Annotated in this window: 99 protein-coding genes and 7 pseudogenes (2 of these 106 cut by a window edge); 47 read left to right on the top strand and 59 right to left on the bottom strand. The window is 61.8% G+C overall.

Annotated elements, in window-relative coordinates:
• Positions 1–1,033, bottom strand: partial view of a DNA polymerase Y family protein gene (locus tag MHI61_RS24035; RefSeq protein WP_275593096.1) — the 5' portion only. The gene continues 416 nt to the left of window position 1, outside the view; only the first 1,033 of its 1,449 coding nucleotides appear in the window; its start codon is at positions 1,031–1,033; its stop codon lies beyond the left edge, outside the window.
• Positions 1,034–1,043: 10 nt separating this feature from the next.
• Positions 1,044–1,988: a hypothetical protein gene (locus tag MHI61_RS24030; protein WP_239790857.1), complete on the bottom strand. Its 945-nt coding sequence runs from the start codon at positions 1,986–1,988 to the stop codon at positions 1,044–1,046.
• A gap of 163 nt (positions 1,989–2,151) precedes the next feature.
• Between MHI61_RS24030 and MHI61_RS24025 the strand changes: the two genes are divergently transcribed.
• The gene (locus tag MHI61_RS24025) at positions 2,152–2,589 is read left to right on the top strand and encodes a metallopeptidase family protein (protein ID WP_008528622.1); all 438 of its coding nucleotides are present in this window, start codon (positions 2,152–2,154) and stop codon (positions 2,587–2,589) included.
• 23 nt (positions 2,590–2,612) lie between these two features.
• On the opposite strand, the gene MHI61_RS24020 is transcribed toward MHI61_RS24025, so the two are convergent.
• Entirely contained in the window at positions 2,613–2,819 is a 207-nt protein-coding gene (locus MHI61_RS24020) for a DUF1737 domain-containing protein (protein WP_009996762.1), read from the bottom strand.
• Positions 2,819–3,724, bottom strand: coding sequence for a CoA ester lyase (locus tag MHI61_RS24015; RefSeq protein ID WP_239790856.1), 906 nt, complete (start codon positions 3,722–3,724; stop codon positions 2,819–2,821). Before MHI61_RS24015 ends, MHI61_RS24020 begins: the two co-directional genes overlap by 1 nt.
• A 112-nt stretch (positions 3,725–3,836) precedes the next feature.
• Between MHI61_RS24015 and MHI61_RS24010 the strand changes: the two genes are divergently transcribed.
• The 3 genes from MHI61_RS24010 (at position 3,837) to leuD (ending at position 5,445) form a co-directional block, all read left to right on the top strand.
• The gene (locus MHI61_RS24010; RefSeq protein WP_010028885.1) at positions 3,837–4,070 is read left to right on the top strand and encodes a hypothetical protein; all 234 of its coding nucleotides are present in this window, start codon (positions 3,837–3,839) and stop codon (positions 4,068–4,070) included.
• A 107-nt stretch (positions 4,071–4,177) separates the two neighbouring features.
• Positions 4,178–4,600: a VOC family protein gene (locus MHI61_RS24005; protein ID WP_239790855.1), complete on the top strand. Its 423-nt coding sequence runs from the start codon at positions 4,178–4,180 to the stop codon at positions 4,598–4,600.
• Between the two features lie 236 nt (positions 4,601–4,836).
• Complete coding sequence (gene leuD / locus MHI61_RS24000) at positions 4,837–5,445, top strand: 3-isopropylmalate dehydratase small subunit (RefSeq protein ID WP_239790854.1); 609 nt, start codon at positions 4,837–4,839, stop codon at positions 5,443–5,445.
• A gap of 158 nt (positions 5,446–5,603) precedes the next feature.
• Here the strand turns inward: leuD and MHI61_RS23995 are convergent, their stop codons facing one another.
• Complete coding sequence (locus MHI61_RS23995; protein WP_239790853.1) at positions 5,604–6,536, bottom strand: pyridoxal-phosphate dependent enzyme; 933 nt, start codon at positions 6,534–6,536, stop codon at positions 5,604–5,606.
• A 168-nt stretch (positions 6,537–6,704) separates the two neighbouring features.
• On the opposite strand from MHI61_RS23995, the gene leuB reads away from it, so the two are divergent.
• Together leuB and lpxE are read left to right on the top strand one after the other, a co-directional pair.
• Entirely contained in the window at positions 6,705–7,817 is a 1,113-nt protein-coding gene (leuB, locus tag MHI61_RS23990; RefSeq protein WP_239790852.1) for a 3-isopropylmalate dehydrogenase, read from the top strand.
• Positions 7,818–8,022: 205 nt separating this feature from the next.
• Positions 8,023–8,775: a lipid A 1-phosphatase LpxE gene (gene lpxE, locus MHI61_RS23985; RefSeq protein ID WP_239790851.1), complete on the top strand. Its 753-nt coding sequence runs from the start codon at positions 8,023–8,025 to the stop codon at positions 8,773–8,775.
• Positions 8,776–8,817: 42 nt separating this feature from the next.
• Here the strand turns inward: lpxE and MHI61_RS23980 are convergent, their stop codons facing one another.
• From MHI61_RS23980 to MHI61_RS23960, 5 genes are all read right to left on the bottom strand, one after another.
• On the bottom strand, positions 8,818–10,704 hold the full coding sequence (locus MHI61_RS23980) for an MFS transporter (RefSeq protein ID WP_239790850.1): 1,887 nt from the start codon (positions 10,702–10,704) through the stop codon (positions 8,818–8,820).
• Between the two features lie 213 nt (positions 10,705–10,917).
• Positions 10,918–12,228: an ABC transporter permease gene (locus MHI61_RS23975; protein WP_239790849.1), complete on the bottom strand. Its 1,311-nt coding sequence runs from the start codon at positions 12,226–12,228 to the stop codon at positions 10,918–10,920.
• Complete coding sequence (locus tag MHI61_RS23970; protein WP_239790848.1) at positions 12,225–12,917, bottom strand: ATP-binding cassette domain-containing protein; 693 nt, start codon at positions 12,915–12,917, stop codon at positions 12,225–12,227. Before MHI61_RS23970 ends, MHI61_RS23975 begins: the two co-directional genes overlap by 4 nt.
• A 7-nt stretch (positions 12,918–12,924) precedes the next feature.
• Complete coding sequence (locus MHI61_RS23965; protein WP_239790847.1) at positions 12,925–13,386, bottom strand: hypothetical protein; 462 nt, start codon at positions 13,384–13,386, stop codon at positions 12,925–12,927.
• Between the two features lie 93 nt (positions 13,387–13,479).
• Positions 13,480–15,234 (bottom strand): alkaline phosphatase, encoded by a 1,755-nt coding sequence (locus tag MHI61_RS23960; RefSeq protein ID WP_239790846.1) that lies wholly within the window; start codon positions 15,232–15,234, stop codon positions 13,480–13,482.
• Positions 15,235–15,302: 68 nt separating this feature from the next.
• Here MHI61_RS23960 and MHI61_RS23955 point away from each other — a divergent pair, with 68 nt between their 5' ends.
• The 3 genes from MHI61_RS23955 to MHI61_RS23945 all read left to right on the top strand — a co-directional run bounded on the left by MHI61_RS23955 (position 15,303) and on the right by MHI61_RS23945 (position 17,672).
• Positions 15,303–15,533, top strand: a complete 231-nt coding sequence (locus MHI61_RS23955; protein WP_239790845.1) for a hypothetical protein — start codon at positions 15,303–15,305, stop codon at positions 15,531–15,533.
• A gap of 111 nt (positions 15,534–15,644) precedes the next feature.
• Positions 15,645–16,679: an aspartate-semialdehyde dehydrogenase gene (locus tag MHI61_RS23950; protein ID WP_064683966.1), complete on the top strand. Its 1,035-nt coding sequence runs from the start codon at positions 15,645–15,647 to the stop codon at positions 16,677–16,679.
• A 168-nt stretch (positions 16,680–16,847) separates the two neighbouring features.
• Positions 16,848–17,672: a lytic murein transglycosylase gene (locus MHI61_RS23945; protein ID WP_239790844.1), complete on the top strand. Its 825-nt coding sequence runs from the start codon at positions 16,848–16,850 to the stop codon at positions 17,670–17,672.
• Between the two features lie 51 nt (positions 17,673–17,723).
• Here MHI61_RS23945 and MHI61_RS23940 read toward each other — a convergent pair whose 3' ends face one another.
• The 3 genes from MHI61_RS23940 to pdxY form a co-directional block, all read right to left on the bottom strand.
• A complete protein-coding gene (locus MHI61_RS23940; RefSeq protein WP_239790843.1) occupies positions 17,724–19,343 on the bottom strand; it encodes a GGDEF domain-containing protein in 1,620 nt (539 codons plus the stop codon).
• Between the two features lie 94 nt (positions 19,344–19,437).
• Entirely contained in the window at positions 19,438–20,079 is a 642-nt protein-coding gene (locus tag MHI61_RS23935) for a carbonic anhydrase (RefSeq protein WP_010031455.1), read from the bottom strand.
• 71 nt (positions 20,080–20,150) lie between these two features.
• A complete protein-coding gene (pdxY, locus tag MHI61_RS23930) occupies positions 20,151–21,026 on the bottom strand; it encodes a pyridoxal kinase PdxY (protein WP_239790842.1) in 876 nt (291 codons plus the stop codon).
• Positions 21,027–21,041: 15 nt separating this feature from the next.
• On the opposite strand from pdxY, the gene MHI61_RS23925 reads away from it, so the two are divergent.
• The 3 genes and pseudogenes from MHI61_RS23925 to MHI61_RS23915 all read left to right on the top strand — a co-directional run bounded on the left by MHI61_RS23925 (position 21,042) and on the right by MHI61_RS23915 (position 27,491).
• Positions 21,042–21,344 (top strand): hypothetical protein, encoded by a 303-nt coding sequence (locus MHI61_RS23925; RefSeq protein WP_239790841.1) that lies wholly within the window; start codon positions 21,042–21,044, stop codon positions 21,342–21,344.
• Positions 21,304–26,078 (top strand): annotated as a pseudogene (locus MHI61_RS23920) (NAD-glutamate dehydrogenase). The gene MHI61_RS23925 and the pseudogene MHI61_RS23920 overlap by 41 nt, the downstream one beginning before the upstream one ends.
• A 24-nt stretch (positions 26,079–26,102) precedes the next feature.
• On the top strand, positions 26,103–27,491 hold the full coding sequence (locus MHI61_RS23915; protein WP_239790840.1) for an MFS transporter: 1,389 nt from the start codon (positions 26,103–26,105) through the stop codon (positions 27,489–27,491).
• 135 nt (positions 27,492–27,626) lie between these two features.
• On the opposite strand, the gene purH is transcribed toward MHI61_RS23915, so the two are convergent.
• The 4 genes from purH to htpX form a co-directional block, all read right to left on the bottom strand.
• Entirely contained in the window at positions 27,627–29,243 is a 1,617-nt protein-coding gene (purH, locus tag MHI61_RS23910; protein ID WP_239790839.1) for a bifunctional phosphoribosylaminoimidazolecarboxamide formyltransferase/IMP cyclohydrolase, read from the bottom strand.
• Positions 29,244–29,314: 71 nt separating this feature from the next.
• Complete coding sequence (locus tag MHI61_RS23905; RefSeq protein WP_239790838.1) at positions 29,315–30,988, bottom strand: heparinase II/III family protein; 1,674 nt, start codon at positions 30,986–30,988, stop codon at positions 29,315–29,317.
• Between the two features lie 205 nt (positions 30,989–31,193).
• The gene (locus MHI61_RS23900) at positions 31,194–32,597 is read right to left on the bottom strand and encodes an RsmB/NOP family class I SAM-dependent RNA methyltransferase (protein ID WP_239790837.1); all 1,404 of its coding nucleotides are present in this window, start codon (positions 32,595–32,597) and stop codon (positions 31,194–31,196) included.
• Positions 32,588–33,544 (bottom strand): zinc metalloprotease HtpX, encoded by a 957-nt coding sequence (gene htpX / locus MHI61_RS23895; protein ID WP_239790836.1) that lies wholly within the window; start codon positions 33,542–33,544, stop codon positions 32,588–32,590. Before htpX ends, MHI61_RS23900 begins: the two co-directional genes overlap by 10 nt.
• 110 nt (positions 33,545–33,654) lie before the next feature.
• Here htpX and MHI61_RS23890 point away from each other — a divergent pair, with 110 nt between their 5' ends.
• Positions 33,655–33,879 carry a DUF1674 domain-containing protein gene (locus MHI61_RS23890; RefSeq protein WP_010027923.1) on the top strand — a complete coding sequence of 75 codons (225 nt, stop codon included), beginning with the start codon at positions 33,655–33,657 and terminating at the stop codon, positions 33,877–33,879.
• 108 nt (positions 33,880–33,987) lie between these two features.
• On the opposite strand, the gene acs is transcribed toward MHI61_RS23890, so the two are convergent.
• On the bottom strand, positions 33,988–35,943 hold the full coding sequence (acs, locus tag MHI61_RS23885) for an acetate--CoA ligase (RefSeq protein ID WP_239790835.1): 1,956 nt from the start codon (positions 35,941–35,943) through the stop codon (positions 33,988–33,990).
• A 229-nt stretch (positions 35,944–36,172) separates the two neighbouring features.
• Here acs and MHI61_RS23880 point away from each other — a divergent pair, with 229 nt between their 5' ends.
• Positions 36,173–36,874, top strand: coding sequence for a DUF1013 domain-containing protein (locus tag MHI61_RS23880; RefSeq protein ID WP_010019544.1), 702 nt, complete (start codon positions 36,173–36,175; stop codon positions 36,872–36,874).
• Positions 36,875–36,955: 81 nt separating this feature from the next.
• Here the strand turns inward: MHI61_RS23880 and MHI61_RS23875 are convergent, their stop codons facing one another.
• The 3 genes and pseudogenes from MHI61_RS23875 to MHI61_RS23865 all read right to left on the bottom strand — a co-directional run bounded on the left by MHI61_RS23875 (position 36,956) and on the right by MHI61_RS23865 (position 40,852).
• Positions 36,956–37,891, bottom strand: a complete 936-nt coding sequence (locus MHI61_RS23875; RefSeq protein ID WP_239790834.1) for a flagellin — start codon at positions 37,889–37,891, stop codon at positions 36,956–36,958.
• Positions 37,892–38,147: 256 nt separating this feature from the next.
• A pseudogene (locus MHI61_RS23870) lies at positions 38,148–40,057 on the bottom strand (propionyl-CoA synthetase).
• Between the two features lie 135 nt (positions 40,058–40,192).
• On the bottom strand, positions 40,193–40,852 hold the full coding sequence (locus MHI61_RS23865) for a YggS family pyridoxal phosphate-dependent enzyme (protein WP_239790833.1): 660 nt from the start codon (positions 40,850–40,852) through the stop codon (positions 40,193–40,195).
• Between the two features lie 200 nt (positions 40,853–41,052).
• Here MHI61_RS23865 and leuS point away from each other — a divergent pair, with 200 nt between their 5' ends.
• From leuS to holA, 3 genes are read left to right on the top strand one after another with little or no spacing between them, the layout of a single operon-like run.
• A complete protein-coding gene (gene leuS, locus MHI61_RS23860; protein WP_239790832.1) occupies positions 41,053–43,683 on the top strand; it encodes a leucine--tRNA ligase in 2,631 nt (876 codons plus the stop codon).
• Positions 43,673–44,194 (top strand): LPS assembly lipoprotein LptE, encoded by a 522-nt coding sequence (gene lptE / locus MHI61_RS23855; RefSeq protein WP_097605798.1) that lies wholly within the window; start codon positions 43,673–43,675, stop codon positions 44,192–44,194. Before leuS ends, lptE begins: the two co-directional genes overlap by 11 nt.
• Positions 44,195–44,204: 10 nt before the next feature.
• Positions 44,205–45,245, top strand: a complete 1,041-nt coding sequence (gene holA, locus MHI61_RS23850; RefSeq protein WP_239790831.1) for a DNA polymerase III subunit delta — start codon at positions 44,205–44,207, stop codon at positions 45,243–45,245.
• On the opposite strand, the gene MHI61_RS23845 is transcribed toward holA, so the two are convergent.
• The 8 genes and pseudogenes from MHI61_RS23845 to hemE all read right to left on the bottom strand — a co-directional run bounded on the left by MHI61_RS23845 (position 45,246) and on the right by hemE (position 54,018).
• Complete coding sequence (locus MHI61_RS23845; protein WP_239790830.1) at positions 45,246–46,127, bottom strand: ParB/RepB/Spo0J family partition protein; 882 nt, start codon at positions 46,125–46,127, stop codon at positions 45,246–45,248.
• A 31-nt stretch (positions 46,128–46,158) separates the two neighbouring features.
• Positions 46,159–46,953 (bottom strand): ParA family protein, encoded by a 795-nt coding sequence (locus MHI61_RS23840; protein WP_038692104.1) that lies wholly within the window; start codon positions 46,951–46,953, stop codon positions 46,159–46,161.
• A 19-nt stretch (positions 46,954–46,972) separates the two neighbouring features.
• Entirely contained in the window at positions 46,973–47,590 is a 618-nt protein-coding gene (gene rsmG, locus MHI61_RS23835) for a 16S rRNA (guanine(527)-N(7))-methyltransferase RsmG (protein ID WP_239790829.1), read from the bottom strand.
• Positions 47,591–47,615: 25 nt separating this feature from the next.
• Positions 47,616–49,494, bottom strand: a pseudogene (mnmG, locus tag MHI61_RS23830) (tRNA uridine-5-carboxymethylaminomethyl(34) synthesis enzyme MnmG).
• Between the two features lie 67 nt (positions 49,495–49,561).
• Positions 49,562–50,881, bottom strand: a complete 1,320-nt coding sequence (gene mnmE / locus MHI61_RS23825) for a tRNA uridine-5-carboxymethylaminomethyl(34) synthesis GTPase MnmE (protein WP_239790828.1) — start codon at positions 50,879–50,881, stop codon at positions 49,562–49,564.
• Between the two features lie 101 nt (positions 50,882–50,982).
• Positions 50,983–52,248, bottom strand: coding sequence for a transcription termination factor Rho (gene rho, locus MHI61_RS23820; protein WP_239790827.1), 1,266 nt, complete (start codon positions 52,246–52,248; stop codon positions 50,983–50,985).
• Positions 52,249–52,446: 198 nt separating this feature from the next.
• Positions 52,447–52,989, bottom strand: coding sequence for a protoporphyrinogen oxidase HemJ (gene hemJ, locus MHI61_RS23815; RefSeq protein ID WP_239790826.1), 543 nt, complete (start codon positions 52,987–52,989; stop codon positions 52,447–52,449).
• Positions 52,986–54,018, bottom strand: a pseudogene (hemE, locus tag MHI61_RS23810) (uroporphyrinogen decarboxylase). Before hemE ends, hemJ begins: the two are co-directional and overlap by 4 nt.
• Before the next feature lie 401 nt (positions 54,019–54,419).
• Between hemE and MHI61_RS23805 the strand changes: the two are divergent.
• Genes MHI61_RS23805 through dnaQ form a run of 5 tightly spaced genes read left to right on the top strand, consistent with a single transcriptional unit; the run spans position 54,420 to position 58,049 of the window.
• Positions 54,420–55,241, top strand: a complete 822-nt coding sequence (locus MHI61_RS23805) for a pyruvate, water dikinase regulatory protein (protein WP_037115893.1) — start codon at positions 54,420–54,422, stop codon at positions 55,239–55,241.
• 29 nt (positions 55,242–55,270) lie between these two features.
• Positions 55,271–55,870: a Maf-like protein gene (locus MHI61_RS23800; RefSeq protein ID WP_239790825.1), complete on the top strand. Its 600-nt coding sequence runs from the start codon at positions 55,271–55,273 to the stop codon at positions 55,868–55,870.
• The gene (locus MHI61_RS23795) at positions 55,863–56,720 is read left to right on the top strand and encodes a shikimate dehydrogenase (protein ID WP_239790824.1); all 858 of its coding nucleotides are present in this window, start codon (positions 55,863–55,865) and stop codon (positions 56,718–56,720) included. The genes MHI61_RS23800 and MHI61_RS23795 overlap by 8 nt, the downstream gene beginning before the upstream one ends.
• The gene (gene coaE, locus MHI61_RS23790; protein WP_239790823.1) at positions 56,720–57,331 is read left to right on the top strand and encodes a dephospho-CoA kinase; all 612 of its coding nucleotides are present in this window, start codon (positions 56,720–56,722) and stop codon (positions 57,329–57,331) included. Before MHI61_RS23795 ends, coaE begins: the two co-directional genes overlap by 1 nt.
• Complete coding sequence (gene dnaQ, locus MHI61_RS23785) at positions 57,324–58,049, top strand: DNA polymerase III subunit epsilon (RefSeq protein ID WP_239790822.1); 726 nt, start codon at positions 57,324–57,326, stop codon at positions 58,047–58,049. Before coaE ends, dnaQ begins: the two co-directional genes overlap by 8 nt.
• Positions 58,050–58,135: 86 nt before the next feature.
• Here dnaQ and secB read toward each other — a convergent pair whose 3' ends face one another.
• Both secB and MHI61_RS23775 read right to left on the bottom strand, forming a co-directional pair.
• Complete coding sequence (gene secB, locus MHI61_RS23780) at positions 58,136–58,618, bottom strand: protein-export chaperone SecB (RefSeq protein WP_037115887.1); 483 nt, start codon at positions 58,616–58,618, stop codon at positions 58,136–58,138.
• 101 nt (positions 58,619–58,719) lie between these two features.
• Positions 58,720–59,226, bottom strand: coding sequence for an FxsA family protein (locus tag MHI61_RS23775; protein WP_097663645.1), 507 nt, complete (start codon positions 59,224–59,226; stop codon positions 58,720–58,722).
• 131 nt (positions 59,227–59,357) lie between these two features.
• On the opposite strand from MHI61_RS23775, the gene MHI61_RS23770 reads away from it, so the two are divergent.
• The 5 genes from MHI61_RS23770 (at position 59,358) to gyrB (ending at position 64,690) form a co-directional block, all read left to right on the top strand.
• Positions 59,358–60,062: a Tim44/TimA family putative adaptor protein gene (locus tag MHI61_RS23770; protein ID WP_239790821.1), complete on the top strand. Its 705-nt coding sequence runs from the start codon at positions 59,358–59,360 to the stop codon at positions 60,060–60,062.
• Positions 60,055–61,176 carry a murein transglycosylase A gene (locus MHI61_RS23765; RefSeq protein WP_239790820.1) on the top strand — a complete coding sequence of 374 codons (1,122 nt, stop codon included), beginning with the start codon at positions 60,055–60,057 and terminating at the stop codon, positions 61,174–61,176. The genes MHI61_RS23770 and MHI61_RS23765 overlap by 8 nt, the downstream gene beginning before the upstream one ends.
• Positions 61,176–61,745, top strand: coding sequence for a Smr/MutS family protein (locus MHI61_RS23760; RefSeq protein WP_239790819.1), 570 nt, complete (start codon positions 61,176–61,178; stop codon positions 61,743–61,745). The genes MHI61_RS23765 and MHI61_RS23760 overlap by 1 nt, the downstream gene beginning before the upstream one ends.
• Complete coding sequence (locus MHI61_RS23755) at positions 61,742–62,119, top strand: helix-turn-helix transcriptional regulator (RefSeq protein WP_010030279.1); 378 nt, start codon at positions 61,742–61,744, stop codon at positions 62,117–62,119. Before MHI61_RS23760 ends, MHI61_RS23755 begins: the two co-directional genes overlap by 4 nt.
• A gap of 135 nt (positions 62,120–62,254) precedes the next feature.
• Positions 62,255–64,690 (top strand): DNA topoisomerase (ATP-hydrolyzing) subunit B, encoded by a 2,436-nt coding sequence (gene gyrB, locus MHI61_RS23750; RefSeq protein WP_239790818.1) that lies wholly within the window; start codon positions 62,255–62,257, stop codon positions 64,688–64,690.
• Positions 64,691–64,757: 67 nt separating this feature from the next.
• Here gyrB and MHI61_RS23745 read toward each other — a convergent pair whose 3' ends face one another.
• Both MHI61_RS23745 and MHI61_RS23740 read right to left on the bottom strand, forming a co-directional pair.
• Positions 64,758–65,357, bottom strand: coding sequence for a nitroreductase family protein (locus MHI61_RS23745; RefSeq protein WP_239790817.1), 600 nt, complete (start codon positions 65,355–65,357; stop codon positions 64,758–64,760).
• Between the two features lie 42 nt (positions 65,358–65,399).
• A complete protein-coding gene (locus MHI61_RS23740) occupies positions 65,400–65,684 on the bottom strand; it encodes a DUF2218 domain-containing protein (protein WP_239790816.1) in 285 nt (94 codons plus the stop codon).
• 53 nt (positions 65,685–65,737) lie between these two features.
• Here MHI61_RS23740 and MHI61_RS23735 point away from each other — a divergent pair.
• The 10 genes and pseudogenes from MHI61_RS23735 to MHI61_RS23690 all read left to right on the top strand — a co-directional run.
• Positions 65,738–65,968 (top strand): annotated as a pseudogene (locus tag MHI61_RS23735) (glutathione S-transferase C-terminal domain-containing protein); the annotation flags it as partial.
• Positions 65,969–66,090: 122 nt separating this feature from the next.
• Positions 66,091–66,933: a fumarylacetoacetate hydrolase family protein gene (locus tag MHI61_RS23730; protein ID WP_239790815.1), complete on the top strand. Its 843-nt coding sequence runs from the start codon at positions 66,091–66,093 to the stop codon at positions 66,931–66,933.
• Positions 66,934–67,138: 205 nt separating this feature from the next.
• Complete coding sequence (phaZ, locus tag MHI61_RS23725; RefSeq protein ID WP_239790814.1) at positions 67,139–68,419, top strand: polyhydroxyalkanoate depolymerase; 1,281 nt, start codon at positions 67,139–67,141, stop codon at positions 68,417–68,419.
• Positions 68,420–68,561: 142 nt separating this feature from the next.
• Positions 68,562–68,999 (top strand): DUF2852 domain-containing protein, encoded by a 438-nt coding sequence (locus MHI61_RS23720; protein ID WP_183919631.1) that lies wholly within the window; start codon positions 68,562–68,564, stop codon positions 68,997–68,999.
• A 109-nt stretch (positions 69,000–69,108) separates the two neighbouring features.
• Positions 69,109–69,867, top strand: coding sequence for a SprT family zinc-dependent metalloprotease (locus tag MHI61_RS23715; RefSeq protein WP_239790813.1), 759 nt, complete (start codon positions 69,109–69,111; stop codon positions 69,865–69,867).
• A gap of 75 nt (positions 69,868–69,942) precedes the next feature.
• Entirely contained in the window at positions 69,943–70,611 is a 669-nt protein-coding gene (locus MHI61_RS23710) for a phosphoribosylanthranilate isomerase (protein WP_239790812.1), read from the top strand.
• 2 nt (positions 70,612–70,613) lie between these two features.
• Entirely contained in the window at positions 70,614–71,834 is a 1,221-nt protein-coding gene (trpB, locus tag MHI61_RS23705; protein ID WP_239790811.1) for a tryptophan synthase subunit beta, read from the top strand.
• Positions 71,835–71,837: 3 nt separating this feature from the next.
• Complete coding sequence (gene trpA / locus MHI61_RS23700; protein WP_239790810.1) at positions 71,838–72,677, top strand: tryptophan synthase subunit alpha; 840 nt, start codon at positions 71,838–71,840, stop codon at positions 72,675–72,677.
• 39 nt (positions 72,678–72,716) lie between these two features.
• The gene (accD, locus tag MHI61_RS23695) at positions 72,717–73,622 is read left to right on the top strand and encodes an acetyl-CoA carboxylase, carboxyltransferase subunit beta (RefSeq protein ID WP_184330902.1); all 906 of its coding nucleotides are present in this window, start codon (positions 72,717–72,719) and stop codon (positions 73,620–73,622) included.
• A gap of 27 nt (positions 73,623–73,649) precedes the next feature.
• Positions 73,650–75,002 (top strand): folylpolyglutamate synthase/dihydrofolate synthase family protein, encoded by a 1,353-nt coding sequence (locus MHI61_RS23690; protein ID WP_239790809.1) that lies wholly within the window; start codon positions 73,650–73,652, stop codon positions 75,000–75,002.
• A gap of 74 nt (positions 75,003–75,076) precedes the next feature.
• Here the strand turns inward: MHI61_RS23690 and trxA are convergent, their stop codons facing one another.
• From trxA to MHI61_RS23630, 12 genes and pseudogenes are all read right to left on the bottom strand, one after another.
• Positions 75,077–75,397: a thioredoxin gene (gene trxA, locus MHI61_RS23685; protein WP_008528748.1), complete on the bottom strand. Its 321-nt coding sequence runs from the start codon at positions 75,395–75,397 to the stop codon at positions 75,077–75,079.
• A 75-nt stretch (positions 75,398–75,472) separates the two neighbouring features.
• Complete coding sequence (addA, locus tag MHI61_RS23680) at positions 75,473–79,024, bottom strand: double-strand break repair helicase AddA (RefSeq protein ID WP_239790808.1); 3,552 nt, start codon at positions 79,022–79,024, stop codon at positions 75,473–75,475.
• Positions 79,017–82,210: pseudogene (addB, locus tag MHI61_RS23675) on the bottom strand (double-strand break repair protein AddB). The gene addA and the pseudogene addB overlap by 8 nt, the downstream one beginning before the upstream one ends.
• A 3-nt stretch (positions 82,211–82,213) precedes the next feature.
• Entirely contained in the window at positions 82,214–82,945 is a 732-nt protein-coding gene (locus MHI61_RS23670) for a nucleotidyltransferase family protein (protein WP_239790807.1), read from the bottom strand.
• 13 nt (positions 82,946–82,958) lie between these two features.
• Entirely contained in the window at positions 82,959–84,470 is a 1,512-nt protein-coding gene (tsaE, locus tag MHI61_RS23665; protein ID WP_239790806.1) for a tRNA (adenosine(37)-N6)-threonylcarbamoyltransferase complex ATPase subunit type 1 TsaE, read from the bottom strand.
• A complete protein-coding gene (locus MHI61_RS23660) occupies positions 84,467–87,049 on the bottom strand; it encodes a PAS domain-containing sensor histidine kinase (protein WP_239790805.1) in 2,583 nt (860 codons plus the stop codon). Before MHI61_RS23660 ends, tsaE begins: the two co-directional genes overlap by 4 nt.
• Positions 87,050–87,252: 203 nt before the next feature.
• Positions 87,253–88,653 carry an adenosylhomocysteinase gene (gene ahcY, locus MHI61_RS23655; protein ID WP_239790804.1) on the bottom strand — a complete coding sequence of 467 codons (1,401 nt, stop codon included), beginning with the start codon at positions 88,651–88,653 and terminating at the stop codon, positions 87,253–87,255.
• Between the two features lie 280 nt (positions 88,654–88,933).
• Complete coding sequence (locus tag MHI61_RS23650) at positions 88,934–89,209, bottom strand: HPr family phosphocarrier protein (RefSeq protein ID WP_003544133.1); 276 nt, start codon at positions 89,207–89,209, stop codon at positions 88,934–88,936.
• A 9-nt stretch (positions 89,210–89,218) separates the two neighbouring features.
• Positions 89,219–89,620 (bottom strand): PTS sugar transporter subunit IIA, encoded by a 402-nt coding sequence (locus MHI61_RS23645; protein ID WP_004672623.1) that lies wholly within the window; start codon positions 89,618–89,620, stop codon positions 89,219–89,221.
• A gap of 150 nt (positions 89,621–89,770) precedes the next feature.
• Positions 89,771–90,219, bottom strand: a pseudogene (locus MHI61_RS23640) (serine/threonine protein kinase).
• A complete protein-coding gene (locus MHI61_RS23635; protein WP_097605767.1) occupies positions 90,216–92,006 on the bottom strand; it encodes a sensor histidine kinase in 1,791 nt (596 codons plus the stop codon). Before MHI61_RS23635 ends, MHI61_RS23640 begins: the two are co-directional and overlap by 4 nt.
• A gap of 77 nt (positions 92,007–92,083) precedes the next feature.
• Positions 92,084–92,821, bottom strand: coding sequence for a response regulator transcription factor (locus tag MHI61_RS23630; protein WP_190233656.1), 738 nt, complete (start codon positions 92,819–92,821; stop codon positions 92,084–92,086).
• 338 nt (positions 92,822–93,159) lie between these two features.
• Here MHI61_RS23630 and MHI61_RS23625 point away from each other — a divergent pair, with 338 nt between their 5' ends.
• The 3 genes from MHI61_RS23625 (at position 93,160) to MHI61_RS23615 (ending at position 95,942) form a co-directional block, all read left to right on the top strand.
• Complete coding sequence (locus MHI61_RS23625; protein ID WP_239790802.1) at positions 93,160–94,770, top strand: phosphoenolpyruvate carboxykinase; 1,611 nt, start codon at positions 93,160–93,162, stop codon at positions 94,768–94,770.
• Between the two features lie 121 nt (positions 94,771–94,891).
• Positions 94,892–95,329 (top strand): alternative ribosome rescue aminoacyl-tRNA hydrolase ArfB, encoded by a 438-nt coding sequence (arfB, locus tag MHI61_RS23620; RefSeq protein WP_239790801.1) that lies wholly within the window; start codon positions 94,892–94,894, stop codon positions 95,327–95,329.
• 1 nt (position 95,330) lies between these two features.
• Positions 95,331–95,942, top strand: coding sequence for an alpha-ketoglutarate-dependent dioxygenase AlkB (locus MHI61_RS23615; protein WP_183919592.1), 612 nt, complete (start codon positions 95,331–95,333; stop codon positions 95,940–95,942).
• A gap of 22 nt (positions 95,943–95,964) precedes the next feature.
• Here the strand turns inward: MHI61_RS23615 and coaA are convergent, their stop codons facing one another.
• Genes coaA through hisB form a run of 9 tightly spaced genes read right to left on the bottom strand, consistent with a single transcriptional unit; the run spans position 95,965 to position 101,395 of the window.
• Positions 95,965–96,960: a type I pantothenate kinase gene (coaA, locus tag MHI61_RS23610; RefSeq protein ID WP_239790800.1), complete on the bottom strand. Its 996-nt coding sequence runs from the start codon at positions 96,958–96,960 to the stop codon at positions 95,965–95,967.
• Positions 96,957–97,280: a phosphoribosyl-ATP diphosphatase gene (locus MHI61_RS23605; protein WP_010033281.1), complete on the bottom strand. Its 324-nt coding sequence runs from the start codon at positions 97,278–97,280 to the stop codon at positions 96,957–96,959. Before MHI61_RS23605 ends, coaA begins: the two co-directional genes overlap by 4 nt.
• Positions 97,281–97,297: 17 nt before the next feature.
• Positions 97,298–98,086 carry an imidazole glycerol phosphate synthase subunit HisF gene (gene hisF, locus MHI61_RS23600; protein ID WP_183840425.1) on the bottom strand — a complete coding sequence of 263 codons (789 nt, stop codon included), beginning with the start codon at positions 98,084–98,086 and terminating at the stop codon, positions 97,298–97,300.
• A 1-nt stretch (position 98,087) separates the two neighbouring features.
• Positions 98,088–98,834: a 1-(5-phosphoribosyl)-5-[(5-phosphoribosylamino)methylideneamino]imidazole-4-carboxamide isomerase gene (gene hisA / locus MHI61_RS23595; RefSeq protein ID WP_097663617.1), complete on the bottom strand. Its 747-nt coding sequence runs from the start codon at positions 98,832–98,834 to the stop codon at positions 98,088–98,090.
• A 6-nt stretch (positions 98,835–98,840) separates the two neighbouring features.
• Complete coding sequence (locus MHI61_RS23590; RefSeq protein WP_097584068.1) at positions 98,841–99,398, bottom strand: hypothetical protein; 558 nt, start codon at positions 99,396–99,398, stop codon at positions 98,841–98,843.
• On the bottom strand, positions 99,395–99,577 hold the full coding sequence (locus MHI61_RS23585; protein ID WP_239790798.1) for a hypothetical protein: 183 nt from the start codon (positions 99,575–99,577) through the stop codon (positions 99,395–99,397). The genes MHI61_RS23590 and MHI61_RS23585 overlap by 4 nt, the downstream gene beginning before the upstream one ends.
• A 51-nt stretch (positions 99,578–99,628) precedes the next feature.
• Positions 99,629–100,279, bottom strand: a complete 651-nt coding sequence (gene hisH, locus MHI61_RS23580; protein WP_010033263.1) for an imidazole glycerol phosphate synthase subunit HisH — start codon at positions 100,277–100,279, stop codon at positions 99,629–99,631.
• 2 nt (positions 100,280–100,281) lie between these two features.
• Positions 100,282–100,764, bottom strand: coding sequence for a DUF2628 domain-containing protein (locus tag MHI61_RS23575; RefSeq protein ID WP_239790797.1), 483 nt, complete (start codon positions 100,762–100,764; stop codon positions 100,282–100,284).
• A gap of 22 nt (positions 100,765–100,786) precedes the next feature.
• Complete coding sequence (gene hisB, locus MHI61_RS23570; RefSeq protein ID WP_010033258.1) at positions 100,787–101,395, bottom strand: imidazoleglycerol-phosphate dehydratase HisB; 609 nt, start codon at positions 101,393–101,395, stop codon at positions 100,787–100,789.
• 175 nt (positions 101,396–101,570) lie between these two features.
• On the opposite strand from hisB, the gene hslV reads away from it, so the two are divergent.
• From hslV to MHI61_RS23540, 6 genes are all read left to right on the top strand, one after another.
• Complete coding sequence (hslV, locus tag MHI61_RS23565) at positions 101,571–102,098, top strand: ATP-dependent protease subunit HslV (RefSeq protein WP_097605760.1); 528 nt, start codon at positions 101,571–101,573, stop codon at positions 102,096–102,098.
• The gene (locus MHI61_RS23560; protein WP_239790795.1) at positions 102,085–102,597 is read left to right on the top strand and encodes a GNAT family N-acetyltransferase; all 513 of its coding nucleotides are present in this window, start codon (positions 102,085–102,087) and stop codon (positions 102,595–102,597) included. Before hslV ends, MHI61_RS23560 begins: the two co-directional genes overlap by 14 nt.
• Complete coding sequence (hslU, locus tag MHI61_RS23555) at positions 102,584–103,900, top strand: ATP-dependent protease ATPase subunit HslU (protein ID WP_239790793.1); 1,317 nt, start codon at positions 102,584–102,586, stop codon at positions 103,898–103,900. Before MHI61_RS23560 ends, hslU begins: the two co-directional genes overlap by 14 nt.
• A 188-nt stretch (positions 103,901–104,088) precedes the next feature.
• On the top strand, positions 104,089–105,036 hold the full coding sequence (locus MHI61_RS23550; protein WP_183840442.1) for a DUF1402 family protein: 948 nt from the start codon (positions 104,089–104,091) through the stop codon (positions 105,034–105,036).
• 47 nt (positions 105,037–105,083) lie between these two features.
• On the top strand, positions 105,084–106,496 hold the full coding sequence (locus MHI61_RS23545; RefSeq protein WP_239790791.1) for a cytochrome P450: 1,413 nt from the start codon (positions 105,084–105,086) through the stop codon (positions 106,494–106,496).
• 85 nt (positions 106,497–106,581) lie between these two features.
• On the top strand, positions 106,582–108,753 hold the full coding sequence (locus MHI61_RS23540) for a malate synthase G (RefSeq protein ID WP_239790789.1): 2,172 nt from the start codon (positions 106,582–106,584) through the stop codon (positions 108,751–108,753).
• A gap of 76 nt (positions 108,754–108,829) precedes the next feature.
• Here MHI61_RS23540 and MHI61_RS23535 read toward each other — a convergent pair whose 3' ends face one another.
• On the bottom strand, positions 108,830–109,513 hold the full coding sequence (locus MHI61_RS23535) for a L,D-transpeptidase (protein ID WP_239790787.1): 684 nt from the start codon (positions 109,511–109,513) through the stop codon (positions 108,830–108,832).
• A gap of 179 nt (positions 109,514–109,692) precedes the next feature.
• On the opposite strand from MHI61_RS23535, the gene MHI61_RS23530 reads away from it, so the two are divergent.
• Positions 109,693–110,187 (top strand): MmcB family DNA repair protein, encoded by a 495-nt coding sequence (locus tag MHI61_RS23530; RefSeq protein WP_010029986.1) that lies wholly within the window; start codon positions 109,693–109,695, stop codon positions 110,185–110,187.
• Positions 110,188–110,198: 11 nt separating this feature from the next.
• Here the strand turns inward: MHI61_RS23530 and MHI61_RS23525 are convergent, their stop codons facing one another.
• The 4 genes from MHI61_RS23525 to MHI61_RS23510 all read right to left on the bottom strand — a co-directional run.
• Positions 110,199–110,777: an ActR/PrrA/RegA family redox response regulator transcription factor gene (locus tag MHI61_RS23525; protein ID WP_097584093.1), complete on the bottom strand. Its 579-nt coding sequence runs from the start codon at positions 110,775–110,777 to the stop codon at positions 110,199–110,201.
• Between the two features lie 70 nt (positions 110,778–110,847).
• Complete coding sequence (locus MHI61_RS23520) at positions 110,848–112,158, bottom strand: ActS/PrrB/RegB family redox-sensitive histidine kinase (protein WP_239790785.1); 1,311 nt, start codon at positions 112,156–112,158, stop codon at positions 110,848–110,850.
• Positions 112,159–112,180: 22 nt separating this feature from the next.
• Positions 112,181–114,646, bottom strand: coding sequence for an ATP-dependent helicase HrpB (gene hrpB / locus MHI61_RS23515; protein ID WP_239790783.1), 2,466 nt, complete (start codon positions 114,644–114,646; stop codon positions 112,181–112,183).
• Positions 114,643–115,343, bottom strand: the 3' portion of a protein-coding gene (locus MHI61_RS23510) for an ornithine cyclodeaminase family protein (RefSeq protein WP_239790782.1). The gene runs 247 nt beyond the window's last position; the window shows 701 of its 948 coding nt (coding positions 248–948); its start codon lies beyond the right edge, outside the window; its stop codon occupies positions 114,643–114,645. Before MHI61_RS23510 ends, hrpB begins: the two co-directional genes overlap by 4 nt.

The raw sequence follows: 115,343 nt of genomic DNA, 5'->3' as shown, positions 1-115,343 counted from the left end.
AATCCGCACCCAGCCGGGCGGAGACACGGTCGACGAAAGCCGAAAGGGAGATTTCTCCCTGACGATCGCCCTCGAAATCAGCCTGCGCTTCGTTGAAGGGATCATGCTGCAACACATTCAGCCGCACGATCTCGAAACCATAGCCGGCATCGAGATCGTCATAGACCGCCTGCAGTCGTTCGGAAAAAAGCCCGGCGATAAATTTCGGTTCGCGAAGCGGTTGCGAAGCGCCGACGGAAATACGGAAGACCCTGCCGTCGACGCGGAATAGAACCAATTCGAACACCCGCCCGCCGGCGCCTCGTGCCTCCAGCGACGGCTGCAGCGACACGGCGACCTGCCTGGTGACGGCAAGGATCTGTTCCTCCGTTCCGATGGGCTCGATCAGGCGGCTTTCGGCCGAAAGGCTGGCGACGGGACGACGGGGCGAAACCGGTTCTTCTTCATGCCCCAGCGCCTGGTCGAGACGCAAAAGCAATTCCGGCCCGAACCGGCGGGTCAGCGGCGCCCGCGGCGCATTGATGACGTCACCGATATATTTCAGGCCGAGCTTCTTCAGCGCATCGACGGTTTGCCCTTGCAGCCGCAAGGCTGCGATCGGCAAAGACATCAGCACACGCTCCGTCTCCTCATCCTCGATCACGCCGCTTTGCCCGAAACGCGACACGGCCCAGGAAAGGCCCGGCGACGATGAGATCACGCCGCGCGCATCGATCCCCATATGAAAGAGCCGCGACAGAACATCCTTGAGAAGCGCCTTCTCACCGCCGAAAAGATGCGTGCAGCCGGTGATGTCGAGAAACAGACCGTCCTTGCCGTCGAACGCCACCAAAGGCGTATAGCGGTCGCACCAGTCGGCAATTGCCTCCAGCAGCCGGCGGTCGGCGGCCGGATCCTCTTCCACCACCTCGAGCGTCGGATGCATGGCGCGTGCCTCGGCAACGCCCTGATCCTTCTTCAGCCCCAGCCGCTCGGCCAATTCGTCCAGTGCCGTCAGCCGCATGGCATTGTTGAGCTTGGCCGAACAGACGATAGGCGGCGCCTCAGGACGCTCTTTCGAACGCCAGGAGGGCCCCCATCGCCTGCGGGCGATACGGTCGGTTGGTAGATGCGGGAAGCTGAGCGCCAGAATGCGCTGACTGTTCGCCTGGAGGACGAATGAGGTTTGGTTCGGTGACAGGGAAAAATTCGCGTTCATGGGGGCTCCACTCCAGGAGAAAGGAGAGCGGGGCCGGATTGCGGCTCTTCTCCAGCGTGAGACGGAAAATCGGATTGCCGATGCTGCCGGCAAGCTTCGATCCGTCGGGTAATGGCCGCAGAGCAGACGGTCCCGGTTCGACATGCAGGCGCAAGGCCGCACTGCTGGCCTCCTCCGCCCCTGCCTGCCGCACGACAAAGAGCGGACGGCGGGCAGCATGCGCCCTGAGACTGAGCCTGCGGCTTTCGGTCAGGCCGAAATGCACAGGATTGCCCCGCACTTCGAGGATGACGGCCGAGAAAGCAGCGCTTTCCACCGCCGCCTCCGCCAGCCAGAGCGCTTCGTCCAGCTTGCGCGGCGCGGCATGGAGAAATCGCTCAGGGCTCAACCCGAAATCCCGAAGCCCGGGAGCATAGGGACGGCCGGCCTCCAGCGTACCGACTGCATCGCCGATCCAGAGCAACGGCATAAGCCTGCCGCCATCTGATTCCTGTTTCTGCAGCCGCGCGGCAACAGCCATCGCCAGTCCGCTTGCCGCGCCGGCATCTCGAGACAGCGCGGAACGGAATTCGGTAATCGCATCGAGGGATAGGCCGCCCTCCAGCGCCCGATCGAGAAGCTCCACCCCGAACGGCAGGGATGGCAGAATGCGCTCCTGGCGCGTCTTGCGTCCTTCGGCCAAGGCTTCCCGCTCCGCGGCCGCAAATGCCGGCGCAGGCTTTCCTTCCAATCTGGCAATGGTTTCGCGGAGCGCAAAAAGCCGCTCGCGCGCCAGGGCGTTCTGCGCCATGGCGTTCACTCCGATCCGTCTTGTTCCTGTTATGTTCTTATAGATTCCAGAGAGCTAATGAAGAGTCAACAATCATTTTCTATGAATTTATTCCTGCCTTTGATTCCGCACTCGAAAATCGGCAATAAAGGTTCTATATGGGCCCGCAAAGGAAGGAATATTCATGGCCCGCATAGACCAGAGCGATGATTGGCGGGACCGCCATGCGCCGACGATCAGCACCTTCGAGTCGCTGGCCATGGAGGCCTACAGCCATCTTCCGGATGAATTCCGCCAGCTGACGACCAACCTCACGATCGAGATCGAGGATTTCCCCGATGACGACGTTTTCGAGGACATGGCGCTGGAAACCCCTTTCGATCTGCTCGGCCTTTTCGAGGGCAGGGGCATTTCCGAACGTTTCACGGTGGAAACCGGCGAAATGCCCAACCGCATCCGCCTCTACCGGCGCCCCATTCTCGATTACTGGGCGGAGAATGACGAGACGCTCGGCGATATCATCACCCACGTCCTGATCCACGAGATCGGCCACCATTTCGGGCTGAGCGACGATGATATGGAGCGGATCGAGGCCAGCGCCGAGGAAGCCGCGGAGCGTTAGGCGCTCTATCCTGGAATTAAGTCTTATTGCTCGGAGAGTTTCATCTCCGGATCGTAATCCTTGCCTTCGACGGTCTTGACGACGGCTTGGCCGCACTGCATCGCGCCGGTTGCGGCATTGAAGGCATAGGTCGGCGAACCCTCCAGCGACCAGCCCTTGTTCAGGGCGGCGGTGACCTTGTGGCAGAACGAGGCGTCGTCGGGACCGGTCAGGAAGCGGTAGAGTTTCATCAGGCGAGCTTTCTTGCAGATATCAGGCGAGCTTTATGAACCAGAGCCTCGGCCTGGACAAGATGCAGCCGTTCGATCATTCGCCCGTTCGCATTGATGACATTGAGGCCCCTGGCGTCAGGATTGGCAAAGGCCGATATGATTGCCTCGGCTTCCGCAATCTCCTCCGCACTCGGCCCGAAATGCCGGTTGGCGGGCTCGATCTGCGAGGGATGGATCAGCATCTTGCCGGCAAAACCCATGGCGCGACCCTGGCCGCATTCGGCGTCGAAGCCTTCGGCATCCTTGAAATCGTTGAAGACGCTGTCGATCGCATCGAGCCCATAGGCCCTGACCGCAAGGACGATCTGCATCAGCCACGGCACGAGATAGCTCCGTCCCGGCTGCGGCAAGACGCCCGTCTCCTTGCGCAGATCGTTGAGGCCGACAACGAGGCAATCGAGCCGTGAGCCCGGCGTGCGGCCGGCTTCGGCGATCGCTCCGACATTCAGCACGCCGCGCGGCGTCTCGATCATCGCCCAGATGCGCAGCGCCTCCGGCGCATCCGGATCGGCAAGCAGATCGCTGATATCAGTGACATCGCCAGGCTCGTCCACCTTCGGCAGGAGAACGGCGTCGGGCAAAAGTGCCTTGACCAGATCGAAGTCCGCTGCTCCGAATTCGGATGACAAAGAATTGATGCGGATGATCCTTTCCTTGCCCGCAAGCGGCGGGCCGGCAAAAAAGGCGCGCAGATTTTCCCGCGCCTGCTCCTTCTTCTCGGGCGCGACGGAATCCTCCAGGTCGAAAATAACCGCATCGCAATCAAGAGAATGGCTCTTTTCAAGCGCCCGGAGATTGATGGCGGGCACGCTCAGCACCGAGCGGCGCAGATGCAGGGAATGGAGAGGTATGGTTCGGCTCATCACTCATTAGTGCCAAGCTTCACAAAGCCCGGCAAGACAACAAAAAGCCATGCTTGCCTTGCAGAGAGAAAAAGAAGGACCACATTCCTTTCTGTAGAAAGGTATCAAACCCATGCAGAACATTCGCTCCATCTTCTTCATGCTTGCCGGCGCCACCGTTTTTGTCGCCATGCTGCTTCTCACCTTTTCGGTGACGCTTGCCGTCGGCGGCATCCTGACCGTGCTCATGGTCGGCCGCGCCCTTTCGATGAAGATGAAGCCCGCTCCGGTCCGCGCCAAGGCAAACAACGGCCAACGCGAGATGCGCATCTGGAACGACGGTCGCGGCACGATCATCGATCTCTAAGCCGCTTCGCTCAAAAAAATGACCGACATTGTCGGATCATGCGTCCATGATACGTCATTGAAGCAGCCAGGCATTCAGCCGGCGCTTGAACACGATGGAGGACGAGCATGGATACGACGACGGAAAGCAATCCCGTTAAAATGCCGCCGGTCAAGAATGGCCTGCTGCCCTATCTGACGGTCGACGGCGCGGTGAAAGCCGCGGAATTCTACAAGAAGGCCTTCGGCGCCGAAGAGGCGCATCGGGTGCCGGTCGATGAGAGCGGCCGCACCATGCACATTCATCTCTATATCAATGGCAGCTCGCTCATGCTGGCGGATGCCTATCCCGAATACGGCCATCCCTTCAAAGGCCATGAAGGCTTCGCCATCCAGCTGATCATCGACGATATCGATTTCTGGTGGAAGCGCGCGGTGGCCGCCGGCGCCGAAGTCGTCATGCCGATCGAACTGATGTTCTGGGGCGACCGCTACGGCCAGCTTCGCGATCCTTTCGGCGTGCTTTGGGGCCTGAACGCCCCAACCAAGTAAGAACGCACGCACTCTTCGGGCCGCGCGAAACGTCGCGCGGCCGCGATTTAGAGCATGTCGCGCAAAAGTGTGCGGCGGTTTTGCGATAACGACATGCGTCAAAACAAAGACCCAAAGCGCAAGGAGCGAATCTGAAAGATCGCGACGCGCTTTAGAAAGATTCTCCTTCATTTCGGCAGAAAACTGGACTAGATGCACATTCAGGAAAGTACATTTGCTGAAATGGAGCATGGGTCATGGATAAATTCGTGAAGCTCACGGGCGTTGCGGCGCCCCTGCCGGTCGTCAACATCGACACCGACATGATCATTCCGAAGGATTATCTGAAGACCATCAAGCGCACCGGCCTCGGCACCGGCCTTTTCGCCGAAGCCCGTTATAACGAAGACGGCTCGGAAAATCCCGATTTCGTGCTGAACAAGCCGGCCTATCGTGATGCCAAGATCCTCGTCGCCGGCGACAATTTCGGCTGCGGTTCCTCGCGCGAACACGCTCCCTGGGCGCTGCTCGATTTTGGCATCCGCTGCGTGATCTCCACCAGCTTCGCCGACATTTTCTACAATAACTGCTTCAAGAACGGCATCCTGCCGATCAAGGTCAGCCAGGAAAATCTCGATAAGCTGATGGACGACGCCTCGCGCGGCTCCAACGCCATCCTGACCATCGACCTGGAAAACCTGGAAATCACCGGTCCCGACGGCGGCTCGATCAAATTCGATCTCGACGAGTTCAAGCGCCACTGCCTGCTGAACGGCCTCGACGATATCGGCTTGACGCTGGAAAAGGGCAAAGCGATCGACGAGTTCGAAAAGAAGAACACCGCCTCGCATCCCTGGGCCGCTTAAGCTCCCCATTCAATGATGACGAACAAGCCGGGCTTTCGCTCGGCTTTTTCTTTGGTCCAAGCATGTCGCGCAAAAGTGTGCAGCGGTTTTGCGGCAACGACATGCTTCAACAAAAAACCTAAAGCGCAAGGCGAATCCGAAAGAACGCGGTTTAGAGATCAGAGAAATTTCTCTTTCCAGAGCCGCAGCTTTTTCAGCGACACACCGATGCCGCCGCAGACTTCGATCAGCGGATTGTCGAAGCGCGCAAGCAGCCCGGCATGCACGTCGGCAACAGCAAGGGCGGCACCGCAGGCCGGCTCGACCAGAATGCGCTGCGCATCGGCAAACTTCAGGCAGGCGGCAACGGCATCGGCGTCGCTGACGAGAACACTTTCGATCGGATGCCGTTTCGGCAGGTCGAAGACATGCTGGGCCACCTGCCGCGCGCCGAGCGATGTGGCGATCGAGGTGATGGCGGGCAGGGTTATGCGCTCATTTGCCTTGAGGCTCTCATGCAGCGAAGCCGCCCCTTCCGTCTCGACGGCAATCACAGGCACGTCGGGCAGCCCGTTTCGCTTCAGCCCCGCGACAATGCCGGCAAGCAGCCCGCCGCCGCCGACGCTGGTGACGACGCAGTCAAATTCCGCACCCTTCATCACCACCTCGTCGATCAGCGTCGCATGACCATCCCACAGAAGTGGATGATCGAAAGGATGCACATAGCTTGCCTTGCGGCTTCGGGCGAGTTCGACCGCGTGGGCATTGGCTTCGTCGAAAACGGCGCCGTGCACGAGGACATTGGCGCCGGTAGCGGCAATCGTCTGCCGCACATCGGCCGCCGTCGTCTCCGGCACGACGATCGTCACCGGCACACCGAGCGCCCGGCCGGCATAGGCCGCGGCAATGCCGGCATTGCCGCCGGAAGCGCAGAAGATCTCGCGCGCGCCATTTTCCACCTCGTGCTGGCAAAGCCGGCCGACGCCGCGCAGCTTGAAGCTGCCGGAGGGCTGCAGCGCATCGAGCTTCAGCCAGAGCGGCTTGCCACTGGCGCTGTAGTCGGGGGCGGTCCGAACCAGCGGCGTGTCGAGATGGAGAGGTGCGAAAGCCATGGGAGAATATCCTGCAAATAAAAAGGTGGCGACCGTTCTAATGCGTTTGCCGGTCCAGGAGCAACTATTGCGGCCGGCGGCGAAGCGTACCGATTCAGGCCTTCTCTCGCTTGAAATGCCCATTTCCGGGGTCTAAGAAGCCGCAGCTTGTTTTTCCAGGAGGGCTTCATGACAGCGCGCAATCTTTTCCTGCTGCCGGGTGACGGCATCGGTCCCGAGGCCATGGGCGAGGTCCGCAAGATCATCGCCTATATGAACGAGGCGATGAACGCCGGTTTTGTCACCGACGAAGGCCTTGTCGGCGGCTCTGCCTATGATGCCCATGGCGCGGCGATCTCGGAAGCCGACATGCAGAAGGCGCTGGCCGCCGATGCCGTTCTGTTCGGCGCCGTCGGCGGCCCGAAATGGGATAGCGTGCCGTACGAAGTGCGTCCGGAAGCCGGCCTGCTTCGCCTGCGCAAGGATCTGCAGCTCTTCGCGAACCTGCGTCCCGCCATTTGCTATCCGGCCCTCGCCTCGGCCTCCTCGCTGAAGCCGGAGCTCGTCGAAGGCCTCGATATCCTGATCATCCGCGAGCTGACCGGCGGCGTCTATTTCGGCGAGCCGAAGGAGATCATCGATCTCGGCAACGGCCAGAAGCGCGGCATCGACACGCAGGTCTATGATACCTACGAGATCGAACGCATCGCCGGCGTCGCCTTCGAAATGGCCCGCACGCGCCAGAACCGCGTCTGCTCCATGGAGAAGCGCAACGTCATGAAGTCGGGCGTGCTCTGGAACCAAGTGGTGACCGAGACGCACAAGGCGAAATATTCCGACGTCCAGCTCGAACATATGCTGGCCGATGCCGGCGGCATGCAGCTGGTGCGCCAGCCCAAGCAGTTCGATGTCATCGTCACCGACAATCTCTTCGGCGATATGCTCTCCGACGTCGCCGCCATGCTGACCGGCTCGCTCGGCATGCTGCCCTCGGCCTCGCTCGGCGCGCCGGACGGCAAGACCGGCAAGCGCAAGGCGCTCTACGAGCCGGTGCACGGCTCGGCCCCCGATATTGCCGGCAGGGGCATCGCCAATCCGATCGCCATGATCGCATCCTTCGCCATGTGCCTGCGTTACTCCTTCAATATGGTGAAGGAAGCCGACGACCTGGAAAAAGCGATTGCCAACGTGCTCGACAAGGGCATCCGCACCGGCGACATCATGGCCGATGGCGCAAGGCAGGTCGGCACCGTCGAGATGGGCGATGCGATCCTTGCCGAGTTCAAGGCGCTTTCGGCCTGATATATTTCACGTGAAACAGTATCAGCCCTTCGCATCCACGCGGAGGGCTGCTTTTTCTGGAGTCGGCGGCCGCAACGCTTGGTCGAATTCTCCGAGCCGGACTATCCTCGGCCACAATCTCGTGTATTTTTGCGCGGGATTTCACGAGCGCATGACCGAGAACTGAAATCGATTTTCGGCCATGCCAATTCGAACGGACGACGGCATGCGGGCATTTTGGACTTCCCTGGACAGGCGTTGGCGCCGAAGCGACGCTGCCATGCCGCCTTTGCGCTGGCAGGTCTGCCTCTTCATCACGATCAATGCCGTGATCCTTTCCATGCTGCTCTTCGATGCGCCGATAGGCGCCAGCGAACCTCCCGCTCCGGTGAAGCAGCTTGGCGAGCTCCTGACCGGTTTCGGCGATTCCGCCTGGCTGATCCTTACCAGTATCCTGCTCTTCTTCCAGGGCAGGGCGGGCTACAAGCTTCTGACGACGGCGCGCTCGAGGGCGCAGGCACTCTACGTCAGCTGGATCGGCGCCTATCTCTTCACCACGGTCGTTTTCTCTGGGCTTCTCGCCAATCTCCTGAAGCGGGCGATCGGAAGGGCTCGTCCCGATCACTTCCACGATTACGGCATGTTTTCTTTCACGCCCTTTTCGGGCCATTCCGCTTTCGAAAGCTTTCCCTCAGGCCATTCCACCACGGTCGGCGCTTTCTTCGCGGCCTTCGCGCTGCTGTTTCCGCGCTACCGCGTTGCCTTCATCGCCTGCGCCATCTGGCTCGGCATGACGCGTGTCATGGTCGGCGCCCATTATCCGAGCGATGTCATCGCCGGCCTTGCCTTCGGCGCCTGGTTCTCGCTGTTGATGGCGATCGTCTTTGCCCGCTGCGGGTTGCTCTTCAAACTGGCGCCGGATGGCTGGCCGCTCGCCAAGCGCCTTTTCCCTGACATGGAAAAGCCCGGCGCCTTGTGAGCGCCGGGCCGTTTCTCGAGCTTCTCAGACGCGCGCGCGCCATCAATCCATTGCGTGGATATCCCGGTTTTTCGTTTCCGGCAGGAAGATCAGGCCGATCACCAGGGTGATCGCCGCAAAGACGATCGGATACCAGAGACCGTAATAGATATCGCCCGCCGCAGCGCTCATCGCGAAGGCCGTCGCCGGCAGCAAGCCGCCGAACCAGCCATTGCCGATGTGATAGGGCAGCGACATGCCGGTATAGCGGATGCGGGTCGGGAAGAGCTCGACCAGAAGTGCCGCAATCGGGCCGTAGACCATCGTCACATAGAGGACGAGGACGAACAGGATGGCGACCGTGCCGATCCAGTTGACGCGAGCAGGATCGGCGGTCATGGCGAAGGTGCCGCCATTGGCGATGTTGTAGACCGCCATATCGGTGACGCCATTGGCCTCTTCCGCCGTCAGCAGCTTGCCTTCGACCAGCTTGGCCGCCGGCATGGTTTCCTTCTCGCCGGCGCGGACAGCTTCGGCATTGAGCGCCAGTTCCGCATTGGCGGCGATGAAGGCATCGAGCTTGGCATCCGGCACCTTAGCGACGCCGCGTTTCAGCGGATAGCCGGCATCGTGAAGCGCTATGTTGATGCTCTTTTCGAAGGCGGCGGTCATGCCCTTCGCCTTGTCGCCGGCAGCAGCGGCATCGAAGCTCGGCACCGTCGCGTTACCCACCTTCACCGTCGCCGGTTGTCCGGCAGGGCCGGCCACGACGTCATAAGGCACCGAGTTCTTCGTCAGGAACGCCGTCGCCACGTCGCAGGAGCTGGTGAATTTCGCCGTGCCCGTCGGGTTGAACTGGAACTTGCAGTCCGCGGGATCGGCCGTGACCGTCGCGCGGATCGAAGCCTGCGCTTCGGCAAGCCCCGGGTTTGCCGTCCAGGTCATCGCCTTGAACAGCGGATTATAGGTCACCGCGGCGATGAGAAGACCAGCCATGATGATCGGCTTGCGGCCGATCTTGTCGGACAGGCCGCCGAAGATGACGAAGAAGGGCGTTCCAAGCAGAAGTGAGATGGCGACCATGATGTTGGCCGATTGCAGATCCACTTTCAGCACGTTCTGCAGGAAGAACAGTGCATAGAACTGGCCGCCGTACCAGACGACCGCCTGGCCCATCGTCGCGCCGAGAAGCGCGATGATCGCGATCTTGGCGTTACGCCATTGGCCGAAAGCTTCGGTCAGCGGCGCCTTGGAGCCTTTGCCCTCCGCCTTCATGCGCTGGAATGCGGGCGACTCGTTCATCTTCAGCCGAATCCAGACGGAAATACCGAGCAGGACGACCGAGACCAGGAACGGAATACGCCAGCCCCAGGCGGCGAATTGAACCGGACCCATCAGCGACTGAACCAGGATGATAACGATCAGCGACAGGAACAGCCCGAGCGTTGCCGTCGTCTGGATCCAGGAAGTGAAATAGCCGCGGCGCCCGTTCGGCGCATGTTCGGCGACATAGGTTGCCGCACCGCCATATTCACCGCCGAGTGCCAGGCCCTGCAGCAGGCGTAAGCCGATCAGGATGATCGGGGCTGCAATGCCGATGCTAGCGGCACCCGGCAGAATGCCGACGAGGAAGGTCGACATGCCCATGATCAGGATCGTCACCAGGAAGGTGTATTTGCGGCCGACAAGATCGCCGAGACGGCCGAATACCAGCGCGCCGAAGGGACGCACCAGAAAGCCGGCGGCAAAGGCGAGCAGCGTAAAGATGTTACGCGTCGCCTCGGGATATTGGGTGAAGTAGGTTGCGCCGATATAGGTGGCGAGCGAACCATAAAGATAGAAATCATACCATTCGAAAACGGTGCCGAGCGAAGAGGCGAAGATGACCTTCTTCTCCTCGCCGGTCATCGGACCGGCCTTCGCGCCGTCGATGCTTGCGACATTTGCCATTGTCTGTCCTCCACAGAGTGTGAGCAACGCGCGCGGCCTACTCTCCTCGAGCATACCCCTGGCCGCGACACGCCTGACGGGAGTGTGCCAGAAACGGCAGATCAAAAAGAGGGATGCTTTGGGATTATGACTTTAGTCTAACAGCAGGGCGCTTTGTCGCGCGCATCGCGCTCCGTTGGAAGGAAGTTTGACTGCGGTTTGCGATCTGGACCGTTACGCTCTCAGCGCCTGCGCCGGCGATTGCCGATAGGCAAGCACCGCCGGCAGAGCGGCAAGAATTGCGGCAAAGGCGAGCAGTGCCGCCGCAAGCCCGGCGTCCTCACGGGCGAAGCCGACCGGCATGGCGATACCGCTCGTCTCGGAGAATAGGCCGGACAAAGTCAGCGCCGCAGCATAACCGAAGGCGAATCCGAGCCCGATGCCGACCGCCACCAGGAAGAAGAATTCCAGCCAGACGATGCCGAAGATCGCGCCGCGCGGGGCGCCGAAGGCCCTCAGCGCGCCGATCTGGCGGCGGCGCTGGCCGATATGGATGACCGTGACCAGCACCAGCGAGGCGGCGACGAGAGTTTGCGCCCCGGCGGCGACCGCGACGAGGATCTGCTTGGCGTTACCGAGCGTGGCGTAGAGATTGGTCAGCACCTCGCCGGGAAAGACGGCGACCGTATTTCCGCTGCGATAGTCCTGCCGCAGCTTGTAGGCATCGGCGATCGTCTTCGGCTTGACGAGAATGGCGGGAACGCCGGGAGTGTCCGCAGTCCAGTTCTCGTTGAGCGCAGCATCCGGATCGGCCTCGCCGTGATGCTCATGCCCAGCGTGATGATCGCCGGCTTCTTCATGCTCGTGGCCGGGTTCAGCGGCAGCCGTGGCGGACGCCGCCTCATGATCGTGCCCGGCGCCCTCCTCCGCATGCTCATGCGCCTCCATGCCATGGATATGCCAGACGGCCTGGATCGAAACGAGAATGGCCCGGTCCCAGGCGGTCCCCGTCGGCCGCAGGCGGCCGGCAACATGATAGATGAGTTCGGTATGGGTCTCGCCGCCTTCTTCGGCCGAGCCATGCATCGGCTTGATTTCACCGCCGAGCGGCAGCTTGACCGCGGAGCCGATCACCGCCTCTCCCTCATGTGCGAAAACCTTGCCCTCGGCAAAGCCGCCGGACAGCTTCTCCGCCAGCGTTACCGTCGTCCCGACGATCGGATAGCCGGAGAAGGAATCCCCGAAGCCGATCGGCGCGGCCCAATCGACACGGGGATCGGCTGCAAGCTTTGCCAGCACCTCGCCCGGCATCAGCGGCAGGGGCGAGGGCTGCAGAAAAACGGAAGAGAGGACGAGCTGCGTCTCGCTGCCGCCGGCGCCGATGACGAGATCGAACTTGTCGGCGGCGCGCGCGCTGCCGAGCCGAAGCGCGCGCTCCTGCAGGACGACGCAAACGCCGAGCGCGGTCGCCAGCGCCACCAACAGCACGACGACCAGCGACCCGGCCCAGAGTCGGCGAAGATCGACAAGGATGAAACGGATCATGCAGCTTCCCCCGCCGCCGCAGCGGAATCCTCTCTGATCCGGCCGGAGCCGAAGGTGATGCGTCGGTCGAGGCGGCCCGCGAGGCGCTGGTCGTGCGAAACGATGATCAGCGTGCTGCCTTCGGCAACGGCAAGATCGAGGATGAGATCGCCGACGGCCTCGCCGCTTTCGGCGTCGAGGCTTGCAGTCGGCTCGTCGGCGATGATGACGCCGGGTTTGCGCAGCAGCGCGCGGGCGATCGCCACGCGCTGCATTTCGCCGCGCGACATGGTCTCGATCTTCTGGCCGGGGCGGGCAAGACCGACCGTGTTCAAAAGCGCATGCGCCCGCTCGATGACGGCAGCCGTGGCGGCGCCGGCAAGCCGGGCGGGCAGGAGCACGTTTTCAAGTGCCGACAGGCCGGGGAAAAGATGGAATTCCTGCATGACCAGGCCGATATTGGCGGCGCGGAACCGGTCGCGCCGGCTTTCTGAAAAGCCGGCGATATCCTCACCGTTCCAGCGGATGCGGCCCTGCCGCGTCCGCTCCAGCCCGGCAACGATATTGACGAAGGTGCTCTTTCCGGAGCCGGACGCCCCGGTGATGACAACCCTGCTGCCGGCATCGATCGACAGGCGGCCGATCGCCAGCGCCGGCGAGGCGAGCCCCGGGAAGGTGACATCAAGGTTTTCGATATCGAGCGCGAGCATGTCGGGTTCACACGGCGAAATATTCGGCCTGGCGGATGCGCAGCAGGCTGACGAAGCCGGTTTCCGGATCCGTCCAGGAACCATATTCCAGCGTGCCGCGCACTTCGATCGTCTGGCGCGGCTGCACGAAGGTCTGCTTCTCCCCGAGATAGACGACGACGATATTATCAGGCCAGTCCGCATCGGAAGAGCAGAAGGGGCAGAGCGACATCGGCACTTCGGTGAGCACGAAGAACTGCGCCTCGGCCTTGAGCGGCGGCGCCATGAAGCCCTTCATGCTGATCTCCTGGCCGGCGAGACGCTTGACCTTATCGGAGAACTCAAGGCCGAGCACGCCGAACTTGCCATAGAGCTCGTCGAAGGAGAGCAAAGCGCCGGCGGCACGAACGGCATTGGCGGTGAAGGGGAGCGCAACGGCAGAGCCGATCAGCCGGCGGCGGCTGAGATGCAGCGAAGAGAATATGTCCATGGCGACCTCCAGGAAACAAATCCCGGCCGCTGAACGGCCGGGACCATGATCGACGAAAGACGCAAGGCCGGCAAGCGGCCTTGCATCCAGAGATCAGTTCGTTTGCTTGGCGCCGAGGGCGAAGGTATCGGCGAGCACGCGATAGACGTCGCTCTGTTCCATGTAACCATGGAAGCCTTCGGCGCCCGGACCGGCCGACTGCAGAACGACGTCGTCGACGGCATGGACGCCGCTCTCGCTGCTCTTCGGCAGATTGCCCTGAACGAGGACCGCGCCCGGAACGTCCTTGTACTGTTCGTTGGCGACATATTCCTTCTTTTCGTTCTGGACAGCCGGAACGAACGGACCGTCGAGCTTCGGACGGAAAGTTTCGTAATGGTCAGGGCCGTTATTGGCGCTGAGGAACAGGCGGCGGCTGACGTCGACCTTGTCGGGGTAACCGTCGCCGTTTTCGTCCTTGTAGTTCGGGAAGCCGGCTTCGGCATAGGTGCCGACCTTTTCGCGCATTTCCGTGCCCGGCTTCTCGTCATCGACGGTGCCGATGATCGAAACGCCATGCGTGTGGTCGCCGGCGACGACGATCAGCGTATCCGGATGCGCCTTCTGGAATTCGCGGGCAACGCCGATCGCCTTGTCGAATTCGATGGTGTCGATGACGGCGCGATCCCAATCGAGCGGATGCGACATCTTGTCGATCGAGGAGCCTTCGACCATCAGGAAGAAACCGTCAGGATTCTTGGAGAGGCGATCGAGCGCAACCTTGGTCATGTCGACGAGACCCGGCTGGTTCGGAAACTTCTCGACGGTGCCCTTCTTCAGGAATTCGCGATCGAGCGTGACGTCCATGTTGCCGGTGTGGAAGAGACCGAGCAGATTGCCGTCAGCCGACGCATTGGCTGCAAGCTCGTTCTTATCGGTCGCAAGCTTGTAGCCGGCATCCTGGAACAGCTTGATGTAGTCCTGATTGTCCTTGCGCTTGGAACCGGCGACTTCCTTGCCGAGGAAATAGGCCGAGCCGCCGCCGAGGATGACTTCCGGCTTGACCTCGAGGAGCATGCCGACGATGTCGGCCTTGTCGTTGCGGCTGCGGGTGTGGGAAACGACCGCAGCCGGCGTTGCGTCCTCGATTTCGGACGTCGCGACGATACCGATCGACTTCTTGGTCGTGCGGCGAACGGCTTCCCCAATGGTTTCGACACGCGGGTCGTCAAGCGGAGCGGGCGTACGATCCGCATAAACGCCGAGCGCGTTGACGGCCGTCTTGTGGCCGGTCATGAAAGCCGACATGGTGTTGGCCGAGTCCGTGGCGACGGCATTCGTCGACGACGTGCCGATGAACGCCATATGATCGAGATCGTCCATGTTCAGGCGGCCATTCGCTTTGCCTTCGGTCATGCCCTTGGACATGATGCGGGCGGCAGTGCGATGGGCGACGGAAAGGCCGTCGCCGAGCAGGAAGATGATGTTCTTGGCCTTCGGTTGACCGGTGGTTTCGTAAACGTTCCAGGTGACCGACTTCGTTTCGTCGCCGGCAGAGACCTCGACCTTGTAGTCGCCCGGAGCGGAAATCTTCAGGCCGCGCAGCAGCAGGGCGGAGCCGAGGGCCTTGTCTTCCTTGCCCTTTTCCAATTCGACGAACTGAGCCTCGCCTCCGAGAACGGTCTTGTAATCCTGACCGTTGACCGTGATCTTCACGTCTTCGGCCTTGACCTGCTTGTTGAGCTCGACCTTGAAGTCGAACGGCGAACCGACAAGGATCGTCGCGCGATCAAGCGGGTAGACCGTCGTCGCCTGAGCGGCGCCAGCGAGAATGGTGGTGGCCGCAAAGGCGGCGAGAAGCGTGCGCATGGAAAACCCCCGTTTTCGTTGCAGATATTAACAACCGGGTCGGGATACCCCTGGGTGATGACAGCGGCATGACAAGGCGCCGCAGGACGGCACCGTTCCTTCCGCCTGGCAGCTGTCGGCGCAAAAACCTTGACTCCTGTGGAAAACCTTCTAAGAGCAACAGCGGAAAAGGAATCTCCATGGTTCGCGACGAACACGCCATTGCCGCATGCAATGACCGGGCACGGGTTGCCGGGGTGGATATTGCCGTTCCGGTTTCTGCCAAAACCAAGGCCAAAACGACGACGAAAACCGTCTGACGTCTCTGGCCTGCCGCTCTCTCCCCGGCTCGGCTGGGGACAGGAAGACGCGATCCGTCGCGCCTTTCCCCTCACCGGACCAGAGGAGAGAAGAGAAAGAGAGCTTGAGAAATGGGTTTCAAAGTAGCAATTGCAGGAGCGACCGGAAATGTCGGCCGGGAGATGCTCAACATCCTCTCCGAACGAGGCTTCCCCGCCGATGAGGTCGTGGCGCTCGCCTCGGCGCGTTCGCAGGGCACCGAGGTGTCCTATGGTGACCGGACATTGAAGGTCTCCAATCTGGAGAACTACGATTTCTCCGACACCGACATCTGCCTGATGTCGGCCGGCGGCGAGGTTTCCAAGAAGTTCTCGCCGAAGATCGGCCAGCAGGGCTGCGTTGTTATCGACAATTCCTCGGCCTGGCGCTACGACGCCGACGTGCCGCTGATCGTGCCGGAAGTGAACCCGGATGCCATCAGCCAGTTCACCAAGCGCAACATCATCGCCAACCCGAATTGCTCGACCGCCCAGCTGGTGGTGGCGCTGAAGCCGCTGCACGACTTCGCCAAGATCAAGCGCGTCGTCGTCTCGACCTACCAGTCCGTCTCCGGCGCCGGCAAGGACGGCATGGACGAGCTCTTCAACCAGACACGGGCCGTCTTCGTCGCCGATCCGATCGAGAACAAGAAGTTCACCAAGCGCATCGCCTTCAACGTCATCCCGCACATCGATAGCTTCATGGAAGACGGCTATACCAAGGAAGAGTGGAAGGTGCTGGCCGAGACGAAGAAGATGCTCGACCCGAAGATCAAGGTGACCTGCACGGCGGTGCGCGTGCCCGTCTTCATCGGTCATTCGGAATCGGTCAACATCGAGTTCGAAAACGAGATCACCGCCGACCAGGCCCGCGACATCCTGCGCGACGCCCCGGGCTGCCTCGTCATCGACAAGCGCGAGAACGGCGGCTACATCACACCCTATGAATCCGCCGGCGAAGATGCGACCTACATTTCGCGCATCCGCGAGGACGCGACGGTCGAAAACGGCCTCAATATGTGGGTGGTTTCCGACAACCTGCGCAAGGGCGCAGCGCTGAACGCCATCCAGATCGCCGAGCTGCTCGTCAATCGCGGCCTGGTCAAGCCACGCAAGCAGGCAGCCTGATACCATTTGTAAACCATAAGATGTTAAAGCCCTGCTCGCTGAGCGGGGCTTTTCCGGGCAAATACAACTGTATAAGCGATCGCCAAAAGGTGGTCGTGACAAAATCGCGAGTGGCTGGCATCCTCTTGCCCGCCTGAAAGCTATGCAGATCGAGAGTGGGGTTTCTCAATGCGCATGACAAAGTTGTTTCTGGCGGCCGCTGCGGCAATGGGCCTTCTCCATGCAGGACCGGCGTTCGCGCAAGGACCAGAATGTGGCAATACCAGCGCCGGCTTCGACGCCTGGGTCGCCGATTTCAAACAGACGGCAGCCGCGAACGGCGTCAGCCAGTCGGTGCTCAGCCGCGCCTTCGCCAACGTCAACTACAACAAGCCGACGATCGCCGCCGACCGCGGCCAGAAAAGCTTCAAACTCTCCTTCGACGCCTTCATGCAGAAGCGCGGTGGTGCTGCCATCATCTCCCGCGGCCGTTCGATGAAGGCGGCCAACCAGGCGCTTTTTGCCTCGCTCGAGCGTCGCTTCGGCGTTCCCGCCGGCCCGCTGATCGCCATCTGGGGCATGGAGACCGGTTTTGGCAGCTATATGGGCAACCAGCATACGCTGTCGGCTGTTTCGACCCTTGCCTATGACTGCCGTCGTTCGGAATATTTTACCGACCAGCTCTATGCCGCGCTCCAGCTCGTCTCGGAGGGCTATCTGAGCCCGCAGGCCAAGGGTGCGGCCCATGGTGAAATCGGCCAGACGCAGTTCCTGCCGAGGAACGTCGTGCGTTTCGGCGCCGACGGCGACGGCGACGGCCGTGTCGACATGGTCGGTTCCCGTGCCGATGCGCTGGCCTCGACCGCCAATTTTCTCAAGGGCCACGGCTGGCGGGCCGGCGCCGGCTATCAGCCGGGAGAGCCGAATTTTGCTGCCATCCAGGGCTGGAACGCCGCCAGCGTCTATCAGCAGGCGATTGCCTATATCGGTCAGCAGATCGACGGCGGCAGATAGGCCTGCATAGACAACGATCCCCCGAAACGCCGCTGCAAGATGCGGCGTTTTTCATAGGCGGGAATCGAAACCACCGCCGGAGGCCGTCTTGCGGCGCTCCTCCTGCGGCGGAGCCGGTACGACCGGCCCCGAAACGACGCAGTTGCGGCCGGAGGCCTTGGCGGCGTAAAGCGCCAGATCTGCGCGTTTGACAAGATCCTCGAAGTTCCGGCTTGCGCCGTCGTTTGCCCGGCCGGCGCATCCGAAACTCGCCGTCACCTTGAGCAGCTCGCCGCTCGGTAAAGGGATTTCCGCCATCTCGATCGCCAGCCGCACCCGCTCGGCGACGATGGCAGCGTCGTCCGGCGTCGAATCGGGCAGAAGCGCCAGGAACTCCTCGCCGCCGTGACGCACCAGCAGATCGAAGGAGCGGAAATTCTCGCGCGCGATGCCCGCGACATGGCGAAGCACGGCGTCGCCGGCATCATGACCGTTGACATCGTTGATCTTCTTGAAATGATCGAGATCGAACAGCACGACGGATATCCAGCGCGATCCGTGTTCGGCCTGGGTGAGAAGCGCCGATGCGGCGACCTCGAAGCCGCGCCGGTTGTACAGGCCGGTCAAGAGGTCGGTCTGGGCGGCGTTGCGCAGCTCCCCCACCAGCGCCTCGCGATCCTGCGTCAGCCGGTCGATCAGGCGCAGCCCCCTTGCCGCCAGCACCATCACCAAGGTGGCGAGGATCAGCAGACCAGCGCACAGCGCCAGGATCCGCGTCAAATGCAGGTGCGAACGCGTCGAAAAGTTCTCGCCGGTGTCGTGAATATCGCGGGCGGCTTCGATCATCTTCTGCTGCAGGAAACTCATGCGTTCGTTCTGCGCCGTGGCCCAGACGTCACGTATTGCGCGCGTCGGCCGCGATCCGGCGAGGATCGCATCGGTGATGGCATTCGCCTTCACCTGGCTGCTGCGACCGAGATAGCCGACGATATCGCGCTCGATCGACGTCGAGGAATGGAAGACCATGTGATCCATACCTTCGCCGATCATCACTTTTCCCTGCACGAACAGCTCCACCGGAAATCTGGCGGAAGGGCCGCGGTCGAGGTAACGCATGCCGATCCCGGTGATCAGCCTTTCGCCGTAGTAGGTCAGCATGATGCCCATCAGCTGATTCGATTTCTCGAGCAGCACCGGATCGTTGATCAGCGGGGAGAGCGCATCGACGACGGCAAGCTGCTTGAGAGCCGCGTACCAGTAGATGGAACCGGGATCGCTGCCGGCATAACGACCCTGGTCGACGGCGCTTCGGGCAGCGACGATGCGGCTATAGGCGAGGCCGAGAGCCGACAATTCGTCCACGAGCCCTTCGTCGAGCGCATCGCGGGAAGGCAGGCTGGCGTGAAAAGCCAGGCGTTCGTCGTCGAGCGTCGCCCGGCTGCGCTGCATTTCGATCGCGGTCCTGCTGCTGGGATGGGCGAGATAGCGGCGCGTGGCGCCGATTTCACTCAGGATCTCCGTGGCGGCGATGGACCCGCCGCGGGCAAGCACGTCGGCGAACTGCCGGTCTTTTTCGAGGTTCCTGTATTGCGTCAGCGAACTCCGGATGACGACGACGCCTTCGATGAGCATGAAGACGAAGGGCAGCATGATGGCCGCCAGAATAACCTTTTTGATGGTTTCGAACTTCATCGCCAATCGCCACGGTGATCAAGACGTCGGTCGTGCGCGACCAATTCAGGGAGCTTAACAACAATCCTTAAAAAACTGATAAACCCGTTGATCCCTAGATCTCGGGGCGAATGAAATCACGCGTTTCGGCGTCCATGACCCAGAGTTCACCCGTCGATATGTCGAACCAGGCGCCGTGGAGATGCATTTTTCCCGCTTCCTCGAGCGCCTTGATGTCGGGAAAGCTTCTGAGATTGTCGATCGAATTGCGGATCGAGACACGCTCCAGCGCCGTCTGCCGCTCGGCGGCCGTCATCACGTCGTTGCTCTGGATCTGCTCGGCTGCCGGTTTGACCAGCGACATCCAGCGACCGATGAAATCGCCCGGCGACAGCGGCTCGGCATTCGGATCGAGCGCCGCGCGGATGCCGCCGCAGCGGCCGTGGCCCATCACCACGATATCCGAGACCTTAAGCGCCTGCACCGCAAATTCGAGCGCGGCCGATGTCGAATGGAAATGGCCGTCCGGCTCGTAGGGCGGCACCATATTGGCGACGTTGCGGATAACGAAAAGTTCGCCCGGGCCGGCATCGAAGATCAGCTCGGGAGCCGCCCGTGAATCCGAACAGGCAATCACCAGCGTGCTGGGACTTTGACCGTTTTCGGCCAGTTGCCGATATCGGTCGCGGGCATCGGCGTAACGCCCGTTCATAAAGTTGCGATAACCGTCCAGAAGGGTGTTTGGAAAACGCTGCATGCTTCTGGATTAGCGCGCGCGGAAGACAAGATCAACTGCTGCACCGCAAAATGAGCAAACTGACAGATGCGTCATTTTTTCCGCCACTGCGCCGGGTGGACGAGCCGCCGCATCTGTACCATGGCCATCGGCGTCGAAAGGCTGGACGCGTCGCTTGCCAGCATCAACTCGTTGCTGCCGCGCTTGACCGCACGCGCGAGCACCTCGAACACGCTGGCGGTGGCAAGCTGCAACGCCTTTTCATCATCGAGGCCGGACAGCAGCCGCGACAGGAAAACCGCGGCGAGCAGATCGCCGAGACCATTCGGCGGGTTCTCGACGACGCGGTGCTCGGCAAGAAGCGCGTGACGGCCGGAAAGGTAGAGATTGCCGGTACCACCCGCCATCATCGGCACCGCCGAGGTGACGAGCATGCGCGATGGCCCGAGCGCTAGCGCCGCCTCCATGATCGCGCTGTTGTCGTCAAGTGCTGCTCCCGACAGCCAGGCAAGCTCGTAGCGGTTCGGCGTCGCCAGCGAAGCGAGCGGGATGAGATGGTCACGAATGGCCTCGGCCGTGGCTTCCGGCACGTAGAGGCCGCCGAGGTCGCCCATGACGGGATCGCAGACATACAGCAGTTCGGGATTGTTTTGCCGGAGCGCAGCGATCAGCCGGGCGACGGAGCGCGCCTGGGCGGCATTGCCGAAATAGCCCGAAAGCACCGCCCGGACTTCGCCGATCCAGGGCGCACGGATCAGATCGTCGATCGCCGCGTCGAAATCGGCTTCCGCAAATGTCAGCCGCGTCGAACGGCCATGGCCGGGATGCCAGGGCAAAACGACGGTCGGCAGCGCCCAGACCGGATGGCCGAGCGTCTCCAGCGCAAACACCGCCGCCCGGTTGCCGACCGAGCCGCGCACGACATGGCTGGAAATGACGATGACTGCGCCCGCTGCATTTTCCGACATGATACCAAGGTCCGAATGATGATGGCGTTTGATGATCTTTTTGACGCCGCGCTGTCAACCATTCTTCACGTGAGCATGGAAATGTGCGGCGGAAGAAGAAACAAAAAGAGGGCCGTCCACGTTTGTTTTGGCTACGAAATCGGAAAAATCTCCGACAATTTCCCATTTCCGACGTCAAAAAAGCATCAAAACCATCCCGCTGGCCCCCATTTTAGAGATTTTTTCGAAGAATCTTCTGCTAGCTTGCAGAAAATCAGTCCATTGCGGGAGGCGATCCATGGCTGCCAGAAACAATCCGAAACGAGAAAAACAGATTGAAGGGGCGCGAAAGATCGCCAAGGAGAGGGGCGAGGCCCATCTCGATCCGGAAATTCTCTTCGGCCGGGCAAGCAATGACGATCTCGAACGCTACACGCCTGAAATGCTGGCGCTTTCTGCCGTGCATTCGGCGAAAGAACTTGCCGCCTGGAACAGCAAGACCCCGCGCGTCAGTATCGACACCATCGGCGGTGTGGCGCCTGAGGGTATTGCCGTCTCGGTGCTTTCGGTCACCGACCGGAATATGCCTTTCCTCTATGAATCGGTGATGGGTGAAGTGACGAGCACCCACCGCGATCTCTTCATGGCCATACATCCCATCCTCATCATGGAGAAGGGCAAGGCGCCTACGCTCTATTCGGCCGACCAGCCGAGTGATCCCGCGACGCGCGTCAGCCACATCCAGCTTCATATCGCCCCGTTGAATTCCAGCCAGGCTGCCGATCTCGTCAATCGCATCCAGACTGTGCTCGAACATGTCCGTCTGTCCGTCTCGGACTGGGAGCCGATGCTTTCCAAGCTCGACGGGGTGATCGCCGAGCTTTCGGCCAATGGCGCCGGCCGCAGGAAGGCCGAACACGCCGAGGCGGTGGCATTCCTCACCTGGCTGCGCGACGAGAATTTCACCTTCCTCGGCATGCGCGAATATCTTTATTCCGGCAAGGGTTCGGATGCCAAGGTCGAGCGCGACAAGGGGACGGGCCTCGGCATCCTCTCCAATCCCGATGTTCTCGTGCTGCGTACCGGCAAGGATGCCGTCACCACGACACCCGAGATCCTCGCCTTCCTCGACGGCCCCGACTTCCTGATCGTCACCAAGGCGAACGTGAAATCGATCGTCCATCGCCGCGCTTATATGGATTATGTCGGTGTCAAACGTTTCGACGCCGAGGGCAATGTTACCGGCGAACTGCGCATCGTCGGCCTCTTCACCTCAACCGCCTATACCTCGCTCGCCTCGGAAATCCCGCTGCTACGTTCCAAGATCGAAAAGGTGAAGGAGCATTTCGGCTTCGACCCGATGAGCCATTCCGGCCGCATGCTTGACAACACGCTGGAATCCTATCCGCGCGACGATCTTTTCCAGATCGACACAACATTGCTTGCAAGCTTTGCCGAGCAGATCAACGACCTGGCCGACCGGCCGCGCGTGCGCGTCCTGCCGCGCATCGACCACTTCGACCGCTTTGTCTCGGTGATCGTCTATGTCCCGCGCGAGGAATACGATTCCATCGTCCGCGAGCGGATCGGCACCTAATGAAGACGGTCTATGACGGGCGTGTCTCCGCCTATTACCCGGCTTTCCCCGAAGGCGGCGTGGCGCGCGTGCATTTCATCATCGGCCGCTCCGGCGGCAAGACGCCACGCATTCCGCAAGCCAAGCTCGAGCAGACGATCCGCGAAATCACCGCCCGCTGGGACGACCGCTTCGAAGTGCTGGCCGGGCCGAAGGCGCCGAAAATTTCGGTCGACCAGGCCTTTCAGGATTCCTTCACCCCTGAGGAAACCGTGGCGGACCTCGCCGATATCGGCGCCTGCGCCGCCGGCGAGCCGCTCCGCATCCAGTTCTATGATCGCCAGGAAGAACAGGGCCGCATCCTTTCGCTGAAGATCTTCCACGCCGGCGGCCAGCTGGCGCTGTCACGGCGCGTGCCGCTTCTCGAGAACCTCGGCTTCAATGTCGTCAGCGAACGCACCTTCGATATCGGGGTGCCGGTCGCCGACGGCCAAACCCAACTCGTCGTGCTGCACGACATGGAGCTCGAGACCCGCAACGGCCGCGACATCGACCTGCAGCGTTATGGCGCCGCCCTCGAGGAAGCCTTCGTCGCAGCCTTCGCCGGCACGATCGACAATGACAGCTTCAACCGGCTGATCCTTTCGGCGGGGCTCTCGGCCCGCGAGACGAATGTGCTGCGCGCCTATGCCCGCTACCTCCGCCAGGCCGGCATCGCCTATTCGCAGGACTATATCGCAACGACGCTCGACAAATATCCTGATGTCGCTGCCGCCATTTTCCGGCTGTTCCACGACACGCTCGATCCCAAGCTGCCGGAGAAGGCCCGGGTGAAGAAGCTCGCCGAGCTGCACCAGGCGATCGAGGCCGAGCTTGCCGAGGTGCCGAGCCTCGACGACGACCGCATCCTGCGCCGCTACGTCAACATCGTCGATGCGACGCTGCGCACCAATTATTTCCAGAAAAATCCTGATGGTTCGCCGAAATCGATGCTCGCCTTCAAGCTCGATCCGCACTTGGTCGACGGGCTGCCGCAGCCGAAACCCTTCCGCGAGATGTTCGTCTACGGCGTCGAGGTCGAAGGTGTGCATCTGCGCTTCGGCAAGGTGGCGCGCGGCGGCCTGCGCTGGTCGGACCGCGCCGAGGATTACCGCACCGAGGTGCTCGGTCTCGTCAAGGCGCAGCAGGTCAAGAACGCCGTCATCGTGCCGGTCGGCGCCAAGGGCGGCTTCTATCCGAAAAAGCTTCCCGCCGGCGGCAGCCGCGACGAGATCTTCAATGCCGGCCGCGAGGCCTACAAAACCTATATCCGCACGCTGCTTTCGATCACCGACAATATCTCCGGTGCCGAGATCGTGCCGCCGAAGGATACGGTGAGGCTCGACGGCGACGACCCCTATTTCGTCGTCGCCGCCGACAAGGGCACGGCAACCTTTTCCGACACCGCCAATGCGCTGGCGCAGGAAGCCGGCTTCTGGCTGGACGATGCCTTCGCCTCCGGCGGCTCGGCCGGTTACGACCACAAGAAGATGGGCATCACCGCCCGCGGCGCCTGGGAAACCGTCAAACGCCATTTCCGCGAAATGGACATCGACATCCAGACGACCCCCTTCACCGTCGCCGGCGTCGGCGACATGTCGGGCGACGTCTTCGGCAACGGCATGCTGCTCTCGCCGAAGATCCGGCTCGTCGCCGCCTTCGACCACCGCGACATCATCATCGATCCCGATCCCGACATGGAAAAGACGCTGGCAGAACGCCAGCGGCTCTTCGACCTGCCGCGCTCGAGCTGGCAGGATTTCGACAGAAACGTGCTCTCGAAGGGAGCGATGATCATTTCCCGCGCGGCGAAATCGGTGACGCTGACGCCGGAAGCGGTCGCTGCGATCGGCATCGACAAAGCCGTGGCCACGCCGTTCGAGATCATGACGGCGATCCTGAAGAGCCCGGTCGACCTGCTCTGGTTCGGCGGCATCGGCACCTATGTCAAAGCACCGTCCGAAACCGATACCGAAGTCGGCGACCGTGCCAACGACCCGATCCGCATCACGGCGGCGGAGGTGCGCGCCAAGGTGATCGGCGAGGGCGCAAACCTCGGCGTCACCCAGAAGGGCCGTATCGCCTACGGTCTTAACGGCGGGCGCTGCAATTCCGACGCCATCGACAACTCGGCCGGCGTCAACACCTCGGACGTCGAGGTCAACATCAAGATTGCGCTGGCGGCCGCCATGCATGACGGGCGGCTGACGCGGGCAAAACGCGACCAGCTGCTTTCGTCGATGACCGGCGAAGTGGCGGCCCTGGTGCTGCGCAACAACTACCTGCAATCGCTGGCGATCTCGCTGACCGAGCGCAAGGGCACGGCCAACGGCCTGGAGCTCGGCCGTTTCATGAGCGTGCTCGAGGGGGCCGGTCAGCTGAACCGCAAGGTCGAGACCTTGCCCGACGACCAGACCCTCGCCGAACGTTATACGGCCGGCAAGCCGCTGACGCGGCCGGAAATCGGCGTGCTTGTCTCCTATGCCAAGATCGTGCTCTTCGATGCGCTCGCCGCCAGCGATCTGCCCGACGACCCCTATTTTGCCGCGACGCTGTCGAATTATTTCCCCGTCAAAATGCAGAAGTCGAACGCCGGCGACATCGCCAGCCACCGCCTGCGGCGTGAAATCGTCGCGACCGTGCTGGCCAACGAAGCGATCAATCGCGGCGGGCCGAGCTTCACCGTCGCCATGATGGACGCGACGGCGGCTTCGGCGCCGGAAGTGGTGCGCGCTGCAATCGTTGCCCGCGACGGTTTCGACCTCACCCGGCTCTGGGCCGAGACGGATGCGCTCGACGGCAAGGTTTCCGGCGAGGTGCAGAACCGTATCTACGAGGAGATCAGCCACAGCTTCACCGTGCTGGCGCGCCTGCTTCTGAAGACCGGCATGGGCAAGATCGATATGGCGGAAGTGATTAGTCGGCTGCAGGCAGCTCTCAAAAAGCTAAAGCCTGCCTTCGCCGAACAGTCCGCCGTCGATGCCGCCGCGCGCCAGGCGGACTATGTTCAAGCCGGCGTGCCGGAGAAACTCGCAGCCGAGATCGCCAATCTCCAGAGCTTCGCGCTGGTGCCGGAGATCATGCAGATCGCCGAACGAACCGGCGAACCCCTGGTGCGCGCCGCCGAGAACTATTTCGCGGTGTCGCAGACCTTCCGGATCGCACGGCTGCTGGCGGCGGGTGGACGCATCCTCACCTCCGACCACTACGAAAACCTGGCCCTTGCCCGCAGCATCGACCAGATCGCCAGCGCCCGGCGCGACATCGTCATCTCGGCCCTTTCCGACCACGGCAAGGAGAAGCTGCCCGTCCAGGCCTGGCATGCCCAGGATCGCGTCCGCATCAACCGCATCGTCGAGGAGCTTTCGAGCCTCAGCGACAGCGGCGACCCCAATCTCGCGCGTATTACCGTTGCTGCAGGTATCCTGACCGATCTTGCGCGCGACCGGGCGAGGTGAGACAGTCCGCCAAAACAGGAGCGGATGTTGAATCGCATAGACTGGACAGGGACGCAGCCGCCGAAAGCCACGGAGAAGGGCATCTGGGGATGGATGTTCTTCGATTGGGCGGCGCAGCCCTTCTTCACCGTCGTCACCACCTTCATCTTCGGGCCTTATTTCGTTTCGCGCCTGACCGATGACCCGGTGTCGGCTCAGACGACATGGAGCAACATGGCGACGATCTCCTCGGTGATCATCGCCCTGCTCTCGCCGGTTCTCGGCTCAATCGCCGACCAGTCGGGCGCACGCAAACCCTGGATCGGCTTCTTCGCGATCATCAAGATCGCGAGCCTGTTCGGCCTGTGGTTCGCCGCCCCGGGTTCGCCTGTCCTCTATCCCGTGATCTTCATGATCCTCGCCTCGATTTCAGCCGAGTTTTCGATCGTCTTCAACGATTCGATGATGCCGCGCCTGGTCGCCAAGCACGAGGTCGGCAAGCTTTCCAACACCGCCTGGGGGCTTGGTTATCTCGGCGGCATGATCGTGCTGATTGCCGTCGTCACGCTTCTGGCGGCAAGTCCGGAAAGCGGCAAGACCGTTCTCGGCCTCGACCCGCTTTTCGGCCTTGATCCCAAGACCGGCCAGGATGCGCGCATCACCGGGCCGATCTCGGCCATCTGGTACCTGATCTTCATCCTGCCGATGTTCTTCTTCACGCCCGATGTCGGCAGAGGCCTGCCCTTCGGCACTGCCATTCGCGCCGGCCTGCGGGAGTTGAGAAACACGCTCGGCGAACTCAAAGAGCGGCGCGGCATCCTGAAATTCCTGATTGCCCGCATGATCTATCAGGACGGCGTCAACGGCCTGCTGATCCTCGGCGGCGTTTTCGCCGCCGGCATGTTCGGCTGGGCGACGATCGAGATCGGCCTCTACGGCATCATCCTCAACGTCGTCGCCATTTTCGGCTGCCTGATCGCCGGCCGAATCGACAAGGGCGTCGGTTCGAAGGTAACCGTCGTCATCAGCCTCACCATGCTGCTTCTCGCCACCATCGGCATTATCTCGACCGGGCCGGGCTATACGCTGTTTGGCCTGATGGCGCTGCCGTCGGCCGATTCCGGCGGCCTCTTCGGCACCGCGGCGGAAAAGGCCTATATCCTCTATGGCCTCTTGATCGGGTTCGCCTTCGGGCCGGTGCAGGCCTCGTCGCGCTCTTATCTCGCCCGCAGCGTCAGCCTGGAGGAAGCCGGCCGCTACTTCGGCATCTACGCGCTTTCAGGGCGCGCCACGAGCTTCATGGCGACGCTGCTCTTCTCGCTGATGACCTATATCAGCGGATCACCGCGGCTAGGAATGGCGACGTTGATCCTGTTTCTTGCCGGCGGCCTGCTGCTCTTGATCCGCACGCCCTATCCCGCCGACCGGGCATAGGAATGCCCGGTCATTTCCGGCTTCAGAGCATGATGCCGAAAAGTGTGAGCGGTTTTCGGGCGACATCATGCTCTAACTCTTTAATTTAGAACAGGATTCAGATTTTAGGCCGACCCGGCCTAAAATCATCCTGTTCTAGTGGCGGAAGTGACGCATGCCGGTGAAGACCATCGCGACGCCGTGTTCGTTGGCGGCATCGATGACCTCCTGATCGCGCATCGAGCCGCCCGGCTGGATCACCGCCGTCGCGCCTGCGGCAATCATCGACAGGAGACCGTCGGCAAACGGCAGGAAGGCTTCGGAGGCAACCGCCGAACCCTTTGTCATCGGAACCGCAAGGCCGAGCGCCTTGGCCGCCTCTTCGGCCTTCAGCGCAGCGATGCGGGCCGAATCGACCCGGCTCATCTGGCCGGCGCCGATACCGGCCGTCTGGCCGTCCTTGGCGTAGACCACGGCATTCGATTTGACATGTTTGCCGACCTTGAAGGCGAACTTCATGTCCTCGAGCTCCTGCGCCGTCGGCGCACGCTTGGTGACGACCTTGAGCTCCAGATCCTCGACCATGCCGTTGTCGCGGCTCTGCACCAGCAGGCCGCCGGAGACGGTCTTCGCCGTCAGCCCTGCAACGCGCGGATCGGGCAGGCCGCCGGCCGACAGCAGCCTGAGGTTCGGTTTGCGGGCGACGATCGCCTTTGCCTCTTCGGTGACATCGGGAGCGATGATCACCTCGGTGAAGAGCTTGACGATCTCTTCGGCCGTTTCGGCGTCCAATATCTGGTTGAGCGCGATGATGCCGCCGAAGGCGGAAACGGAATCGCAGGCAAGCGCCCGCTGATAGGCTTCGACCAGGCTCGCTCCGGTGGCGACGCCGCAGGGATTGGCATGTTTGATGATGGCGCAGGCCGGCGCCTTTTCCGGCAGAAACTCGGCGACGAGCTCGTAGGCGGCGTCGGTATCGTTGATGTTGTTATAGGAGAGCTGTTTGCCCTGGAGAAGGACAGCCGTCGAAACACCCGGACGCTTCTCGCCGGTCACATAGAAGGCCGCCTTCTGGTGCGGGTTTTCGCCGTAGCGCATCTCTTCCTTCAGCACGCCGCCGATGACGCGGTGGCGCGGCGTGTCGATCGACAGCGCCTCGGCAAACCAGTTGGAAATCGCAGCGTCATAGGCGGCGGTGCGGGCATAGGCTTTGGCCGCCATGCGCTGGCGGAAGGCGTAGGCCGTCTTGCCGGCATCGGCCGAAAGCTGCTCCTTGAACTCGGCATAATCGTTGGGATCGGTCAGAATGGTGACATAGGCGTGGTTCTTGGCCGATGCCCGGATCATCGCCGGACCGCCGATATCGATGTTCTCGACGGTCGTCGGATAGTCGCCGCCGGCCGCCCGCACCTCTTCGAAAGGATAGAGGTTGATGACGGCGAGATCGATGGCCTCGATGCCGTGCTTCTTCATCGCTTCCTGGTGCTCGCTGTCGTCACGGATCGCCAGCAGGCCGCCATGCACTGTCGGGTGCAGCGTCTTGACGCGTCCATCCATGATCTCGGGAAAACCGGTGATGTCGGAAACATCGGTGACAGCGAGACCGGCCCCGGCAATCGCCTTGTAGGTGCCGCCGGTCGAGAGCAGGCGCACGCCTCTTTCAGACAAGGCCTGAGCGAGCTCGACGATCCCCGTCTTGTCGAAGACGGAGAGGAGCGCGGTCTTGATTTCGACCTTGTCCGGGGCGGGGATCTTCTTGGAAATGACGGCCATGAACTTTCTCCGTTCGGTTTCGGTTCTGCTTGCGCCGCGTTAGCACAGCTTCGCCGCCGCGCAAACAGGCGCTATCCCTTGCGGGATAAAAACCAGCGGATTTCCGTCTTCTCGGCAAGATCGAAGTCGATCTCGATCTGGTCCGAGCCGCAAATGCCGGAGCTGTCGGCAAAGAAAATGTCCTCCGAAATCAGCACTTCATTGCCGGGGCCGGAAAACAGCCAGCTTTCGCCGTCCGGCGCCGTCAGCAGCACCGACTCCCCGTCACTCTGCTGCAGGACGATCGAAGGATGGACGTGAAAACGGGCGACAGCCTTCACCGGCTCGTCAATCTCATATCCTTCATGGACGACAAGCCGGTCGCGGCCGGTCACGATCGTGCCCGCCGCATTGAGCGTGATTTCACGCTCGTGCAGCACACCGAAGGCTCGCACATAACCGTCATGGCTGAGCTTGATGCCGTCGCGTCCGTCCTCCGTTTCGGCACGCTCGACGGTGACGATCCTGACCGGTTCGGTAATCGCATGGTTGAGGAAAGGCGAGAGTGAGAAACGACTGGACGACGTGTCGTTGAGGATGACGGTCGAATGCGCCGCGGTGGTGCGCGCCATCTGGACATAGCGGTGCCCGGCAAATTTCGGCGAGCCGGAATTGACGATGAAGCGATGGCGGCCCGACGACATCTCGAAGGAGAGGGTGCCGGCATGCGCAGTGCGCAACGCGCCTCCCGAAGGCGGCGTGCCGGTATCGGCAATGATGATTGTCCTGCCCCCGGCAAGCCGTTGATAGCGCGACTGCGGCAAAGCCTTGAACGGCTGACCGGCGGTCTCGTCATATCTGAGCACCGACATGAGTTCATTGGCGAGCGTCGACGTCGCGCCGTTGAAAAGCGCCAGATCCCCGTCCTGATGGCGAAAGAACCGCAAGGCCGGATACATGCGGTCGATGCCGGAGATCAGCTTCTGCGGCAGATCATGGCCGAGATTGACATAGGTCTGGCGCAGCGGCAGCAGATCGAGCAGCAGTTCCAGCCCGGCGCGCGGATTGCGCGAGACATGGCCGCCATCCGGCAGAATCTGGCTATCGAATTCGCGGTCGAGCGCCTGGGCCGCCCTTTTGAGCGTGGAGGCGCGGGTCGGCATGGCAACGGAGGCCATGGCGAGCGCAATGCGCAGGCGAAACAGCTCCAGACCGCCGAGCGTATAGGGCGCCATGCGATGCAGGAACCTGACCTGAAACGCCAGCGACTTCATGAAGCGGCGATAGAAGCCGCGGTCGGCATTCTGCAGCACGACCGGCGAATGCGACAGCCAGGCGATGACGCGCTGGGCAGTGACGTCGGTCTCCCAGGCAATTCCTTCCATGCGGCCGGCATGAACGGAAAGCCAGCTGTCGACGATGGCGCGGGCGGCGGCCGAGCTGCGTTCAGTCTTGTGCGCCCGCATGTGCCGCAGCCAGCCGAAGCTGTGAAGGCGGGTCGCGAAGGGGCGCGAGGGCAGGGTGAAGGTAAAGGGCGATTTCCCGTTCGTCTCCAACATCCGCCCGGCCAGGAGAAACCGTCCGTTGAGAATTTCGTCGGCCACATGCGGATCGATGCCGCGCAGATCGGTCGGCGCGACGATCAGGCGTTCGGGTACTTTGATCGAATGGCGAAAGAGCTTCAGGCGCAGCAGCGCGACGCGGCGCAAGGCGCGCCGCCAAGCTTCCCGAACATACATGCTCGCAAAACGCCGACCGGACTGCATATGCTATTGTCTATTGACCCTCGTGGTTAAGAATAGGTGAAAAGCGGCCGATTTCATCGCCCACAATGAATTAATTCGTGACAAAGTTCGAATATACGCAAATTACTGCATTTCAGTTGAGATCATTCGACGGTTCACAACGCACCGTGGCGATGATGCGAGGATTTCAAATCCCCGCATGCTTTGCTCCGACCTTTGAGGTTGGTCAGCCCGCTCGCCGCAGCACGGCCGCGTAAAAGCCGTCGAGGCCGGAGGCGATGCCCTCAGGCATTTTCAGCATGGTCGGAAGCGTGCGGAATTCGCCGAGCGGCGTGATCGCTGCCTCAAGGCCGGGCCAGTCGCCCGCGCTGATCGGAACGCGCTCGATCGCGCCCGTATCGGAAAGAACACGGGCGACAACCTCCTCGCCCTCGGCGGGATCGAGCGAGCAATTTGAAAACACCAGCATGCCGCCGGGCGTCAGCAAGGTCAGCGCATGACGCAGCAGCCGCTCCTGCAACGCCGCCAGCCTGGCGATATCCTCCGGCCCCTTGGTCCACAGCACATCGGGGTGCCGGCGCGTCGTGCCGGTGGAAGAGCAGGGGGCGTCGAGCAGGATCGCATCGAAGCCTTCTGGCGGCTTGAATGTCGTCAGATCTGCCGCGACCGTTTCCGCCGTCAGGCCAAGCCGATCGAGATTCGAGCGCAGCCGTCTTAGCCGGCTTTCCGACTGATCGAGTGCGGTGACCGTGCCGCCGGCAAGGATGAGCTGCGCCGTCTTGCCGCCCGGCGCGGCACAAAGATCGGCGGCACGTTTTCCCGAGAGATCGCCGAAAAGCCTGGCCGGAATGCTTGCCGCCGCATCCTGAACCCACCAGGCGCCCTCATCGAAACCCTCGAGCGACGGAATGCCGCCGTCGAAGGCAGCGAGCCGCACGCCGCCCGTCGGCAGCGCAACGCCGTTCAACCTCTTTGCCCAGCCTTCGGCGTCGGATTTGACGGTCAGATCGATCGCCGCCGGCTCGAGCTGCGATTGCGAGATCGCCAGCGCCGCGTCGCGGCCATAGGCCTTTTCCAGCCGTGCAAGGAACCAGGACGGCATCGGCGCGACCTTGCCGATCTCCGCCAACACCTCGTCCTTTTCGCGGCCGAGCCGACGCAGAACGGCGTTGACCAGCTTGGCGAAACGGCGATTGCGTGGATCCTGATTGGCCTGTTCCACGGCAAGATCGACGGCCGAATGATCGGGCACGTCGAGATAGAGAATCTGTGCCGCGCCGATTGCCAGAACGTGATGCAGCGCCCGCGCGCCCTCCGGCAGCGGCGATTCCAGCAGCGAGGCGATTGCCGCATCGATGCGCGGCAGATGGCGCAGCGTCGTGTTCAGAATGGCGCGCACAAGCGCCCGGTCGCTTTCGCCGAGCGCCTTATAGGCAGGATTGCCATGTTCGTGATCGAGAGCGCCGTCGAGCGGCAGCTTGCGGTCGACGACGGCGGCGAGAATTTTTGCCGCCGCGGCCCGGGCCTGCAGGCCGGGCTTGGCCGCCGGCGCCGATCGGCCGGCCGGTCGGTCGGTGGAGGGTTTCTGTTTACGGAATGGCTTTCTCGTGCCGTCTGAATTCAAGACCACGGACCTCTTGGCGGTTGCGAACCACCGCGACCCGTATTCGGAACAGAGCGCGATTTGCGCGTCGGATTAACAGCACGAACCGGTCCCGTCGAGACATTCATGCCGCTTTGCGCCATCTCCTGCAGCGCGGCGATGCGGTTTTCCGTGTCTGGATGCGTAGAAAACAGATTGTCCATACGCTCGCCGGACAGCGGATTGATGATGAACATGTGCGCCGTGGCCGGATTGCGCTCGGCATCCTCGTTCGGCACATGGGCGGCACCGCGGGCGATCTTGCCGAGCGCCGACGCGAGCCAGAGCGGATTGCCGCAGATTTCGGCGCCGCGGCGGTCGGCCGAATATTCGCGCGTGCGGCTGATCGCCATCTGAACCAGCATGGCGGCGAGCGGCGCCACGATCATCGCCACGAGGACGCCGACGAAACCGAGCGGATTGTTGTTGTTGTCGCGATTGCCGCCGAAGAAGAAGGCAAAATTGCCAAGCATCGAGATCGCCCCGGCAAGCGTTGCCGTGATCGTCATCGTCAGCGTGTCGCGGTTCTGAATATGGGCAAGCTCATGCGCCATCACGCCGGCGACTTCCTCAGGAGACAGTGCCTGGAGCAGGCCCGTCGAGGCGGCGACGGCGGCATTTTCGGGATTGCGGCCGGTGGCGAAGGCATTCGGCTGCGGGCTGTCGTAGAGATAGACCTTCGGCATCGGCAGGCCGGCATTGTGGGCGAGATCACGGATGATCGCGAAAAATTCCGGCGCATTGCGCTCGTCGACCTGCTGGGCGCGATAGGCCGAAAGCACCATGCGATCAGAATTCCAGTAGGAGAAGAAGTTCATGCCGGCGGCAATGAGGAATGCGATCATCATGCCGGCCCGACCGCCGATCAGGAAGCCGACAAACATGAAGAGCGCCGTCATGAAGGCAAGCAACATGGCAGTGCGAACGAGGTTCATTGCGAATCTCCAACTCCGATTTCGGCGCCGCAAGCTTTTAATCCCGGCGCCGGCGCATTATGATTTGGTTATTCACCAGCCATTTTCAATGTTTTCCGGCAGGAGAAGCCATGCAGGACGCCGATAACGACAATAGCCAATCGCCGACGGCCGAAGGATCGGAGCCGCCGCGCAAAATGCTGTCCCCGGCGGCCCAGCGTGCGCTTGCCGAGGCCGAGGAGCGGCGAAAGCACCAAAAGCCGCTGGACCTGCCGCCGGAGATCGGCGGCCGCGGCGGAGCCGAGCCGGCCCGTTTCGGCGATTACGAGATCAATGGCCGGGCGATCGATTTCTAAGCAAGGACTGTCGAGCCCGAATCCGGGCCTTGTGCAGGCCGTCCAATATCAGCCAGCAATGTAAGGTGAGCCGCCCCGGGACTCGGATGGTCGGAGCGGCTCGATATGTCAGGCGGTCGCCTTGTTCTGCCGGTTGGCGATCAGATCGTCGACCACGGCCGGATCGGCAAGTGTCGACGTATCGCCGAGCGCGCCGAAATCGTCTTCGGCGATCTTGCGCAGGATGCGGCGCATGATCTTGCCCGAGCGGGTCTTCGGCAGGCCGGGCGCAAACTGGATCTTGTCCGGCGCGGCGATCGGCCCGATTTCGGCGCGCACATGTTTGACCAGATCCTGGCGTAGCGTGTCCGTCCCTTCGTGGCCGGCCATCAGCGTCACATAGCAATAAATGCCCTGGCCCTTGATCGAATGCGGATAGCCGACGACCGCCGCTTCCGAAACCAGATTGTGCGAGACCAGCGCCGATTCCACCTCCGCCGTGCCGAGCCGGTGGCCGGAGACGTTGAGCACGTCGTCGACGCGGCCGGTGATCCAGTAATAGCCGTCCTCGTCGCGCCGGCAGCCATCGCCGGTGAAGTACTTGCCCTTGTAGGTCGAGAAATAGGTCTGGATGAAGCGCTCGTGATCGCCGTAGACGGTGCGCATCTGGCCCGGCCAGCTGTCGGTGATGCAGAGATTGCCATCGGCGGCCCCTTCCAGCACCTTGCCCTCATTGTCGACCAGCTCAGGCTTGACGCCGAAGAACGGCGTCGTCGCCGAACCGGGTTTCAGGTCGGTCGCACCGGGCAGCGGCGTGATCATGTGGCCGCCAGTTTCCGTCTGCCACCAGGTATCGATCACAGGGCAGCGTTTGTCGCCGACGACATTGTAGTACCACTCCCAGGCCTCCGGATTGATCGGTTCGCCGACCGTGCCGAGCAGGCGCAGCGACGAGCGCGACGAGCGCGTGACGAATTCATCGCCGGCGCCCATCAGCGAGCGGATCGCCGTCGGCGCGGTGTAGAAGATATTGACCTTGTGTTTGTCGATGACTTCCCAGAAACGCCCCTGATCCGGGAAGTTCGGCACGCCTTCGAACATCAGCGTCGTCGCGCAGTTCGAAAGCGGCCCATAGACGATATAGGAATGGCCGGTGACCCAGCCGACATCGGCGGTGCACCAGTAGATGTCGCCATGATGATAGTCGAAGACATATTCATGCGTCATCGAGGCGTAGACGAGATAGCCGCCCGTCGTGTGCAGCACGCCCTTCGGCTTGCCGGTCGAGCCGGACGTATAGAGAATGAACAGCGGATCTTCCGCCTTCATCTTCACCGGCGGGCATTCGGCCTTCACCGTGGCGACTTCCTGGTGATACCAGAGGTCGCGGCCCGGCGCCCAGCCAGTCTTGCCGCCGGTGCGGCGCACGACCAGCACTTTGCTGACATTGACGTGCTGACGGGCGGCGATGTGGATCGCCGTATCGGTATTGTCCTTCAGCGGCACCGGCTTGCCGCCGCGCAGACCTTCGTCGCAGGTGATGACGAAGGTGGATTCGCAGTCGACGATGCGCCCGGCCAGCGCCTCGGGCGAGAAACCGCCGAAGACGACCGAATGCACCGCACCGATGCGGGCGCAGGCGAGCATCGCATAAGCCGCTTCCGGGATCATCGGCATATAGATGGTGACGCGATCGCCCTTCTTGACGCCGTGCTTCTTTAGGACGTTCGCCATCCGGCAGACGTGCTCGTAGAGCTCGTTATAGGTGATCTTCTTGTCGATATAGGGATTGTCGCCTTCCCAGATGATCGCCACCTGGTCGCCATTCGTCTTCAGATGGCGGTCGATGCAATTGTAGGAAACGTTGGTCTGGCCGTCCTCGAACCACTTGATCGAGACCTTGCCGGTAAAGGAGGTGTTCTTGACCTTGGTATAGGGCTTGAACCAGTCGATCCGCTTGCCGTGTTTGCCCCAGAACTTGTCCGGGTTCTCGACGCTCTCCTCGTACCATTTCAGGTACTTCTCCTTATCGATCAGGGCACGCGCCTTCACCGGCTTCGGCACCGGATGGATCTTCTCCGACATGGAACTCCTCCTCATGGGACATGCGACGGGCCAAGCGATCTACGAGCCCGAACTTCAAATCAGGGCAATTCATAGCAGGTCGCATCGCCACGGCAATTAGACAAAGGTCATTTGATTTCGGAAGAATTGCAATTCTGCGACAGTCCGGTTATATAGCGGCATATTTCCCGGACATTGTGGTGACAATCCACGGACCGCGACCGGCGCGGACGATAGAAGGACTATATCCATGGCTCAAACACTGCTCATGCCGAAGGCGACCGCCATCTGGCTTGTCGACAACACGGCGCTGTCTTTCGATCAGATTGCGCAGTTCTGCAAACTGCATCCGCTCGAGGTCAAGGCGATTGCCGATGGCGAAGCGGCGCAGGGCATCAAGGGCCTCGATCCGATCTCGACCGGTCAGCTTTCCCGCGACGAGATTGCCCGCGCCGAAGCCAATCCGAACCACAAGCTCAAGCTCTCCGAACCGAAGGTGCGCGTGCCGGAATCCAAGCGCCGTGGCCCGCGTTATACCCCGGTTTCCAAGCGTCAGGACCGCCCGAACGCCATTCTCTGGCTCGTTCGCAACCATCCGGAGCTGAAGGACGCGCAGATTTCCCGCCTCGTCGGCACGACGAAATCGACGATCGAGCAGATCCGCGAGCGCACCCACTGGAACTCCGCCAACCTGGCGCCGATGGATCCGGTGACGCTCGGCCTCTGCAGCCAGATCGATCTCGACATGGAAGTGGAAAAGGCCTCCAAGGGCCGGCCGCTGCCGACCGCCGCCGAGCTTGGCGCGACGCTGCAATCGGCTCAGGAAACCGAACGCCTCACGCCGAGCTACGAGCGCGAAGAGGAAAAGGAAATCGACGCCGACGCCGTCTTCCGCAAGCTGAGCTCGCTGCGCTCGGCTCCGAAGGACGAGGACGAAGACGATCAGTACTGAGATATCCGCAATCTCATCAAGAAAACCCCGCCGAGCGAACCGCCCGGCGGGGTTTTTTATTGAGGATCGCCTGTCCCCGCATCAACTGCGGAACAGGGTGAGGATGTTCTGTGCCGAGCTATTGGCGATCGAAAGCGACTGGATGCCAAGCTGCTGCTGCGTCTGCAGCGCCGAGAGCCTGCTCGATTCCTCTTCCATATCGGCATCGACCAGGCGACCGATGCCCGAGTTGATGGAATCGTGAAGACCGCTGACGAAATTCTCCTGCAGCTGGATGCGCGTCGAGATCGAGCCGAGAGCGGAGCCGGCAGCGGTCATGGCGCCGAGAACCAGTTCGATCCCGGTCAAGGCTGCGTCGAGCTGGCCTTGGGTGAAACCGGTAATGTCGAGATCATAGATCGACGGCATGACGATGACAGTGCCGCCATAGGTGCCGTTGAAGGCGGTGCCGATGATACCGCTGCTCGTCTCGATCGCACCCGTGCTGGTCATGCCGAAGAGCACATTGCCGAGCGAGCCTGAATCGAGCACATAATCGGTCATCTTCACTGAAACGGCATTGCTGCCGTCACGGACGAAGGACGAGACGACGCTCTTCGTTCCGGAAGCGCCGGCCACCCAGTTTTCGCCGGAGAAGGATGCGGACTGGGCAATGCTGAGCAGCTGCTCCTGCAGCTGGTCGAGTTCCTGCTGGATCTTTGTCTTGTCGACGCCCTTTTCAGTGGCGGCAACGATCTTCGCCTTGATTTCGCTAACGACGTCAAGCGCGCTGTCCATGGCCGCATAGGCGGTATCGACCTTCGCCGCACCGAGGCCGAGAGCGTCGGAGACGGCCGAAAGCGCCAGGTTGTCGGAACGCATGGTCGTGGCGATCGACCAGTATGCGGCATTGTCGGCGGCCTTCTCGACACGATAACCGGAGGAAACGCGCCCCTGGGTGTCCTTGAGGCTATCGTTTACGCCGCGCAAAGTCTGCAGCGCTGCCATGGCAGCGTTGTTGGTGAGGATGCTCGTCATGATCCGCTCCACAATCGGAGAAAGGGGCATTCCGGACTACAGCGCCGCGCGTCTTTTCAGACGCACAAAGGACGCTGTAGCACTTCAACTGCTGCATGATTTTATCCTTAAATCCATTCCGATTTAGGGAATTATGCAGCAGGCCGGTAACGGCGACCGCGTCATGCAAAGCCTGCTATGCAAGCCATTGCCGTTAACAAATCCTTGCGCAACATGGTTAACAATTCCTCAATTAGGCTTATCGAATGCTTAATTTTTACATCGGCAGAGAGCCGAAACCGCGCTTGCGCAGCGCCTCCGCGATCTCCTCCAGAATCGCCGGATCATCGATGGTAGCGGGCATTTTCCAGGGTATGCCGTCGGCAATTTTCTGCATGGTGCCGCGCAGGATCTTGCCCGACCGCGTCTTCGGCAATCGGTTGACGGTGATCGCCGTCTTGAAGGCGGCGACAGGCCCGATCTGATCGCGAATCATCGCCACCACCTCTGATTCGATCGCCGCCGATTCGCGCTGCACATGCCGCTTCAGCACCAAGAAGCCGCAGGGAGCCTGACCCTTCAGCGTATCGATCACGCCGATAACCGCGCATTCGGCGACATCGGGGTGACGCGCGCAAACCTCCTCCATCGCACCTGTCGAGAGCCGATGACCGGCGCAATTGATGATGTCGTCGGTCCGCGACATGATGAAGAGGTAGCTGTCTTCGTCGACATAGCCGGCGTCGGCAGTCTTGTAGTAACCGGGAAACTCGTCGAGATAGGCCGATCGGAAACGATCATCCGCATGCCAGAGGGTCGGCAGGCAGCCGGGCGGCAGCGGCAGCTTGATGACGATATTGCCGAGCGTCCCCGCCTCGATCGGATGGCCGGCATCGTCGAGCACCGTCACCTCATAGCCCGGCATCGGCAGTGCCGGCGAACCGTGCTTGACGGGCACGGCGCCAAGGCCGAGCGGATTTGCGACGATCGGCCAGCCGGTCTCGGTCTGCCACCAGTGATCGATGACGGGGATGGCAAGCATGCGTTCGGCCCATTTCAGGGTCTCCGGATCCGCCCTCTCGCCGGCAAGAAACAGTGCCCGCAAGTTCGGCATCTTGTGGTTCGCGATCAGTTCGCCGTCCCCATCCTCGCGCCGGATGGCGCGAAAGGCGGTCGGCGCCGTGAAGAGCACGCGCACGTCGTGCTCTGCAACGACGCGCCAAAATGCGCCGGCATCGGGCGTGCCGACCGGCTTTCCCTCAAAGATCAAGGTCGTCACGCCCGATATCAGCGGTGCGTAGACGATATAGGAATGGCCGACGACCCAGCCGATATCGGAGGCCGTCCAGAAGACCTCGCCCGGCGTCACGCCGTAGATATTCCGCATCGACCAGTTGAGCGCGACCATGTGGCCGCCATTGTCGCGCACCACGCCCTTCGGCTGGCCGGTCGTACCGGAGGTGTAGAGAATGTAGAGCGGATCGGTCGCCTTGACCGAAACACAAGCCACCTCGGCGCCGCGATGGCGCGCCACCGCTGCCTCGAAATCCTCATCGCGGCCGCCGATGAGTTCTGCCTGAAGCTGCGGCCGCTGCAGCACCAGACAGCGCTCCGGCTTTACCCGCGCAATCTCGATCGCCTGATCGACCAGCGGCTTATAGGCGACGACGCGACCGGGCTCGAGCCCGCAGCTTGCGGTAATCACCAGCCTGGCGCCGCTGTCGTCGATGCGCGCCGCAAGCTCGCTGGCGGCAAACCCGCCGAAAACGACGGAATGGACCGCACCGATCCGCGCGCAGGCAAGCATGGAAAACACTGCCTGCGGCAGCATCGGCATATAGAGGATGACGCGATCGCCTCGGCCGATGCCGAGCGCCAGCAGCGTCGCGGCGATGGCCTTCACCTCGCCGAGCACCTCGTCATATGAGAACCGGCGCTTCTCGCCGGTCATGGCGCTGTCGAAGATGATGGCCGTCTCGCCGCCGCGTCCGGCCGCGACATGCCGGTCCAGGCAATTGTGACAGGTATTGGTTTCCGCTCCCGGGAACCAGCGGCCGTAAATACGTCATCAGGCGAAAACACCCGCTCCGGCGGCTTGAACCAGTCGATCTCGGCGGCGGCTTCGCGCCAGAAGGCTTCGGGATCGCGTTTCCAGGCCGCATAGGCCTGATGATAGCCGTTCTGCATCTGCTCCTCCCCAGGACATGCAAGCCGCAAGATCAGTCTACTGCATGTCGGCGCAAAAGTGCGCAGCAGTTTTGGGCGGCATAGAGAGGCTTAAAACGGGTTGAGCGGAACGGGAAGCCCGACCAAAGCAGCGTATCAGCGCGCGCCGAAAATCGCCGATCCGACGCGGACGCTGGTGGCGCCGAAGGCGATCGCTGTCTCGTAATCGCCCGACATGCCCATGGAGAGTTTCTCAACGCCGCATTTCGACGCGAGCTTTGCCAGCAGGGCAAAATGCGGTCCGGGATTTTCCTCGGCCGGCGGAATGCACATCAGACCTTCGATCGGAAGACCGAGCTCGCCACGGCAAAGCGAGACGAAGGCCGGCGTGTCGTCAGGGGCAATGCCGGCCTTCTGCGGCTCGAGCCCGGTATTGACCTGGACGTAAAGCCTCGGTGTTTTGCCTTGCCGCTTCATCTCCTCGGCAAGGGCGCGGGCAATCTTTTCCCGATCGACGGTCTCGATCACGTCGAAAAGCGCCACCGCGTCCGCCGCCTTGTTCGATTGCAGCGGCCCGATCAGATGCAGTTCGATGTCGGGATGTTCGGCTTTCAGCGCCGGCCATTTGCCTTGGCTTTCCTGCACCCGGTTCTCGCCGAAAATGCGCTGCCCGGCTTCGATCGCCGGGCGGATCGCCTCCGCCTCGAATGTCTTCGACACCGCGACGAGCCGAACCGAGCCGGCCGCACGGCCGGCCTGGCGTTCTCCGGCGGCAATCCGCGATCGCACGTCGTTCAAGCGCTCTTGAAGTTCCATCGTTCTGCCTCGACATTCAGCATGAGAGTGATGGCAATGAACTAGCCAGCCATTCTGTGCTTGCCAAGACCCGCTGCCGCGAAATCGCCCGGCCGGAATGAAGATCGGACGCTTGCAGCGCCTGCAAAACTTGACGCTACGGTGGTTTCATGGTGAAGGTCTCGACCAACCTCCCCTGATTTTCCGGAATTTCGAATACAATGGCCACCGAACGTTATAATCCGCGCGATGCCGAGCCCCGCTGGCAGCAGAAATGGAATGAAGACAAGGTCTTCGAGACCGACAACGCCGATCCGCGCGAAAAATATTACGTCCTCGAAATGTTCCCCTATCCGTCGGGACGCATCCATATGGGCCATGTCCGCAACTACGCCATGGGCGATGTCGTTGCCCGCTACAAGCGTGCCCGCGGTTATAACGTGCTGCATCCGATGGGTTGGGACGCCTTCGGCATGCCGGCGGAAAACGCCGCCATGGAACGCGGCGTTCACCCCGCCTCCTGGACCTATCAGAACATCGCCTCGATGAAGGCGCAGCTGAAGGCCATGGGGCTTTCGCTGGACTGGAGCCGCGAGTTCGCCACCTGCGACGTCGACTATTACCAGCACCAGCAGCATCTCTTCGTGGATTTCCTGGAGAAGGGTCTGGTCTACCGCAAGCAGTCGAAGGTCAATTGGGATCCGGTCGACAACACCGTGCTCGCCAACGAACAGGTGATCGACGGCCGCGGCTGGCGGTCCGGCGCGCTGGTCGAACAGCGTGAACTGACGCAATGGTTCTTCAAGATCACCGATTTCAGCCAGGACCTCTTGGACGCGCTGGATACGCTCGACCAGTGGCCGGAAAAAGTTCGCCTGATGCAGAAGAATTGGATCGGCCGTTCGGAAGGCATGACCATTCGCTGGGAGATCGTGCCGGAAACGGCGCCGGCCGGCGAAACCGAGATTACCGTCTATACCACCCGGCCGGATACGCTGTTCGGCGCCTCCTTCCTGGCGATTTCCGCCGACCATCCGCTGGCCAAGGATGCCGCCGCCACGAACGCCGAGATCGAGGCCTTCTGCGAGGAATGCCGCCGCGCCGGCACTTCGCTTGCAGCACTCGAGACCGCCGAAAAGAAGGGCTTGGACACCGGCATCCGTGTGCGCCATCCGCTCGATCCCTCCTGGGAACTGCCCGTCTATATCGCCAATTTCGTGCTGATGGACTACGGCACGGGCGCGATCTTCGGCTGCCCCTCCGGCGACCAGCGCGACCTCGATTTCGCCCGTAAATACGGCCTGCCGGTCGTGCCCGTGGTCATGCCGAGCGATGGCGACGCTGCGAGCTTTTCCGTCGGCGATACCGCCTATGACGGCGATGGCGTTATGATCAATTCGCGCTTCCTCGACGGCAAGACGACCGAAGAAGCCTTCAATATCGTTGCCGACCGGCTGTCGGCCGCTTCGCTCGGCAATACGCCCCAGGCTGAGCGGAAGATCAATTTCCGCCTGCGCGACTGGGGCATTTCGCGTCAGCGCTATTGGGGCTGCCCGATCCCGGTCATCCATTGCGATGCCTGCGGTGTCGTGCCGGTGCCGAAGAAGGATCTGCCGGTGAAATTGCCGGACGACGTCAGCTTCGACCAGCCGGGCAACCCGCTCGACCGCCACCCGACCTGGCGTCACGTCGCCTGCCCGAACTGCGGCAAGGATGCCCGCCGCGAGACCGATACGATGGACACCTTCGTCGATTCGAGCTGGTATTTCACCCGCTTTACCGCGCCGTGGGAGGGCAAGCCGACCGATCCTGAGGCGGCTAACCGTTGGCTGCCGGTCGATCAATATATCGGCGGCATCGAGCACGCGATCCTGCATCTGCTCTATTCGCGCTTCTTTACCCGCGCCATGCGCGAGACCGGTCACGTTGCGGCGAGCGAACCCTTCAAGGGCCTGTTCACCCAGGGCATGGTGGTTCATGAGACCTACAGCCGCAACGCCGGCGCCGGCCGTGAATGGGTGGCTCCCGCCGATATCCGCATCGAGGAGATCGACGGCAAACGCCGTGCCCTGCTCTTGGCGACAGGCGAAGAGGTCGCCATCGGCTCGATCGAGAAGATGTCGAAATCGAAGAAGAATGTCGTGGATCCCGACGATATCATCGCCTCCTATGGCGCCGATACCGCCCGCTTCTTCGTGCTGTCCGATTCTCCGCCGGAGCGTGACGTCATCTGGTCCGAAGCGGGTGTCGAAGGCGCTCACCGTTTCACCCAGCGCCTGTGGCGGCTGATTTCCGAAGCGGCCGGCGTCCTTTCGAACGTTGCAGCCGCACCGGCAAGCGAAGGCGAGGCGCTGGCGATCTCGCAGGCGGCGCACAAGACGCTGAAGGCCGTTCAGAACGACTACGACAAGCTCTGGTTCAACAAGGCCGTCGCCCGCATCTACGAGCTCGTCAATGCGCTCGCCGCGCCGCTGACGAGGGTTGCGGCAGGGGAGGGCGATATCGCCTATCGCGCCGCCGTGCGTGACGCGGCCGAGATCCTGATCCAGCTCGTCGCCCCGATGACGCCGCATCTCGCTGAAGAATGCTGGGCCACGCTTGGCAATACGGAGCTGCTTGCCCGCACCGACTGGCCGCGTTTCGTCGAAGCGCTCGTCGTTGAAAACGACGTTGTCCTGCCCGTGCAGATCAACGGCAAGAAGCGCGCCGAATTGACAATTTCTCGCGATGCGGATCAGAATGCCGTCACCGACGCCGTGCTGGAACTGGACGCGGTGAGGAATGTGCTGAACGGTCAGGCACCGAAGAAGATCATCGTGGTTCCCCAAAGGATTGTGAACATTGTCGTCTGAAATCGCTCGCAAGCTGGCCCGCAATGCCGGCATCGCCATGATCCTTGCCGCCGCGACATTTCTGTCGGCCTGCCAGGTCCGGCCGCTTTATTCCGAGAGCTCGGGCGTCACCGAAAAGCTGTCCTCGGTCGGCTTTTCCGATGCATCCGGCCGCATCGAACAACAGGTGCGCAATCGGCTGATCTTCCTGGCGTCGCGCGGCGCCGGCGAAGCGGCAAATCCGCAGTATCACGTTGAACTGCGGGCCACGTCGAGCGTCGCCGATACGCTCCTGCGGCAATCCGGCGATACGTCGCGCGCCGGTCGTGTCACCGTCACCGTCACCTATACGCTGAGCGCCATCGCCGACGGTCGCGTCATCAAGGCCGGCAGCCGCCAGGCGACCGCGCTGGTGGATTTCTCCGAGCAGGAATTTGCCAAGCAGAGGGCGATCCGCGATGCCGAGAACCGCGCTGCCGATCAGACGGCGGAATTCGTAGGGGCCGATCTCGCCGCTGCCCTCAGCCGCTGAGGGCGGACAGGTGGCGGAGATCAAGTCCCACGAGTTCGAGACCTTTCTGCAGAAATCGGCGCGGAACTACCGGATTTTCGTCATTTACGGGCCGGATCGCGGTCTGGTGTCCGAGCGCGCCGGCCAGCTCGCCGGCAAGACCGGCGTCGCGCTGGACGACCCTTTCTCGCTGACAAAACTCGATATCGCCGATCTGCAAAAGGATCCCGGGCGACTGGTTGACGAGGCCCAATCCATCGGGCTGTTCGGCGGCGAAAAACTCATCTGGATCCGCGGCGCCGCCAACGAGAAATACCTTGTCGATTCCCTGGCGCTCTTGGCTGAAAAACCGCTCGAGGCCGCCTATCTGATCGTGGAGGCCGGCGATCTGAAAAAGGGTTCACTGCTGCGTAAGACCGCGGAAGCCGCGCGAGCCGTCATGACGGTGCCGTCTTATGCCGACGACAGCCGCGCCTTGAACGGCTTGATCGATGCTGAACTCGGGGCGGAAAAGCTCGGTATTACGCCGGCGGCGCGCCAGGCGCTGATCGCACTGATCGGCGGCGATCGGATCGCTTCACGCAATGAAGTGCGCAAGCTCGCCCTTTACTGCCGCGGCCTCGATACGGTCGAAGAACATCACGTTACCGAAATAATCGGCGATGCCAGCGCGATCTCCGTTGATGATGCCGTCGACGCCATCCTCGGCGGCGACCTCAACGGCTTCCTCCATGCCATGCAAAAGATCAGCAGTTCGAAAACAGCGATCTTTCTCGTGTTGCAGGCCTGCCTGAAGCAGTTCCAGCTTCTGGATACCATGCGTGCAGAGATGGAAGACAAGCGCTTGCAGGTGCCGCAGGTGATGCAGACGATGGGACGGCATCTGCATTTTCGCCGCAAGCCGATCCTCGAGCAGGCGCTTCGCCAGTGGTCCGCGGAAAGCATCGCGCGTGAATCCAACCGTCTGCAGGCGGCCATTCTTCAGAGCCGGCGTCGGCAGGTGCTGGAAGACAGCGTTGCGATGCAAACACTTCTCTCCACCACCCTGCAATCCGGTCGCAAGTCGGGGTGATTATCGCCGTTCCAGCAAGCGGCAGACTTCCTCGAGCTGCTCGAGCGACTTGTAGGAAATTTTGATCTGGCCGCCGCTCGTTTTGTGATTGATTGACACCTCGAGTCCGAGGGCATCGGACAGCGTGCGTTCCAGCGCGAGCGTATCCGAGTCCTTTCGATCGCGGCGCGAGGCCGTCTGCTGCGGCTCCGATTGCGCCTTGATATTGTTCTGCGCCAGCTTTTCGGCATCACGCACCGACATGCCCTTGGCAACGATTGTGCGGGCAAGGCTTGCCGGATCGGGTGTCGACACCAGCGCACGCGCATGTCCGGCCGAAAGACTGCCGGCGGCCAGCAGATCGCGAACCGGATCCGGCAGTTTCAGCAAACGCAGCGAGTTAGCGACATGGCTGCGGCTCTTGCCGATAATTTCGCCAAGATCGTTCTGGGTATAGCCATATTCCGCGATAAGCTGCTCATAGCCCAACGCCTCTTCAAGAGGATTGAGATCCGCGCGCTGCACGTTTTCGACAATGGCGATCTCCAGCGCCGTTTTATCGTCGACGTCGCGGATAATGACGGGGATTTCGATCAGGCCGGCAAGCTGCGCTGCGCGCCACCGCCGTTCGCCGGCGATGATTTCATAGCGGTCCCGCTCCATCGTTCGTACCACGATCGGCTGCACGATGCCGTGCTGGCGGATGGAGCTGGCAAGATCGTGCAATTCGGTGTCGTCGAAAAAACGACGGGGGTTGCGGGGATTGCGACTGACGAACTCGATCGGGATCATCCGGTCGGCGCTGACGGTTCGTTCAGCCTCCACCGGAACAGGTTGATCCATTTCACCAATCAGCGCCGCGAGGCCACGGCCCAATCGCCTTTTCGATATATCGTCATTCATGATCTACACTCACCTGCATCCTGAAATGATTTTACGCGGCCAGTCTCTGGCGCTCCCGCTGAATGACCTCGGAGGCCAGCTGCAGATAGGCCTGGCTGCCCGCGCATTTCAGATCATAGAGAATGGCCGGCTTGCCGTAGGACGGCGCCTCGGACACCCGGACATTGCGCGGAATTAACGTATGGTAAACCTTCTCGCCGAGATGCGTGCGCACATCATTGACCACCTGTTGGGCAAGATTGTTGCGGGCATCGAACATCGTCAGGACGATGCCCTGAATATCCAGCCGCGGGTTGACCGTCCGGCGCACCTGACTGACGGTTTCGAGCAGCTGGCTCAGCCCCTCGAGCGCGAAAAATTCGCATTGCAGCGGCACCAGCACCGAATGGGCCGCTGCCATGGCATTCATCGTCAGCAGGTTGAACGAAGGCGGGCAATCGAGAAGAATATAGGAAAACGCCATGGCTTCTGCGGACGACAGTGCCTTCCGCAATTTAAAGACACGATCGCTCTGCTGCGAGATTTCCATCTCGATGCCGAGCAGATCCATGGTCGATGGCACGATGAAGAGGTTGGGAACCGCGGTTTCCAGCGTCACCTCACTGATTCCGCGCTCTCCGACCATCAGGTCGTAGGAGGAAAGCTTGCGATCACGACGATCGATGCCGAGGCCGGTGCTGGCATTGCCCTGCGGATCGAGATCCACGATCAGGACGCGCTCGCCGATGGCGGCCAGCGCTGTTGCCAGGTTGATGGCGGTGGTCGTTTTGCCAACGCCACCCTTCTGATTTGCGATGGTGATTATCCGATGTCGTTCGCCAGCCATTGCCGCAATATCCGATCTGTTAAACCAAGCGCCGGAGATTCGATATTTCCAAAATAACAGATTCCTGCTCGACGGCGCTTTTATGTTCTAGCAGATCGAATTCCCACCTGCCACGTGCTTCGTCGATTTCCCTCAGGTAATCCCGGCCTTTATGAAAAAACCCACGACAATTTTCCTTGCCAAGCATCCAAGGCGCTGCGTAGCCGATCAGCCCGTCGAGGTCGGCGAGGGCTCTGCCTGAAATCGCATCACACTCGCCGATCTCGGCATGGGCATCCTCGATTCGAATGGCATGAACGCTCCCGCGTGCATTTGTCTCCCGCAGTGCGGTTCGCAAAAATGCTGCCTTTTTGTGGTTGCTTTCGACGAGATGCACCCACCCATCCTGCAGCTCCGCCAGGAAGATCGCGGTAATCACGCCGGGAAAGCCGCCGCCGCTGCCGAGATCGACCCAGCGAACCGGCTCGGGGTAAATCTGGAAAATCTGGCTGCTGTCAGCGATATGACGCCGCCACAGATCATCGAGCGTCGATGGCGCTACGAGATTGATGGCTTTTGCCCATTTCTGAAAGAGTGCCGCAAACTGTTGGAGTTGTGCCTGTGTTTCACGTGAAACACGCAAACCGTTCAATTCCATTCTCAAAGACTTCTCAAATCTTATGTTAGGCAGTTTGACGCTCTGCACCGCTCCGCCGGCGCAAATGCACCAGCAACAGCGCGATAGCGGCCGGCGTCATGCCCTCGACAATGGCTGCCTGCGCGACGTTGAACGGACGGGCCGCACTAAGCTTTGTCTTGAGCTCGTTCGACAAGCCGGAAAGCGCAGAATAGTCGAAATCATCGGGGATACGCCGCTCCTCGTCGCGCTGCTGGTCGGCAATGGCCGCCGCCTGCCGGTCGAGATAAACCGAGTAGCCCGCTTCGATCTCCAACGCCTCGGCAACCGTCGGCCGGATCGCGCCCAGAGCATCCGGCCAGACCCGCCGGAGGGCGGCAAAGTCGTAATCCGGGTAGGACAACAGGTCATAGGCCGTCCGGCGCTGACCATCCAGATTGATGTTCAGGCCGGCGCGCCGCGCTTCATTGGGGGTCACCGTCAGCGACATCAGTTGGGCGCGCCCGGCGTCGACTTCTGCTTGATAGACCGTGAATCGCCGCTCGCGTGCACTGCTGACGCAGCCAAGCCGCATGCCAAGTGGTGTCAGCCGGGCATCGGCATTGTCGGCCCGCAGAGTCAGACGATACTCCGCGCGCGACGTAAACATCCGATACGGTTCCGTAACGCCTCGCGAGGTGAGGTCATCGATCATCACCCCAATGTAAGAATTCGTCCGGCTAAAATGGAACGGATCCGAATCGGTGCTTCGCAGTGCAGCATTCAATCCCGCCGCCAGCCCCTGCGCCGCCGCCTCCTCATAACCGGTGGTCCCGTTGATCTGGCCGGCGAGAAACAGGCCTCTCAGCCGCTTGACTTCAAGCGATGGCGTCAGCTCCCGCGGGTCGACATGATCATACTCGATGGCATAACCCGGCTGGAGGATCCGCGCCGTCTCGAGTTCCGGGAATGGTCTTGATGAATTCCGCCTGGACCTCGGCCGGCAGCGACGTCGAAATGCCATTCGGATAAACCGTATCGTCGTCGAGGCCCTCCGCCTCGAGAAAGACCTGATGGCCGTCGCGTTCGCCGAACTTGACCAGCTTGTCCTCGATGGATGGGCAGTAACGCGGCCCGACACCTTCGATTTGCCCGGAATACATGGCCGAACGCTTGATATTGTCTACGATGATCCGGTGTGTCGCTTCGGTCGTCCGGGTAACGCCACATTCGATCTGCCGCGTCGTGATCGAATCCGTCATGAAGGAAAAGGGCACGAGATCCTCGTCCGCACCCTGCCGACCGACGGACTGCCAGTCGATCGTCTTGCCGTCCAGCCGGGCCGGCGTGCCCGTCTTCAATCGCCCGAGGCGCAGCCCCAGCCGCGCCAGAGTTGCCGACAGCCCGAGCGAAGGGGGTTCGCCGACGCGGCCGGCGGGTGTCTTTTCCGAACCGATATGGATCAGCCCGCGCAGAAAGGTGCCGGTCGTCAACACGACTGCCGGCGCTTTCAACCGCCGGCCATCCTTCATGATCACGCCGGCAACACGATTATCGACGACGTCGAGATCGAATGCGTCGCCTTCGACGATATCCAAGCCTGGTGTCGCTTCGATCGCCGCCAGCATCGCCAGTCGATACAGCTTCCGATCCGCCTGCGTTCGCGGACCGCGGACGGCCGCACCCTTCTTCCGGTTCAGCATTCTGAACTGGATACCGGCTAGATCGGCGACCCGGCCCATCAGACCGTCCATCGCGTCGATCTCGCGGACCAGATGTCCCTTGCCAAGCCCGCCAATCGCTGGATTGCAGGACATGACACCAATCGTGTCTCGCCTGTGGGTGACCAAGGCGGTTTTCGCCCCGAGGCGCGCAGCTGCACTGGCAGCCTCCGTGCCCGCATGGCCGCCGCCGATCACAATCACATCATAGACATTGCCGGTCATCTCAAACTCCAACTCGGCGGGGTTTCACGTGAACTCGGGCGACAGCCTCAAGAAGGTTTCACGTGAATCATTTGCCGATACAAAACTCCGAGAAGATCACATCGAGCAGCTGCTCGACATCAACCCGCCCGGTAATCCGTCCCAAATACTCAGCCGCCAGGCGAAGCTGCTCCGTGCGCAGTTCGAGATTCGTCTCGCTCTGCGAGATTGCCGCATCGAGCGCTGCCAAACATTTCGCCAGCGAATCCTTATGCCGCTGTCGGCTCGGGATCGCCATAGACAGGCCATCAAACCGCTCTTTGACGACGCGCCCGATCAGCGCCCGCAATTCCGGCAGGCCTTCACCGGTTGCCGTCGAAATCCGCAGATCATATCGATCGGAGCCAGTCTCGATGAGATCCTTCTTCGTTCCAACCCTAACATGCGGCAAAGCCTGGTCCAAGTCGGCAGGAATGACGGGATCGCTCACATCGACCAGCAACAGCACAAGATCGGCATCGCGAAGCGCAACCCGCGCCCGCCGCACGCCTTCCATCTCGACCCGGTCGTCCGCCTCACGCAGACCGGCCGTGTCATAGAGTTTGACAAGATAGCCGTCAATGTCGAGATCAACCTGCAGGACGTCACGGGTGGTTCCGGCAATATCCGTGACGATGGCGACGTCACGTCGGGCGAGAGCATTCAGCAGGCTCGATTTTCCTGCATTCGGCGCGCCGGCGATGACCACCTTAAAGCCGTCCCTGATAATCTCGCCTGCCGAAGCCGCGTCGAGATGATGGCGGATATCATTGCGAAGGCGATCCATATCAGCCCAGACCATATCCGACACCGATCCCGGGACATCATCCTCGTCGGCAAAATCGAGTTCCGCTTCGATCAAGGCGCGCGCGCGGGTCAATCGTTCCGCCCACGAATCGTATACTGCCGAGACGCCACCAGCGCTGTGTTCCACGGCCAGGCGGCGCTGCATCTCGGTCTCAGCCCCGATGAGATCGGCCAGGCCCTCGACCTCGACCAGATCAAGCTTGCCGTTTTCGAAAGCGCGTCGGGAAAACTCGCCTTCAATCGCCATACGAACACCGGGAGTATCACCCAGCACCTGAAACAGCGCTGCCAGGACGGCCTTGCTGCCATGGATCTGCAGCTCGGCGACATCTTCACCGGTAAACGAGTTTGGAGCGGGGAAAAACAGCACCAGACCGCTATCGATCGGCTGGTTGTTACGCGCCCGAATCGTTCGGTAGGAAGCCAGCCGATCAGGCGGCACTGACCCGACCAGCCTGGTTAGCAATTCTCTGGTCAACGGACCGCTGATTCGAATGACCGAAACACCCGAGGGCGGGGCGCCGCTCGACAGCGCATAAATCGTATCATCCACCATGGCCATGCGTCCGCTTGTCAGTTCGAATCCGAATCGATTCCTCTCAAATAAAAAGCTGGCGACATCGAGGCGATGCGCCAGCTCTCAAAGATGAATCCGGCTAAGGATTAGGTGTTCATCGAGTTAAAGAAATCAGAATTGTTCTTCGTCTGCTTCAGCTTGTCGATCAGGAATTCGATCGCATCGGTGGTGCCCATTGGAGCGAGGATACGGCGAAGAACGAAGATCTTCTGCAGATCCTGGCGTGGAACGAGCAGGTCTTCCTTACGCGTGCCGGACTTGAGGATGTCCATCGCCGGGAAGATCCGCTTGTCGGCGACCTTGCGGTCGAGGACGATTTCCGAGTTGCCGGTACCCTTGAACTCTTCGAAGATCACTTCGTCCATGCGGCTACCGGTATCGATCAGCGCCGTTGCGATGATGGTCAGAGAACCACCTTCCTCAATGTTGCGCGCGGCGCCGAAGAAGCGCTTCGGCCGTTGCAGCGCGTTGGCGTCGACACCACCCGTCAGCACCTTGCCGGAGGAGGGGACGACCGTGTTGTAGGCGCGCCCGAGGCGTGTGATCGAATCGAGCAGAATGACGACGTCGCGGCCATGCTCGACGAGACGCTTGGCCTTTTCGATCACCATTTCGGCCACCTGGACGTGACGCACCGCCGGTTCGTCGAAGGTGGAGGAAATGACCTCACCGCGGACGGAACGCTGCATGTCCGTCACTTCCTCCGGACGTTCGTCGATCAGAAGGACGATGAGATAGCATTCCGGGTGGTTGGCCGTGATCGAATGGGCGATGTTTTGCAGAAGGACGGTCTTACCGGTGCGCGGCGGCGCGACGATCAATCCGCGCTGGCCCTTGCCGAGCGGCGCCACCAGATCGATCACGCGGGGCGACAGATCCTTGGAGGTCGGAATGTCGAGTTCCATCTTGAAGCGCTCATTCGGATAGAGCGGTGTCAGATTGTCGAAATGAACCTTGTGACGGATCTTTTCCGGATCGTCGAAATTGATGGTGTTGACCTTGAGCAGCGCGAAATAGCGCTCGCCTTCCTTCGGTTCACGGATCGGTCCCTCGACCGTGTCGCCTGTCTTCAAAGAGAAACGGCGGATCTGCGACGGCGAGATATAAATATCGTCAGGGCCGGGCAGGTAGTTGGCGTTGGCCGAGCGCAGGAAGCCGAAGCCGTCCTGCAGCACCTCGACCACCCCTTCGCCGATGATCTCCACATCCTGGCTGGCCAGCATCTTGAGGATCGCAAACATCAATTCCTGTTTGCGCATCGTGCTTGCATTCTCGACCTCGAGCGATTTGGCAAAAGCCAGAAGATCCGTCGGGGATTTGCTCTTAAGTTCCTGAAGCTTCATTTCAGCCATGAAGTGACCAATACTCTTTTCATTTTCGAAGGGGAAAGGCGATGTTGGGTCGTATTCGGTACTGCGAAAGGGGCTCGCAGACGACTGAACTCTTCACACATGCCACGTAGATGAGATGCGCGGAAAATAGCGAGTTGCAATCGCCGCCGCAAGGGGGCTGATTAAAATGAAGCAAATTTAACCTGAGGAGGATTTTCCTCAGAACGGCTTCACCACCACGAGGATCACGATCAGGATCATCAGCAGTGTCGGCGCCTCGTTCATGAACCGCCAATAGCGTGCCGAGCGGCGATTTTCGTCGCGCTCGAACGCGCCGACCGCACGGCTGAAGAACATATGAACAGCGGTCAGCAGCACGACCAGACCGATCTTGGCATGCAGCCAGCCGCCCTGGAATCCATAGACCGACCAGGCGAGATAAAGACCGAAGATCCAGGTCAGCATCATCGCCGGTGTCATGATGATCCGCAGCAGCCGGCGCTCCATCACCTTGAAGGTCTCCGACTGCACCGAGCCCGGCTCCGCGTCGGTGTGATAGATGAACAGCCGCGGCATGTAGAACAGTCCGGCCATCCAGGAAATCACCGCGATGATGTGAAGCGCCTTGATCCAGAGATAGAGATTGTCGGGGTTCCAGGCGAAAAGCCCGACCGCCATCAGCGCGAAGAAGGCCAGCGCAAAATGGGCACGGCGCCGGGCATAAGCGCCGGGTTTCCGATCCGTCTGCCTTTCCGTCGTCACTTCGCGCCCCGCACGCGTTCGACCAGCTGACGCACATGGTCCGGATCGGCCTGCGGCGTGATGCCGTGGCCGAGATTGAAGATCAGCGGTCCATGGCCGAGATGCTGCAGAATATCATCGATACCCTCTTCCAGCGCCCGGCCGCCGGCAACGACGCGCATCGGATCGAGATTGCCCTGCACCGGTCCATCCTTCTGAAGTTCGGCGGCAAAGGCCAATGGAACCGACCAGTCGAGGCCGATCGCATCGGCACCGGTCTTCTGACGATAGGATTTCAGCTGATAGCCGGCCCCCTTGGCGAAGGCGATGATGCGCGCATGCGGGCGCTGCGACTTGATCGACGCGATCATCCGCGCAACCGGCCTGATCGCGAAAGCTTCGAACTCCTTCTCCCCGAGAACCCCAGCCCAGGAATTCGAAGATCTGAACGGCATCGGCGCCGGCGTCGATCTGGGCGACGAGATAGTCTGCCGATACGTCGGCAAGCAGCATCAGCAGATGTTCGAAAGCGCGGGGATATTTGTAGGCGAAGAGACGGGCAGGGGCCTGATCCGGCGTACCGTGTCCGGCGATCATATAGGTCGCAACCGTCCAGGGCGCACCGCAGAAGCCGAGCAGGGTCGTCTCATCAGGCAACGCCGCCCGCAACCGTCGCACCGTTTCCAGGACCGGTCTGAGATAGGCGACGACCTCTTCCCCGTTCAATCGCCCAATCCCGGCTTCATCGATGGGATCCATCTCCGGCCCATGCCCTTCAGTGAACCGCACATTCCGTTTCATTGCATCGGGGATGACCAGAATATCGGAAAACAGGATGGCCGCGTCGAAGCCATAGCGGCGGATCGGCTGCAGCGTCACCTCGACGGCGTAATCGGGCGTGTAGCAGAGATCGAGAAAACTTCCGGCCTTTGCTCGTGTCTCTCTGTATTCCGGCAGATAACGTCCCGCCTGCCTCATCAGCCAGAGAGGAGGAGGGCTCAGGCTTTCGCCATCGAGAACCCTCATGATCTTTTGGCGCGTGTCGCTCAAGCGCTTCTTCCCTGATAAAAAATCAAAGATATTTTAAAAGGTTTCTATTTCTTAGAGTCGGTGTCTATCAAGGATTAAAATCCATCCACTGCCGATGCCATTTGTCGCGCGTCCGCTATACAACTCGAAAAGAATTTTCCGATTCTGTGAAATTTCGGGGAGAAGGCGAATCCGGAAATGATTCCAAAATCTTGCTCGGCAAGCAATTTTCTCCTTCCTGTGGATAAGTTGTGGAGCTTTCGTCGACAAACCGATTTCGTCCCCATCCTCCACAGGACCTGGCAAAACCGGTCCGCAAAATCCGAAATGTGGATAAGGCGGCATGTTTTCCCTTGCCCGAGGCAGCCTCGCCGCCTTAGCTCTCCATCATCCAGTGTTTTCAACAGGCAGCGGAAAATAGCGTGGAGAACAGAACGAACTTCTTTCATCTGCATCTGATTTCTGACTCGACGGGAGAGACTCTGATCTCTGCCGGCCGCGCCGCCTCGGCGCAGTTCCGATCGGCTCAGCCGATCGAGCACGTCTATCCGCTGATCCGCAATCGCAAACAACTGCTGCCGGTTCTGCAGGCGATCGACGATGCGCCCGGCATCGTGCTCTACACCATCGTCGACCGGGAACTGGCGAGCCTGATCGACGAGCGCTGCACCGAAATGGGCGTCGCCTCGGTCAATGTGCTGGAGCCGGTCATGAATGCGTTTCAGATCTATCTCGGCGCTCCGTCGCGTCGCCGGGTCGGAGCCCAGCATGTGATGAATGCCGGCTACTTCGCCCGCATCGAAGCGCTGAATTTCACCATGGATCACGACGACGGCCAGATGCCGGACGATTACAACGATGCCGATGTCGTCATCATCGGCATCAGCCGGACGTCCAAGACACCGACGAGCATCTATCTCGCCAATCGCGGCATCAAGACGGCCAACATTCCGATCGTCTACGGCGTGCCATTGCCCGAGAGCCTGCTTGTCGCGACCAAACCCCTGATCGTGTGCCTGATCGCCACCACCGACCGCATCTCCCAGGTGCGGGAAAACCGCATCCTCGGAGCGACCCAGGGCTTCGATCGCGAACACTATACCGATCGCGCCGCGATCTCCGAGGAGCTGAAATATGCCCGCTCGCTTTGCGCCCGTCACAATTGGCCGCTGATCGACGTGACCCGCCGCTCGATCGAGGAAACCGCCGCGGCAATCGTTGCCCTGCGCCCGAAGCTGCGCTAAGCGCTGACAGCCGGCACTCCGAGGAACCTATGACAACAAAAATCATCCTTGCATCGTCGAGCCCGTTTCGCCGGATGCTGATGGAAAATGCCGGTCTGTCCTTCGAGGCGCATGCCGCAAGTATCGATGAAAGGGCGCTGGAAGCGCCCTTGGAAAAAGCCGGCGCGACGCCGGATGCCGTTGCTCTCGCCCTGGCCAGGGCCAAGGCCGAGGATGTCAGCCGCCGTTTTTCGGACAGCCTGGTTATCGGTTCGGATCAGACGATGTCGCTCGGCGACCGCGTCTTCCACAAGCCGAAGGACATGGCCGACGCGGCGAGCCATCTTCAAGCCCTGTCGGGAAAAACGCATCGATTGAACAGCGCCGTAGCCATCGTTACCAATGGCGTGGTCCTGTGGGAACATCTCGCCCATGCGGAGCTGACGATGCGACCGCTGACGACGGATTTCATTGCCGGGCATCTGGCGCGGGTCGGCGACAGAGCGCTGTCAAGCGTCGGCGCCTATCAATTGGAGGGACAGGGCATTCAGCTCTTCGAGAAAATCGAAGGTGACTATTTCACCATCCTCGGCCTGCCGATGCTGCCGCTTCTGAAGAAATTGCGCGAACTCGGAGCGATCGATGGGTGATTCACGTGAAACATTCGGGCCGAAAGCGTTTGTCACCGGCTTTCCGGTCAAGCATTCGCGCTCGCCGTTGATCCACGGATATTGGTTGAAGACGCTCGGCCTGCCGGGCAGCTACCGCGCTCACGAAGTTGCACCGGGGGCCTTTGCCGATTTCATCGCTTCACTGAAGGATGGCAGTTCCGGCTTTGCCGGCGGCAATGTCACCATTCCCCATAAGGAGTTGGCCTTCCGCCTCGCCGACGAACCGGACGCGCTGTCAGGCGAACTCGGCGCGTCGAACACGCTGTGGCTGGAGGATGGCCTTCTCCATGCGACAAATACCGATGGCCGCGGTTTCACTGCCAATCTTGACGAACGCCATCCGGGCTGGGACCGGCATGACACGGCCGTGATCTTTGGCGCCGGCGGCGCCAGCCGGGCCGTCATCCAGGCGGTTCGCGACCGCGGCTTCAAGACAATTCACGTCGTCAACCGTACGGTCGAACGGGCCCGCGAACTGGCCGACCGCTTTGGCCCGAAGGTCCACGCCCATCCGGCCGGGGCGCTTGCCGAGGTCATGAAAGGCGCCGGCCTCTTTATCAACACCACGTCGCTCGGCATGGATGGCGAGGCGGCGCCGCAGCTCGATTTCACCCCTCTTGCGGCCGACGCCGTCGTCACCGATATCGTCTATGTGCCGCTGAAGACGCCGATCCTGGCGCAGGCGCAAGAGCAGGGCTTTGCGATCGTCGATGGTCTCGGCATGCTGCTGCATCAGGCCGTGCCGGGCTTCGAGAAATGGTTCGGCAAGCGCCCCGTCGTCGACGCCGCACTGCGTGCACTGATCATTGCGGATATGGAAGCACACTGATGCTGAAGATCGGATTGACCGGCTCGATCGGAATGGGAAAGTCGACGGCCGGCAAGCTCTTTGCCGAGGCCGGGATCCCGCTGAACGATTCGGATGCCGTGGTCCACGATCTCTATGCCGGCGAGGCTGCCCCGCTGGTGGATATCGCCTTTCCCGGCACGATGAAGGACGGCGTGATCGACCGGCACGAACTCGGCCGCCAGCTGGCGCTCGATCCCGACGGCTTCAAACGGCTGGAGGCGATCGTTCACCCGCTGGTCCGCAAGCGCGAGACCGAATTTCTGGCGCACCACCGCGCCGCCGGCGCCGAGATGGTTCTGCTCGATATCCCGCTGCTTTTCGAAACCGGCGCCTGGGAAAGGGTGGACGTCATCGTCGTCGTCAGCACCGATCCACAGATTCAGCGTCAGAGGGTGCTTGCGCGCGAAGACATGACCGAGGAAAAATTCGACATGATTCTCTCTCGCCAGACGCCGGATGCAGAAAAGAGGCGCCGTGCCGATTACCTGATCGACACCAGCCACAGCATTGAGCAGACGAGGGAACGGGTGCTTGAGATCGTCGCCGATCTGAAAATACGAATTGCCAAGGGAGATTTCCGGAATGCGTGAGATCATTTTCGATACGGAAACCACCGGCCTCGACAACCGGATGGACCGCATCATCGAAATCGGCGGCATCGAACTCTTCAATCACTTCCCGACCGGCAACACGCTTCATATCTACATCAATCCGGGAGATCAGAAGGTCCATCCTGATGCGCTCGCCGTGCACGGCATCACCGACGAATTCCTGAAGGACAAGAAAGCCTTCGCCGAGATCGCCGAGGAAATTCTCGCCTTTTTCGGCGATGCCAAATGGATCGCCCATAACGCTACCTTCGACATGGGCTTCATCAATGCTGAATTCGCGCGAATCGGTTTGCCGCCGATCCTGCCGGAACGGGTGGTCGATACGCTGTCCATGGCGCGGCGCAAACATCCGATGGGACCAAATTCGCTCGACGCGCTTTGCCGGCGTTACGGCGTCGACAATTCGCACCGCGCCAAACACGGCGCGCTTCTCGACTCCGAACTGCTGGCCGAAGTCTATATCGAAATGATCGGCGGCCGGCAGGCGGCCCTTGGCCTCGGCCTATCGGGCCAATCCGGCCAGGCGGCGCGCGGCGGAATGGCGATGGAAGATGATGGCGTGATAGCAGCGGTGCTTGAGCGGCCCCGCCCGCTTGCGCCCCGCCTCAGCCAGGCCGAAGCGCAGGCGCATGAGGCACTGGTCGCCAAGCTCGGCGAAAAAGGCATCTGGTCGAAATTCGGCAGCCCGCCGGCGTGATTCCTTAAATTTCAGATGCGCGGCGCTGAATTGAAAATGCCCGGGACTTGCCCGGGCATCCGCATGTCAGAACCGAAGGAATTCGATCAGTTCGGAACGGCCTGAACCTTGGCGCGGGCCTGCTCTTCGGCAACGCGCTGGGCGAACATCTGCGTGAAGTCGATCGGATCGATCATCAGCGGCGGGAAGCCGCCGTTGCGGGTCACGTCGGCGATGATCTGACGCGCGAAGGGGAAGAGCATGCGCGGGCATTCGATGAAGAGAACCGGCAGCATGTGCTCCTGCGGGAAGCCGGCAACGCGGAAGACGCCGCCATAGACGAGTTCGGTATGGAACACCGTCTTGTCATCGTCCTTGGCTTCGGCATTCAGCGACAGCACGACATCGAAATCCGTGTCGGAAAGCGGATTGGCGTTGACGTTCACATTGATGTTGATCGTCGGTGCCTTGTCGCGGGCCTGCAGCGAACGCGGCGCACCCGGATTTTCGAAGGACAGATCCTTCGTATATTGCGCAAGGATCGAAAGGGTGGGGTTGGTCGCACCGTTGCTGTTGTTGTCGTCTGCCATTGGCTTTTCCTCGAAGGGCATGGGAATGGTGCCGCCATCTAACATTTCGGGGAGGGGCTTACAACCCTGGGCGCTGGGCGCCGTTGCTCGGTCGAACCACCTCAATCACCGAGATGTTTGCCGGACCACGGCGAGTTGCGATCCGGCTGCCTATGATAATCCTCCTCGTCGAGATCCACCACCTTCGAATTCCGGTTGCCGTCGCGGAAATCCGGTTTCGGGCCGGCGGAAAAGCCACGCTCGGCGTTGACGACGACAAAGCGCTTGGCGATCGAGCGCCAGACGAGATCGCGCACCGGCGGAATAAGAATGAGGATTGCGATGATATCGGTGAGGAAGCCGGGAATGATCAGAAGCAGCGCGGCGATGACGTTCATCGCCGGCTTCAGCAATTCGCTACCGGGCATCACGCCGTTTCGTCCTTCGCTCGACATGCGGCGCAGGATACCGATGCCCTGCCGGCGCAGCAGGACCACGCCGAAAACAAAGCTCGCTACGACGAGCGCAAGTGTCAGCGCCAAGCCGAGCGCCCGGCCGACGACAACGAAACCGGCAATTTCGCCGAGCGGCAGCAGCAGAATGAAAGCCGGCAGGATTGAAAAACGCATGGTCGTCATGTCCCGGACTGGCCGGTCTCCTCTTGGCGCCGGCGAAGATGCCAGCCATCATTTGAATCATCTGTATAGGCGGACTATATGGGAGTACAAATCAGAGATGTTAACGGCGGCTGCGATACGATATGAGTTCGAACGACTTCATCACATTATTCTTCCTGGTGGCGGCGGTGCTGATTTTCTTTCAGCTCCGCTCCGTGCTCGGCCGCCGCACGGGAAACGAGAAGCCGCCGCGCGATCTCTATACGCCGCGGGACGCCGCACCTGCCGAAGCCGCCGATGCCGGCAAGGTCGTGACGCTGCCGCGGCGTGATGCGACGGCCGAGGACGAAGATCGCTTCGCCGCCATCGATGCCGTTGCCGCGCCCGGAACGCCGCTCAACGAATCGCTGCGCGCCTTGAACAAGGCCGATCCCTCCTTCAATCCCAAGGAGTTTTTGAACGGCGCCCGCATGGCCTATGAAATGATCGTCATGGCCTATGCCGACGGCGACCGGAAAACGCTGAAGAACCTGCTGTCCCGTGAGGTCTATGACGGCTTCGATGCGGCGATCGGCGAGCGCGAAGCCCGCGGTGAGAAAGTGAAGTCCACCTTCGTCGGCATCGACAAGGCCGAAATCACCCATGCCGAGACGAAGGGCAGCGAAGCGCAGATCACCGTGCGCATCGTCAGCCAGCTGATATCGGCCACTTACGACAAGGCGGATGCGCTGATCGAAGGCGATGCCGAGAACGTCGCCGAGGTCAATGACCTCTGGACCTTCGCCCGCGATACCCGCTCGCGCGATCCGAACTGGAAACTTGTGGCGACCGAATTGGAACATGAGTGACCACGCATCGGACTTCGTCCTGCAGGCCGTAAGCTTCGACACTTTGGAAGGCTGGAAGGATGATGATCCCTCCGGCCTTTTTGAAGTCATGCGGTGCTGTCGGCGCCAGATCACCGAGGTCAAACCTTACCGCGCCGGCTCGCTCGGCCTGAGTTCGGAAGATTTGCTTCCGCTTCTGATCGCCGCCGAAGATTTCACACCGTCCTCTCCCGCATCGGCACGCGGCTTTTTCGAAACACACTGCCGGCCATTCCTGATCCGCCGCAAGGATGGCAATCCCGGCTTCGTCACCGCCTTCTACGAGCCCGAGATCGAGGTATCGGAAAAGCCGGATGACATTTTTCGTTTTCCCCTCTATCGCCGTCCGGACGATCTGATCGATCTCGACGACGGCAATCGCCCGACCGAACTGGACGAGGCCTATGCGTTCGGCCGCCGCCATGATGACGGCCGCATCGGCGCCTATCCGGATCGCCGCGCGATCGACCAGGGTTTTCTTGAAGGCCGCGGCCTCGAAATCGCCTGGGCGAAGTCGAAGGTCGATGTCTTCTTCGTCCATGTGCAAGGCGCCGCCCGGCTACGTTACAGAGATGGCCATATCGGCCGCATCACCTACGCGGCGAAGGCCGGTCATGCCTTCTCGGCGATCGGCAAGCTGCTGATCGAGCGCGGAGAAATCGACCGAGCCGAGATTTCGATGCAGTCGATCCGCGCCTGGCTGGCGCGCAATCCCGAGCGGGTGGACGAAGTGCTATGGCACAACGGCTCTTATATTTTCTTCCGGGAAGCGGTGGTCGCCGATCCTGAGGCTGGTCCGATCGCGGCCGCCAAGGTGCCGCTTCTTGCCGGCCGTTCGCTTGCCGTCGACCGGCTGATCCATACCTTCGGCTTTCCCTTTTTCATCCGCGCCGAAAGTCTCACGCATCTCGACGATGGCCGGGCCTTCGGCCGGCTGATGCTGGCGCTCGATACCGGCTCGGCGATCGTCGGGCCGGCGCGCGGCGACATCTTCACCGGCTCGGGGGATATGGCGGGAGAACGAGCCGGCACCGTCCGCAACGACGCCGATTTCGCCATCCTCATTCCCAATGCCGCCGCCGGACGATTCGACTGATGGCCAAGGATCGCAAGCTCAGTGCCGATGAAAGGATCCTCTGGGGCAAGGTTGCCCGCAGCACGCGGCCGATGCCCGGCAAGGCAGGTGAGCTCAGCGAACTCGATACCTTTCTCGCCGAGACGGAAGCGGCGGCGGAACGGGAGAAGACCGAAAAGCAGCTGCCCGCCTCGTTTACGCCGGACCAGCCGGCAACGCCGTCGGCGTCGAAACGGCCGGCCGGCGTGCATCATCCGCTGGAAAAGCCGGTCAAGCGCAAGATCGCCAAGGGCCGGCTGGCGCTGGAGGCGCGCATCGACCTGCACGGCCTGGTGCAAAGCGAGGCCCATGTCATCCTTCTCGATTTTCTGATCCGCGCCCATGAGCGCGGCATGCGCCACGTGCTTGTGATCACCGGCAAGGGCAGTTCGATGGGCAGCGCCGGTGCGCTGAAGCGGGCCGTGCCGCTCTGGTTCTCGAAGCCGGAATTCCGCTACCTGATTTCGTCCTATGAACAGGCCGCACAGCATCATGGCGGTGAGGGCGCGCTCTATATCCGCCTGGCGCGGCGGCATGGGGAGCGGCCATGACCCCCTTCGGCGAGGCGGTTCGCCGGCTGAGGGCGCGCAAGGGTGTCTCGCAGAAGGAGATGGCGGAAGCGCTGAACGTCTCTCCCGCCTATCTCTCGGCGCTCGAACATGGCAAGCGCGGTCTGCCGACATTCGATCTGCTGCAGCGCATCGCCGGCTATTTCAACATCATCTGGGACGAGGCTGAGGAACTGTTCCTGCTCGCCCGTTCCTCCGACCCGCGCGTCGTCATCGACACCTCGGGCCTGCCACCGGAATATACCGAATTTGCCAACCGGCTTGCCCGGCGGATCCGCGAGCTTGACAGCGCTGAGATCGCCCGGTTATCGGCTCTTCTCGAAAATGGCGGCAAAGGCGACGGAAAAGCGTCATAATCCCCTGTTTTATGGCTTGTTCAGGGGACTTGCCATTGGGAACCGGGCTCAAAAAACCTATATACGAGGGTGAAGAAAGCCGGTGATTCGCAAGGCGCGCCGCCGCTTTACGACAACAGGGAAAATCTCGACAGAATGAGCGATACATCCGCGACGGAAAACGGCGTAAGCACCGAATATGGCGCAGATTCCATCAAGGTCCTGAAGGGCCTCGATGCCGTGCGCAAACGCCCCGGCATGTATATCGGCGATACCGACGACGGCTCCGGCCTTCACCACATGGTCTATGAAGTCGTCGACAACGCGATCGACGAAGCGCTGGCCGGCCATGCCGACATCGTCACCGTCAGCCTCAATCCGGATGGCTCGGTGACCGTCACCGATAACGGCCGCGGCATCCCGACCGACATCCACACCGGCGAAGGCGTGTCGGCGGCCGAAGTGATCATGACGCAGCTGCACGCCGGCGGTAAATTCGACCAGAATTCCTACAAGGTTTCCGGCGGTCTGCATGGCGTCGGCGTTTCCGTCGTCAACGCGCTTTCCGTCTGGCTGAAGCTGAAGATCCGCCGCCATGGCAAGATCCATGAAATGAGCTTCACCCATGGCGTGGCCGATGCGCCGCTGAAGGTCACGGGCGAGGCGCCAGACGAGACCGGCACCGAAGTGAGCTTCATGCCGAGCAGCGAAACCTTCACCATGACGGAGTTCGACTACGGCACGCTGGAACATCGCCTGCGCGAACTCGCCTTCCTGAACTCCGGCGTGCGCATCCTGCTGACCGATAAGCGCCATTCCGATATCAAGCAGGAAGAGCTGCGCTATGACGGCGGCCTCGAGGCCTTCGTCGCCTATCTCGACCGCGCCAAGAAGCCGCTCGTTGACAAGCCGGTCGCCATCCGCGGCGAAAAGGACGGCATCACCGTCGAAGTCGCGATGTGGTGGAATGACAGCTATCACGAGAACGTGCTCTGCTTCACCAACAATATTCCCCAGCGCGACGGCGGCACCCATATGGCCGGCTTCCGCGCGGCCTTGACGCGCCAGGTGGTTTCCTATGCTGACAATTCCGGCATCACCAAAAAGGAAAAGGTGACGCTGCAGGGCGAAGATTGCCGCGAAGGTCTGACCGCGGTTCTGTCGGTCAAGGTGCCTGATCCCAAATTCTCCTCGCAGACCAAGGACAAGCTCGTTTCCTCGGAAGTCCGTCCTGTCGTCGAAAGTCTGGTCAACGAGGCGCTGAGCACCTGGTTCGAAGAGCATCCGAGCGAAGCCAAGATCCTCGTCGGCAAGGTCGTCGAGGCCGCCGCCGCCCGCGAAGCGGCCCGCAAGGCCCGTGAATTGACCCGCCGCAAGGGCGCCCTCGATATCGCCTCGCTGCCCGGCAAGCTCGCCGACTGCTCCGAGCGCGATCCGGCAAAATCCGAAGTTTTCCTGGTCGAGGGCGATTCCGCCGGCGGCTCGGCCAAGCAGGGCCGCTCGCGCGAAAACCAGGCGATCCTGCCGCTGCGCGGCAAGATCCTCAACGTCGAACGCGCCCGTTTCGACAAGATGCTGTCGAGTCAGGAAATCGGCACGCTGATCACGGCACTCGGCACCGGCATCGGCAAGGACGAGTTCAACGCCGAGAAACTGCGTTATCATAAGATCATCATCATGACGGACGCCGACGTCGACGGCGCCCATATCCGCACCCTGCTGCTCACCTTCTTCTTCCGCCAGATGCCGGAGCTGATCGAGCGCGGCCACCTCTACATCGCCCAGCCGCCGCTCTATAAGGTCGCACGCGGCAAGTCGGTGCAATATCTGAAGGACGAGAAGGCGCTCGAGGAATATCTGATCGTCCAGGGTCTGGAGGATGCGGCGCTGAGGCTCGGCAGCGGCGAGGTCCGCACCGGCCAGGATCTGCGCGAGGTCATTCTGGATGCGCTGCGCATGCGCGCTCTGCTCGACAATCTTCATTCGCGCTACAATCGCGCCGTCGTCGAACAAGCGGCAATTGCCGGTGCGCTCAACGCCGAACTCGTCAGTGACCAGACAAGAGCCCAGGCACTGGCGAGCGAAGTCGCAAGCCGTCTCGACATCATCGCCGAGGAAACCGAGCGCGGCTGGCAGGGCGATCTGACCAGCGATGGCGGCCTGCGCCTCGAGCGCATGGTCCGCGGTGTCAAGGAGATCGTCGTGCTCGACATGGCGCTGATCGGCTCCTCCGATGCCCGGCATATCGACCAGCTGACGTCACGTCTCAAGGAAATCTATCAGACGCCGCCGTCGCTGCATCGGCGCGAAGGCGACATCGAGATTTCGGGGCCTCGCGCCCTGCTTGACGCGATCTTCGCCAGCGGCCGCAAGGGCCTCTCTATGCAGCGCTACAAGGGGCTTGGCGAAATGAACGCCGAACAGCTCTGGGAAACGACGCTCGATCCGAACGTCCGTTCGCTGCTGCAGGTCAAGGTCACGGACGCCACCGATGCCGATGGTCTCTTCGCCCGCCTGATGGGTGACGAGGTCGAGCCGCGGCGCGAATTCATCCAGGAGAACGCGCTCAGCGTTGCAAATCTCGATATCTGATCGTTATTTTTTCAGCAAAAGGCCCCGCTGTCCTCGAACCGCGGGGCCTTTGTTTGTCCGGTTTCACTCAGTTCGCGACGAAACGGCCGTTGAAGGCGACTTCGGAGAGCGGCTTGCGCTGGCTGGGGAATTCGCGCGCCTGGTTGCGTTCGGAGAGGACGCCCTTATCGGCCAGCCGACCGACAGCGACACCCGCCTCGACCCTGTACCCCTCGGGAATGCCGAAGGTCTTCATGATGTCTTCGTGTTTGATACCGCCCATGCCATGGGCGTAGAAACCGGAGAGGCGCGCCTGCAGCGCCAGGTGGCCCCATGCCGCGCCGGCATCGAAGGAATGCGTGTAGCTTGGCTTTTCCTCGCCGGAACCGGCAACTCCGGTGAAGCTGCGCGACACGACGAAGATCAGCGCTGACGCATTCTTCGCCCATTCCTGATTGGCATCGACGAGCAATGCGACGAATTTCTCCCAATGTTCCGAACCTTTCAGGGCATAGACGAAGCGCCAGGGCTGCTGGTTGGAAGAAGACGGCGCCCAGTGGGCGGCGTCGAGCAGGCTGAGAAGCTGTGCCTCCTCAATGATTTCGCCGGTGAAGGCGCGCGGCGACCAGCGATCGAGAAACATCGGATCGATCGGATATTGGGATTCGCGGTTATTGCTCTTCGTCATGCTTGTTCCGGGGTCGGGGCAGCAATTCGGATCAGGTTCGGGTCAGTCCATCCAGACGATGTCGAGTTCCTCGCGAAAGGCGAAGCGCTTCAGGTGATCGTCGATGACGCCTTGCATCCTTGCCTGCTGCGCGGGATCGGCAACGGAAAGCATCATGGTCAGGCCCGCATCGTCGGCGGCAAAGGTCACCTCAGCACTGTCGCTGAATGGAACCCGGCCCCTGTGCGGGTCGAAATCGACGCTGAACTTGTGACTCCAATGTTTGCAGAGCTGCTGCAGGTAGCGGCTTGCATGTTCGGTGCGCACGGTTGCCTTGGAGAGGTGCATGTCGAACTCCATCTCATCTTGGACTGCAGAAAAGTCATATTTCCTGCCTCGCAGCCTTGGCAAGCGATGTCTTCTCCTGCCTTGACTGGGTCGAGCCGCAGTTCGAGTGGCCGGCCTTTCCTCTTTGCCGATCATCCGATAGAAAGCGATATCCGGCTTTTCGTGACGCTGGCGCGCTTCGATGCCGCCTATCACGGCGTCTTCAAATGCAATCTGCCCGGCTGTCGGATTATGCCAATCTGCGCGCCTTCTGCCGCCGCATGCGCGATTGGCCGGGCATCGCCCGGCCCTGACCTGTCAGAAATTTTCTAGAAGGCCGTACCGCTTCCCGGCAAAGCCGTAATGACACCGATGAATAATTCGTTCATAGGTGATCGCAACTTCGTTTTTGATGAGGAGGAATTCCATGAAGCTGATGCGTGTTGGCGAAGCAGGTCGTGAAACACCGGCACTTCTCGATGCCGATGGCAAAATCCGCGATCTCTCCGGTCATGTCGCCGATATCGGCGGCGAGGCGATCTCGCCGGCGGGTCTTGCAAAGATCGCGGCGATCGATCCGAACAGCCTTCCCGAACTTGCTCCCGGCCGCATCGGCGCCTGTGTTGCCGGCACCGGCAAATTCATCTGCATCGGCCTCAATTTCTCCGACCACGCCGCCGAAACCGGCGCCACCGTGCCGCCGGAGCCGGTAATCTTCATGAAGGCAACGTCGGCCATAACAGGCCCGAACGACACCGTTCTCATCCCGCGCGGTTCGGAAAAGACCGATTGGGAAGTCGAGCTCGGCGTCGTCATCGGCAAAACCGCGAAATATGTCAGCGAAGCCGACGCGCTCGACTATGTCGCCGGTTACTGCGTCTCGCACGACGTTTCCGAACGCGCCTTCCAGACGGAACGCGCCGGCCAGTGGACCAAGGGCAAGTCCTGCGACACATTCGGACCGATCGGCCCCTGGCTGGTTACCAAGGACGAGATTGCCGACCCGCAGAACCTCGGCATGTGGTTGAAGGTCAACGGCCAGACGATGCAGAACGGCTCCTCGAGGACGATGGTCTACGGCGTCGCCCACATTGTTTCCTATCTCAGCCAGTTCATGTCGCTGCATCCGGGCGACGTCATCTCGACAGGCACGCCGCCCGGTGTGGGCATGGGCATGAAGCCGCCGCGCTATCTCCGGGACGGCGATGTCGTCGAGCTCGGCATCGAAGGCCTCGGCAGCCAGAAGCAGAGCTTCGTTGCCGATCGTTAACGATGCTAACTGCGCTGAAGCTTAAGCTTTCAGTTCTATTGTGATGCCAGGGATCAACACTCTGGCATTTCCTGTGCAGGTTCGGCACGTCCATGTTGCTGTGCAACAAAAACCTGTTAGTCTGCGTTACGTGCCAGCGTGCGGAAAGAAATTCGATGTCCATCAATCGACGTCATCTTTTCGATAGAGAAAGGCGGCGCCTTGTATGTTTTATCAGCTTTATGAATTGAATCATGCTGCCATGGCGCCGTTTCGCGCCGCGGCGGATATCATGCGTTTTGCCTATGCCAATCCACTGAACCCGTTTGCCCACACCCCGTTCGGCCGAACGATGGCGGCAAGCCTCGAAATGTTCGAACGCACGACACGCCGCTACGGCAAGCCGGAATTCGGCTTGAAGCAGACGACGATCGACGACCAGACGGTTTCTGTTCGTGAAGAGGTCATCTGGTCGCGCTCCTTCTGCAATCTGCTGCATTTCGCGCGGAACGTTCCGCCCGGCCGTGCCAGCGACCCGCGCATTCTGATCGTGGCGCCGATGTCCGGTCACTATGCGACGCTGTTGCGCGGCACGGTCGAGGCGCTGCTTCCGAACGCCGATGTTTACATCACCGACTGGATCGACGCCCGTATGGTGCCGATGACGGAAGGCACGTTCGATTTCGACGATTACGTCGACTACATCATCGAGATGCTGCATTTTCTCGGTCACGACACGCATGTGATCGCCGTCTGTCAGCCGTCCGTCCCGGTGCTGGTCGCAGCCGCGGTGATGGAGGAAGCCAACGATCCGCTCTCGCCATCCTCGATGACGCTGATGGGGGGGCCTATCGATACGCGCATCAATCCGACCGCCGTCAACAAGCTCGCCCAGGAGCGGTCGCTGCAGTGGTTTTCCGACAATGTCATCATGAATGTGCCCTGGCCGCAGCCGGGCTTCATGCGGCCTGTCTATCCGGGATTCCTGCAGCTTTCCGGCTTCATGTCGATGAACCTCGACCGGCACCTCGTCGCCCACAAGGAATTCTTCATGCACCTCGTGAAGAACGACGGCGAACCGGAAAAACATCGCGACTTCTACGACGAATATCTGGCGGTGATGGATTTGACGGCAGAATTCTACCTGCAGACGGTGGAACAGGTCTTCATGAAGCATTCGCTCCCGAAGGGCGAATTGATGCATCGCGGCAAACGCGTCGATGCTGCGGCGATCCGCAACGTCGCGCTTCTGACCGTTGAAGGTGAGAATGACGACATCTCGGGCGTCGGCCAGACCAAGGCGGCACAGACCATCTGCGTGAACATTCCCGAAGATATGCGTATGCATTATCTCCAGCCGGATGTCGGCCATTACGGTGTTTTCAATGGCTCGCGTTTCCGCCGCGAGATCGCGCCGCGCATCGTCAATTTCGTCCGCCAGCATTCGCGTGCCGCCGTCAAGCGCCGCCCGGTGCCGCGCGTCATCAAGGGCGGCCGGACGGCGTAAATCAGGGCCAGCTGAATTAGAAAATGGATTCAAGACTTTGTCCGATTTCGCGGGCAATCGTCTTGAAGCCTGCTACTGCGGTAACCACATCGATTTCAGCGTTCGGCATCTTGCCGGGCGCAGAACGCGAGGATACCGCACGATGAACCAGTCAGCATTGCTTCGACCGGATTGGACTCCGGCTACCATTGCCCTGATGATTCTCGGCTTCATGGTTTTCTGGCCTCTGGGTCTGGCCATGCTTGCCTACATCATCTTCGGCGAGCGTCTGCGCGGCTTCAAGCGCGACGTAAACCAGGCGACCGACGGCTTCTTTGCCTCCTGCCGCCGTTCGCATGGCCATCACCGCCCGCATTTCTCGACCGGCAATGTCGCCTTCGACGACTGGCGTAAGGCCGAACTTGACCGGATCGAGGAGGAGCGCCGCAAGCTCGATGAAATGCGCAAGGAATTCGACGAGTATCTGCGTGAACTCCGCCGCGCCAAGGACCAGGAAGAGTTCGACCGTTTCATGCGTGACCGCAAGAATGCCAAGCGCGACGATAACGGCGGCCCGGTCGCGGAATTTCAGACGCCGTGAGCGATTGAGTGATGAAGCGATGACCGGCATCTTGACCGATGCCGGTTTTTCCATGTCTACCTGCCGGGCAATCGTTTAGATTCGCCGGCGAATCGTATAGAAAACACCCATGTTTCCGCTTCTGAAAACACGGTCAAAGGCGCGCAAGCCGGCTCCGCCCGAAACGCGGACGCTTGATGTCGCCGGCCGGCTGATGCCTCTCACCATCAAGCATCATGAACAGGCGACGCGCATTACCCTGCGCATCGAGCCGGGCGGCCGGGCCTTGAAGATGACGGTTCCGAAAGGGCTTGCACCGCGCGAGGTCAATGCCTTCCTTGATCGTCACCAGGGCTGGCTGCTCACCAAGCTTGCCAAATTCTCGACCAATTGCGGCCTGCGCGATGGCGGCAGGATCCTTTTGCGCGGCGTTTCCCATCGGATCGAGCATTCCGGCAGCCTGCGCGGATTGACGGAAGCGGTCTTGGAGGAGAACGGACCGATCCTGCGCGTCAGCGGCATGCCGGAGCATATGGGGCGGCGTATCGCAGCGTTTCTCAAGAAGGAGGCGCGCACCGATCTCGAGAAACTGGCGGCGATGCATGCCGCAACCATCCGGGCGCCGATCCGCTCGATCTCGATGAAGGATACCCGCAGCCGCTGGGGTTCCTGCTCGTCGGAGGGAAATTTGAGTTTTTCCTGGCGGATCGTCATGGCGCCGCCTGCGGTGATCGATTATCTCGCCGCTCATGAGGTCGCCCATCTCAAGGAAATGAACCACGGTCCGCACTTCTGGGCGCTTTGCCGCAAGCTTTGTCCCGGGATGGAGGAGGCGAAAGCCTGGCTGAAGCGGCATGGCAGCCAGCTGCACGCCATCGATTTCGACTGATCGAAGCTCGCTCTAAATGCGGCTTTGCATGCAAATTGGCTCGACTCTTGCCGCATTTCGTGTCACTTCGCTGCCATGAAACCGGATATCAAAATCTGTGGCTTGAAGACGCCGGAAGCGATTGATCGCGCGCTGAAACGCGGCGCGACCCATATCGGTTTTATCTTCTTTGAAAAAAGCCCGCGCTACATCGAGCCGGACCTCGCGGCAAAACTTGCCGAACCCGCGCGCGGCAAGGCGAAAATCGTCGCTGTCGTCGTCGATCCCACCAATGACGAGCTTGACGAGATCATCTCGCTGTTGAAGCCGGATATTCTGCAGCTCCACGGCAACGAAAGCCCCGGACACGTGCTGACCATAAAGGCGCTCTATGGCTTGCCAGTCATGAAGGTCTTTTCGGTGCGCACGGCCGACGATCTGAAGCGGGTCGAGGCCTATATCGGCATCGCCGACCGTTTCCTGTTCGATGCGAAAGCGCCGAAGGGTTCCGAACTGCCGGGTGGCAACGGTATTTCCTTCGACTGGAGCCTTCTCGGTTGGATCGACGAGAGCATCGACTACATGCTTTCCGGCGGCCTGAACAAGAACAATGTCGCGGATGCGCTGGCGAACACCAAGGCGCGTGGTATCGACGTCTCCTCGGGTGTCGAAACCGAGCCCGGCGTGAAAAGCGTTGCATTGATCGATGAATTTTTCGATGCGGTCGAAAAGGCGGATGCGCCTGTCATGGCCCCAGGGAGTTGAGAGTGAACGAGACGCCTAAACCGAATTCCTTCCGTTCCGGCCCCGATGAAGATGGGCGCTTCGGCATTTACGGCGGTCGTTTCGTTGCCGAAACATTGATGCCGCTGATCCTCGACCTGCAGGACGAGTGGAACAAGGCGAAGACCGATCCGATCTTTCAGGCCGAATTGAAGCATCTCGGCGCGCACTACATCGGCCGCCCGAGCCCGCTTTATTTCGCCGAGCGGCTGACGGCCGAACTCGGCGGCGCGAAGATCTATTTCAAGCGCGAAGAGCTGAATCACACCGGTTCGCACAAGATCAACAATTGCATCGGCCAGATCCTGCTCGCCAAGCGCATGGGCAAGACGCGGATCATCGCCGAGACCGGTGCCGGCCAGCACGGTGTCGCCTCCGCCACCGTTGCCGCCCGCTTCGGCCTCCCCTGCGTCGTCTATATGGGCGCCACCGACGTCGAACGTCAGGCGCCGAACGTTTTCCGCATGAAGCTGCTCGGCGCCGAAGTCAAACCGGTAACCGCCGGCAGCGGCACCTTGAAGGATGCCATGAACGAGGCGCTCCGCGATTGGGTGACCAATGTCGAGGATACCTACTACCTGATCGGCACGGCGGCCGGCCCGCATCCCTATCCGGAGATGGTCCGCGACTTCCAGTCAGTGATCGGCGCGGAAGCGAAAGAGCAGATGCTGGCAGCCGAAGGCCGGCTTCCCGATCTCGTCGTCGCGGCCGTCGGCGGCGGTTCGAACGCGATCGGCATCTTCCACCCCTTCCTCGACGATTCCTCCGTCAAGATCGTCGGTGTCGAAGCCGGGGGCAAGGGCCTTCAGGGCGACGAACATTGCGCTTCGATCACCGCCGGTTCGCCGGGCGTGCTGCACGGCAACCGCACCTATCTGCTGCAGGACGGCGACGGACAGATCAAGGAAGGCCATTCGATTTCGGCCGGTCTCGATTATCCCGGCATCGGCCCGGAACATTCGTGGCTCAGCGATATCGGCCGTGTCGACTATGTGCCGATCATGGATCACGAAGCGCTCGAAGCCTTCCAGACCCTGACCCGCCTCGAAGGCATCATCCCGGCGCTCGAGGCCGCGCATGCGATTGCCGAAGTGATCAAGCGCGCGCCGACGATGGGCAAGGACGAGATCATCCTGATGAATCTCTCCGGCCGCGGCGACAAGGATATCTTCACCGTCGGCAAGATTCTGGGAATGGGACTGTAAGACATGACCGCACGCATGGACAAACGCTTCGCCGAGCTGAAGGCCGAGGGCCGTCCGGCGCTCGTGACCTATTTCATGGGCGGCGATCCTGACTACGACACCTCTCTCGGCATCATGAAGGCGCTGCCGGAGGCAGGCTCCGACATCATCGAGCTCGGCATGCCGTTTTCCGATCCGATGGCCGACGGTCCGGCGATCCAGTTGGCCGGCCAGCGTGCGCTGAAGGGTGGCCAGACGCTGAAGAAGACGCTGCAGCTGGCGGCCGATTTTCGCAAGACCGACGATGCGACGCCGATCGTGATGATGGGCTATTACAATCCGATCTATATCTACGGCGTCGAAAAATTCCTCGATGATGCGCTCGCCGCCGGCATCGACGGGCTGATCGTCGTCGACCTGCCGCCCGAGATGGATGACGAGCTCTGCATTCCGGCGATCCGCAAGGGCATCAATTTCATCCGCCTCGCAACGCCGACCACCGATGAGAAGCGCCTGCCCGCCGTGCTGAAAAACACCTCGGGCTTCGTCTACTACGTCTCGATGAACGGCATCACCGGCTCGGCGCTGCCCGATCCGTCGCTGGTTTCGGGCGCCGTCCAGCGCATCAAGCAGCATACCGAGCTGCCCGTCTGCGTCGGCTTCGGCGTCAAGACGGCGGAACATGCCAAGGTCATCGGCGGCTCGGCCGACGGGGTCGTCGTCGGCACCGCCATCGTCAATCAGGTCGCCACCAGCCTGACCAAGGACGGCAAGGCGACGGCGGACACGGTTCAGGCGGTCGCAACGCTGGTGCGCGGCCTCTCATCGGGAACCCGTTCGGCGCGCCTTGTTGCTGCCGAATAGTTTTCCCACATTGGCACTCGTCAATCAGGAGTATTCGAGTTGAACTGGATCACCAACTACGTTCGCCCGCGGATCAATTCCATGCTGGGCCGTCGCGAAGTGCCGGAGAACCTCTGGATCAAGTGCCCGGAAACGGGTGAAATGGTCTTTCATAAGGATCTCGAATCCAACAAATGGGTCATCCCGGCATCCGGTTATCACATGAAGATGCCGGCTAAGGCCCGGCTGGCCGATCTCTTCGACAACGGCGAATACGAATCGCTGCCGCAGCCGAAGGTCGCCCAGGATCCGCTGAAGTTCCGCGATTCCAAGAAATATATCGATCGCCTGCGCGATAGCCGCCTGAAGACCGAACAGGAGGACACGATCCTTGCCGGTCTCGGAAAGGTGCGGGGGCTGAAGCTCGTCGCCGTCGTGCACGAGTTCAACTTTATCGGCGGCTCGCTCGGCATTGCCGCCGGCGAGGCGATCGTCAAGGCGTTCGAACGTGCGACGTCGGAAAAGTGCCCGCTGGTGATGTTCCCCGCCTCCGGCGGCGCGCGCATGCAGGAAGGCATTCTCTCGCTGATGCAGCTGCCGCGCACGACGGTTGCCGTCGACCTGCTGAAGGAATCCGGCCAGCCCTATGTCGTCGTTCTGACCAACCCGACGACCGGTGGCGTGACCGCCTCCTACGCCATGCTCGGAGATATCCATCTGGCCGAGCCCGGCGCCGAAATCGGCTTTGCCGGCAAACGCGTCATTGAGCAGACGCTGCGTGAGAAGCTGCCGGAGGGCTTCCAGACCTCCGAATATCTGCTGGAACATGGTATGGTCGACATGGTCGTCAAACGTCACGATATTCCGGAAACGCTGGCGCGCCTGCTGAAGATCCTGACGAAGAAGCCCGTTTCGGCGGCCAATGACATGAATGGCGGCGCCATCGCTCTGGCGGCGAGCGCCTGATAACCGACAAGCAGGCGGGGTGCCGAATTGATACCCAGAGGCCAAACCGCGGTGAGTGAGGCAGCGCACGAGATCGAAAAACTCATGGGATTGCATCCCAAGGGATTCGACTTGTCGCTTGATCGCGTCACCCGTCTTCTCGATCAACTCGGCAATCCGCACCGGAAATTGCCGCCGGTGATCCATGTCGCCGGCACCAACGGCAAGGGCTCGGTCACCGCCTTCTGCCGGGCTTTGCTCGAAGCCGGCGGCTACAGCGCCCATGTTCACACCTCGCCGCATCTCGTCAATTGGCATGAGCGTTATCGCATCGGTGTGGCGGGCGGACGCGGGCAGCTCGTCGATGATGCCGTGTTTGCCGAGGCCGTCCGCCGTGTGGCCGAGGCCAATGCCGGTCAGCACATTACCGTCTTCGAGATCCTGACGGCGGTCACCTTCATTCTGTTTTCCGAACATCCGGCCGACGCGGCGATCATCGAAGTCGGTCTCGGCGGCCGGTTCGATGCCACCAATGTCATTTCCGATCCGGCTGTTTCGGTGATCATGCCGATCTCGCTCGATCACCAGCCCTATCTCGGCGACAGGGTCGAACTGATCGCAGCCGAAAAGGCCGGCATCATGAAGCCGGGATTGCCTGTCGTCATCGGCCACCAGGAATATGATGCTGCGCTCGATGTCCTGATGTCGACGGCCGAGCGGCTGCATTGCCCGAGCGCCGTTTTCGGGCAGGATTTCATGGCACATGAGGAATATGGCCGGCTCGTCTATCAGGACGAATACGGGCTCGCCGACCTGCCGCTGCCGCGCCTTCCCGGCCGCCATCAATATGCCAATGCCGCCGCCGCCATCCGCGCCGTCAAGGCCGCGGGCTTCACCGTCACCGAGATGATGATGGAAAAGGCGATGAATTCGGTCGAATGGCCCGGCCGGCTGCAGCGCCTCAGCGATGGTCGGCTGCTGCAGCATGCGCCCGCCGGTGCCGAAATCTGGGTCGATGGCGGGCATAATCCCGGTGCCGGCGAAGTGATCGCCGAAGCCATGGCCAGCTTCGAAGAGCGACAGTCTCGATCACTGTTCCTGATCATCGGCATGATCAACACCAAGGATCCGGTCGGCTATTTCAAGGCCTTCGCCGGGCTGGTCGAGAAGGTTTTCTGCGTGCCGATCCGCGGCAGCGATGCAATGATCGATCCGGTGATCTTGTCGAATGCTGCCTATGATGCCGGTTTGGTTGCCGAACCGATGTCGACGGTCGGCGAGGCGCTCGAAGCCATAAAAGCCGTTACCGATCCACAGGCGTTACCGCCGCGCATCCTCGTCGGCGGTTCCCTCTACCTTGTCGGCGACGTGCTTTCCGACAACGGCACGCCTCCCAACTGAGGGGCGAATGAAGAGCCTAAAACGAAAAAAGCCCGGTCAAAGCCGGGCTTTTTCGTCAATGTGACATCACACGATCAGGCAGCATTCGAAATCCAGTTGGAAAGAGCGGTCTTCGGCTTGGCGCCGACCGAGATATCGGCGACTTCGCCGCCCTTGAAGATTGCAAGGGTCGGAATGGAGCGCACGCCGAACTGCGCGGCAAGCTCCGGATTCTCGTCGATATTCAGCTTGGCCACCTTGACCTTGCCTTCCATCTCGACGGCGATTTCCTCGAGGCTCGGAGCAATCATTTTGCACGGCCCGCACCATTCAGCCCAGAAATCGACGACGACGGGTTCTGCGGATTCCAGAACTTCCGACTGGAAATTATTGATATCGACTTTCACGGTAGCCATGGGCTGCTCCTTTGGAGGAATTGGGTGTTGAACCACATGTGATGGTGCGGTGCCGAATTTTCAATGTCCGGTATTTCACTTTGTCTTGAGTCCTGCAAGCGCCAAACCGAGCGCCCTTTCGCTCAGCGTATAGAGCGAGGCATTCTCGGTATAGACGAGCATGCAGTCGATGCGCTTGCCGGGATAGAGCGGCGCCAGGATCTCGCGATAGATGGCCAACTGTGCCCGGTGCGCGAAGGGGATGGCCTCCTCGGTCGCCGGCGGCACCCGATTGGTTTTGTAATCGAGAATGACGACGCGATCGGCAAGCACGGCCAGCCGGTCGATGCGGCCGGAAACGGCATAGCGTCTGCCGTCGAGCATTAATGTCCCCATGATCGAAACCTCAGGCCGGGCCTGCTCCCCGAGGACGGGCTGCAAGTCCTTCTCGTCCAATAGTTTCAGAACCGAATCGACCAGCTTGCGCCGTTCGGCCTCCGGCCAGAAACGGGCCGCCCGTTCGCCGTAACGCTGTGCCGCACCGGGCCGTTCCTCCGGCGGAATATCGGGAAGCGCCTGCAGCATGCGATGCAGCAGCCTTCCTTTCTCCAGCGAGCGATCGCTGCGTTGTTTCTCTGAAAAGAGCGGCGAAGCGACAATCAGGCCGCCTTCGTCCTCGTCGATGATCGTCCCGGCGCCGGAAGGGCTGAGGGGCCGAGGCAGTTCCGCCTGTGGCGGCAATGGCCGCAGCAAGCCCTCCGGCAGGCTAATTTCATCGTCGCGAGCCTGGCCGCGGCTGATACGCTCGAAGCTCCGCTCCACCCGTGGCACGCGCCATCTGATACCCTGCCATTCCCCGTCGTGGTCGGAGAAGCTGGCCGCCTCCACATGCGGATGACCTTCGCTGAGCGCGGTGGAAATCATCATGTGCCAGGTGTCGTTGTTCGCCCGCACGCCACGGTAGCCACAAACGACCAGGCGGTCGGCGGCCCGCGTCATGGCGACATAGAGCAGCCGTCGGTATTCCTCTTCGGCCAGTATCTGGATTCGCGCGGCATCGTTCTGCGTCAGTGAATTGGCGAGGTCCGCGACGGGAACCCAGGCGGGCATCGGCGGTTCGTCCGGGTCGGTTTCGATCAGGCGAAGCTTCGGCAGATGCGTATGCGTGAAGGCCTTGGAGCCGCCGTCGACCAGGAAAACGATCGGTGCTTCAAGACCCTTTGAGGCATGCACGGTCATGATCCTGACCTCGTTGCGCCCCTTGTCCTGCTCTCGTTTCACCTCGGGTGCTTCGAGCTCGAGCGTCGAGATGAAGGATTGCAGCCCGGGAAGGCCGGAACTCTCATGGTCCAGGGTGAAGGTCAGGAATTCGTCGAGGATATCGCTGACTTCGGTGCCGAGGCGGGCAAGAAACTGCCGCCGTCCACCGTGGCTGCCCAGCAGGCGCGCATAGAAATCATGCACTGATAGGTTTTTCGATTGCCGGAGGAACAGTTCCAGCTTTTCGACCGCCGCGCGGAAACGCTCGTTACCGTCGGCGGCGAATTTCTTGAGATGGCTCCAGACGCTCTCATTGTCGCCCCGCAGTGCCGCGGCTGCAAAGATGTCCTCCTCGGAGAGATCGAAAAGCGGGCTCTTGAGCACGGCGGCGAGCGAAAGGTCGTCTTGCGGCAGAAGCAGGAAGCGGCCGAGTGCGAGCAGATCCTGCACGGCGATATGGCTGGTCAGCACCAGCCTGTCGGCGCCGGCGACGGGAATGTCGCCGCGACGCTTCAAGGCGCGGGTCAACGCGTTGACGAAGGCGTCGCGCTTGCGCACCAGCACCAGAATGTCACCGGCCTCGATCAACCGCTCCTTGCCCTTGTCGACGATCGTTTCACGGCCGACGAGCGCGCCGATCGAATGGGCGATCCGCCGCGCCAGGATTGCGGCTGGCGCGCTTTCCGGCGTCGCATCGAAGGGCGCCGTCCAATCCTCTTCCTTCACCACCGCTTCCGGCGCGACCATTTCCCAGAGGTCGACGGCGCCGGGATGTCCGATGCGGCTGGAACGATGAACGACCGGCTCGCCGACAGCGCTGAGACCGCGCGCATTGTCGGATGTCCTGAAGATCTCGTCGACGGCCTCAAGCACGTCGGCAGTCGAGCGGAAGGAGAGCGGCAACCTCACGGAAGAAAAGCTCTGCCCACTGTCGGAGACGCGCCGCCGCGTCCGGTCGCTCTCTTCGGAAAAACGCTCGGGCCGCGCCCCCTGAAAAGAATAGATCGACTGTTTCTCATCACCGACGGCAAACAGCGTGCGCACGATAGGCCGGGCGCTCTCGCCGGAAAAGAAATCCTCGGCGAGCGACTGGATGACGCTCCATTGGATCGGACTGGTATCCTGCGCCTCGTCGACGAGGATATGATCGATACCCCGGTCGAGCTTGTAATGGATCCAGGGGCCGACGCCGCTCTTCGTCAGCAGGTCGGCGGTGCGGGTGATCAGGTCCTCGAAATCGAGTTGGCTTCGCTGTTTCTTCAGTTCCTCGTAATCGTGATTCAGCCGGTCGGCGAGCACGAGCGCGGCCTGCGTGGCGCCGTGCATCCGCATCAGTTTCAGCCGGTCGCGGCTTGCCGCGACATGCGCGCGGGCGGCGGCGACGGCCTCCGTCAATCGCGGCGCTTCTGCAAGCATGGCCTTGACCAGGAACTGCGAGTCAGTTTTCGGCTCGCCCTTGGCCGTCAGGAAAATTTTCTCGAGCATCGCGGCGCGTCTGGCGTCATCCGGCTCCCGGCCGGCGAGCCTGAGGCCATAGGCAACCTCCTGCGCCTTGGCGCCGCCCTTTTGGTCGGCGAGCGACAGATAGAGTTCCAGCGTGCCGCTGGAAAGTCCCGGCAGCGGCCAATATTGCGCCGCGATCCCTTTCTCGGTGTCATCGGCGGCGAGACCGAGTCTTTTGCGCAGGACCACGTCCACGCCGCCCTGCTGTTTGGCTGCGGCGGTGAAACGGCGGATGGCGTTGCGATTGGCGACAATGTCGCCGAGCAGGTTCTCCAGGCCGGATTCGTCGCCGAGATTGAGCACGGCGGCGAAAGCCTCTGCAAGGGCGCTGCCTTCTTCCGGCGCGGTCGCCGTCAGCAGCGCCCGGCGCGCATCGGAGAGCAGCGCCGCGGCGGCGCGATCGTCGAGAACCGAGAAATGCCCGGCGACATTGGCCTCCAGCGGGAACTGATGCAGCAGCGCCTCGCAAAAGGCGTGGATCGTCTGGATCTTCAAGCCGCCCGGCGTCTCCAGCGCCTTCGCAAACAGCCGCCGGGCCTCGGCCAGTTTTATCCGGTCGGGCGCCTTACCTTCGATCTGCATGATCCGCCGGCTGAGATCGTCATCGTCAAGCACGACCCAGTCCGCCAGCCGTTCGAAGACGCGGTTCGACATTTCCGAAGCCGCGGCCTTGGTGTAGGTGAGGCAGAGAATGGCCGAAGGCCGCGCGCCGGCGAGCAGAAGCCGGATGACGCGCTGGGTCAGGACATGCGTCTTGCCGGAACCGGCATTGGCCGAAACCCATGCCGAGCGCACCGGGTCGGAGGCGATCGCCTGCTGGATGGTGGTCCAGCCGATCCAGGCCCCGGGATCGTCGCTATCAGGAAGGTCGCTCGCCTCACTCATCGCCGCCACCTTCCTCATTCTCGGCCGTCGACCATTCGGAGACGCGGGCGAGATGATCGTAGTCGCCGCCGAAATCAAATTGCTGTGCCGGAATGAGCCGCGAGGTAAAGCCCTTTTCGCCGGATTGCAGCAAACTGACGAACTTGATCAGCTGGTCGACCGATTCCTCGGCAAGGTCGATCGCCGATTTCGCCTTGTCGCTGCGGGCGGCGTTTTCATTGTTGACCATATCGACCTGGAACCGGCTTCCGGGACGCAGGCGGACATAGAGAAGATCCTGCGGCGTGAGGCTGCCGGCGTCGCGAAAGGCGCCGGCGCGCAAGGCCGCCGCTTCGAGTGCGAGCTGCGGATCGAGAAGCGCGCGTGCCTGCGCCGGCGAGGGGTTGTAGCCGGTCTTGTAATCGATGATATCGGCGTCGTTCGGCCCGATAATGTCGATCCGGTCCGCGACGCCATTGAGGCGGATATTGATTGCCTCCAGCTCCACGCCGCCGCGCACTTCCGTCAGCGTCCGGCGGATGGCTGGCCGTCGGCCGGCCTCCCATTCGAGGAAGGCGCGCGCCACTTCGCGAAAGCGCGGCCGCCAGACGGCATCGATATGCGGGGCAGCTTTTCCATGTCGAAAAGCTCGGTCAGAATCTGCTCCATCGCCGCTGCTGCCTCTGGCGTGCCGGCCACATGAGCCGCGCGGATGAACCGGTCGATGATCGTGTGATAGAGCGTACCGCGTTCGGCTGCTCCGGGATCGCGATTGAACGCGTCGACCGGATCGAGCCGCAGGATGCGACGGGCGTAGATGGCATAGGGATCGCGGCGCAGCCGTCCGACCTCGCTGAAGGAATAGGATTTCGGCTGCAGCGCCAGCGGCGGTTTCGGCGAGGGCCGCTGCGCCGGCGCTTGGCTCTCTCCGCGATCGATGAGACCGGCCCATTGGAGGAACCGGGTGCCACGCCCCTTGAGTTCCGCCTCGAACGCCTCCCCGCCGAGCGCCATCAGCCGCTGCAGCCAGCGGGAGGCGACCGTCGGCGTCGAGCCCTGGCGCAGCGCTCTGGAATAGATCAGGTGGCGGGTGCCGTTCGCCATCTCGAAATCATGCGCCAGCTGGCCGATGCGCCGCTCCGGCGGTTCGAGCCCGATCTCCGTCTTCATCATTCGCGGAATGAAGGGATTGTTGGCGCTCTGCCCCGGCCATGAGCCTTCATTCAGCCCGCCGAGGATCAGCGTATCGACGCTCTGCAGCCGGGCTTCCAGTGTGCCGAAGATGAACAGCCTGGGGTGGCTGAGCGCCCGTGGCTTCACCGCATGGCCGGCGGCGAGCGCAGCCATGATGTCGATCCATTGCGGCCCGTCGGCTTCCATCTGCCCGTCCGTGTCGATCACTTCGCCGAGAAGGGAGGCAAGCGCGTCCCCCGCCTCGTTCGACCAGAGATCGGCAAGATTGCCCTGCGGATCGGCCGCAACCGCTTCGAGAGCACGACCGGTTCGCTCGGCCCATTCGGACAGCCTGAAACTCGCCGTCTTACCGCGATCTTCGGGCCGGTGTCGGAAGAGCGCAGAGGCGAGAGGCTCGGTCGCCTGGGTAATCCGGCGGGCAAGCTCGGATGCGGCATTGGCGACGTCGGCGGGAAGCGCCTTTCGCCATTGCGGTGCGTGCCGGTCCAGGGCCTGTTCGGCAAGCTGATGGGTCAGAAGCGCCTCAAGCGTGCTGATATCCACCTCGGTCACGCCGCCGCGCAGCGCCAGCAGCTCGAGCGCCTCGGTGGCGGAAATCAGGGTGTCGCGTTCAAGGCCGAAGCGGGCCAGGGGATGTTTAAGCAGAGCGACGGTCGCGACCGGATCGCCCGGCCGCAGCGCCGCCTCCAGCAGCAACTGCAGAAGCGTGCCTTGCGGCGTGGCCGAAAGCGGCGTGCCGGCCGAATCGTCGGCCAGGATGCCGAAGCGGGAAAGCTCCGCCATCACCCGACGAGCGAGGTTGCGGTCCGGCGTGATCAGAGCTGCCCGGCTCTCGCCGTCCTGCCCCGGCCGTTCCAGCGCCAGTCTGAGCGCGACGGCAATCGCGGTTGCTTCCTCGCGCTCGTTGGCGGCTTCAATCAGCGCGACGTCATTGAAGGCCGAAGTCAGCGCTCCCGCGGGCAGCTCGCTCTTCCATGTTCCCCAATCGCTGGTCGCCTCTGCCGGGGCAAGCGCCCGGGACAGGATTTCGGCGCGCCGGTCAAGATCGGCCTCCGGTCTGTCAAGGGTGCCGACATCGGCCCGTGTCAGCCTCAGCCTCTTGAGCAGCGACGACAGCCCGTATTGCGGATGGCTCCGGCTGGCGGGATTGGCATGCTGGCCCGGCGCCGGTTCCGGCGCGACCATCTGCCAATGTCCTTCGGGCATGGCGAGATCGAGGCCTGGAAGCACGATCACGCCTTCGGGCAGATCGGCGACGGCTGCAATCAGATCGGCGGTCGCCGGTACCGAACCCGTCGACCCGGCGATGATGACCGGCCCGCTGGGCTTTGCCGCCGAAAGCCGGGCTGCTTCGGCCCTGAGAATGGCGTTCCTGTGCCGCGCCGGCGAGGATTTGCCGAGTTCGGAAAGCCGCGCCGGCCAGAAGGCGCTGGCGATCTGCAGAAACTCCGCGGTCAGCTGCCACCAGGCGGCATAGTCGCCGGTATCGAGCTTCGACAGTTCCGACCAGTCGAGATCCTCGGTTTCGATGGAATCGATCAGCTCGGCGAGGTTGCGGGCAAGCCAGATCGCGTCAGCCGGGCTTGCCGGCGCAACGAGTGGCGAGTCCGAATGAATATGGCGGACGATCTCCGGCAGTTTGTTGCGCCAGGCAAGGATCAGGCGCGCCAGTTCGAGCAGCCGAGCAGTATTCGACAGCGGCTGGGCGAGGTCGATCGTGGCCGGCAGCGCCTCGTCGAAATAGCCACTGTCATCGTCGGTTTCGCCGAGGGGGCGGATGATGGGCAGGATCGCCGACCGGCCGCCAAGCAGATCGACGAATTCCGAGCGCAGCACACGCACGGCGCGCCGGGTCGGCAGATAGATGGTTACTCTGGCGAGCGACAGCGGGTCGTCGGCGTCATGCCGGAAGAGCGGCGTCAACCGGCCGTCGCAGAGTGTCGTCGCCAGGGTTTTCAGGAAGGGAAGGCCCGCCGGGATCGTCAGGATTCGTGGCTGGTGCCGCTCCCTCATGGCTCACGCGAACGCCCGCAACCTGCGGATCGTTTCCTCCGCCTCGCCGATCGCCTCCGGCGTTCCCACAGTCAGCCAATGCCCATCGAGCACCAGGCCGAAAAGCCGGTCGCGTGCGATCGCCTGGTCGAAATAGATATTCAGGTTGAAGGCATCCTGTGGCGCATCGTCGAACAGCGACGGGTTCATGGCGATCGCGCCGGCATAGACAACGGGGTTGGATGGATCGTCGCGGTAACGCCTCAGCCGGCCGTCGGCCGCAAGGCTGAAGTCGTTCTTGCCGTTGTGACCAGTGGTATCTTCGATGCCGACACAAAGCAGCGCCATGTCCATCTGATCGGCATCGAAGAATCCGGCTAAGCGCTGCAGGTTCGTCGGCCGTCCCGGCTGCTCGCCGATCCAGAAGAGGTCGGCATTCATGACGAAGATATCGTCTCGGTCCAGAAGCCTCAGTCCCTTCGCCAGCCCGCCGCCTGAATTCATCAGCCCGTCCCGCTCGTCGGATATGATGATCTCGAGGCCGCGATAACTGCCGAGATGGGCGAGCATCTGGTCGGCATGGTGGTGAACGTTGACGACAGCCCGTTCGACGCCGGCCGCCACCAGCGCGTCCAGCGCGTAATCGATCATGGCCTTGCCGTCGATCTTCACCAGCGGCTTCGGGATCGTGTCGGTGATCGGCCGCATGCGGGTCCCGAGACCCGCGGCCAGTACCATGGCTTGTCTGATAGTCATCTTGATCCGGAATTTATGATTCGCTCTGGCCTATTCCAGCCCTTGCGCACCAATCGCGCAAGGGGGCAAGCGTCTCATGCTCGAGCGCGACGTTAAGATAGGCGAGCGTGCGCGGCATATGCTTGAGATAGCCGGGCTTGCCATCCCGCTGCAGCAGCCGCACCCAGAGACCGGCAAGTTTGCAGTTGCGCTGCGCCGACATGATCGCCCAGGCCTTCATGAATTCCGCTTCGTCGAAACCGCCCTGCGCACGGCGAAGGGTGAGATAATCGTTCATCAGCTGCCGGAAGAGCACCGGCTCGATCGTCACGCGTGCGTCCTGGACGATCGAGGCAAGGTCATAGGCCGTGGGGCCGATCATGGCGTCCTGGAAGTCGATGAGACCGACCCGTCTGACGCCGGCCTCCTGCGGGCGCCAGATGATGTTCGGCGAGTGGAAGTCGCGCAGCAGCAGGTTCTTTTCGGCCGCGGCGAGTTCATCGATCAGCGCGTCCCAGATCGCCAGATAATCCATGCGCTCTGCATCCGAGGGTGCAGAGCCGCGCTTCCAGGCGATGTGCCAGTCGAGCACAAGCTGCACTTCCATCTTCATCGCCGTGCGATCGAAGTCGGGAATGTGATGCGTGTGCGCGGCGGAAACGGGGATATCCTGCGGAAACTGCATGGAATGAAGTTGGGCCAGGCAGGCGACGCTTTGGCGGTAACGCTCGGCGATCGGCCGGCCAGCGTCATCGAGCACGCCTTCTGTGCCGAGATCTTCGATCAGCAGGATGCCCTGCTCATAGTCGACCTTGTAGATCTCCGGCGCTGCAAACCCCCGTTCGCGCAGCGCATCGGCAATGGCAACGAAGGGATAGGCGTTCTGTGCCAGATGCGCGACCTTGGGATAGGGCTTGCCGTCGTAGACCGGCGGCCCCTCGGGATGCGGGCGCCAGTCCATCAGGATTTTTCGCGGAGCGGCGCCCGGATAGATCGCTTCATAGGCGCGCAGCGACGCATCGCCGGTCAGGAAGCGGCGTTTGGCGTCGGAATAGCCGGCCCCGTCGAGGAAATCGCGGATCGCGAAGACCCGGCGCATGCGTTGCGCCTGCTGGCCGGCGGCCTCGATCGTTGCCCGGCGACCGCTGCCCTCATGCACCAGCGCCAGGGCGATGCGCTCTGCCGGCAATTCGCTCTCAGCCATCTCCGGCCATTCGACGAGGCAGATGCCATTCTCCAGCGCCTCGTCGAAGCCGAGTTCCGTCAATTCGCTGGCGTCGCCGAGCCGATAGAGGTCGAAGTGCGAAACCGGGATCCGCAGGTCGTAGGATTGCACCAGCGTGAAGGTCGGGCTCGGGACCTCAAGCCCATCGTCATCGGCGATGGCACGCAGAATCGCCCGGGCGAGCGACGATTTGCCGGCGCCGAGATCACCGGAAAGAGCAAGGCAATCGCCGGCCTTCAAGGCGAGCGCCAGGTCTTCACCGAGGCGAATGGTGGCCGCCTCGTCCTTGAGGAAAAGCGAGATCGTATCGGTGGTCGTCATTCGGCAGCGGCGGAATGGGGGATATTGACCGAGGGGATACGGCAGACGACCGTCGTGCCCTTGCCCGGCTCGCTGTCGATCGTCACGTCGCCGTGATGCAGGCTGACGAAACTGTCGACGATCGAAAGGCCGAGGCCGGCGCCGCCGCGTTTTCCGCTTTTAGCGCCCGTCGCGAACCGGTCGAACACGGTCGCGATCATGTCGGGCGAGATGCCGGGGCCGCGATCGCGGACGGAGAAAACGAAATCCGTGCCTTCGCGTTGGCATTCCAGCGAAATCGAGCTGCCCTCCGGCGAGAAATTCGCCGCGTTGGAGAGAAGCTTCAAGAGGATCTGCTTCAGCCGCTGCGGATCGGCGACGATCGAGCCGAGATAGGCAGGCGCGGTGATTTCGAGCGCCACCCCGCTTTCCTGCAGCCGATCGGCGATTTGCATCGAGACGTCGTCGAGCAGGTCGTTGAGATCGATTTCCGCATAGTTGAGACGCATGATGCCGGCATCGACGGTCGCGAGGTCGAGGATATCGTTGACGAGCGTCAGCAGAACCGAAGACGAGGTCGAGATATGGTCGATATATTCGGCCTGCCGCTCGTTCAGCGGCCCCACACCCTGCGTGCGCAGCAGGTCGGTGAAGCCGATGATATTGGTCAGCGGCGAGCGCAATTCATAGGAAACGTGCTGAACGAAGTCGTTCTTCAACTCGTCGGCTTTGCGCAGCGCCTCGTTCTTTTCGGTCAGTGCCCGCTCGGCCCGCACGCTGTCCGTCATATTGACGAAGGTCAGCATGGTCTGCGCATTCGGCAGCGGGATGACGGCGTAGTCGAGCACGAGGCCGGAGAACAGTTCGAGCGTCCCCTGGCCCGAGCGGCGCTCGTCGTCAAAGCTGGTGATCAGTTCCGCGAAGGTCTTCCAGCCGTCCGGCCGGTCGTACGAGGGGACGCAGGCTTCGCCGAGTGCACGGATATGGGTGCCGGGCTTGGCCTCAGCTTCGGTGATCCCCCAGAGCGCCCGGAAGGCCGGGTTGGACAGGCGGATGCGTCCATCCGGGCCGAACACCGCCACGCCTTCGGAAAGATGGTCGATCGTTTCGCCCTGCACCTTGACCAGCGTGTTGTAGCGCGTTTCGAGATCGACCTGTTCCGTCAGGTTTTCGAACACCCAGGTGGCGCCGCCCTGCGGGTGGGCGGTGGCGAAGACGCGCAGCGTCTGACCGTTGGGCAGGTGCCAGAGGTCCGATTGCGTATCGAGCGCGCGATAGACGGAAAGAGCCGCTTCCTTCCAGCTTTTCCAGTTGAGCTGGTCCGGCAGCTTCTTGGCCGCCCGCAGGCGCTCGAGCAGCTCGCTATTGTCCGGCCGGCCTTCGAGAAAGGCGATATCAAGCTCCCAGAGCGCCACGAAGGCCTGGTTGTAGAATTGCAGCCGGCGCTCGCCGTCGAAGATGGCGACGGGCGTGGCGAGATGGTCGAGCGTCTCGGCATGGCTTTTCAGTGTCCGGTCCAGCTCGGCGCGCACCGCCTCGATATCGGACACGTCGATCGCCATGCCGGCCGAGCCGCCGGGAAGCGTGACGTCGACGACATCGAAGAATGTTCGGTTGCCATGCACGACCGTCGAGATCGTGTCGTGGAACGGCGATTCCGGCGTCGTCGTCGCGCGAATGCGTTCGCGCGCCACCGTCGTCAGCATCTCGCGGCCTTCATTGATCGCCTGTTGCGGCGAGCGCGCCTCGACCGCGTCGCCATAGGCCTGGTTGACCCAGGTGAGGCGACCCGCCGGGTCGCGCTGCCAGGCCGGCATGTCGATCGCGTCGAGCATGGTCTGGAACGCCGAGATCGACGTCATCAGCCGGTCGCGCTCGATCCGGAGTTCGGCAAGCTCGGCGCGCAGATTGTTGAGTGCCACGAAGCGGACGAAGGCGCGTCCGCCGGAAACCCGGCCCTGCGCCTCGAGGATCTCGTCGCGGATGGTCTCGACCACCATGTCGAAGCTCTGCGCCTCGTCGCGCAGCCGGTCGATCGCCTTTTCCAGGTCAGCGGCCGAGCGTGATTTCAGCCAGAGGCCGAAGGCCAGGAATTCGCCATCCTGCGGCGCGCCGGTCTCCGGCGGAAGCTGGCCGAGCAATTCGGGACGGGCATTGCCGTCCCAGATGACGATGCGCCGGTTCTTGTCGGCGATCAGCGCTTGATATTGTGAAATGCGTTGCTGGGCGTCTGAGAGCGCCGAGCGGATTTCCCGGCTTTCGTTTTCCAGATTGCCGCGCTGACGCACCAGCCAGAGCGTCGAAAGCAGGGCTGCCGATATGACGCCGATGACGACGGATACGCCGATGACCTGCGAGGAGGTGAAGAGGTGAGCCGAGGCTGCCGCCTGCTCGCCCTGTGCCAGAACCGGCCACGCCAGCGCGGCAAGCGCCGTGCCGGCCGCGCAGGTTTTCAAGAAGCGCGCCAATGATCCATGCTCTTGCTTTGCGGCCTCGTGTGCCGTTGCAGATTTATAGTCTTGGCCTGCCGTCGGCGGGCGGCGATGGGCGCGAGCGCCGTCGTCCGCCTGACCGGGCAGGCTGTTTTTCAATTCCGACATCCGCGGTATGTCTCCGTCCTTCAATGTGCCGCATTACGACAAGACATCCCATTTTCGGAGCGGTCGGACGGGGTCCGGCGCCACGAATCAAGTCTTAAAACAATACTTCGGAAGGGAATCGGCGGGAAGGGAGCGGCCAAAAAATAAGCCGCGGCATTTGTCAATGCCGCGGCTTCTACATCTTGTGGATATCGATGGTGAGATCAATATCTGTAGTGGTCGGACTTGAACGGGCCCTTCAGCGAGACGCCGATATAGGCAGCCTGCTCTTCGCTAAGCTGGGTAAGCTTCACACCGAGCTTGTCGAGATGCAGGCGCGCGACCTTTTCATCGAGGTGCTTCGGCAGGATGTAGACCTTGTTCTCGTACTGGCCGGGCTTGGTGAAGAGCTCGATCTGCGCCAGCGTCTGGTTGGTGAAGGAAGCCGACATGACGAAGGACGGATGACCGGTGGCGTTGCCGAGGTTGAGCAGGCGGCCTTCGGAGAGCAGGATGATGCGGTTGCCCTTGGGGAATTCGATCAGGTCGACCTGCGGCTTGACGTTGGTCCACTTGAGGTTCCGCAGCGCGGCGACTTCGATTTCGTTGTCGAAGTGGCCGATATTGCCGACGATCGCCATATCCTTCATCTCGCGCATATGGTCGATGCGGATGACGTCCTTGTTGCCGGTCGTGGTGATGAAGATGTCGGCCGAGGAAACGACGTCCTCGAGCAGCACGACTTCATAGCCGTCCATCGCCGCCTGCAGGGCACAGATCGGATCGGCTTCGGTGACCTTAACGCGGGCGCCGGCGCCCGAGAGCGAAGCGGCAGAACCCTTGCCGACGTCGCCATAACCGCAGACGACGGCGACCTTGCCGGCCATCATCACGTCGGTGCCGCGGCGGATGCCGTCGACGAGCGATTCCTTGCAGCCGTACTTGTTGTCGAACTTCGACTTGGTGACGGAATCGTTGACGTTGATCGCCGGGAAGGGCAGCAGGCCCTTCTGGCTGAGCTGGTACAGACGGTTGACGCCGGTCGTGGTTTCTTCGGTAACGCCCTTGATCGCATCGCGCTGCTTGGTGAACCAGCCCGGCGAAGCGGCAAGGCGCTTCTTGATCTGCGCGAAAAGGATTTCCTCTTCCTCGGAATGCGGGTGGGACAATACGTCCTCGCCGGCTTCGGCGCGGGCGCCGAGCAGGATGTACATGGTGGCATCGCCGCCGTCATCGAGGATCATGTTGGAAAGGCCGCCATCGGCCCACTGGAAGATCTTGTCGGTGTAGACCCAGTAATCCTCGAGCGACTCGCCCTTGATGGCGAAAACAGGAACGCCGGCAGCGGCGATCGCGGCAGCGGCATGATCCTGCGTCGAGAAGATGTTGCACGAGGCCCAGCGGACTTCGGCGCCGAGGGCCACCAGCGTTTCGATGAGCACGGCCGTCTGGATGGTCATGTGCAGCGAACCGGTGATGCGCGCGCCCTTCAGCGGCTTTGCGTCGCCGAATTCGGCGCGGCAGGACATCAGCCCCGGCATTTCGGTTTCGGCGATCGTAATTTCCTTGCGGCCAAAATCCGCAAGCCCGATATCGGCGACGACATAATCTTTTTCAGTGCTCATAGAGGTCTCCAGGCTGAAAAACGTCTCAAAAATTGGCGCAGGCGCGAAGATGACCGCGCGACGGACAGGCCGCGTGCCGATGCATATCGCCCGGATATGTGCAGCAGTTCCGGAATCGCGAGATGCACAACACCAAAGAGCCAAACCGCATTGCATGAACCAGGTTCGATGCGACACGCTTCAGCGCACGGCATGTCCGCCGTTTAGCAGGCTTCTGATGGGAAGGCAATAAGGATATAAAGAAGTCTTTATATGTTTATATGAACTCGGCCTAGTAAGCTCACATCTCTTCGCCGAACCGGTTTTGGATCAGCTGGTCCAAGGCCTCCAGCGCTTCCTCGGCCTGGCTGCCGCTTGCCGAGACGACGACGCTTGAGCCCGGGCTCGCCGCTAGCATCATCAGGCCCATGATCGACGTGCCGCCGACCGTCATTCCGTCCTTGGAGACGGTGATGGCGGCATCGAAGGTCTCGACCATCTGAACGAACTTGGCTGAGGCGCGCGCGTGAAGGCCGCGCTTGTTAATGATGAGGAGTTCCCGGGAAAGCGATGTCATGAAGCGCCGTTATTTTCCGCTGAGCACACGGCTCGCGACATTGATATATTTCCGCCCGGCTTCGGAAGCCTCGACCAGCGCCTTCTCCATATTGTTCTCGCCGCGCACCCCGGCGAGCTTGATCAGCATCGGCAGGTTGACGCCGGCGATGACTTCGGTATGGCCGCTGCTCATGACCGATATGGCGAGATTGGACGGCGTGCCGCCGAACATGTCGGTCAGGATGACGACGCCATGGCCGTCATCGGCGCCGGAAACGGCTTGCAGAATGTCCTGCCGCCTTTGGTCCATGTCGTCTTCGGGGCCAATACAGACCGTCTCGATGAATTTCTGAGGACCGACGACGTGCTCGACAGCATGACGAAACTCTTCAGCCAGCTTGCCATGAGTGACAAGCACAAGTCCGATCATGATATTACTGCTCCCATATACGCAAACGATGGCTGAGATATCGCAATGCAGCAATTACGTCCACCGGTGGGGGCACATCTTGGCGATGAAAAGCCGAAGTGCAAGATAAAAATGCAAACATATAAGGCAGATTGATCAATCTGGAAGCCTTCAATCGCCGATATCAGGCGCTTTCGCCATCAGGACTGCCAGCGGTGACGGCACGGCTGTGAGCAACCGCAACGCGGGAAGCGAAAAACCGGCGGCAAGGCTGACGATTTCGCCCTCGGGGGGACGCGGTTTTCGCCGGAAGCACTGCCCGGAAGCACGGCATAATGCATGGCCGCCCGAGGGATATGGTCCAGCCGGACGATGCCGGTGCCGCGCAGCTCGATCAGGCCGGCGATCGACGGCGGGCAGGTGGCGATCACCGAGCCTGCCTCTTCTGACAGCAGCACCTGATCGTCGGCAACCAGCGCCGTGAACAGACCGAGCCGGCGGGCCTCTGTCATGCAGGTAAAGGCCAGCATCGATTTGCCCCAGCCGGAGGGCCCGCTGAACAGGAGCCCCGTCCTGCCCACGACGATCGCCGTCGCATGGATGTTGGGAGCCTCGCTCATGCTGCGGCATCGAGGGGCAGGGCGAGGATGAAGCGCGCGCCGACTATGCGTCCGTTCTCGCCCTCGGTGATGTTTTCCGCCCTCAGCGAACCGCCATGGGCTTCGGCGATCTGCCGGCTGATCGACAGGCCAAGGCCGGAATTCTGGCCAAAACCTTCCGATTCCGGCCGGTCCGTATAGAAGCGCTCGAAGATGCGGTCGATATTCTCCGCCTGGATGCCGGGACCGTTGTCCTCGATGGTGGTGACGCAGCGCGACCGTGTGCGCACCAGCCGCACGGTGATCTTGCCGCCCTTCTCAGGCACGAAGGAGCGGGCATTTTCGATCAGGTTCGTTATGATCTGGCCGATGCGCAGGTCATGGCCGTTGACGACGAAGCGCGTCTTGATGTTCGGCTTGCGCTCGATCGCATATTCGATCTCCACCTGCTTCTTGCTGCCCCTGATCTGGCGGGACACGTCGATCAGGTCACGCAGCAGCACTTCCATGTCGACGGAACCGGCATCGACGCGCGCGAGTTCGGCATCGAGACGCGAGGCGTCGGAAATATCGCTGATCAGGCGGTCGAGACGGCGCACATCGTGCTGGATGACATCCAGCAGTCGTTTCTTGGAATCCTCGGATTTGGCGAGCGGCAGCGTTTCGACGGCGCTGCGCAGCGAGGTCAGCGGGTTCTTGAGTTCGTGGCTGACATCGGCCGCAAAGCTTTCGATCGCATCGATGCGGTCGTAAAGGGCCGTCGTCATCTCGCGCAAGGCGATGGAAAGATTGCCGATTTCATCCTGGCGGGCGGAGAAGTCGGGGATCTGCTCGCGTGTTTTGGCGCCGCGGCGCACCCGGATGGCCGCTGCCGAAAGACGGCGCAGCGGATTGGCGATGGTCGACGACAGCACCAGCGAAAGCAGCACGTTGACAAGCGTCGCCACGCCGAAGACCCGCATGATGGCAAGCCGTTCGGCATGAACGATATTGTCGATATCGCCAGCCTGCGTCGACAAGAGCAGCACGCCGAGCACGGCGCGGAAGCGCTGGATCGGCACGGCGACGGAAACGATGAGTTCGCCCTTCTCCGTGGTGCGCACGACCGCACCGCGCACGCCGGTCAGCGCGTTCATGACTTCGGGATAGATCGAACCGTCGCCGCCCGGTGCTTCCTTATAGAGCGGCAGATTGCCGGGCTGCAGCGCCTTGTTGAACAGGGTCACGAACCAATCGCTCCAGGTCTGCTTCTCTTCCTCGACCGGCGGCAGGTCGAAGCGCAGCACCTGGCCACGCGAATAAAGGTGACGCGAATCGAGCAGCAGATTGGCGTCGGCATCGAAGATGCGGGCGCGTGTGCGCGTCGGGGAGATCAGGCGGCGCAGGACGGGAGCGACCTTCTCGGGATCGATCGGAAACTCCAGGTCCTCGTCGTTCGGCACCGGGGTGATGCTCTGGCCGGCCTGCAGCTCGAGCAGCTTCTGCGGATCGATGGTGATCGAATTCGTATCGACCGATGCGGAGGCCGAAACGGCGCCGGCGATGATCTCGCCCTGGGTCAACAGGCTTTCGGCGCGGGCGTCGATCAATCCCTCGCGAAACTGATTGAGATAGAGGATGCCGCCGACCAGCACCAGCAGCGCGACGAGATTGAAGAAGACGATGCGCCGCGTCAGGCTCGAAAAGACGGCATTGCCGAAGATGCGGCGAATCAGCGTGAAGGGATGCGACCAACGGCGGCCTCGGACGCGGCGGGTGCTCACGCCCTCCGCATCGTCCAAATCCCTTTCCTGCACCAATTGTGCCAATGACAGGCCCTTTCGAAGGGCGGGGCCGGATAACGGCCCGCAACCCTCAATTATGTCTCGCGCTGTGCCGTCGAGGCTCAGGCTGCTTCGCGGAACCGGTATCCCACTCCGTAGAGCGTTTCAATCATATCAAAATCGGTATCGACCATCTTGAATTTCTTGCGCAGCCGCTTGATGTGGCTGTCGATCGTCCGGTCGTCGACATAAACCTGTTCGTCATAGGCGGCGTCCATCAGCGCGTCGCGGCTCTTGACGACGCCCGGACGCTGCGCCAGCGAATGAAGGATCAGGAACTCGGTCACCGTCAGCGTCACCGCTTCGCCCTTCCAGGTGCAGGTATGCCGCTCCTGGTCCATGACCAGCTGGCCACGCTCCAGCGAACGGGCCTGCTGCACGGCCCCGGCCTTCGGCGTGCCGCTCGGGCTCGTGCCGCCGGCGGCCGCGGCTTCGCGGCTCGAAGCGCGACGCAGGACGGCGCGCACGCGCTCCACCAGCAGGCGCTGCGAGAAAGGTTTGGTGATGAAATCGTCGGCGCCCATCTTCAGGCCGAACAGCTCGTCGATCTCCTCATCTTTGGAGGTGAGGAAGATGACCGGGATATCCGATTTCTGCCGCAGGCGGCGCAGCAGCTCCATGCCGTCCATGCGCGGCATCTTGATATCGAAGATCGCCAGCTGCGGCGGTCGCGCCAGAAGGCCATCGAGCGCCGAGGCACCGTCCGTATAGGTCTCGACCTTATATCCTTCGGCCTCCAGTGCGATTGACACCGAGGTGAGGATGTTGCGGTCGTCGTCAACGAGCGCGATTGTCGGCATGGTGTTGGTCTCCGTCATCAGTGCGCAATCTCCCGGATTTTCGTCGTCCCCAGGCGGTCTCAGTGACCGGATGCGCTTATGGAGGATAAAGGTGGAACAAATTGTGGCAAAGATAAAGGGAGGATTGTCGCAAAATTTCCCCACAATCTTAAGGCGCGCGACAAACTGTTGCAACGCGACCTCTTCAAACGATTTAAAATACCGTCAAGAAATTTAAATCGATTAATTGTTTGATATTACTGAACTTTCTCAATTTTAGTCTCTTGTGTTTTAAAAATTCTACCCTTATTTTCGCAGTCAGTTTTAACGGCAACGCGCCTGAGCGAAGGGAAGTAGCCATGGAAAAGTTCGGAGTTCATAACCCGGCAACGGAGCTTGCAACGGTTGGATTGGGCGGCGCAGCCAGCGTTCGCTATAACTTTTCCGCCGCAGCGCTCTATGAAGAATCCATCCGCCGGGGTGAAGCCGAACTGACCGCTCAGGGCGCCCTCAGAGCTCTCACCGGTCAGCATACGGGCCGCTCGCCACGCGACAAGTTCGTCGTTCGCGACGCCAATACCGATGGCCAGATCTGGTGGGACAACAACAAGCCGCTCTCGCCGGAGCATTTCGCGCTGCTGCGCGACGATATGTTGGCCCATGCCGCCGGCAAGGACCTTTTTGTCCAGGACCTCATCGGCGGTGCCGAGGAAGGCCATGCCCTGCCGACCCGCGTTGTCACCGAATTCGCCTGGCACTCGCTGTTCATCCGCAATCTTTTGATCCGCCCGGAGACGGCGGCGCTTGCCACCTTCGTGCCGAAACTGACGATCATCGACCTGCCTAGCTTCAAGGCCGACCCGGCCCGCCACGGCTGCCGCACGGAAACGGTGATCGCCTGCGATCTCACCAGCGGCCTCGTTCTCATCGGCGGAACGTCCTATGCCGGCGAAATGAAGAAGTCGGTCTTCACCGTGCTCAACTATCTGCTGCCGGCCAAGGGCGTGATGCCGATGCACTGCTCGGCCAATGTCGGCCCCGATGGCGATGCGGCCGTCTTCTTCGGCCTTTCCGGCACGGGCAAGACGACGCTTTCGGCCGATCCGGCGCGCACGCTGATCGGCGACGACGAGCACGGCTGGAGTGAGAACGGCATCTTCAACTTCGAAGGCGGCTGCTACGCCAAGACCATCCGTCTGTCGGCCGAGGCCGAACCGGAAATCTATGCGACGACCCAGCGCTTCGGCACCGTGCTCGAAAATGTCGTACTGAACGACCGCCGCGAGCCCGATTTCGACGACGGGTCGCTGACCGAAAACACCCGCTGCGCCTATCCGATGCATTTCATCCCGAATGCCTCGGCAACGGGCCGGGCCGGGCATCCGAAGACAATCATCATGCTGACCGCCGATGCCTTCGGCGTCATGCCGCCGATCGCCCGGTTGACGCCGGATCAGGCGATGTACCATTTCCTCTCCGGTTACACCGCCAAGGTGGCCGGCACTGAAAAGGGCGTCGTCGAGCCGGAAGCGACCTTCTCGACCTGCTTCGGCGCCCCCTTCATGCCGCGGCACCCGGCCGAATACGGCAACCTGCTCAAGGATCTGATCGGCCGCCACGGCGTCGAATGCTGGCTTGTCAATACAGGCTGGACCGGCGGCGCCTACGGCACCGGCAAGCGCATGCCGATCAAGGCGACGCGCGCGCTGCTCGCCGCCGCCCTCAGCGGCAAACTCGGCCAGGTCGAATTCCGCACGGATGCGAATTTCGGCTTCGCCGTGCCGGTGTCCGTCGACGGTGTCGACGGCGGCATTCTCGATCCGCGCTCGACTTGGGCCGACAAGCCGGCCTATGACGCGCAGGCCGAAAAGCTGGTTTCGATGTTCATCGCCAACTTCGCCAAGTTCGAGAATCACGTCGACGGCGGCGTCCGCGATGCGGCACCCGGCGTCAAGGTCGCCGCCGAATAAGCTAAGCCCGTCCTAAAACAACGTCTCTGACTCACGTGAAACCCGGCATCGCAGGATTGCCGGGTTTTTCGATTGACGGCCGATATTTTCAACCGGCTGCCGATATGAGATAGAACGCCACATGGCCAGCGACGCGCTCTATATTGATGACAGGATCACCATCTCAGGATGGGAGCTGACGGAACAGTTCGTTCTGGCAGGCGGCCCCGGCGGTCAGAACGTCAACAAGGTTTCGACGGCGGTCCAGCTGTTTTTCAACGTCGCGAATTCGCCTTCGCTTAATGACCGCGTCAAGGCCAATGCGATCAGGCTTGCCGGCCGGCGCCTGTCGAAGGACGGCGTGCTGATGATCGAGGCAAGCCGCTTTCGCAGCCAGGATCGCAACCGTGAGGACGCGCGCGAACGGCTGAAGGAACTGATTCTGGAGGCCGCCAGGCCGCCGCCGCCGCCGCGCAAGAAGACCAAGCCGACCAAAGGTTCGGTCGAACGCCGTCTGAAGGAAAAATCCGGCCGCTCGGAAGTCAAGAAAATGCGCGGCCGTCCCGGTGGCGGCGACTGACATGCCCGAACTGTCGAACGGCGTCCGCCATCTGCCTGAATATCTCGACCGGTCGCGTCAGGAAGCGCTGGTCGAGGTGATCCGTGCCGTGGTCGCCGAGGCGCCGCTTTTCGTGCCCGCCATGCCGGGCACCGGCAAGCCGATGTCGGTGCGCATGACCAATTGCGGGCCGCTCGGCTGGGTGACGGACAAGGAGCGCGGCTATCGCTACCAGCCGACGCATCCTGTCACCGGCAGGCCCTGGCCTGATATGCCGCAGTCGTTGCTCGAGATCTGGAATGACGTGTCGGGTTATGAAAAACCGCCGGAAGCCTGCCTCGTCAACTTCTATTCCGACGACGCGCGCATGGGCCTGCATCAAGATAAGGACGAGCGCAATCTGCAGGCGCCTGTCGTCTCGATCTCGCTCGGCAATAGCTGCCTCTTTCGCGTCGGCGGTCTGAGCCGCAACGATCGCACGCTATCTTTTAAACTGTCGAGCGGTGATCTGGTCGTATTGGGCGGCGAGGGAAGGCTGTGTTTCCACGGCGTCGACCGGATTCATCCGGCAACATCGACGCTGTTGAAGAATGGCGGCCGCATCAATCTGACGCTGCGCCGCGTCAATCCCTGAGACGGATAGTCGAGATCGCCTGCTACAATTTTCGCAGCGCCACCTGTTCGATCAGGTGATCCTTCCCCTTTTTGAGGATGAGATCGGCGCGTGGCCGTGTCGGCAGGATGTTCTGGCGCAGGTTCTTCAGGTTGATGTTCGTCCACAGATCCGCGGCGATATCGAGAGCTTCCGCATCGCTGATCGAGGCATAGCGATGGAAGTAAGAGTTCGGATCGCGGAAGGCGGTCTCCCGCAGCCGCATGAAGCGCGTGACGTACCAGTTATGAATCTGGTCTTCCGCGGCATCGATATAGATCGAGAAGTCGAAGAAGTCGGACACCATCGGCACAATCTTGCCATCGGCCGGCAGGTCGCGCGATTGCAGCACATTGATGCCTTCGAAGATCAGGATGTCGGGCCGGTCGACGATTTTGTACTCGTCCGGCAGCACGTCATAGACGAGATGCGAATAGCAGGGCGCCTGCACGTCCGGTCGGCCGGCCTTGATCGCCGAGAGGAAGCGCAGGATCGCCGCCGTGTCGTAGCTTTCCGGAAAACCCTTGCGCTGCATCAGCTTTTCCCGCTGCAGCACGGCGTTCGGATGCAGGAAGCCGTCGGTGGTGATAAGATCGACCTTCGGACTGGAGGGCCAGCGCCCCAGCAGTTCCTTGAGGATACGGGCCGTGGTCGATTTTCCGACCGCGACCGAGCCGGCGATGCCGATGACGAAGGGCGTTTTCGTCACGTCGGACAGGCTCAGGAAGCGGTTGCGCTGTTCGAACAGCATTTGCGAGGATTCGACATGCGCCGACAGCAGCCGCGACAGCGACAGATAGATGCGCCTGACCTCGTCGAGATCGATCGGGTCGCCCATCGAACGCAGCCGCTTGACCTCGTCGCTGGCCAGCGTCAGTGGCGTGTCCGCGCGGAACTTCGCCCATTGTTCGGAAGAGAAGAAGTGGTAGGGCGAATAGGATTCGGACTGGAAGTGATCCAATGTTTCCGGCACCCCGATGATCTCAGTCGCGATACTCATGAACTCTGCCGATTGGCCTTTTCCTTGAGACCGGACTGCGCGGTTCTGCGCTCGAGTTCGGCCATGACATTCTCTAACGGTATTTCAGCAATCTTCAATACGACCAATAGGTGATAGAGCACGTCGGCGGCTTCATAGGTCAGATTGTCGCGGTCGCCGGTCGCCGCCGCCATCACGGCTTCGATCGCCTCCTCGCCAAGCTTCTTTGCCGCTTTCGGCTGGCCGCCGGCCACGAGTTTCGCCGTCCAGGACTGGTCCGGCGAGGCCTTCGATCGCTCTTCAACGATCCTTTCGAGATCGGCAAGGGAAAATCCGCTCATATGTCCGCTTTCAAGCCTCAGTCGAGACGCATGTCGATGCCGCACTTCGACATATAGTGTTTCGCCTCGCTGACGGAATAGGTGCCGAAGTGGAAGATCGAGGCGGCGAGCACGGCATTGGCGTGACCTTCCTTCACCCCGGCGACGAGGTCGTCGAGGTCGCCGACACCACCCGAGGCAATGACGGGCACGCGCACCGCGTCGGCGATCGCCCGGGTCAGTTCCAGGTCGTAGCCGACCTTGGTGCCGTCGCGGTCCATCGAGGTGACCAAGAGTTCTCCCGCGCCGCGCGCCACCATCTTCTGGGCGAATTCGACGGCGTCGATGCCGGTCGCGTTGCGGCCGCCATGCGTATAGATTTCCCAGGCGCTGAGATTGTCGCCGCCGACCGCCTGTGTGAGCCTGCGCTTGGCGTCGATCGAGACGACGATGCACTGGTCGCCGAACTTGTCGGCTGCCTCGGCGACGAAGTCGGGATTGCTGACCGCGGCCGAGTTGATCGAGACCTTGTCGGCGCCGCAGAGCAGCAGCCTGCGGATATCGGCGATGGTGCGCACCCCGCCGCCGACCGTCAGCGGCATGAAGCACTGGTCGGCCGTGCGCGACACGACATCGAAGATCGTTTCGCGATTGTCCGATGAAGCGGTGATGTCGAGGAAGCAGAGTTCGTCGGCGCCGGCCGCATCATAGGCTTTCGCCGCTTCGACGGGATCGCCGGCATCAACGAGATTGAGGAAGTTGACGCCCTTGACGACGCGGCCGTCCTTGACGTCGAGGCAGGGGATGACACGGGCCTTGAGGGTCAATTTAAGCGGTCTCCTTGGCCCTGCTGGCCTTGATCAGCGCCAGCGCTTGCCTGGGGTCGATCCGGCCGTCATAAAGCGCCCGGCCCGAAATCGCGCCTTCGAGCTTGCGTGCATCGGGTTCCAGCATGCGTCTGACGTCGTCGAGCGAGGCAAGACCGCCAGAGGCGATGACGGGAATGGAGACGGCACCGGCAAGTTCCAGCGTCGAAGCCCAGTTGATGCCGGCAAGGATGCCGTCGCGGTCGATATCGGTGTAGATGATCGCGGCGACGCCCACGCCTTCGAATTTCTGAGCGAGCTCGATGACGCCGAGTTCGGAAGCCTCAGCCCAGCCTTCGACGGCTACCTTGCCGCCCTTGGCGTCGATGCCGACGGCGACGTGACCGGGAAATTTCCGGCAGGCCTCGATGACCAGATCAGGATTTCTGACCGCCACCGTGCCGAGAATGACGCGCCGCAGCCCGCGCGCGAGCCACGCCTCGATATGATCGAGCGTGCGGATGCCGCCGCCGAGCTGCACCGGATTCTTCGTCGCCCTGAGGATCGCTTCGACGGCCTCGCCATTGGCCGAATGTCCCGCAAAGGCGCCGTCGAGATCGACCACATGCAGCCATTCGAAACCCTGGTCTTCGAAGGATTTCGCCTGGGCGGCCGGATCGGTGTTGTAGACCGTCGCCTGCTGCATGTCGCCGAGCTTCAGGCGGACGCATTGGCCGCCCTTCAGATCGATCGCGGGAAAAAGGATCATGTCGTCTTACGTCCGTAAAGTGGTCGATACCATCAGCGCATTCCACGCATCTACGATATCCGAGCGGAAAAAGACAGCGGCAATGGTGGCCGCGCCGAAAAGCAGAAGAAGCAGCAGGGTGACGGTCAAACCGGCGCGAACCTGGCGCCAGAAGCCGAGGCGCCGCTTCATCGATTTCTCGATGTCGCGCACCTCCCGCAGCGCCTGGCTGTTGACGGCGGCGAGCCGGATCTCCGGCTCCATCGCCTCCACATAGGTTTCGGCATAACTTGCAAGGATCTGCGAGGCGCGGTCGCGTAGCGTATTGCGCAGGTCGGTCGAGAGATAATTGCCGGAGACGGCGGCAAGCTCGGCCTCGTTGGGCGAACGGCCGGCATTGCGCTTGCGGTAGCTGAGCACGAAGTCGCGCTTCTGCCGCTCATAAAGGGCATAGGCAAGCAGGCCGATCAGATCGTCCTCGCCTTCGATATAAAATTCCAGCACGGCTTCCGTGATGTCGCCGGCGTTGATGCCGTTGGCGCGCAGCTGCGAATTCTCGTTGCCGGCAAGGAATTCATGGATCATCGGTCCACCCTTTCTGTCAACGACTTGGCCGCATTGGAAAGCGCTCTCCGGTGAATGGCCTCATCGACACGGCGGATGATCGTTCCATCGGGAAGCCGGATGTCCGAGAAGGGCGGCAGCTCCTCTCTGGAGGGTCTCAGCATATAGAACACCTTGCCTGATTTCCGCGAAGCCGGCATCGAGCGCACTCCTGTTCCCGTGTTTCATAAAGGGAAAATAAGGCGGCGGTATTACGGGTTCCAGCGCAGGAAATTGGCGATCAGGGCGAGGCCAAGCTTCTGGCTCTTTTCCGGGTGAAACTGAGCGCCCACCATGTTGTCGCGCCCGACGAGAGCCGTCATCGGCCCACCATAATCGACCGTCGCAATGACGTCGTCGGCATTTTCGGCGGCAAGATGGTAGGAATGCACGAAATAGGCGTGCAAGCCCTCGGAGCCCGTTGGAATGCCGTCGAACAGCGGATGTTCGCGCTTCAGGTCGAGCGTGTTCCAGCCGATCTGCGGAATTTTCAGCGCGGGATCGTCAGGCGTCATCTCGATGACATCACCGGGGATCCAGCCGAAGCCGTGCGTCACCGTCTTCTCGAGGCCGCGCGAGGACATGAGCTGCATGCCGACGCAGATGCCGAGGAACGGCCGCGCCCTCTTTTCGACAGCCTCGATCAACACCTCGGCCATGCCGGGCACGGCATCGAGGCCGCGCCGGCAATCGGCATAGGCGCCGACACCAGGAAGCACGATGCGATCGGCGGCGGCAACATTTTCCGCTTTGTCGGTGAGATCGATCTGCGCATCGATGCCCGCCTCGCGCGCGGCCCGCTCAAAAGCCTTGGTGGCCGAGCGCAGATTGCCGGAACCATAGTCGATAATTGCGACGCGCATCGTCAGCGTCCTCCATCAAAACCAAAGAGACCAAGCGATGTCGCCTGGCCATGCGGGCTGTTCGGTCGGGTCTTGTTCTCCCAGCCCGGCACGGCGGCGTCAGTATCGGCCTGGACCGCCTTGTCGGAGAAGTACACGTCTTCGGCAATGCCGATCGTATCGGCCGCAATGAGTGCGTCTTCGTTCCAGCCGCGGCCGGCGAGATTGCGAATACGGAGGTTCTGGCCCTCGAGACCGACCAGCAGGTTCACGCCCAGCGTGATTGCCGCTCCCGCCGGCCAGAAACCCGGTTGGTCCATCAGCGCACCGCCGATTGCCTGCACCAGAAAGGCCGCTGCCGCGTATAGCCACAGCCGATGGACCAGCAGCCAGACCCATGGAAACAGCAAACCGAGCCATGTGAAGCCGTCGCGGATCACCCGCGTCTCGTCAAGGCGAGTGCCTGCGCTGCCGGGCGGCGTCAGAAAAATATAGCTGGATGTCATTGTCGCCGCTCCTTTGAGAGGCTCAGACGAGCGTGCCCTTGGTTGAGGGAACACGGCCCGCCTGTCTCGGATCGATCTCTGTCGCCGTGCGCAATGCCCGGGCGACGGCCTTGAAGCAAGTCTCGGCAATATGGTGGTTGTTGGCACCATAATGGTTGAGAATATGCAAGGTGATGCCGGCATTCTGGGCGAGCGCCTGGAAGAATTCGCGAACGAGTTCGGTGTCGAAGGTGCCGATCTTCGGCGCGCTGAAGGCGACGTTCCAGACGAGGAACGGCCGGCCGGAAAGATCGACCGCTGCCTTGGTCATCGTCTCGTCCATGGCAAGATCGATCGAGGCATAGCGGGTGATGCCGCGCCGGTCGCCGAGCGCCTTGGAGATCGCCTGGCCGATCGCAATGCCGGTATCCTCGACCGTATGATGGTCGTCGATATGCAGGTCGCCCTTGGCGTCGATTTCCATGTCGATGAGGGAATGCCGCGAAAGCTGGTCGAGCATATGGTCGAAGAAGCCGACGCCGGTCGAAATCTTCGATTTGCCGGTGCCGTCGAGATTGACGGAAACGGAAATCGAGGTCTCGTTGGTCTTGCGGGAAACGCTGCCCGTACGGCTTGCTGCGGTCTCGGCCATTTGGCCCTCCATCGGAATAAGGCCGTTCCTTATCAGGCGCATCGGCAAATATCCAGAAGCCGGGGAAGAGAAAAGCCGGCCCATTTGCAATCGGCTCCGGCCTGCTTACATAGGGCTCAACAAGGCCGATGTGCGGTCGAGGTAAAAGCCCGCGTCATGGGCAGACAGGTGTTTTATGACAACGATCATTACTGTTCGAAAAGGCGGCAAGGTGGTGATGGCGGGCGACGGCCAGGTGAGCCTCGGCCAGACCGTGATGAAGGGCAATGCCCGCAAGGTGCGCCGCATCGGCAAGGGCGAAGTGATCGCCGGTTTTGCAGGCGCCACCGCCGATGCCTTCACCCTGCTCGAAAGGCTTGAAAAGAAGCTGGAGCAATATCCCGGCCAGCTGATGCGCGCCGCTGTCGAGCTCGCCAAGGACTGGCGCACCGACAAATACCTGCGTAATCTCGAAGCCATGATGCTCGTCGCCGACAAGTCGATTACGCTCGCGATCACCGGCAACGGCGACGTGCTGGAGCCGGAACACGGCACGACGGCGATCGGTTCGGGCGGCAATTTTGCCCTCGCGGCTGCCCTGGCACTCATGGATACCGACAAATCGGCCGAAGAGATTGCCCGCCGCGCCCTCGATATCGCGGCCGACATCTGCGTCTACACGAACCATAATGTCGTGATGGAAGTGCTGGATGCCGAAGGCTGAACCCTATGCCTTCCGGCCGCTTGCCGTGGCTGATCTGCCGCTCCTCGCCAAATGGCTGGAAAGCCGACATGTCAGGCGCTGGTGGCGCGATCCGGCCGAGGCGCTGGCTTCAATGGAAGAGCACATCGATACGGCCTCCGTCTCTTGCTTCATCGTCACGCTGAATGGAAAGGACTTCGCCTTTATCCAGGCGGCCAATCTCGACGACGAGGACGATGAAGCCCTCGCCGGCCAGCCGAAGGGCACCTACGGCATCGACCAGTTCATCGGCATAGAGGAACTCGTTGGCAAGGGTCACGGACCGGCCTTTATGATAGGGTTCTGCGATATGCTCTTTGCAAAAGGCGCGCAGCGGATCCTCGTCGATCCGCATCCTGACAATGTTTTCGCAATCAGAGCCTATACCAAGGCGGGCTTTCAAGGACTTGGCGAAACAACGACTAATTACGGCCGGGCGCTGTTGATGGCCCTGGACCGCCAGGAGAATGATACGCAATGACCACCTTTTCCCCCGCGAGATCGTTTCCGAACTCGATCGCTACATCATCGGCCAGCATGACGCCAAACGCGCCGTTGCGATTGCGCTGCGCAATCGCTGGCGCCGCCAGCAGCTCGACCCGAGCCTGCGCGACGAAGTCATGCCGAAGAACATCCTGATGATCGGCCCGACCGGTGTCGGCAAGACCGAGATCTCCCGCCGCCTGGCAAAACTCGCCGGCGCGCCCTTCATCAAGGTGGAGGCGACCAAATTCACCGAGGTCGGCTATGTCGGCCGCGATGTCGAGCAGATCATCCGCGACCTGGTCGAGGTCGGCATCGGCCTAGTGCGCGAAAAGAAGCGGGCCGAGGTCCAGGCCAAAGCGCATGTGAGCGCCGAGGAGCGTGTCCTCGATGCGCTGGTCGGCACCACCGCTTCGCCCGCCACCCGCGAAAACTTCCGCAAGAAGCTGAGGGACGGCGAACTCGACGACAAGGAAATCGACATCGAAGTGGCCGATACCGGTTCCGGCATGGGCGGCTTCGAGATCCCCGGCATGCCGGGCGCCAATATCGGCGTGCTCAATCTGTCGGAAATGTTCGGCAAGGCAATGGGCGGGCGCACCAAGAAGGTCCGCACCACGGTCAAGGCCTCCTATACCGATCTGATCCGCGACGAATCCGACAAGCTGATCGACAATGAGGTGATCCAGCGCGAGGCCGTTCGTTCGACCGAGAATGACGGTATCGTCTTCCTCGACGAAATCGACAAAATCGCCGCCCGCGACGGCGGGATGGGCGCCGGCGTTTCGCGCGAAGGCGTGCAGCGCGACCTGCTGCCGCTCGTCGAAGGCACGACCGTGTCGACCAAATACGGGCCTGTGAAGACCGACCATATCCTGTTCATCGCCTCCGGCGCCTTCCATGTCTCCAAGCCTTCGGATCTTCTCCCGGAACTGCAGGGCCGCCTGCCGATTCGCGTCGAGTTGCGGGCGCTGAACAAGGAGGATTTCCGCCGGATCCTGACCGAGACGGAAGCGAGCCTCATCCGCCAGTATCGCGCGCTGATGGAAACCGAAAGCCTGAGTCTGGATTTCACCGACGACGCAATCGATGCGCTGGCCGATGTCGCGGTGCATTTGAACTCCTCCGTCGAGAATATCGGCGCGCGCCGCCTGCAGACGGTAATGGAGCGGGTTCTGGACGATATTTCCTACAACGCCCCGGATCGCGGCGGCACGGCCATCACCATCGATGCCGCCTATGTGCGTGAACATGTCGGCGATCTCGCGCAGAATACCGACCTCTCGCGCTTCATTCTGTGATCTCGGCGCACCGGTGCATGTCTTTGCCGATGTGAATGCCGCATTGTAACGAACTCCACTCTCGACAGCGGGCCTTTTACTTTCTAGTGAAGGCCCGTTTTGTTTTCCGCTGCGGCTTTATTCGGCCAAGATTCTGGTCCAGTCAGCCGCATCGCAAGCAGGACGATGAACGGACGGGATAGCGGATCGTGCGACGCCTTTTGACAAGCCTTTTGATTGCCGCTGCCCTGGTGAATTCGGCGCCGGCCTTCGCCATGCAGACCGTTCCGGCGGGCAACCGTCACGTCGAGCAGCCCGATATTCCGGGCGCTTCCGTTCGCCGCACCAAGGGCACCAAGAGCAGCTTCGATCTGAAATACGAGAAGGTCCATGAGCTTCTGGCGACCGATCGCGAGCTGATGGCCAAAATCCGCAAGGTCTCGAGCGCTTACGGCATCAATCCCATCCATGTCGTCGGCGCCATCGTCGGCGAACACACCTATAATGTCGATGCCTACGACCGGCTGCAGGCCTATTACGTCAAGGCCGCCTCATATGCCGGAGAAAGCTTCCGCTTCGCCTATGACGGCGAAAATGTCGATGATTTCGTGGCGCGGCCGCAATTTGCTCAGTGCAAGGGCAAGAGCGATTCCTACACGCTCTGGTCCTGCCGGGAAGATGTTTGGGAAAGCGATTTCCGCGGCAAGACGGTCGGCGGCCAGAGCTTCCCCAACAACCGCTTCAGCGCGGTCTTCTTTCAGCCCTTTTATGCCGGCCAGACTTTCGGCCTTGGCCAGGTCAATCCGTTGACGGCGCTGATGCTCTCCGATCTCGTCAGTCGCGTGTCGGGTTATCCGAAGCTGAACGAGAAGAATGCCGGCGCCGTTTACAGGGCGATCATGGACCCCGATATCTCGCTCGCCTTCGTTGCCGCTTCCATCCGCAGGTCGATCGACGACTACAAGGAGATTGCCGGCATGGATATCTCGGGCAATCCCGGCCTGACGGCGACGCTTTATAATGTCGGCAATTCGCGCCAGCGCGCCGCGGCACTTGCTGCGAAAAACCGTTCTTCCGGGGCGACCGTCTGGCCCGAAGAGAATTATTACGGCTGGCTGATCAACGACAAGCTGGACGAACTCAAGGGCCTGCTCTAGCTTCAAGCCTGACGGGAAGCGTTGATCTTCCCCGAAAGGCTTTTCCGATGGACATGCGTCCTGATCCCTTCGTTCCGCCGGCGCCGCTGCCGCGCACCGTGCCGCCGAGCCGGCTTGAGATCATCCGCATCATCCTGCGCAATCCGCTCGAGCTGTGGGGCGAGCCGTCCTACACGCTGCCCTGGATCAGGACGAGTTTCTTCGGTCAACACACGCTGATCGTCAACGATCCCGGCCTGATCAAGCATGTGCTGGTCGACAATGCAGCGAATTATCGCATGTCTGACATTCGCCAGCTGGTGCTGCGGCCGATCCTGCGGGATGGCCTGTTGACGGCGGAAGGCCAGGTCTGGAAGCGGTCGCGAAAGGCGATCGCGCCCGTGTTCACACCGCGCCATGCCAAAGGTTTCGCCGGCCAGATGCTGCGCCAATCCGAAGAATACGTCCGCAAATACGAGGGCGCCGGTCCGGCTGGTCAGGTCTTCGACATCGCCGCCGACATGACCGATCTCACCTTTACGATTCTTGCCGAAACGCTTTTCACCGGCGAGATCGTCTCCTCCAGCGGCCATTTTGCCGACGACGTCAACGAACTTCTCCACCGCATGGGCCGCGTCGATCCGATGGACCTGTTGCGCGCCCCCTCCTGGGTGCCGCGGCTCACCCGTATCGGTGGCCAGAAGGTGCTGGAGAAATTCAGGGCGATCGTGCGCGCTACCATGGACATGCGGCTTGCGAAGATGAAGGCTGACCGCGCCGCGGCACCGGACGATTTTCTGACCCTGCTTCTCGAACAGGGCGGTCCCGACGGCCTGACCAAGGAGGAGATCGAGGACAATATCCTGACCTTCATCGGCGCCGGCCACGAAACGACTGCGCGGGCGCTGGCCTGGACCCTTTATTGCGTCGCAAACAGTCCGCATATTCGCGAAGCCATGGAAACGGAGATCGACACTGTTCTGGCAACCGGCGCCGACCCGGTCGAATGGCTGGATCTGATGCCGGTGACGCGGGCCGCGTTCGAGGAGGCGCTGCGGCTCTATCCGCCCGCGCCTTCGATCAATCGCGCCGCGATCGCCGATGACGTCTGGATCAATGCGAAGGGCGAAAGGGTCGAGATACCGGCCGACATCACCGTGCTCATCATGCCTTGGACGCTGCACCGTCACGAGCTCTATTGGGACAAGCCGCGCGCCTATATGCCTGAACGCTTCTTTCCCGAAAATCGCGGCAGCATCGGCCGTTTCCAATTCCTGCCGTTCGGCGCCGGCCCGCGCGTCTGCATCGGCGCGACTTTCGCATTACAGGAGGCGGTGATCGCGCTTGCCGTCATGATGCACCGTTTCCGCTTCGACCAGACGGAAGCGACCAACCCCTGGCCGGTGCAGAAGCTGACGACGCAGCCGCAGAACGGACTGCCGATGCGCGTGTGGCCGCGCATAATTTCCCGTGCGGCATAAATCTTTCGAATTATTGCGGAATTGACTGTGAATGAAAGCCGGGCAAAGTGGCAGCATTCAAAGTCGTTGCCAGGGAGAATGTCGCATGAGCCGCATTGATAAGAACGGTCTTGCCGTCGAAGCCGTCCTTCATGATTTCCTCGTCCAGGAAGTTCTGCCCGGTCTGGCGATCGATGCGGACAAGTTCTTTGCCGATTTTTCGGCGATCGTCCATGATCTCGCCCCCAGGAATCGGGCGCTGTTGAAGAAGCGCGACGAACTGCAGCTCAAGATCGACGACTGGTATCGCCAGCACGGCGCTCCGACCGATATGGACGATTACCAGTCCTTCCTGCGCGCAATCGGTTATCTCCTGCCCGAGGGGTCCGATTTCCAGGTTTCGACCCAGAATGTCGATCCCGAGATCGCCTCGATCGCCGGTCCGCAGCTCGTCGTTCCCGTCATGAACGCGCGTTATGCCCTCAACGCCGCCAATGCCCGCTGGGGTTCGCTCTATGATGCGCTCTACGGCACGGACGCTATTCCCGAGAGCGACGGCGCCGAAAAGGGCAGGGGATACAACCCGAAGCGCGGCGAGAAGGTCATCGCCTGGGTGCGCGATTTTCTCGATGCATCGGTGCCGCTGCAGGACAGCCACTGGAAGGATGTCGCAAGCTTCGCCGTCAGGGATGGAGCGCTCATCATCCGGTCGACCGATGGCGAGCAGGCGGCGCTGAGGGACGGCGGGCATTTTGCCGGCTATCGCGGCGATGCCGCCACTCCGACGCATCTTCTCCTGAAGAACAACGGCATTCACATCGAGATCGTCATCGATGCGGCAACGGCGATCGGCAAGACCGATCCGGCCCATATTTCCGATGTCTGGCTGGAATCGGCGATCACCACGATCATGGACTGCGAGGATTCGATTGCCGCCGTCGACGCCGAGGACAAGATCGTCGCCTACCGCAACTGGCTCGGCCTGATGAAGGGCGATCTGCAGGAAGAGGTCGCAAAGGGCGGCGCCAGCTTCATCCGCAAGCTCAACCCCGATCTGGAATATACAGGTCCGGATGGGACCGCCTTCGAGCTGCATCGCCGCTCGCTGATGCTGGTGCGCAATGTCGGCCACCTCATGACCAATCCGGCCATTCTCGACCGTGACGGCAACGAAGTGCCCGAGGGCATCATGGATGCCGTCATCACCGGACTGATCGCGCTCTACGATATCGGCCCGGCCGGCCGCAGGAAGAATTCCCGCGCCGGCTCCATGTATGTGGTCAAGCCGAAGATGCATGGCCCGGAGGAAGTCGCCTTCGCCGTTGAGGTCTTCTCGCGGGTCGAAGATGCGCTTCACCTGCCTGGCAATACCATCAAGATGGGCATTATGGACGAGGAGCGCCGTACCACGGTCAATCTCAAGGAATGCATCCGCGCCGCCCGCGAGCGCGTCGTCTTCATCAATACCGGCTTCCTCGATCGCACCGGCGACGAGATTCATACCTCGATGGAAGCCGGCCCGATGATTCGCAAGGGTGACATGCGTCAGGCCGCCTGGATATCGGCCTATGAGAACTGGAATGTCGACATCGGCCTTGAGTGCGGCCTTTCCGGCCATGCGCAGATCGGCAAGGGCATGTGGGCGATGCCGGATCTGATGGCGGCGATGCTGGAGCAGAAGATCGCCCATCCCAAGGCCGGCGCCAACACCGCCTGGGTCCCGTCGCCGACGGCCGCAACCCTGCATGCCACCCATTATCACCGCGTCAATGTCGCCAAGGTTCAGCAGGGACTGAAGGACCGCGCCCGCGCCAAACTATCCGACATTCTCTCGGTGCCGGTCGCGGTGCGGCCGAACTGGTCTCAGGAGGAAATCCAGCGCGAACTCGACAACAATGCCCAGGGCATCCTCGGCTACGTCGTGCGCTGGGTCGATCAGGGCGTCGGTTGCTCGAAGGTGCCCGACATCAACAATGTCGGCCTGATGGAGGATCGCGCCACTTTGCGCATTTCGGCCCAGCACATGGCGAACTGGCTGCATCACAAGGTGGTCAGCGAAGCTCAGATCGTCGAAACGATGAAGCGCATGGCCGCCGTCGTCGACCGGCAGAACGAGCAGGACCCGGCCTATCGGCCGATGGCCGGCAATTTCGATGGGTCGATCGCTTTCCAGGCCGCTCTCGAGCTGGTGTTGAAGGGCAGGGAGCAGCCGAACGGCTATACCGAGCCGGTGCTTCACCGCCGCCGCCTCGAGCTCAAGACCAAGCAGGCTGGTTGAGAGTGTAGCTGAGAATAATAAAGGCCGCCGGAACGACAGTCCGGCGGCCTTTTTTATACCGAATTCGGTCTCTACGCTACTGAATGACGATGACCTTGGACGTGCCCTTGCCGGGACGAACGCGGCTGTAGAGGTCGATGACGTCCTGGTTCATCAGGCGAATGCAGCCCGAGGAAGCGGCGGTGCCGATCGAAGCCCATTCCGGCGTGCCGTGCAGGCGGAACAGCGTGTCCTTGCCGTCCTCGTTGAAGAGATACATGGCGCGTGCGCCGAGCGGATTGCTGAGACCCGGGCCCATGCCGTCTTCGACATATTTGGCGACGTCAGGGCGGCGTTCAGCCATTTCCTTCGGCGGGTGCCAGGTCGGCCATTCCTGCTTCCAGGCGACATAGGCGGTGCCGGCCCATGCAAAGCCCTGCTTGCCGACGCCGATGCCGTAACGCATCGCCTTGCCGTTGGCGAGGATGTAATAGAGGAAGCGCTCGCGCGTGTTGACGATGATCGTTCCCGGACGCTCGGTGGTCTGGTAGCTGACGACCTGGCGGCGGAACTGCGGCTTGACCCTGTCGATCGGGATCGCCGGCAGGGAGTATCCGGCATCCTTCGTCAAGCCATAGGCGTCATTGAAGATTTGCGCCGTCTGGACTGTCGGGCCTGCGCCCTTGTCGTTGACGGAGGCACTGTCTGAGGTCGTGGAGCAACCGGCCAGAGCGAGCGTCGCCAGCAGGCCAAATACAGGGAATGCATTGCGGAAGCGCATGAATGACTCTTGAAGTTTTGCGGCAAGGAGAACGGTCTTTCGACCATCGTTGATTATGGTTTATTTTCGATTAACTTGCGCTTTGCAAGGCTGCTGCGGCGCGGCGAAATGGTCCGCCGCGCAAATTAAAAGCGCATGGTTTTTTTGCAACAACCTGCCCAGCCCCACGATGGTTATCCATGACGATTTTGAGCGTTTACAATAACAATCCGTTAATCGATGGCCGGCAATCGGACAGGGCCATGATGGTGCGGAGGGGCACGCAGATATTGCTGCATGAAATGCGCCACGCCGTGCTGCCCGAACTGCCGCTGGCGAGCGGGCGTCGCGCCGATCTGATCACGCTTTCGGAAAAGGGCGAGGTCTGGATCATCGAGATCAAGACGTCGATCGAAGATTTCCGGGTCGATCGCAAATGGCCGGAATACAGGCTGCATTGCGACCGCCTGTTCTTTGCCACGCACCAGGACGTGCCGCTCGATATCTTTCCCGAGGAGTGCGGGCTCTTCCTCTCGGATGGCTATGGCGCCCACATGATTCGCGAGGCGCCGGAACATCGGATGGCGCCCGCCACCCGCAAATCCGTCACACTCAATTTCTCGCGTGCCGCCGCGCAAAGGCTGATGATGGCCGAATGGGCGAACGGAAAACCGTTCACGGTGGACGACGTCTGAGGGATGCCTCCCTATTTCGGCGCCCGTTTGGCGAGAATGCGCTGCAGCGTCCGCCGGTGCATGTTGAGCCGGCGCGCCGTTTCCGAAACATTGCGCTCGCACATTTCATAGACCCGCTGAATGTGTTCCCAGCGCACACGGTCGGCCGACATCGGATTTTCGGGGAGTTCGGCCTTTTCGCCCGGCCGCTGCGTCAGCGCCGAAAAGACGTCGTCGGCATCTGCGGGTTTTGCCAGATAATCGACGGCTCCGAGTTTCACGGCCGTCACCGCCGTTGCGATATTGCCATAGCCGGTGAGCACGATGATTCGCGTGTCATCGCGCCGCTGGCGGATTGCTTCGATGACGTCGAGCCCGTTGCCGTCGCCGAGCCGGAGGTCGACCACTGCATATTTCGGCGGCCTGCCTTTCGATTTCGCAACGCCTTCCGCCACGGACTCAGCCGTTTCCACCTGAAAGCCGCGCGTCTCCATCGCCCGTGCGAGACGGCGCAGGAACGGCCCGTCGTCGTCGACGATCAGCAAGCTGGCGTCGGGCCCGATATGGTCTTCATCCGACGCGGCCAAATTTCCATGATTCTGTTCTGTCATCGTCTCAGGTCCCGGCGCTTGAACGCCCGATCTTGGTCAACCGTTTTTCATTCTACTTATGCCGATAAAGTCATTTTGTCGAATTTGCGTCGAGCAGCATTCGCGGCCATTCGATGCGAATGCGCGCGCCGGCTCTCTCCGGCTCGCGGTTCTCGAAAATCAGCGATGCGCCGGAGCGCTCCAGCAGCGTCTTGGCGATGAAAAGTCCGAGCCCGAGGCCCCCGGCCGTGTCTTCCTTCTGTCGCCTGGTCACATAGGGCTCGCCGATCCGGGTCAGGATGTCGGGTGAATAACCGTTGCCGTCGTCCTCGATGACGATCAGTACCTTATCGTGATCGTGCTCGACGGTGATCGTCACTTTCTCCCTGGCATAGTCGACGGCATTCTCGATGAGGTTGCCGAGTCCGTACATGATCCCGGCATTGCGATCGGTGACCGGCTCGCTCTTACGCGGGCTTTTTTCGATCAGCTCGAGCGCGATGCCGAATTCCCGGTGCGGCGCAACGATCTCCTCGATCATCGAGGACAGCGGCAGCCGGCGCATATGCGCCTCGTCTTCGGAAGACAGCGTCGTCAGCCGCCGCAGAATGTCACGGCAGCGTTCGCTCTGGCTGCGCAGCAGCATGACGTCCTCGCGGAAACGATCGTCGTCCTTCAGTTCCCGCTCCATTTCCTTGGCAACAACGCTGATCGTCGCAAGCGGCGTGCCGAGTTCGTGGGCGGCGGCCGCCGCCAGTCCGTCGAGCTGTGAAAGGTGTTTTTCCCGCTGCAGCACCAGTTCGGTCGCGGCTAGCGCATCGGCAAGCTGGCTCGCTTCCATCGAGACGCGGTAGGCGTAGAAAGCGGCAAACGCCATTGTCGAGGCGATCGAGCACCAGACGCCGAACTGCATGACATTGTGCACATTGATCTCGGCCCCGTCGAACCACGGCAGCGGAAAGGGCGAAAAGGCAAGCACGGTGATGCAGACCATCGCGACGCCGATCAGCGCGGTGCTGTAGCGGATCGGCTGCGAGGCAAAGGAGATGATAACAGGCACGCAGACGAGGGCCGCGAAGGGATTGGCAAGACCGCCGGTGATGAAAAGCAGCGCGCAGAGCTGCAGAAGATCGAAGCCGAGCAGCGCAAAGGCGGCCGGCGGTTCCAGCCGATGCGTCGGCGGGTAGCGGATCGTCAGATAGAAATTCACCCAGGCAAGAGCGGCAATCAGCGAAGAGCTGGCGATCAGCGGCAAGGGAAATTTCAGCCAGAAGGCTACGATGAAAACCGTCAGCGCCTGCCCGCCGACGGCAAGCCAGCGCAGCCGCACCAGCGTCTGCAGGCGCAGCCTGCGGCTGCTGTGCCGATCCTCCATCGTATGGCTTTCTGCCTTGTCGATCATTCTGAGGGCTCCTTGGTCGCCCTCATGTACCACGCGGCTTTGCCCGTGTCGTCGGCAATGCCTCTTCCGGCCGCTCCGGCCAGGGATGGCGTGGGTAGCGCCCCCGCATCTCGGCACGCACGTCCTTCCATGAGCCGGCCCAGAAGCCCGGCAGGTCGCGTGTCGTCTGGATCGGCCGGTGCGCCGGCGAGGTGAGTTCGAGCAGCAGCGGCAGGCGGCCTCCGGCAATCGCCGGGTGCTGCTTGAGCCCGAACAGCTCTTGCACGCGGATCGTCAGCACCGGCTCCTCGCCTTCGTATTGGATTGGATGCCTCTGGCCAGTCGGCGCTTCGAAATGGGTCGGCGCAAGCCGGCTAAGGTCGCGTTGCAACTCGTGCGGCACCAGGGACATCAGGCCGTTCGACAGCCCGGCCGCTGATATTTCGGAGAGGCCGCGGGCCTCCGCCTGAAATGGGCCGAACCAGTCGTCCAGCCGGGAAAGCAGGGCCTCATCGCTGACATCGGGCCAGGGATCGCCGATCGTCCTGTAAAGAAATCCGATCCGCTCGCGAAGCTGCACGGCCTCCTTCGAGAAGGCAAGCTGATCGAGCCCGAGCTCGCGCACCCCCTCCATCATCGCCTGGGTGACCGCCGCCCCTGAAGGGCGTGGCAAAGGCGTCTCGTCGAAGACGATCGCACCGAGCCGGGTTGCCCGCCGCGCCCTGACTTGGCGGCTTTGCCGGTCGAAGAAGATCTGATCGCCGGTTTTGATCTCGCCCGGCAGTTCGGCTTCGACGTCGCCGCGGGTTACCTCGGCTGCCGCCAAAACTCGCGCCTGCGCCGCCCGTCCGGTCAGGTCGGCGATGACAAGCATCTGGCTGCCGGCCAGCCTCTCAGTTTCCGGCAGCTCGGCGCCGCGACCGTTCGCCATCACGAATCGGCCGCGCCCGCCGCGCTGGAGCGCGATCCGATCCGGAAAGGCATGCAGCAGCAGCTGGCCCGCAAGCGCCGGCGCCGCTGCATTAACTCTGTCTAGGCCGCTCGCCAATCGCCCGGCCAGCCGCCGCGAGGCCTCTGCTCTTTCGCCGCGCTCGGCCTTGAAGCGCCGCAGCCGGTCCTCGATATCGAGGCTCGTTCCACCGAGCCCCTGTTCGGTCAGCAGCACGGCGATTAATGCCGCATCCCGGGCATGCCCCGATTCGCCCGCCGATACGACCATCGCGGCAAGCCGTGGCGGCAGGGCGAGATCGCGCATGACCTTGCCGCGTGCGGTCAGCATTCCGTCCTTGTCGAGCGCGCCGAGCTGGCCAAGCAGCATCCGCGCTTCCTTAAGCGTCGTTTCCGGCGGCTGATCGACAAAGGCGAGCGATGCCGGGTCCTGAACGCCCCAGTGCGCGAGATCGAGCACCAGCCCGGAAAGATCGCTCGAAAGGATCTGCGGCGGCGTGAAGGCCGGCAGCGCCGCCGTCTGTCCCTGGTGCCATAGCCTGACGGCGATGCCCGGTTCCGTTCGCCCGGCGCGGCCGGCTCGCTGATCGGCGGACGCTCGCGACACGCGCACTGTCTCCAGCCGGGTAATTCCGGTCGACGCCTCGAATACCGGCAGGCGCTGCAGCCCGCTGTCGATCACGATCCTGACGCCATCGATGGTGATCGAGGTTTCGGCGATCGACGTCGCAAGCACGATCTTGCGCGTTCCGTCAGGTGCCGGGCGGATCGCCGCATCCTGCTCCTTCTGGCTGAGATTGCCGTAGAGCGGCGCAATCAGTGTTTCGGGTCCGAATCGTCCTGCTAGGCGTTCGGCGGTTCGCGTGATTTCCGCTTGACCGGGCAGGAAAGCAAGGATCGAGCCGGCCTCATTGGCGTGTGCGTCGAATATCGCCCGCGTCACGGCATCCTCGACGCGCTCGCCGCCCGGTCGATCCTGGTAACGCACATCGATCGGAAAGCTGCGCCCCAGGCTTTCAATGACAGGCGGATGGTCGAGCAGGGCGGCCACACGTTCAACGTCGAGCGTCGCCGACATCACCAGGATGCGCAGATCCTCGCGCAGGGCGGACTGGACATCGAGCGCCAGCGCCAGCCCGAAATCGGCATCGAGCGAACGCTCGTGGAATTCGTCGAAGATCACGGTCGAGACGCCGGAGAGTTCGGGATCATCGAGGACCATCCGGGCAAAGACCCCTTCCGTCACCACCTCGATCCGTGTCGCCGCCGATATCCTGTTGTCGAGGCGCATGCGGTAGCCGACCGTGCCGCCAACCTGTTGACCGATCAGCGACGCCATCCGGCTTGCCGCCGCCCGCGCCGCCAGCCGCCGCGGTTCCAGCAGGATGATCCTGCCGTCGCCGCGCCAGGCTTGTTCGAGCAGGTAAAGCGGCACCAAGGTCGTTTTGCCGGCGCCGGGCGGTGCCGAAAGAACCGCACGCTTCTGCTCGGCCAACGCCGCACCGATAGCCGGCAGGACATGTGAAACCGGAAGTTCCGGCAATGAAGGACTGATCGTCACTTGCGGCCCGTCACCGTTTCATAGGCAAGAATCGCGCCGGCGAGATCTTCCAGCGCCGCGCCGACGGATTTGAACAGCGTGATTTCGGTCTCATCGCTTCGCCCGCCATGGGCGCCGCTGACAAGTTCCGCAAGCTCCGCTCTGATGTCGCTTTCCCTCAGCACGCCGGTTTTCAGCGGCTGGACGATATCGCCCGCCTCGCTGATGGCGCCGGCACGGGTATCGACATAGACGCTGGCGCGGCGGATCGCCTCGTCATCGCTTTCGCGCATGCTCGGCTTGAATGCGCCGACGAGATCGAGATGGGCGCCGGGCTTCAGCCATTCGCCTGAAATCAGCGGCTCGCTGGAAAGCGTGGCGCAGGAAATGATGTCCGCCGTTCGCGCTGCCGCTTCAACATGGGTGACCGCCTCGGCATCCAGCCCGAGCGCCCGTGCTTCGGTCGCGATCTTTTCGGCAGCCTGCCCATTTCGACCCCAGACCCGGTACCTCTTGATCGGCCGGGTCGTGCCGTGGGCAAGCATCAGATTGAGCGACAGTCGACCGGTGCCGCAGACAAGCAGCTCCTCGGCGTCGGAACGGGCAAGATGACGTGCCGCCAGCGCTGATGCCGCCGCCGTCCGCCGCGCGGTCAGCTCGCCGCCGTCGATGGCGGCCAGCATTTCGCCGGTGGCGCCGGAGGAAAGAAGATAGGTTC

The sequence above is a fragment of the Rhizobium sp. K102 genome, from assembly GCF_022385315.1.
Classification (GTDB): domain Bacteria; phylum Pseudomonadota; class Alphaproteobacteria; order Rhizobiales; family Rhizobiaceae; genus Rhizobium; species Rhizobium croatiense.
This window is presented reverse-complemented; position numbering and strand designations above follow the sequence as displayed.

What these genes read in the sequence shown, in the direction of transcription:
- MHI61_RS24030 (WP_239790857.1), bottom strand. Translation starts at nt 1,988, where the DNA reads ATGGCGCAGAACGCCCTGGCGCGCGAGCGGCTTTTTGCGCTCCGCGAA.
- MHI61_RS24025 (WP_008528622.1), top strand. Translation starts at nt 2,152, where the DNA reads ATGGCCCGCATAGACCAGAGCGATGATTGGCGGGACCGCCATGCGCCG.
- MHI61_RS24020 (WP_009996762.1), bottom strand. Translation starts at nt 2,819, where the DNA reads ATGAAACTCTACCGCTTCCTGACCGGTCCCGACGACGCCTCGTTCTGC.
- MHI61_RS24015 (WP_239790856.1), bottom strand. Translation starts at nt 3,724, where the DNA reads ATGAGCCGAACCATACCTCTCCATTCCCTGCATCTGCGCCGCTCGGTG.
- MHI61_RS24010 (WP_010028885.1), top strand. Translation starts at nt 3,837, where the DNA reads ATGCAGAACATTCGCTCCATCTTCTTCATGCTTGCCGGCGCCACCGTT.
- MHI61_RS24005 (WP_239790855.1), top strand. Translation starts at nt 4,178, where the DNA reads ATGGATACGACGACGGAAAGCAATCCCGTTAAAATGCCGCCGGTCAAG.
- leuD (WP_239790854.1), top strand. Translation starts at nt 4,837, where the DNA reads ATGGATAAATTCGTGAAGCTCACGGGCGTTGCGGCGCCCCTGCCGGTC.
- MHI61_RS23995 (WP_239790853.1), bottom strand. Translation starts at nt 6,536, where the DNA reads ATGGCTTTCGCACCTCTCCATCTCGACACGCCGCTGGTTCGGACCGCC.
- leuB (WP_239790852.1), top strand. Translation starts at nt 6,705, where the DNA reads ATGACAGCGCGCAATCTTTTCCTGCTGCCGGGTGACGGCATCGGTCCC.
- lpxE (WP_239790851.1), top strand. Translation starts at nt 8,023, where the DNA reads ATGCGGGCATTTTGGACTTCCCTGGACAGGCGTTGGCGCCGAAGCGAC.
- MHI61_RS23980 (WP_239790850.1), bottom strand. Translation starts at nt 10,704, where the DNA reads ATGGCAAATGTCGCAAGCATCGACGGCGCGAAGGCCGGTCCGATGACC.
- MHI61_RS23975 (WP_239790849.1), bottom strand. Translation starts at nt 12,228, where the DNA reads ATGATCCGTTTCATCCTTGTCGATCTTCGCCGACTCTGGGCCGGGTCG.
- MHI61_RS23970 (WP_239790848.1), bottom strand. Translation starts at nt 12,917, where the DNA reads ATGCTCGCGCTCGATATCGAAAACCTTGATGTCACCTTCCCGGGGCTC.
- MHI61_RS23965 (WP_239790847.1), bottom strand. Translation starts at nt 13,386, where the DNA reads ATGGACATATTCTCTTCGCTGCATCTCAGCCGCCGCCGGCTGATCGGC.
- MHI61_RS23960 (WP_239790846.1), bottom strand. Translation starts at nt 15,234, where the DNA reads ATGCGCACGCTTCTCGCCGCCTTTGCGGCCACCACCATTCTCGCTGGC.
- MHI61_RS23955 (WP_239790845.1), top strand. Translation starts at nt 15,303, where the DNA reads ATGACAAGGCGCCGCAGGACGGCACCGTTCCTTCCGCCTGGCAGCTGT.
- MHI61_RS23950 (WP_064683966.1), top strand. Translation starts at nt 15,645, where the DNA reads ATGGGTTTCAAAGTAGCAATTGCAGGAGCGACCGGAAATGTCGGCCGG.
- MHI61_RS23945 (WP_239790844.1), top strand. Translation starts at nt 16,848, where the DNA reads ATGCGCATGACAAAGTTGTTTCTGGCGGCCGCTGCGGCAATGGGCCTT.
- MHI61_RS23940 (WP_239790843.1), bottom strand. Translation starts at nt 19,343, where the DNA reads ATGAAGTTCGAAACCATCAAAAAGGTTATTCTGGCGGCCATCATGCTG.
- MHI61_RS23935 (WP_010031455.1), bottom strand. Translation starts at nt 20,079, where the DNA reads ATGCAGCGTTTTCCAAACACCCTTCTGGACGGTTATCGCAACTTTATG.
- pdxY (WP_239790842.1), bottom strand. Translation starts at nt 21,026, where the DNA reads ATGTCGGAAAATGCAGCGGGCGCAGTCATCGTCATTTCCAGCCATGTC.
- MHI61_RS23925 (WP_239790841.1), top strand. Translation starts at nt 21,042, where the DNA reads ATGATGATGGCGTTTGATGATCTTTTTGACGCCGCGCTGTCAACCATT.
- MHI61_RS23915 (WP_239790840.1), top strand. Translation starts at nt 26,103, where the DNA reads ATGTTGAATCGCATAGACTGGACAGGGACGCAGCCGCCGAAAGCCACG.
- purH (WP_239790839.1), bottom strand. Translation starts at nt 29,243, where the DNA reads ATGGCCGTCATTTCCAAGAAGATCCCCGCCCCGGACAAGGTCGAAATC.
- MHI61_RS23905 (WP_239790838.1), bottom strand. Translation starts at nt 30,988, where the DNA reads ATGCAGTCCGGTCGGCGTTTTGCGAGCATGTATGTTCGGGAAGCTTGG.
- htpX (WP_239790836.1), bottom strand. Translation starts at nt 33,544, where the DNA reads ATGAACCTCGTTCGCACTGCCATGTTGCTTGCCTTCATGACGGCGCTC.
- MHI61_RS23890 (WP_010027923.1), top strand. Translation starts at nt 33,655, where the DNA reads ATGCAGGACGCCGATAACGACAATAGCCAATCGCCGACGGCCGAAGGA.
- acs (WP_239790835.1), bottom strand. Translation starts at nt 35,943, where the DNA reads ATGTCGGAGAAGATCCATCCGGTGCCGAAGCCGGTGAAGGCGCGTGCC.
- MHI61_RS23880 (WP_010019544.1), top strand. Translation starts at nt 36,173, where the DNA reads ATGGCTCAAACACTGCTCATGCCGAAGGCGACCGCCATCTGGCTTGTC.
- MHI61_RS23875 (WP_239790834.1), bottom strand. Translation starts at nt 37,891, where the DNA reads ATGACGAGCATCCTCACCAACAACGCTGCCATGGCAGCGCTGCAGACT.
- MHI61_RS23865 (WP_239790833.1), bottom strand. Translation starts at nt 40,852, where the DNA reads ATGGAACTTCAAGAGCGCTTGAACGACGTGCGATCGCGGATTGCCGCC.
- leuS (WP_239790832.1), top strand. Translation starts at nt 41,053, where the DNA reads ATGGCCACCGAACGTTATAATCCGCGCGATGCCGAGCCCCGCTGGCAG.
- MHI61_RS23845 (WP_239790830.1), bottom strand. Translation starts at nt 46,127, where the DNA reads ATGAATGACGATATATCGAAAAGGCGATTGGGCCGTGGCCTCGCGGCG.
- MHI61_RS23840 (WP_038692104.1), bottom strand. Translation starts at nt 46,953, where the DNA reads ATGGCTGGCGAACGACATCGGATAATCACCATCGCAAATCAGAAGGGT.
- rsmG (WP_239790829.1), bottom strand. Translation starts at nt 47,590, where the DNA reads ATGGAATTGAACGGTTTGCGTGTTTCACGTGAAACACAGGCACAACTC.
- mnmE (WP_239790828.1), bottom strand. Translation starts at nt 50,881, where the DNA reads ATGGCCATGGTGGATGATACGATTTATGCGCTGTCGAGCGGCGCCCCG.
- rho (WP_239790827.1), bottom strand. Translation starts at nt 52,248, where the DNA reads ATGGCTGAAATGAAGCTTCAGGAACTTAAGAGCAAATCCCCGACGGAT.
- MHI61_RS23800 (WP_239790825.1), top strand. Translation starts at nt 55,271, where the DNA reads ATGACAACAAAAATCATCCTTGCATCGTCGAGCCCGTTTCGCCGGATG.
- MHI61_RS23795 (WP_239790824.1), top strand. Translation starts at nt 55,863, where the DNA reads ATGGGTGATTCACGTGAAACATTCGGGCCGAAAGCGTTTGTCACCGGC.
- coaE (WP_239790823.1), top strand. Translation starts at nt 56,720, where the DNA reads ATGCTGAAGATCGGATTGACCGGCTCGATCGGAATGGGAAAGTCGACG.
- dnaQ (WP_239790822.1), top strand. Translation starts at nt 57,324, where the DNA reads ATGCGTGAGATCATTTTCGATACGGAAACCACCGGCCTCGACAACCGG.
- secB (WP_037115887.1), bottom strand. Translation starts at nt 58,618, where the DNA reads ATGGCAGACGACAACAACAGCAACGGTGCGACCAACCCCACCCTTTCG.
- MHI61_RS23775 (WP_097663645.1), bottom strand. Translation starts at nt 59,226, where the DNA reads ATGCGTTTTTCAATCCTGCCGGCTTTCATTCTGCTGCTGCCGCTCGGC.
- MHI61_RS23770 (WP_239790821.1), top strand. Translation starts at nt 59,358, where the DNA reads ATGAGTTCGAACGACTTCATCACATTATTCTTCCTGGTGGCGGCGGTG.
- MHI61_RS23765 (WP_239790820.1), top strand. Translation starts at nt 60,055, where the DNA reads ATGAGTGACCACGCATCGGACTTCGTCCTGCAGGCCGTAAGCTTCGAC.
- MHI61_RS23760 (WP_239790819.1), top strand. Translation starts at nt 61,176, where the DNA reads ATGGCCAAGGATCGCAAGCTCAGTGCCGATGAAAGGATCCTCTGGGGC.
- MHI61_RS23755 (WP_010030279.1), top strand. Translation starts at nt 61,742, where the DNA reads ATGACCCCCTTCGGCGAGGCGGTTCGCCGGCTGAGGGCGCGCAAGGGT.
- gyrB (WP_239790818.1), top strand. Translation starts at nt 62,255, where the DNA reads ATGAGCGATACATCCGCGACGGAAAACGGCGTAAGCACCGAATATGGC.
- MHI61_RS23745 (WP_239790817.1), bottom strand. Translation starts at nt 65,357, where the DNA reads ATGACGAAGAGCAATAACCGCGAATCCCAATATCCGATCGATCCGATG.
- MHI61_RS23740 (WP_239790816.1), bottom strand. Translation starts at nt 65,684, where the DNA reads ATGCACCTCTCCAAGGCAACCGTGCGCACCGAACATGCAAGCCGCTAC.
- MHI61_RS23730 (WP_239790815.1), top strand. Translation starts at nt 66,091, where the DNA reads ATGAAGCTGATGCGTGTTGGCGAAGCAGGTCGTGAAACACCGGCACTT.
- phaZ (WP_239790814.1), top strand. Translation starts at nt 67,139, where the DNA reads ATGTTTTATCAGCTTTATGAATTGAATCATGCTGCCATGGCGCCGTTT.
- MHI61_RS23720 (WP_183919631.1), top strand. Translation starts at nt 68,562, where the DNA reads ATGAACCAGTCAGCATTGCTTCGACCGGATTGGACTCCGGCTACCATT.
- MHI61_RS23715 (WP_239790813.1), top strand. Translation starts at nt 69,109, where the DNA reads ATGTTTCCGCTTCTGAAAACACGGTCAAAGGCGCGCAAGCCGGCTCCG.
- MHI61_RS23710 (WP_239790812.1), top strand. Translation starts at nt 69,943, where the DNA reads ATGAAACCGGATATCAAAATCTGTGGCTTGAAGACGCCGGAAGCGATT.
- trpA (WP_239790810.1), top strand. Translation starts at nt 71,838, where the DNA reads ATGACCGCACGCATGGACAAACGCTTCGCCGAGCTGAAGGCCGAGGGC.
- trxA (WP_008528748.1), bottom strand. Translation starts at nt 75,397, where the DNA reads ATGGCTACCGTGAAAGTCGATATCAATAATTTCCAGTCGGAAGTTCTG.
- addA (WP_239790808.1), bottom strand. Translation starts at nt 79,024, where the DNA reads ATGAGTGAGGCGAGCGACCTTCCTGATAGCGACGATCCCGGGGCCTGG.
- MHI61_RS23670 (WP_239790807.1), bottom strand. Translation starts at nt 82,945, where the DNA reads ATGACTATCAGACAAGCCATGGTACTGGCCGCGGGTCTCGGGACCCGC.
- tsaE (WP_239790806.1), bottom strand. Translation starts at nt 84,470, where the DNA reads ATGACGACCACCGATACGATCTCGCTTTTCCTCAAGGACGAGGCGGCC.
- MHI61_RS23660 (WP_239790805.1), bottom strand. Translation starts at nt 87,049, where the DNA reads ATGTCGGAATTGAAAAACAGCCTGCCCGGTCAGGCGGACGACGGCGCT.
- ahcY (WP_239790804.1), bottom strand. Translation starts at nt 88,653, where the DNA reads ATGAGCACTGAAAAAGATTATGTCGTCGCCGATATCGGGCTTGCGGAT.
- MHI61_RS23650 (WP_003544133.1), bottom strand. Translation starts at nt 89,209, where the DNA reads ATGACATCGCTTTCCCGGGAACTCCTCATCATTAACAAGCGCGGCCTT.
- MHI61_RS23645 (WP_004672623.1), bottom strand. Translation starts at nt 89,620, where the DNA reads ATGATCGGACTTGTGCTTGTCACTCATGGCAAGCTGGCTGAAGAGTTT.
- MHI61_RS23630 (WP_190233656.1), bottom strand. Translation starts at nt 92,821, where the DNA reads ATGCCGACAATCGCGCTCGTTGACGACGACCGCAACATCCTCACCTCG.
- MHI61_RS23625 (WP_239790802.1), top strand. Translation starts at nt 93,160, where the DNA reads ATGGAAAAGTTCGGAGTTCATAACCCGGCAACGGAGCTTGCAACGGTT.
- arfB (WP_239790801.1), top strand. Translation starts at nt 94,892, where the DNA reads ATGGCCAGCGACGCGCTCTATATTGATGACAGGATCACCATCTCAGGA.
- MHI61_RS23615 (WP_183919592.1), top strand. Translation starts at nt 95,331, where the DNA reads ATGCCCGAACTGTCGAACGGCGTCCGCCATCTGCCTGAATATCTCGAC.
- coaA (WP_239790800.1), bottom strand. Translation starts at nt 96,960, where the DNA reads ATGAGTATCGCGACTGAGATCATCGGGGTGCCGGAAACATTGGATCAC.
- MHI61_RS23605 (WP_010033281.1), bottom strand. Translation starts at nt 97,280, where the DNA reads ATGAGCGGATTTTCCCTTGCCGATCTCGAAAGGATCGTTGAAGAGCGA.
- hisA (WP_097663617.1), bottom strand. Translation starts at nt 98,834, where the DNA reads ATGATCCTTTTTCCCGCGATCGATCTGAAGGGCGGCCAATGCGTCCGC.
- MHI61_RS23590 (WP_097584068.1), bottom strand. Translation starts at nt 99,398, where the DNA reads ATGATCCATGAATTCCTTGCCGGCAACGAGAATTCGCAGCTGCGCGCC.
- MHI61_RS23585 (WP_239790798.1), bottom strand. Translation starts at nt 99,577, where the DNA reads ATGCCGGCTTCGCGGAAATCAGGCAAGGTGTTCTATATGCTGAGACCC.
- hisH (WP_010033263.1), bottom strand. Translation starts at nt 100,279, where the DNA reads ATGCGCGTCGCAATTATCGACTATGGTTCCGGCAATCTGCGCTCGGCC.
- MHI61_RS23575 (WP_239790797.1), bottom strand. Translation starts at nt 100,764, where the DNA reads ATGACATCCAGCTATATTTTTCTGACGCCGCCCGGCAGCGCAGGCACT.
- hisB (WP_010033258.1), bottom strand. Translation starts at nt 101,395, where the DNA reads ATGGCCGAGACCGCAGCAAGCCGTACGGGCAGCGTTTCCCGCAAGACC.
- hslV (WP_097605760.1), top strand. Translation starts at nt 101,571, where the DNA reads ATGACAACGATCATTACTGTTCGAAAAGGCGGCAAGGTGGTGATGGCG.
- MHI61_RS23560 (WP_239790795.1), top strand. Translation starts at nt 102,085, where the DNA reads ATGCCGAAGGCTGAACCCTATGCCTTCCGGCCGCTTGCCGTGGCTGAT.
- hslU (WP_239790793.1), top strand. Translation starts at nt 102,584, where the DNA reads ATGATACGCAATGACCACCTTTTCCCCCGCGAGATCGTTTCCGAACTC.
- MHI61_RS23545 (WP_239790791.1), top strand. Translation starts at nt 105,084, where the DNA reads ATGGACATGCGTCCTGATCCCTTCGTTCCGCCGGCGCCGCTGCCGCGC.
- MHI61_RS23540 (WP_239790789.1), top strand. Translation starts at nt 106,582, where the DNA reads ATGAGCCGCATTGATAAGAACGGTCTTGCCGTCGAAGCCGTCCTTCAT.
- MHI61_RS23535 (WP_239790787.1), bottom strand. Translation starts at nt 109,513, where the DNA reads ATGCGCTTCCGCAATGCATTCCCTGTATTTGGCCTGCTGGCGACGCTC.
- MHI61_RS23530 (WP_010029986.1), top strand. Translation starts at nt 109,693, where the DNA reads ATGACGATTTTGAGCGTTTACAATAACAATCCGTTAATCGATGGCCGG.
- MHI61_RS23525 (WP_097584093.1), bottom strand. Translation starts at nt 110,777, where the DNA reads ATGACAGAACAGAATCATGGAAATTTGGCCGCGTCGGATGAAGACCAT.
- MHI61_RS23520 (WP_239790785.1), bottom strand. Translation starts at nt 112,158, where the DNA reads ATGATCGACAAGGCAGAAAGCCATACGATGGAGGATCGGCACAGCAGC.